78 protein-coding genes and 4 pseudogenes (2 of these 82 cut by a window edge) are annotated in these 115,343 nt (G+C 33.0%); 35 read left to right on the top strand and 47 right to left on the bottom strand.

Going from position 1 to position 115,343, the window contains the following annotated elements; translation table 11 throughout:
* Positions 1-4,438 carry the 5' end (the start) of a tetratricopeptide repeat protein gene (locus tag TERY_RS13720; RefSeq protein ID WP_011612388.1) on the bottom strand. Its footprint begins 5,081 nt before the window's first position, so 4,438 of the gene's 9,519 nt are visible here — the first part of the coding sequence; the start codon lies at positions 4,436-4,438; its stop codon lies beyond the left edge, outside the window.
* A gap of 822 nt (positions 4,439-5,260) precedes the next feature.
* Positions 5,261-6,107 (bottom strand): IS630-like element ISTer1 family transposase gene (locus tag TERY_RS30705; protein ID WP_076611779.1). Its coding sequence is split into 2 segments (ribosomal slippage): positions 5,261-5,800 and positions 5,802-6,107, totalling 846 coding nucleotides; the frame shifts between segments, so codons are not numbered across the junction.
* Positions 6,108-6,480: 373 nt separating this feature from the next.
* Here TERY_RS30705 and TERY_RS13735 point away from each other — a divergent pair.
* Positions 6,481-7,482, top strand: a complete 1,002-nt coding sequence (locus TERY_RS13735; protein ID WP_011612389.1) for a glycosyltransferase — start codon at positions 6,481-6,483, stop codon at positions 7,480-7,482.
* A 486-nt stretch (positions 7,483-7,968) separates the two neighbouring features.
* Here the strand turns inward: TERY_RS13735 and TERY_RS13740 are convergent, their stop codons facing one another.
* The 9 genes from TERY_RS13740 to TERY_RS13770 form a co-directional block, all read right to left on the bottom strand.
* Complete coding sequence (locus TERY_RS13740) at positions 7,969-13,386, bottom strand: AAA family ATPase (protein ID WP_011612390.1); 5,418 nt, start codon at positions 13,384-13,386, stop codon at positions 7,969-7,971.
* 1,257 nt (positions 13,387-14,643) lie between these two features.
* A complete protein-coding gene (locus tag TERY_RS13745; protein WP_155994433.1) occupies positions 14,644-14,853 on the bottom strand; it encodes a hypothetical protein in 210 nt (69 codons plus the stop codon).
* A 127-nt stretch (positions 14,854-14,980) separates the two neighbouring features.
* Complete coding sequence (locus TERY_RS13750) at positions 14,981-17,479, bottom strand: tetratricopeptide repeat protein (RefSeq protein WP_011612392.1); 2,499 nt, start codon at positions 17,477-17,479, stop codon at positions 14,981-14,983.
* A gap of 94 nt (positions 17,480-17,573) precedes the next feature.
* Entirely contained in the window at positions 17,574-17,942 is a 369-nt protein-coding gene (locus TERY_RS25370; protein WP_081432456.1) for a glycosyltransferase family 61 protein, read from the bottom strand.
* Positions 17,943-18,560, bottom strand: a complete 618-nt coding sequence (locus tag TERY_RS25375; protein ID WP_052845796.1) for a glycosyltransferase family 61 protein — start codon at positions 18,558-18,560, stop codon at positions 17,943-17,945. It abuts the gene before it with no gap.
* Between the two features lie 69 nt (positions 18,561-18,629).
* Complete coding sequence (locus TERY_RS30710; protein WP_081432457.1) at positions 18,630-18,944, bottom strand: tetratricopeptide repeat protein; 315 nt, start codon at positions 18,942-18,944, stop codon at positions 18,630-18,632.
* 386 nt (positions 18,945-19,330) lie between these two features.
* On the bottom strand, positions 19,331-21,376 hold the full coding sequence (locus TERY_RS13760; RefSeq protein ID WP_011612393.1) for a tetratricopeptide repeat protein: 2,046 nt from the start codon (positions 21,374-21,376) through the stop codon (positions 19,331-19,333).
* A 595-nt stretch (positions 21,377-21,971) separates the two neighbouring features.
* On the bottom strand, positions 21,972-23,318 hold the full coding sequence (locus TERY_RS13765; protein WP_011612394.1) for a tetratricopeptide repeat protein: 1,347 nt from the start codon (positions 23,316-23,318) through the stop codon (positions 21,972-21,974).
* A gap of 575 nt (positions 23,319-23,893) precedes the next feature.
* Positions 23,894-25,741 carry a tetratricopeptide repeat-containing sulfotransferase family protein gene (locus TERY_RS13770; protein ID WP_196797039.1) on the bottom strand — a complete coding sequence of 616 codons (1,848 nt, stop codon included), beginning with the start codon at positions 25,739-25,741 and terminating at the stop codon, positions 23,894-23,896.
* A 1,565-nt stretch (positions 25,742-27,306) separates the two neighbouring features.
* Between TERY_RS13770 and TERY_RS36965 the strand changes: the two are divergent.
* Together TERY_RS36965 and TERY_RS36970 are read left to right on the top strand one after the other, a co-directional pair.
* Positions 27,307-27,654: pseudogene (locus TERY_RS36965) on the top strand (thioredoxin family protein); the annotation flags it as partial.
* Positions 27,655-27,723: 69 nt separating this feature from the next.
* A complete protein-coding gene (locus TERY_RS36970) occupies positions 27,724-28,176 on the top strand; it encodes a tetratricopeptide repeat protein (protein WP_370497215.1) in 453 nt (150 codons plus the stop codon).
* Positions 28,177-28,190: 14 nt separating this feature from the next.
* Here TERY_RS36970 and TERY_RS13780 read toward each other — a convergent pair whose 3' ends face one another.
* From TERY_RS13780 to psbN, 3 genes are all read right to left on the bottom strand, one after another.
* Positions 28,191-29,105, bottom strand: a complete 915-nt coding sequence (locus TERY_RS13780) for an MBL fold metallo-hydrolase (RefSeq protein ID WP_011612397.1) — start codon at positions 29,103-29,105, stop codon at positions 28,191-28,193.
* The gene (gene aroC, locus TERY_RS13785; RefSeq protein ID WP_011612398.1) at positions 29,089-30,201 is read right to left on the bottom strand and encodes a chorismate synthase; all 1,113 of its coding nucleotides are present in this window, start codon (positions 30,199-30,201) and stop codon (positions 29,089-29,091) included. The genes TERY_RS13780 and aroC overlap by 17 nt, the downstream gene beginning before the upstream one ends.
* 451 nt (positions 30,202-30,652) lie before the next feature.
* Positions 30,653-30,784, bottom strand: a complete 132-nt coding sequence (gene psbN, locus TERY_RS13790) for a photosystem II reaction center protein PsbN (protein ID WP_011612399.1) — start codon at positions 30,782-30,784, stop codon at positions 30,653-30,655.
* Positions 30,785-30,871: 87 nt separating this feature from the next.
* Between psbN and psbH the strand changes: the two genes are divergently transcribed.
* The 5 genes from psbH (at position 30,872) to TERY_RS13815 (ending at position 35,226) form a co-directional block, all read left to right on the top strand.
* Entirely contained in the window at positions 30,872-31,075 is a 204-nt protein-coding gene (gene psbH / locus TERY_RS13795; RefSeq protein WP_011612400.1) for a photosystem II reaction center phosphoprotein PsbH, read from the top strand.
* Positions 31,076-31,188: 113 nt separating this feature from the next.
* The gene (locus TERY_RS13800) at positions 31,189-31,452 is read left to right on the top strand and encodes a TatA/E family twin arginine-targeting protein translocase (RefSeq protein WP_011612401.1); all 264 of its coding nucleotides are present in this window, start codon (positions 31,189-31,191) and stop codon (positions 31,450-31,452) included.
* A 107-nt stretch (positions 31,453-31,559) separates the two neighbouring features.
* On the top strand, positions 31,560-32,219 hold the full coding sequence (gene pth, locus TERY_RS13805; RefSeq protein ID WP_011612402.1) for an aminoacyl-tRNA hydrolase: 660 nt from the start codon (positions 31,560-31,562) through the stop codon (positions 32,217-32,219).
* An 832-nt stretch (positions 32,220-33,051) separates the two neighbouring features.
* Entirely contained in the window at positions 33,052-33,318 is a 267-nt protein-coding gene (locus TERY_RS13810; protein WP_011612403.1) for a DUF3146 family protein, read from the top strand.
* Between the two features lie 192 nt (positions 33,319-33,510).
* Positions 33,511-35,226, top strand: coding sequence for a CTP synthase (locus TERY_RS13815; RefSeq protein WP_011612404.1), 1,716 nt, complete (start codon positions 33,511-33,513; stop codon positions 35,224-35,226).
* Positions 35,227-36,339: 1,113 nt separating this feature from the next.
* On the opposite strand, the gene TERY_RS13820 is transcribed toward TERY_RS13815, so the two are convergent.
* The 4 genes from TERY_RS13820 to TERY_RS13835 all read right to left on the bottom strand — a co-directional run bounded on the left by TERY_RS13820 (position 36,340) and on the right by TERY_RS13835 (position 38,946).
* A complete protein-coding gene (locus tag TERY_RS13820) occupies positions 36,340-36,666 on the bottom strand; it encodes a hypothetical protein (RefSeq protein ID WP_011612405.1) in 327 nt (108 codons plus the stop codon).
* 46 nt (positions 36,667-36,712) lie between these two features.
* Positions 36,713-37,150 carry a hypothetical protein gene (locus TERY_RS13825; protein WP_011612406.1) on the bottom strand — a complete coding sequence of 146 codons (438 nt, stop codon included), beginning with the start codon at positions 37,148-37,150 and terminating at the stop codon, positions 36,713-36,715.
* Positions 37,151-37,782: 632 nt separating this feature from the next.
* The gene (locus tag TERY_RS13830) at positions 37,783-38,694 is read right to left on the bottom strand and encodes an ROK family protein (RefSeq protein WP_011612407.1); all 912 of its coding nucleotides are present in this window, start codon (positions 38,692-38,694) and stop codon (positions 37,783-37,785) included.
* Entirely contained in the window at positions 38,695-38,946 is a 252-nt protein-coding gene (locus TERY_RS13835) for a hypothetical protein (RefSeq protein WP_011612408.1), read from the bottom strand.
* 328 nt (positions 38,947-39,274) lie between these two features.
* Here TERY_RS13835 and carB point away from each other — a divergent pair, with 328 nt between their 5' ends.
* Positions 39,275-42,505 carry a carbamoyl-phosphate synthase large subunit gene (gene carB, locus TERY_RS13840; RefSeq protein ID WP_011612409.1) on the top strand — a complete coding sequence of 1,077 codons (3,231 nt, stop codon included), beginning with the start codon at positions 39,275-39,277 and terminating at the stop codon, positions 42,503-42,505.
* An 871-nt stretch (positions 42,506-43,376) separates the two neighbouring features.
* Here the strand turns inward: carB and feoB are convergent.
* Complete coding sequence (gene feoB, locus TERY_RS13845; RefSeq protein ID WP_011612410.1) at positions 43,377-45,197, bottom strand: ferrous iron transport protein B; 1,821 nt, start codon at positions 45,195-45,197, stop codon at positions 43,377-43,379.
* Positions 45,198-45,337: 140 nt separating this feature from the next.
* Entirely contained in the window at positions 45,338-45,607 is a 270-nt protein-coding gene (locus tag TERY_RS13850) for a FeoA domain-containing protein (RefSeq protein ID WP_011612411.1), read from the bottom strand.
* Positions 45,608-47,583: 1,976 nt separating this feature from the next.
* Here TERY_RS13850 and gap point away from each other — a divergent pair.
* Together gap and TERY_RS13860 are read left to right on the top strand one after the other, a co-directional pair.
* On the top strand, positions 47,584-48,612 hold the full coding sequence (gap, locus tag TERY_RS13855) for a type I glyceraldehyde-3-phosphate dehydrogenase (protein ID WP_011612412.1): 1,029 nt from the start codon (positions 47,584-47,586) through the stop codon (positions 48,610-48,612).
* A gap of 392 nt (positions 48,613-49,004) precedes the next feature.
* Positions 49,005-49,379, top strand: coding sequence for a DUF1823 family protein (locus TERY_RS13860; RefSeq protein WP_011612413.1), 375 nt, complete (start codon positions 49,005-49,007; stop codon positions 49,377-49,379).
* A 790-nt stretch (positions 49,380-50,169) separates the two neighbouring features.
* Here TERY_RS13860 and TERY_RS13865 read toward each other — a convergent pair.
* Positions 50,170-50,517: an NAD(P)H-quinone oxidoreductase subunit M gene (locus tag TERY_RS13865; protein WP_011612414.1), complete on the bottom strand. Its 348-nt coding sequence runs from the start codon at positions 50,515-50,517 to the stop codon at positions 50,170-50,172.
* A gap of 1,923 nt (positions 50,518-52,440) precedes the next feature.
* Here TERY_RS13865 and TERY_RS13870 point away from each other — a divergent pair.
* From TERY_RS13870 to TERY_RS13890, 4 genes and pseudogenes are all read left to right on the top strand, one after another.
* On the top strand, positions 52,441-52,647 hold the full coding sequence (locus tag TERY_RS13870; RefSeq protein ID WP_044137557.1) for a hypothetical protein: 207 nt from the start codon (positions 52,441-52,443) through the stop codon (positions 52,645-52,647).
* Between the two features lie 1,432 nt (positions 52,648-54,079).
* The gene (locus tag TERY_RS13880; RefSeq protein WP_011612415.1) at positions 54,080-54,610 is read left to right on the top strand and encodes a phosphoribosyltransferase family protein; all 531 of its coding nucleotides are present in this window, start codon (positions 54,080-54,082) and stop codon (positions 54,608-54,610) included.
* Positions 54,611-55,164: 554 nt separating this feature from the next.
* Positions 55,165-55,521, top strand: a complete 357-nt coding sequence (locus TERY_RS13885) for a hypothetical protein (RefSeq protein ID WP_011612416.1) — start codon at positions 55,165-55,167, stop codon at positions 55,519-55,521.
* Positions 55,522-55,805: 284 nt separating this feature from the next.
* A pseudogene (locus TERY_RS13890) lies at positions 55,806-56,509 on the top strand (IS1 family transposase).
* A 78-nt stretch (positions 56,510-56,587) separates the two neighbouring features.
* Here the strand turns inward: TERY_RS13890 and TERY_RS36975 are convergent.
* Positions 56,588-56,815 carry an HNH endonuclease gene (locus TERY_RS36975; protein WP_370497217.1) on the bottom strand — a complete coding sequence of 76 codons (228 nt, stop codon included), beginning with the start codon at positions 56,813-56,815 and terminating at the stop codon, positions 56,588-56,590.
* Between the two features lie 1,290 nt (positions 56,816-58,105).
* Between TERY_RS36975 and TERY_RS13895 the strand changes: the two genes are divergently transcribed.
* Positions 58,106-59,353: a hypothetical protein gene (locus TERY_RS13895; protein WP_011612418.1), complete on the top strand. Its 1,248-nt coding sequence runs from the start codon at positions 58,106-58,108 to the stop codon at positions 59,351-59,353.
* 259 nt (positions 59,354-59,612) lie between these two features.
* Positions 59,613-59,972, top strand: a complete 360-nt coding sequence (locus tag TERY_RS13900) for a hypothetical protein (RefSeq protein ID WP_370495480.1) — start codon at positions 59,613-59,615, stop codon at positions 59,970-59,972.
* A gap of 155 nt (positions 59,973-60,127) precedes the next feature.
* Here TERY_RS13900 and TERY_RS13905 read toward each other — a convergent pair whose 3' ends face one another.
* From TERY_RS13905 to rbfA, 5 genes and pseudogenes are all read right to left on the bottom strand, one after another.
* Entirely contained in the window at positions 60,128-60,352 is a 225-nt protein-coding gene (locus TERY_RS13905; protein ID WP_011612420.1) for a DUF4327 family protein, read from the bottom strand.
* A gap of 845 nt (positions 60,353-61,197) precedes the next feature.
* Complete coding sequence (locus tag TERY_RS25380) at positions 61,198-61,392, bottom strand: hypothetical protein (protein WP_052845797.1); 195 nt, start codon at positions 61,390-61,392, stop codon at positions 61,198-61,200.
* 41 nt (positions 61,393-61,433) lie between these two features.
* Positions 61,434-61,754 (bottom strand): annotated as a pseudogene (locus tag TERY_RS36980) (glycoside hydrolase family 3 N-terminal domain-containing protein).
* Positions 61,748-61,876: a hypothetical protein gene (locus tag TERY_RS36985; protein ID WP_370495483.1), complete on the bottom strand. Its 129-nt coding sequence runs from the start codon at positions 61,874-61,876 to the stop codon at positions 61,748-61,750. The pseudogene TERY_RS36980 and the gene TERY_RS36985 overlap by 7 nt, the downstream one beginning before the upstream one ends.
* 355 nt (positions 61,877-62,231) lie before the next feature.
* The gene (gene rbfA, locus TERY_RS13915) at positions 62,232-62,645 is read right to left on the bottom strand and encodes a 30S ribosome-binding factor RbfA (RefSeq protein WP_011612422.1); all 414 of its coding nucleotides are present in this window, start codon (positions 62,643-62,645) and stop codon (positions 62,232-62,234) included.
* 246 nt (positions 62,646-62,891) lie between these two features.
* Between rbfA and sipA the strand changes: the two genes are divergently transcribed.
* Positions 62,892-63,173: a regulatory protein SipA gene (sipA, locus tag TERY_RS13920; RefSeq protein ID WP_011612423.1), complete on the top strand. Its 282-nt coding sequence runs from the start codon at positions 62,892-62,894 to the stop codon at positions 63,171-63,173.
* A gap of 198 nt (positions 63,174-63,371) precedes the next feature.
* Here the strand turns inward: sipA and TERY_RS13925 are convergent, their stop codons facing one another.
* The gene (locus TERY_RS13925) at positions 63,372-63,911 is read right to left on the bottom strand and encodes an alpha/beta hydrolase (RefSeq protein ID WP_011612424.1); all 540 of its coding nucleotides are present in this window, start codon (positions 63,909-63,911) and stop codon (positions 63,372-63,374) included.
* A 1,913-nt stretch (positions 63,912-65,824) separates the two neighbouring features.
* Between TERY_RS13925 and TERY_RS13930 the strand changes: the two genes are divergently transcribed.
* On the top strand, positions 65,825-66,646 hold the full coding sequence (locus TERY_RS13930; protein ID WP_011612425.1) for a trypsin-like peptidase domain-containing protein: 822 nt from the start codon (positions 65,825-65,827) through the stop codon (positions 66,644-66,646).
* 17 nt (positions 66,647-66,663) lie between these two features.
* Here TERY_RS13930 and TERY_RS13935 read toward each other — a convergent pair whose 3' ends face one another.
* From TERY_RS13935 to TERY_RS13945, 3 genes are all read right to left on the bottom strand, one after another.
* The gene (locus TERY_RS13935) at positions 66,664-67,011 is read right to left on the bottom strand and encodes a hypothetical protein (RefSeq protein WP_011612426.1); all 348 of its coding nucleotides are present in this window, start codon (positions 67,009-67,011) and stop codon (positions 66,664-66,666) included.
* Between the two features lie 1,163 nt (positions 67,012-68,174).
* Positions 68,175-68,690, bottom strand: a complete 516-nt coding sequence (locus TERY_RS13940; protein WP_155994434.1) for a COP23 domain-containing protein — start codon at positions 68,688-68,690, stop codon at positions 68,175-68,177.
* 634 nt (positions 68,691-69,324) lie between these two features.
* Positions 69,325-70,071, bottom strand: a complete 747-nt coding sequence (locus tag TERY_RS13945; RefSeq protein WP_011612428.1) for a creatininase family protein — start codon at positions 70,069-70,071, stop codon at positions 69,325-69,327.
* A gap of 614 nt (positions 70,072-70,685) precedes the next feature.
* On the opposite strand from TERY_RS13945, the gene TERY_RS13950 reads away from it, so the two are divergent.
* On the top strand, positions 70,686-71,426 hold the full coding sequence (locus tag TERY_RS13950) for a winged helix-turn-helix domain-containing protein (RefSeq protein WP_011612429.1): 741 nt from the start codon (positions 70,686-70,688) through the stop codon (positions 71,424-71,426).
* Between the two features lie 291 nt (positions 71,427-71,717).
* Here the strand turns inward: TERY_RS13950 and sbcD are convergent, their stop codons facing one another.
* The 3 genes from sbcD to TERY_RS13965 all read right to left on the bottom strand — a co-directional run bounded on the left by sbcD (position 71,718) and on the right by TERY_RS13965 (position 76,755).
* Positions 71,718-73,001: an exonuclease subunit SbcD gene (gene sbcD / locus TERY_RS13955; RefSeq protein WP_011612430.1), complete on the bottom strand. Its 1,284-nt coding sequence runs from the start codon at positions 72,999-73,001 to the stop codon at positions 71,718-71,720.
* A gap of 894 nt (positions 73,002-73,895) precedes the next feature.
* Positions 73,896-75,524 (bottom strand): peptide chain release factor 3, encoded by a 1,629-nt coding sequence (prfC, locus tag TERY_RS13960; RefSeq protein WP_011612431.1) that lies wholly within the window; start codon positions 75,522-75,524, stop codon positions 73,896-73,898.
* A 757-nt stretch (positions 75,525-76,281) separates the two neighbouring features.
* Positions 76,282-76,755 carry a cyclic nucleotide-binding domain-containing protein gene (locus TERY_RS13965; protein ID WP_011612432.1) on the bottom strand — a complete coding sequence of 158 codons (474 nt, stop codon included), beginning with the start codon at positions 76,753-76,755 and terminating at the stop codon, positions 76,282-76,284.
* A 487-nt stretch (positions 76,756-77,242) separates the two neighbouring features.
* On the opposite strand from TERY_RS13965, the gene TERY_RS13970 reads away from it, so the two are divergent.
* The 8 genes from TERY_RS13970 (at position 77,243) to TERY_RS33160 (ending at position 86,039) form a co-directional block, all read left to right on the top strand.
* Entirely contained in the window at positions 77,243-78,163 is a 921-nt protein-coding gene (locus TERY_RS13970) for a radical SAM protein (RefSeq protein WP_011612433.1), read from the top strand.
* A 242-nt stretch (positions 78,164-78,405) separates the two neighbouring features.
* A complete protein-coding gene (locus tag TERY_RS30715; RefSeq protein WP_052845798.1) occupies positions 78,406-78,645 on the top strand; it encodes a hypothetical protein in 240 nt (79 codons plus the stop codon).
* A gap of 105 nt (positions 78,646-78,750) precedes the next feature.
* The gene (locus TERY_RS13975) at positions 78,751-79,740 is read left to right on the top strand and encodes a photosystem II assembly protein (protein WP_155994435.1); all 990 of its coding nucleotides are present in this window, start codon (positions 78,751-78,753) and stop codon (positions 79,738-79,740) included.
* 125 nt (positions 79,741-79,865) lie between these two features.
* Positions 79,866-81,179: a nucleoside recognition domain-containing protein gene (locus TERY_RS13980; protein ID WP_011612436.1), complete on the top strand. Its 1,314-nt coding sequence runs from the start codon at positions 79,866-79,868 to the stop codon at positions 81,177-81,179.
* A 236-nt stretch (positions 81,180-81,415) separates the two neighbouring features.
* On the top strand, positions 81,416-82,378 hold the full coding sequence (locus TERY_RS13985) for a zinc-binding dehydrogenase (RefSeq protein ID WP_011612437.1): 963 nt from the start codon (positions 81,416-81,418) through the stop codon (positions 82,376-82,378).
* 51 nt (positions 82,379-82,429) lie between these two features.
* Entirely contained in the window at positions 82,430-82,867 is a 438-nt protein-coding gene (locus TERY_RS13990) for a secondary thiamine-phosphate synthase enzyme YjbQ (protein WP_011612438.1), read from the top strand.
* A 525-nt stretch (positions 82,868-83,392) separates the two neighbouring features.
* Positions 83,393-84,649 (top strand): AAA family ATPase, encoded by a 1,257-nt coding sequence (locus tag TERY_RS13995; RefSeq protein ID WP_011612439.1) that lies wholly within the window; start codon positions 83,393-83,395, stop codon positions 84,647-84,649.
* 1,216 nt (positions 84,650-85,865) lie between these two features.
* The gene (locus tag TERY_RS33160; protein ID WP_011612440.1) at positions 85,866-86,039 is read left to right on the top strand and encodes a hypothetical protein; all 174 of its coding nucleotides are present in this window, start codon (positions 85,866-85,868) and stop codon (positions 86,037-86,039) included.
* Between the two features lie 566 nt (positions 86,040-86,605).
* Here the strand turns inward: TERY_RS33160 and TERY_RS14005 are convergent.
* Positions 86,606-87,373, bottom strand: coding sequence for an SDR family oxidoreductase (locus TERY_RS14005; RefSeq protein WP_011612441.1), 768 nt, complete (start codon positions 87,371-87,373; stop codon positions 86,606-86,608).
* Positions 87,374-88,347: 974 nt separating this feature from the next.
* Between TERY_RS14005 and priA the strand changes: the two genes are divergently transcribed.
* A complete protein-coding gene (gene priA, locus TERY_RS14010; RefSeq protein WP_011612442.1) occupies positions 88,348-91,092 on the top strand; it encodes a primosomal protein N' in 2,745 nt (914 codons plus the stop codon).
* Between the two features lie 428 nt (positions 91,093-91,520).
* On the opposite strand, the gene TERY_RS33165 is transcribed toward priA, so the two are convergent.
* Entirely contained in the window at positions 91,521-91,679 is a 159-nt protein-coding gene (locus TERY_RS33165) for a hypothetical protein (protein ID WP_155994436.1), read from the bottom strand.
* Positions 91,680-91,975: 296 nt separating this feature from the next.
* On the opposite strand from TERY_RS33165, the gene TERY_RS33170 reads away from it, so the two are divergent.
* From TERY_RS33170 to TERY_RS14025, 3 genes are all read left to right on the top strand, one after another.
* The gene (locus TERY_RS33170; RefSeq protein ID WP_370495492.1) at positions 91,976-92,401 is read left to right on the top strand and encodes a hypothetical protein; all 426 of its coding nucleotides are present in this window, start codon (positions 91,976-91,978) and stop codon (positions 92,399-92,401) included.
* A gap of 316 nt (positions 92,402-92,717) precedes the next feature.
* Positions 92,718-93,251, top strand: a complete 534-nt coding sequence (locus TERY_RS14020; protein WP_011612444.1) for a hypothetical protein — start codon at positions 92,718-92,720, stop codon at positions 93,249-93,251.
* 643 nt (positions 93,252-93,894) lie between these two features.
* Positions 93,895-94,503, top strand: coding sequence for a hypothetical protein (locus TERY_RS14025; protein WP_011612445.1), 609 nt, complete (start codon positions 93,895-93,897; stop codon positions 94,501-94,503).
* Between the two features lie 569 nt (positions 94,504-95,072).
* Here TERY_RS14025 and TERY_RS14030 read toward each other — a convergent pair.
* The gene (locus tag TERY_RS14030; protein ID WP_011612446.1) at positions 95,073-96,758 is read right to left on the bottom strand and encodes a M14 family zinc carboxypeptidase; all 1,686 of its coding nucleotides are present in this window, start codon (positions 96,756-96,758) and stop codon (positions 95,073-95,075) included.
* Between the two features lie 105 nt (positions 96,759-96,863).
* The gene (locus TERY_RS14035) at positions 96,864-97,451 is read right to left on the bottom strand and encodes a CPBP family glutamic-type intramembrane protease (protein WP_011612447.1); all 588 of its coding nucleotides are present in this window, start codon (positions 97,449-97,451) and stop codon (positions 96,864-96,866) included.
* A 1,633-nt stretch (positions 97,452-99,084) separates the two neighbouring features.
* Here TERY_RS14035 and TERY_RS14040 point away from each other — a divergent pair.
* Positions 99,085-100,122, top strand: coding sequence for an IS630 family transposase (locus TERY_RS14040; RefSeq protein WP_011610772.1), 1,038 nt, complete (start codon positions 99,085-99,087; stop codon positions 100,120-100,122).
* Positions 100,123-100,196: 74 nt separating this feature from the next.
* Here TERY_RS14040 and TERY_RS14045 read toward each other — a convergent pair whose 3' ends face one another.
* From TERY_RS14045 to crtR, 3 genes are all read right to left on the bottom strand, one after another.
* On the bottom strand, positions 100,197-101,273 hold the full coding sequence (locus tag TERY_RS14045) for a DUF3326 domain-containing protein (RefSeq protein ID WP_011612448.1): 1,077 nt from the start codon (positions 101,271-101,273) through the stop codon (positions 100,197-100,199).
* Positions 101,274-102,164: 891 nt separating this feature from the next.
* Complete coding sequence (locus tag TERY_RS33175) at positions 102,165-102,362, bottom strand: hypothetical protein (protein WP_196797043.1); 198 nt, start codon at positions 102,360-102,362, stop codon at positions 102,165-102,167.
* Between the two features lie 172 nt (positions 102,363-102,534).
* Positions 102,535-103,410, bottom strand: coding sequence for a beta-carotene hydroxylase (gene crtR, locus TERY_RS14050; RefSeq protein WP_011612449.1), 876 nt, complete (start codon positions 103,408-103,410; stop codon positions 102,535-102,537).
* 1,097 nt (positions 103,411-104,507) lie between these two features.
* Here crtR and pyk point away from each other — a divergent pair.
* The gene (gene pyk / locus TERY_RS14055) at positions 104,508-106,271 is read left to right on the top strand and encodes a pyruvate kinase (protein WP_011612450.1); all 1,764 of its coding nucleotides are present in this window, start codon (positions 104,508-104,510) and stop codon (positions 106,269-106,271) included.
* 414 nt (positions 106,272-106,685) lie between these two features.
* On the opposite strand, the pseudogene TERY_RS14060 reads toward pyk, so the two are convergent.
* A pseudogene (locus TERY_RS14060) lies at positions 106,686-107,375 on the bottom strand (IS1 family transposase).
* 556 nt (positions 107,376-107,931) lie between these two features.
* Between TERY_RS14060 and rlmN the strand changes: the two are divergent.
* A complete protein-coding gene (rlmN, locus tag TERY_RS14065) occupies positions 107,932-108,969 on the top strand; it encodes a 23S rRNA (adenine(2503)-C(2))-methyltransferase RlmN (RefSeq protein ID WP_011612451.1) in 1,038 nt (345 codons plus the stop codon).
* 2,006 nt (positions 108,970-110,975) lie between these two features.
* On the opposite strand, the gene TERY_RS35125 is transcribed toward rlmN, so the two are convergent.
* From TERY_RS35125 to dprA, 5 genes are all read right to left on the bottom strand, one after another.
* Entirely contained in the window at positions 110,976-111,263 is a 288-nt protein-coding gene (locus TERY_RS35125) for a hypothetical protein (RefSeq protein ID WP_011612452.1), read from the bottom strand.
* A 1,407-nt stretch (positions 111,264-112,670) separates the two neighbouring features.
* Entirely contained in the window at positions 112,671-113,513 is an 843-nt protein-coding gene (locus TERY_RS14075; RefSeq protein ID WP_011612453.1) for a lysophospholipid acyltransferase family protein, read from the bottom strand.
* Positions 113,514-113,924: 411 nt separating this feature from the next.
* Positions 113,925-114,428: a hypothetical protein gene (locus TERY_RS14080; RefSeq protein WP_011612454.1), complete on the bottom strand. Its 504-nt coding sequence runs from the start codon at positions 114,426-114,428 to the stop codon at positions 113,925-113,927.
* 98 nt (positions 114,429-114,526) lie between these two features.
* On the bottom strand, positions 114,527-114,628 hold the full coding sequence (locus TERY_RS35130; protein ID WP_196797324.1) for a hypothetical protein: 102 nt from the start codon (positions 114,626-114,628) through the stop codon (positions 114,527-114,529).
* A gap of 166 nt (positions 114,629-114,794) precedes the next feature.
* Positions 114,795-115,343: the end of a DNA-processing protein DprA gene (gene dprA / locus TERY_RS14085; RefSeq protein WP_011612455.1), read on the bottom strand. 594 nt of this gene lie beyond the right edge of the window; 549 of the gene's 1,143 nt are visible here — the last part of the coding sequence; its start codon lies off the right edge, out of view; the stop codon is at positions 114,795-114,797.

Genomic DNA, 115,343 nt, shown 5'->3' on the forward strand with positions numbered 1-115,343 from the left:
CTGCCTGAGCAATTTTTCCTTTCTCATACAATTTATTTCCTAAATTAAAATGGTCATTAGCAGTTACTTTTTTAGGTTCTAAAGAGTAAGCTTGGTACCAAAAATCTAGAACTCCTAATGTTTCACCTAACTCAGTCAAAACCATCGCTAATTTGTAATAATTCTCAGCCACCTTTAGTTTTATTTCTAACGCTTTTTCATAACAATAAATCACCAAATTCAAAATTTTATACTCAACATATAAATTGCCTAATACTATATAAATTAAACCATAACTTTGCTGAATTTCCAGAGCTGTTTTGTAACTGCTCTCAGCTTGTTTTATTTCCCCAATTTTTTTCTGAGAATCTCCGATAATTATGTAAGCTGCTGCTACATCTATTTTAAGAGAAATCGCTTGCTGACATTGAGAAATTGCTTTTTCATAAAATCCCTCCTCATAATATTTTTGAGCTTCCTGAATATAAACATTAGGAATATTTCTCACACCATTAGATGTCATATCTTTTAAAAGAAACGTTGAATTTATTTGTTTTACCTCATTGACTTTGGAAATTTCTTTCAGTTTTAAAGTGGAGTGAATAATCTGATTATTATTAGCTTTTTTTGGACTATTCATAACGGTTTTTTCTCCCTCTATATTCCCATAAACATTAGTGACATCTGCTTCGATGATTAGAGGTTTATTGGGAGCTAAAGTTTTCGTAATTTCCTTATAGTTTGTAACCCTTTTATCCTGACTATTTTCTAACACAGATAAAGATGATTCTAGATAATTAACAGAGTCCGATAAATCACTTTTTAAATCAAAAGTTGATATCACTCTACTAACTCCTTTACTAACAACTCTTTGAAAATTTTCAGGTTTCTGAATAATATGAATTGTATCATCAGCCCGAACCTGCTGAATTATTCCCTGACTATTTTGGTGATTTTCTCCTATTAGTAAATTGAGAGAATTTTCGAGATTTTGCCAATAATTAGGAAACACTTTTGTAGTAGGTTTCTTTGTTCCTTGCAGTTTTAATGCTTCCCCTAAACTTTCATAAGCTCCTAATAAATTAGGATTTAATTCTATCGCCCGACAATAGCACGATATTGCTTGAGAAATTACCTTTTGTTGCAGCAGACTATTTCCTAATATTAAATGTTCTTCTGCTGTAGCTTTTCCAGGCTCTAAACTGTAGGCTTGATACAAACAGTTATCACCTTTTGTCTTCTTACCAACTTTTCTCCAAGCTATAGCTAGTTGACGGTAAGCATCAGCATAATTTGGCTGGATAACCAAAGATTTTTGATAACATTTAATTGCTTCTATCCATTGTTCCTGTTGAGCATATAAACTACCGATATTCAGATAAATTTCTGGGTCATTTTTTTCTAAAGAAAGAAATTTTTTATAGGACTGCCAAGCTGCTTCTACTTCCCCTTGAGATTGCAATCTTTTGCCTAACTTTTTGTAGTATAAAGTTAATTTTATGGCTTGATTTTCTGGAGTTATTTTTTGATTAACAGGTTCTAAATATTCAGCCTTTATCGAAAATTTTTCCGCCTCAGTATAGCTGCCAATTTTTTGATAAATTCTGGCTAAGTTTCGGTAAACTCCGGCAAATTTTGGTTGAATTTTTAGAGCTTTTTGATAATAACTTATTGCTTCTTGCCACTGTTCTTTTTTTACAGATAATGTGCCTAAGTTAGCATAAGCTTCTGCAAAATTTGGCTGATATTCTATAGCTTTTGTATACCAATACCAGGCGGTTTCTATTTGACCTTGAGCATAAAAAACATTCCCTAAAGTTTTACAAGCTGGGCTATAATCTGGTTGAGATTTTAAGGCTTGAGTACAGGTAGTTTTGGCTAATTCTAATTCTTTTTGCTTTAAGTATAATTCTGCTTGTTTATTTAACTGACCAGCTATTTCTTGGGAGTTAACTTTTAATGATATTTTTTGACCTACCTGTTTCATCGGTAGCTTCTTCTTTTCCTGAGATATTTTTTTCCTAATACCTACTTGTTGTTCTTTCTGAATAGACGCTTTTATCTCACTACTGAAAACTGTTTCTAGTATTTTTTTCTTCTCAATAATGCCAAGAACTTTTAGAGCTTTTTCTAAAGAATTAAGATTCAGGATAATATCTTCTGTCAGAGGATTTTGATACATTAATTTCCGGATGGGAGCACAACCAAAATCTTCTCCTTTTAAATAGTAATGTTCCAGTCCTATTTTTTGGCTAATCCCACAATAATAATGTCTAATATAGTTAGGTGATACTAATTCTATAACTTTAGTTCCTCTAGGAGAAAATATAATATTTGTCAGTCCACTACCATGAGCTCCAATAATCACTTTGGCATGAGAAAATATGGCTATCTGCTCTTTCAAATTCATTGAGTCTGGCTGAATACAAACAAAACCTATTTCACTTAATTTTAAGAGTACTTCTTCTTCATTGAAAACTCGTCTATATCGTGAATTATTTCTACTTATATATATCCTTTCTGGATAGAATGAGCTGGTTTTATTTTCTGTAAATATCTCCTGTTTTATTCTTGATAAAAATACCTGACGGTGAAATTCTAAACTCCAGGATGTTAGCCTACCTAAATCTCCAGGAAATGAGGGAACAATTAATTTTTTAGCTTGGATATAAGGGTGCTGTTCGCTGGAGATAATTTTATTTTGGGGAATACCTAATACATTCAAACTTTCCCTTTGAAATGGCATCTGATAATTACTAACTAAAAAAAAATCTATTTCTTTTAAGTCTATGCCATGAAGCTTTAGAATTTCTAACCTCGGCAATATATCTACCATCCAATGAAAATATACATGGTCATATAATCCTGATAATACTGCTACTTTACCATCTATTTTTTCTAATTCTGGTAGTTCTTCTAAGTCAAAAATTTCTTGTTTATTTTCATCAGAATTTTGACATCCTAGCTGACCTGCTTCGTTCCAGGAAAGCTCTTTTACAAGTTGATTATCTTGATTGATAATTGCTATTGCATTATTAATCATCCCATATTTTTTCTGGGGTACAACCCATGCCCTACCTGATAGTAGTTGAGCTACAAATGTTTCTGTTTCTGCTCTTTTTAATGAGTTATTTTGGCTGAGAATATTTGTCGTTGTTTGATTTTCTGAACAGCTATAAATTCTACTGCCTAAGTGGAGCATATTAAATTCTTGAAAATTTTGTTCCCACCATGGTCTACTGTTTAATCTTTCACAGGATGATGATAAAAATTTCGGCTTTTTCTGAGCTTTTTTTGATTTTGATAAACTCTGCAAATTCTCTAATATTTCGGGATGCTCTGGATAAGTTTCTAATCCTAGATTAGTAATAATAATTGCTGAATTTATCAGATTTTGCTTGACTAAACTCTTACCTAGCTTGACATATTCTTCTGCTGTTACTGTTTCCAGTTCTAAAGCTTTTTTATAATAAATTTTTGCTTGTTCATCCTGGTCAGATTCTCCTGATACATTCCCTAAATGTAGATAGATTTCTATCAGGTATTGAGAAATTTCTTTCAGAGATAATGAATTGGGAAAATTAGAGTTTTTTAGAGCTTTTAAAAAGTTGGCGCCGGCTACTTTCCCTTTGTCTAATTCATCTGTACTTTCTGCTAATAAATTACTCCATTTACAGTAACCTTCCACAAAAGAATTGTTCTGAATAGCTTTTTGTAAATTAGTCATGGCTTCTGAGAGTTTTCCTTGTTCCATTAGGGAATAAAAACTCTCACTATAAGCTGTTAGATTTTCTGGTTCTAGTTCTATGATTTGCTGAAAATATTTAACTGCTTTTTCATGTAATCCCTGACTTTGATATACTTGACCAAGATGATAAAGAGATATGGTAAATTGAGGTTCTAACTTTAGGGATTTTTTCAAGTAAGTTATTGCCTGGTCTAATTGACTTTTTTGTAATAGGGCTTGACCAATATTATTGTAGATAGTAAAGTCGTCTGGTTTCAGCAATAAAGCTTCTTTAAATACAGCAATTGCTGCATCTGATTGACCTTGATGCAATAAAATACAACCCCAATTACTGTAACAATTAACTATAGTTTCATGAGAGTTACTTTTCTCACTTTTTGATAAGTTTATTGCTTGCTGATAACTATCAATTGCTGAAATTAATAAACCTTGATTTTGCAAGACAATGCCCAGATTATAATAAGCGTTAATATCGTCTGGTTTTAGGGCAATTGCTTTTTTATAGCTCTGATATGCTCCTAATAAATCTCCCTGTTGATAGTGTATAATCCCTAAGTTATAGTTAACTTGTTGTAAATTTGGATTCTGATTTAGTGCCTGTTGATAATAAAATGCTGCTTCTTCTAATTGGCCTTTTTCCTGGCACAATGAACCTTTAATTGCGATGTTTTTAGCTTCATCTATCAGTTGAATAACAGGAGTATTTTGCATGTATTATTTTTCTCCATTATTTTCTAAATATGTTTAGTCATAACTGAACCATAACTACTGTCTTTAGTTGGTGTTTAATAGCCATGGATGAATGGTCTACAACATATTCGTGTAGTATTCTGTAGGAAAACACATCTACAGATAGTGTATGAATTGATATTTTACGACTGACCACAATGTATAATCAACATTTTACGGGTTCCAGTCCAACTGACAGTTTTGCAAGTTATAGCTTCTGAAACATCCAAGATAATTTTGTTGTATTCACCAGCTTTGTGTTTCAATAAAAGTTTAAGTCTGTAATATGCCCAATTCAAAATCTGTTTAACTGACTTACTAAGGCACAGAAATTACTTTACCTAACCAAAGGTTTTCGTGGGTTGAGGGTTCGCAGGCTGCTGCTAGCTTGACATTGGTCTTAAGCTTGCCTGGTGCGTCCATTTTTTGTCTGGTGACTACCCGCAGGTGACTAATTTATAAAAAAAACATATATTATGTATATTATATTTATTTTAAAAAAATCAAATATCCACCCTAGAAGGATGAGACTTTCAACCCATTAATTTACTTGAATTTTAATTTAGTTTCCGGAAATATCTATTAAGTCAATACTCCACTGTTCGTTTCCTTCCTCTGGATGTTTCCGGTTTGGCCACAGGTAGTATGGGAGCCATTATTTTCAAAAGCTCCTGATTAATCAGTTCTATGGAAAAGGTTTTGAGTAGAAGAGTGAGATTCATATACTTAATATTTTATATTTTCTCTATTTTCTCCCTTTATAGCAATCGAAGCAAAGGTTAGGACGTTAACTTAACAGCATAATCAACTCTCAATGCGAAAATTTTCTATTGTTCCTTCTGACTTTCTGACTCGATTTTTAATTGGAAACCAATAATGTTCTATTTCATTTAAGTCAGGAGAATATGGTGGTAAATATTCAAGCTCACAATTCACTGATTCTATTAATTCTCTAACTTTTTGGGATTTATGAAAACTTGCATTGTCTAATATTACTAATTGTCCTGTTTTTAATTGTGGCAACAATTTTTCTCTCAACCATTTTTCAAAAACTACACGGTTACAAGAGCCTTCAAATGTTAATGGAGCAACTAATTTTCCTTCACACAAACCACTTACAATACTTACCCTTAGACTTCTTTTTCCTGACTTTAAATCGTAATATCTTTTTCCCAATTCATTCCATCCATAACCATAATCTTCTCTATTATCCATACCTGATTCATCTATATACACTAGCTGTTCCGGCCTTTTATCGCGAATTTTGGCCAGAAATTTCTTTCTTTTGTCTTCATCTCTTTCTCTGTAACCGTAAGTTTTTTTTTCTTGTATAACCAATTTTTTTTAAGGCTTTACTTATAGTGCGATCGCTTACCTTATCTGGCCATTCATCAGCCATTTCTTTTTGAGTTTTACTGCCATTAATCTGGGCAAATTTTCTGAATTGTTCTAAGTCTGGTATTTTGGGATTATATCCTTTTTGATAACCTGTTTTTGCTTTTATATCCCCAGTTTCTCTTCTTCTATGTAACCAAGTATTGATGGTATTACGACTAATCTTAAATATAGAACTTACTTGAGTTTTACTCATCCCACCATCAATGGCCTTAATAACTTTTTGTCTTAAGTCATAGCTATAAGGAGAAGGCATAATCTTTCCTAGATAATTTTTCGAGCATTATGTCCTAATCTTTGCTTCGACTGCTATATTATTTAATTTTAATTTTTTTTTACTTTTATTTACAATTTTAGATTTTGAACATAGTATTGCTTTTCACTATTTCTATCCACTTCCTTGTCAACTACATTAATACTCACATTCTACACTTCAATTGTATGACAACAGTTTACAGGCAACCTCTCCATTTAATTTACTTAGAATTATTTATGGTGTTTAGTAACTACAAGTAAGATCATAAAGCTGATGATAAAATGGCCTTTTCGCGATAGCATTATTATTTAGTTTTCAAAAAATGTTTTTATAGGTATTATAAATACAAATATATTTATTAAGAATAATATTTATGTCAACCACTACTACCACTCCACGGGTAAGTGTAATTATACCCGTATACAATTGCGATCGCTATATTAATCAAGCTATAGAAAGCATTTTCGCCCAAACCTATCAATCTTATGAAATTATTGTAATTGATGATGGCTCCACAGACAATACCCGCAAGACCATGGAACCTTATATGGAGATGATCCATTATGTATATCAACAAAATCAAGGGGTTTCAGCTGCCCGGAATCATGGCATTAATTTGGCGCGGGGAGAATTAATCGCTTTTTTGGATGCAGATGATTTTTTCCTACCAGATAAACTGACTGCTCAAGTAAAAGTATTTGACGCTAAACCAAATTTAGGAATTGTTCACAGTGGGTGGCGCAGAGTGAATCAGCAGGGTGAAACTATTAAGGATGAGACGCCTTGGGATTATGTGCCTAAGTTAAATTTAGAAGGTTGGTTGCGCTGGAAACCAATTGGCACAATGGGTACTTTGATGTTTCGACGCAGTTGGTTGCAAGAGGTGGGGAGTTTTGAGGTAGGATTAGGTCAGGCTGAGGATGTAGACTTAGTATTGCGTTTATCTGTAAAGGGTTGTGAGGCTGAGTGGTTGCGACAGTCTACTATTTGTTATCGTCAGCATGACCAGAATACAATGCGGGATGGAGTGTCTCAGGTGCAATCTATTAATCGGGTTTTGGATAAATTTTTTGCCTCGGAGTCTCTACCCTTAGAGATTAGGTTATTGGAAAAACAGTTGCGCTACAATACTTTAGTCTGGTGTTCATGGTATTTGTACTATACAGGTTTTTCTGCTGAGATGGTGGAATATTTACAAAAGTCTTGGCAGTATACTCCTTTTTTACCTGTGGGAACGGTAATTAATTGGATTGAAAGTTTTACAGAATTTTCTGAGAATATGGGGGATGATTTGGATGCTGATAAATTAGGGAAAACTGATGAATGGCAACAGTTAATGGGTTGGGTGATTAGTAATAGTGGGGCTAACTACTGAAGTCAAATAATTGGATCAAAGTTGACATCATTGTACATTATTTGTCATTATATCAAATGTAGGTCCAATTTATTCATAAGAAGCAAATGACTAATTGAAATGAAATTCATTACATAAACACCCGATGCCATTGAACCTAAGAAGTTATAATTGTTTTTGTTGGAATGGGTAGTTTTGAGGTGATCGCCTAGAGTAAAATAGGTGAATACAACCCAGGAAAACTATCTGTATCAGTACCTTGAGTTTCAAGGATTTTTAAGCATGCAAAGAATTATCAGTTAAAGACTGCGCTAACTTCCTGTGAAACACCGAAGTTAACTCCAAAGCTCATGGAATTCCGGTATGGGTAAGTTTGGGGAATTTTTGTCAAACAGTTTCGTGAGAGGTCTATTATAGCATATACCAAGAGGGTTAGGATATTCTCATATCTCTCAAATCTAGTCGCACCAAAATTTAACTTCTGCCTTCTGTATTCTATTATAGCAGTTATTTTTCACTTGTGCTCAAGATACGTTGGAGATATATTTGAGCCACTTGATCCCTGGGATTCAGTTTTAAGCATTGTGCAAACATTTTTCCGGGTTCCAATGAATGACCAGAAGCATAAAGGGATCTGGCAAGTTGAAATTGTTTGAGGGTATTTAATTTACCTTCTTTAACTGCGGGTGGATCGGCATCAAAAACTTCATAAACAGTTATTTTTTGCGATTTACCTTTGACTTTTAACGTATCTATGGAACGAATAGCGTAGTTGCTAGGTTGTGTCAGTTGTGAAAAAGTTTGTTCGGTAATTAACAACGACACTCCATAGCTTTTAGTCAAGCCTTCCACTCTCGAAGCCAAGTTTACAGCATCACTGATCACAGTACCATCCATACGATTTTGGCCACCGACAGTACCTAACATCAAAAGACCAGTATTAATGCCAACACCAATTTTCACAGGAGAATGACCAGAATTAGCACGATACTGGTTATATTCCTTAAGCTGGTTGAGCATAGAAATTCCAGCTTTCACTGCATTATCTGCATTTCCAGAAAATAAAGCCATTATGGCATCGCCAATGTACTTGTCGATAAAACCTTGATTTTCTAAAATTGCTGGTTCCATCCTTGATAAAAAAGAATTAATAAAGCAAAAATTCTCAGCGGGAGTCATGGCTTCCGACATGGTAGTAAAATTACGAACATCAGAAAATAAAACTGACATTTTTAATTGTACTTGGTCTCCTAATTCTACATCTACTATGCTTTCTTTATCCAAAAACTGAAGGAACTGTTTAGGAACAAATCGTTCATAAGCTTTATTAAGTTTATCTAACCAGGCTTGATTTTCCAAAATTTGTGAATAAAATTTTGAATTGTCAATAGAGATAGCCGCTTGAGCAGACAGTATCTTTAAAAGTTCAACTCGTTCTGAAGTAAATGCACCTGTAGTTAAATTATTCTCTAAATAAATAACTCCTCTTAATTCACCTTGATTAATTAAAGGAGTACAGAGAATTGATTTATTTTGTCTGGCAATAATATAAGGGTCATTAATAAATGGTCCTTGATAGGTAGCATCGTTGAGTAAAATATTTTTTTTAGTGCGGAGTACATAATTGATAATCTTGTTTGGTAAAACAGGAATTGATGTTTCTGGGTCGATAAATTCTATGGGAATTGATTGTAAAATATTAACTTGGTTACTGTCTATTTTTCCTTGGGCTTCAATAACCCAACTACCTTTATGGTTAAGAATTAAAAAGCCTTTTTGAGCCCCAGCATTTTCAATCACAATTTTCATTAAATTGTGCAGGAGATTTTCTAACTTAATTTCACCAGAAATTGCTTGAGATGCTTTAATAACTGTAGTTAAGTCGAGAATTTCTCCATCATTTCCTGTTGTAGAGATCGTGGTACTTAACCCTTGAGATTTATTCTGATTCGTTATTCCTAATAAATACTGAGGATATTCTGATTCTAATTGTTTAACTTTGGCTTTTGCCCCCCAACAAACGTAGCAATGATAAGCATTTTTTAAGTATAATTGACCGATTTCTTCTCTCCCAAAGGTGAAATAAAATTCAGATGCTCGTTCGTAAGCTAAAGCCTCTTCGTGGATAAATTCATACTTTTTTGCTCCTTGAATCGCTTTTTCATAAAATTCTTGTGCTCGCCAATTTTGCCCTAATATTCTGGCTTTTTCTGCTGCCACTAAATCATATTTATGTTGAAAGTTTTCTGGGCAACATTGACTCCATATTTTCATACTCTCCTGATTTTTGCCTACCTGTTCTAGTAATTCTTTTTGCTGTTTTGTATTAGCATTATTGTAATAAGCTATCAAAGAAAGAGAAGAATAGAAATTATATTGTGGTTTTATTAAATGCCCCATCTGTTCCATCACATATTTTCTAGCATCTTGACTACTCTTAAAAGCTATCAAGTAATCTTTCAAAAAATAAGAAACAAGTGTTTTACTAAAATAGTAAATAAACAAGAAATAAACATTCCTCTGATTCTCATATATTTCTAAAGATGCATCATCTTCATCTTGAGAATTTCCTAGTAACAAACAGTATTTATATTGGCTTTCATTTCTTAAGTTTGTCGTAATATTTTTCAGCATTTCTATCTGATTGATAGACATTCTTTGATCTATCTTTTTAACCACCTCAGTATATGTTATAAAATCCTCCTCAACTTGCTCTAAATTAACTCCTCTAAAAAACCTGACAAGGCAATATAACAAACAGGTATAACAAACATATTCATTACTTCCTATATTGATACCTTTCTGTATAGTATTAAGTAATTTTTCTTCTACTATCTTGTCATTTATCAGCTTTCTCCAATGCCATATATATGCAAAAAAGTTATGAATTACTAAAGGTTCAAATTTAGTAACATTGTATTTCTCTAGTAATCTGAGAGACAGTTTTCCAAACTGATACCCAGAATCAATATCTCCTATTACTCCATATAGAAGCGCTCCATAAGAAACATAAATAGCAGCAGCTTGAGGAGGATTATTATATTTTATACAAAGACTTAGTTGAGTTAAAAGTATCTCTACAAATAATGACATATTTGTTGTCACTGTTGAACTCCTAACTTGCTGCAATATTGATATGGCTGCTAGTTTATAAGGATCAGTTAATTCTGGCAAATCAGCTAATTCGGCAATTGTTTTTCCTTTTAATTTCAATTTTAGTGATTCATTTTCTTGTTTAATCCTATTTTTTATTTCACTTTCACTAACAACTTCTTGGGATAAAGATACACCCAGTTTTGTCAAAGCTTTCAAAGCAATATTAATTGCTTTCTGTGTCTTAAATTGAGCAAAATAAGACATAATAATTAACTCATAAACTTTAACCTGATCAAGAATATTTTGACTTTTTTGCAGAATAGTTCTAGATAATTCTTCAGTTTGCTCCCACTTGGCATTTAAATATAAAATTTCTAGGGTTTCTACATGAAGTTCTAAAGTCAATTGATAATGATTCTGCCAGCTATTTTCCTCTAATAGTTCTAAACCAGTTTCTAAGTATCTTAAAGCTGGTGCATAAGCTGTTGAAGCTTTAGCTTTTTTACCTGCTTTAAAATTAAGTTTAACTAATTCATATCTTTCTGATTTTTTAGTTATTAAAGCACTCCCTTCATTCAATTGATTAACAATATCAAATATCTTCTTTTCTAACTCATATTCTCCAAGATTTCTCAATAGTAGACGACCTATTTGTAAATGTAATTTATTTTTCTGATCTTCTGGAATTAAAGAATAGGCAGCTTGTTGAACTCGGTCATGCAAAAATTTGTAAGGGACGTACTTGGCTGATTCCAAATAGTTTTCTGGCAGCTCATTTGATAATTCTTCAGCATTCCAAAGTAAAACGATTTTATAGTTATTATCCAGAGGATTTATTAGTCCTTCCTGAATTGCATATTCTAATTCTTGGGCAGTAATTGTTTGAGATTTTCTATTAATAATCGAAAGAATTTCTAAATTAAATTGGTTACCAATACAAGCTGCTAATTTGAGAATATTTTGAGTTTTTAGCTCTAGTTTTTCAATTTTACTTACCATCAATTCTACTACATTATCGGTAATAGATACCCTTTTAATCTCTTCTATATCCCATTGCCAATAACATTTTTGATGTTTTTTTGTATTAATTAAAGACTGAGGCTCCTGAAATACTAGCAAACTTTCTTGATACAAATAATAGAGAAGTTGAGTTAGGAAAAAAGGATTACCATTGGTTTTTTTCCTAATTAACTTAGCTAAAGGTTTTGAAATTTCTGAGCTGCAACTGAGGGTATCAGCAATTAATTGATTAATGTGGGTAAATTTTAAGGGCGAAAGGCTAATTTCATTAACTATAACTTTTCCTTGCTTAATTTTATTTAAGGTATTTACTAAAGGATGGGTTGAACTAACTTCATTATTTCTATATGCCCCCAGCATCAGAAAATATTGGTTGTCAGAATTTGACATTAATTGCTCTATTAAATTTAGAGAGGGTAAGTCTGCCCATTGTAAATCATCAATAAAGATAACTAGAGGGTGTTCTTTCTCACAAAAAACTTTCAGAAATCTTTGAAAATATAAATTAAAACGATTTTGACTTTCACTTCTATCTAGGTGTTCAACTGGTGGTTGCTGCCCGATAATTTTTTCGAGTTCAGGAATTACATCAATCAGAATTTGACCATTATTTCCTACAGCTTCTAGAATCTTTTTTTCCCAAATTTTTAGGGTTATTTCTGCTTCACTTAGTAGTTGATAGATTAAGTCGTGAAAAGCTTGAGAAATAGCTGAATAGGGAATATCTCGCTGTAATTGGTCGAATTTTCCCTTAATAAATTGTCCTCGTTTTTGTGTAATAGGTTTGTGAATTTCATTAACTAAAGCAGATTTACCAATTCCTGAATAACCAGAAATTAGAATCATTTCTGTTGTTCCTTGAGTAACCTTCTCAAATGTGTTTAAAAGTTGAGCTATTTCCTGTTCTCGACCATAGAGTTTTTGGGAAATATGAAACTTTTTAGAAATATCTTGACTACCTAAAGTAAACTCAGAAATTTTTCCTAAAGATTCTAACTGACTGAGACATTTTTTTAAGTCAGCTTCAATTCCTAAAGCATTTTGATATCTTTCTTCTGGAGATTTAGCTAACAATTTGATGATGATATTAGATAGAGAATTAGGAATATTAGGATTTAGTTTATGGGGTGGTAAAGGTTGTTGTGCAATATGACAATGAACTAACTCTATTGAGTCATTTGTTTCAAAAGGAAGTTGATTGGTTAAAAGCTCATAAAAAGTCACGCCAAGAGCATAAAAGTCACTGCGATAATCTATTCCTCGGTTCATTCTACCTGTTTGTTCTGGGGCGATATATGCTAAAGTTCCTTCTAGTTGATGAGGGGGAAAAACTTTGATAAATTCTTGGGATAAGCGGGTAGAAATGCCAAAGTCGATGATTTTTAGTTGACCTGTTTGAGGATTATAGATAATATTGGAAGGGTTGATATCTTTGTGGATGATATTATTTGTATGAATTACTGCTAAACCTTTAGTTATCTGAATAGCAATAGTGAGAAATTCTTCTAATGTGAATTGAGTTTGGGGTAATAATAACTTTAAAGATTTACCGCCAAAGTCTTCTAAAAGTATGACTAAACTATTGTTATATCGGTGTAAATCATAAACGATAATTATCTGCTCTCTCTTATTTAAAGAACGAGTAATTTCATATTCTTGTTTATAACGAGTTAGTTCTGAAGGTGTAGGATAGTTTTCTTTAAGAAACTTTAGAATAATAGGTTGATTATTTGGTTTTAATAAGCCTTGAAAAACTAAGGAATTAGGACTTTCATATATTTGCTTAGTAAGTTTATAGTTAGTTTCCATTTTATTATTTATTGAGCTTCAATAATCTTTTCAATAAGTCAGCTATTATTTGAGTTTCTTAGAAAAATTTTATTACTCTACTTGACTAACGTAGCAATCCTAAGTTATCACCTAGAATCATCAAATGCTTTGTAAAAAAAATAGGTATAACTCCTGTTAATTCTACCTCCTGTATCTTGCTTTCCAGCCACCAATTTCTATCACAAATCATATCATATTACTACTAATTTTTATTATCAATTATATAGCAAGCAGGGATAAAACGTAAGAAGATAAAAAAAGTAAATATCGGCAAACATGGAATATTTAGATACCTTTATCAAGTCAAATTAAGACTCCAGAGAGTTAAAAGGAGCCATGGTAGTTATAGTTAACAACTCTAATGGGTTGTCAAATAGTTAAAAAAGGAAAAGGTAAATTTAAAAGTCAGAAAAAACACAAAAAAGGGCAAAGATGCTTAATGGAGATCAACATTTGTTTTTCATGTCTGGTGATAGCATCAATTTTGTAAATTCTTGATTTGACTATATTTTTAACTATTTAATCGAAACTTCAATACTAGAAGATGTTAAATTGTGTCAGCAAATTGTTGATAAAAATGACATATAACTGTTAGTATTTAGACCAGAATTGTAGTGATATTGGATTGAGGATAACTAAAGTAATTATGCCAAGAATGTGTTATATATGGAAGCGGTTATGGCTAGAAAATTTATATGATCTTTCTGTTAAAATAGGATAGTTGAAAGAGTCTTTAACAGAAGATAAATTAAATCCTTTTTCTATGTCAATGTCAACTTTTAGTCAGACTTAACCACAAAGGAAAGTTGTTGCTATTATCAGCCCTTTTAAGACACCATTAGCTTTCATTTATTAAGTTTTTTTAATTCATCAAAACTTATCTCAAAACCTCTCTCCTAGGAGGAGAGGAGATTATAATCCCCATTCCCTTCTTAGTAAGGGTTGTAGAAGGGGTTAGGTTTTTAGGAATGATTAATCATACAGCACTTCTCAAATAACTTCTAAATGATTCCTAATTTACTAAAAAATTTATTCATCAAAACTGTATAACTTTTTTCTTTATTTCAGCCTAGCATAGCCGATATTATATTAATATTTTAGCTGTTGCATTCTCAAAATTTATGAAAACTTGAAAAAGGAAATAAAAATCATGAAAATTTTACCTAATATCAGGTATTTAATGTCCCCAAAAATCATTATATTTTAGACTTATTAAACTTAAAAACTGATGTAGCTTCAGAGATTTCTTGTTAAAGAATATAAGAGAGAATATCCTCCAAAAAATAGAACAGGAACTGCTATCATCACAATTATTGAACCTAAAGGAGCTTCAGAAGAAATTACATAGACTAATATTGCTGTATAGGGAACTAATACTCCAATTCCAGCAAGAGTTAATTTTTTAGGAGTCCATTTAATCTCTTTTTTCTGAACTTTTGTCAGCATCTTTAGGTCTTTCCCTTTTAAAATCTTACCTCTTGGCATGAGTTACTCCTTTGACTAATAATTATCAGATACTTTGATTTTATTTACTTTATTCTAACTATTCCACAAAACTGAAGCAACTTAAGTATTATTTCCAATCAAACTGCATTCCTAAATATTCCTCTAGCCTTTGATTATGAGGTTGAAAATATTCACTTAATTTCTGGCGCATATCATCACTTATTGGTGAATAATGTCCTGGATTTAACTTTCTATATTCAGGCAGTTTATGTTCTGGTAACCCTAGAAATTTAAATACTTTTTTCATGGTATTTACAGGTTTTTGATAAAGGTCTTCTGCTTTTAAAATCAGTATTTGCTCTCTAGGAAATACTCCTAACCATTTATTAATAAACTCTACATAAATACCACGCCCTATATAATTCCCTGGTTGCTGCCAATAAATTTTTTCTCCTTGGGGTTTTTGGGGATTTTTGCTGAGTATTTCTAACTCGTAATTTATAGCTGTTTCAAAAGAGCGATCCTCCCAATTTAATCTAATACAATGATTGTATTGAGAGAAGGCTCTATCCACAGGATTTCTTAATATTATTAATAGTTTTACTTTTGGAAATACGTTATATATTCTCTTAGCAGTCTGATAATTTTCTAGATAGTTAGGAGTTGCTTCTCCAGTAATAAATTTTTCTGATTTAGGAATAGGAGGAAAATGTGCTAGATACCAATTAATTCCTTTGTTGAAGTCTCTATACCAAAAATGCGTTTCTTTTTTAATTGCTGGTATTACCCAGGGATGTTGAGCAATATAATTTTCTAGTGAAGTTGTACCACTTTTTTGAGCGCCAATAATAATAAAGTTAGGACCATTAGTATTTTTTAAATCCCAATTTTGTTCAACAAAAGTAGGATTAGATTGGCGAGTTTTGTTGTAGGAAGCAGTTTGATAATTTTTGATTGCTGCGTCTAAATTTCCTGTTTTTGTGAGAATTTCTCCGAGGTTAACATAACACCAAATACTTTCTAGATTTTCTTGAGTGGCTTTTTGAAAAAATGCCAATACTTGTTGTATTTTTCCTTGTTTAATCAGAAAATCTAATAAATCAGAATAGAAGAAAAACCAGGGATATTCAGGTTTAATTTTAATTGCTTTTATATAAGCTTCGGCAGCTTGATTCAACCTCTGAAGTTTAAGTAAAATATTTCCTAGTTTATAATGAGATATGAATTGTTTCGAGTTTTTATTAATAGTATTTTGGCAATTAGTTAGTTCCTGGTATAAATCTTTCTTTTTGTTTTCTAGTTGGGCAAGTTGCCAAGTAATTTCTGGATGATTTGGCTCCACCTGCAAACCTATACTATAAACGATTATCCCTGGATTAAATAGATTCTTTTTTCCTAGTAAACTTCCGAGTTTTAAGTAAAATTCTGGAGCTTCTGGCTGAATTAATAATTCTTTAATAGGGGTAGATTTCTGTTGTTGATAATTTTGAATAATCTCAGAATAATAGTTAATAGTTTCTTTTAAATTTGATTGAGATTGTTTTTCCAGAGCGTATCCCAGTCGTTCATAGATACTTGGCAAATCTTGATTAATTTTAAAGGCATAAAGATAAGCTACTACTGCTTCATTCCATATTTTAAGTTGGATTAATGTTTCTCCTAAACTGTAGTAAGACCAGAGAAAATTAGGATTGAGTTTAATAGCTTTATGGTAGGCAACAATGGCAGCATCTAACTCTCCTTTTTCTTGGAAAATATTAGCTAACTTATGATGAACCACCCAAGTTTCTGGTTTTAATTCTATAGATTTTTGATAGGCACTAATAGCTGCATCTAATTGTTTGTGTTTGACTAGAGCATCTCCCAAACAATGATAAGTAACGGCATCTTGAGAATTTAATTGAAGTGCTTCTTGATAAGAAGAAATTGCTTTTTCCCACTGCTGAGTATTGGCAAAAGCTTTACCTAAACTGTGATGAGACCAGGAAAATTTCGGGTTAAGTTTAATAGCTTTTTGATAACTTGATATAGCTGCTTGCCATTTTTCTTCTTGACTATAAAATTCTCCTAAATTATGATGTGCTTGATAGAGGTTTGGATTGAATTTAAGTGACTGTTCGTAACAAGCGATCGCTTCTTTTTTTCTGTTATACGTTAATAGAGTTTTTCCCAAATTCAAATATTCCAAATCTGTTGCCAATTCTGGTTTTAAAATAAATGCTTTATACTGACAAGAAGCTGCTAATTCTGGCTTGTCTATTTGATGGTATATTTCTGCTAAAGCACGATAAGCACTGGCAAAATTTGGTTCTAGTTTGGTAGCTTTTTGGTAGGAAGCAACAGCTTGATCCCACTCCTGTTGTTTGACATAAACACTCCCTAGATTAGCATGATTTTCAGCTAAATTTGGTTGTTTTTCTATAGCTTTTTTATACCAAGTAATAGCAGCATCTAAGGCATCTATTTTTTCCATGATTTTCCCTATAGTATTACTAACTGGGGCAAAATCTGGAACTAATTCTAAAGCTTGTAAAGAGGTAGCATAAGCTTTATCAAAATCTCCTTGACTTAGATAATATTCTGCTTCTTGATTTAATTTTAATGCTGCTGTTTCTGGATTTTCCATTAACTTTACTGTTACTCCTACTCAGCTTACTGATAATTATATCATTAATCTTATTCTATGCCTATTTTTTTATTCTAGCTTTGAGCCAAGTAAATCAGATTATTTTTGCTAATTTCATTAAGTTTAGTAGTTTTTGTAAATCAACAATAATATCTTTATTAGCTGATTTACTAGAGAAATTATCATCAAATTCCTCACCTATTAACTGGTAGTATTCCCAGCCACATATATTACTCAAAAGCCAATAATAATTCATTACATATTCTGGGTGAAAAATTTCTATAACTTTAGTTCCAGGATGGCAAAATACAAGGTTAGTTAAACCAGAGCCATGGGTTGCTACTATAATAACTTGACTATAAGGTAGTAACGATGCCTGTTGTGTCACTGAAATTGATTCTAGATTTATACTTTTAAAACCAAATTTTTCTAATAAATTAACCACCTCTTGTTCATTAACTATTCATCGGCTTGATGCTTTTTTCCGGCTAATATATATTCTTTTAGCCTTACTAGATGATTGTTCTCCAGTCTTTACAGGTAAAAATAAACCTCTCAAAAATGCACAACCCCATTGTGTAAATCTCATATTTTTACCATGATGACTAGATAAGGAAGGAACTAGTAATTTTTTAGCTTTTATGTGAGGAAAATATTGGCTTTCTATAATTTTATTTGATGAAATTATTAATGCTTCAATAGTTTCTTTTTGAAAAGGTAAATCGCAGCGACTGAAAACAAATTTATCTATTTTTAAATGGCTGTGACGTAACAAGTGAACTCTCGTTACTACATCAAATACCCAATGAAAATAATTTTTTTGACCCCATTTTGTCGATAAAAAAGCAACTGTTCCATCTATATTAATTGCATGAGGTAATCGTGAATAAGATATAATTAACTCAGGAACACCAGAGGAAATATCTGATACTAATTTATTATCTGAAGTCATTATAGCGCTATTAAAATTATCTCCCCAAGCTCTTCCATTTTCCAATATTACTAAAAATGCTTCTTCAGAGTCAATTTGACACCGTTTAAAAGCACGATGAATATTTTTATTTATAGTCTGAGATAACAATAAATTTATTTGACTAGAAGGGTATATATCAATTCGAGTTATTGTTTTTGCTGAAAGTGTAATAACTTGCTAATCTCCTGTTAATTGACAAAACTTTTCCAGTAAATTTTTTGGTAATTTCTTAGAAAATCTACACTTAAACGCAGTATTAATATAATTTTGTTTTTCCAAAACTTTAGCTATTTGATGGTAGACATCTATATAGCTAGATTTAATCTGTAGAGATTGAACAAAACAGGCGATCGCCTCTTCAACTTTCCCTACTTCTAATAACTTATCTCCTAAATTTAAGCATTCTGTTGCTGAAACTGATGTTGGCTCTAAAATAAGTGCTTTATATCTGCATTCTATTACTAATTTATTCTCACCTAAACCCTCCCATATTTTCGCCTATTCCTATTGCTTTTGTATAGCAATTATACTACCTAAATTTGCATAATATTCTGCTAAATTATGATTTTTTATATGGCTTTTATATAGTAGTTTTTAGCTAATTCTAGCCCACCCATTTTTTGCATAATATTACCCATAATATTATGTAATTCCCTGCATTTGGGTGAGCTTTATCTAGATTTTAAACAAGTAAAATAAGCTTCATCTAACTTTCCTTGAGATAAATATATTTCAGCTTTTTGCTTTCCATTAAATACTGCTATTTTTTGATTATCTATATCTGCCATATTTTCCCTAACTTCTAAGATAATATAGTTAATAATTAATATTTAATAAGCAATTACCAATTATTCTCTAAATATACAAGCCTTAAATAATTACCAATTAAACTTTATACCCAAATACTCTTCTAATCTCTGATTATGAGGTTGAAAATATTTAGATAATCTTTGACGCAGCAAATCAGAAATTGGTGTATAAGAACCAGAATTTAACTTTTTATATTTTGCCAGTTTATGTTCTGGCAAACCTAAAAAATCAAATACTTGCTTCATGGTATTATCGGGCGTTTGATAAAGGTCTTCTCCTCTCAAAATTAAAAATTGTTTCTTAGGAAATAATCCCATCCATTTCTGTATAAATTCTATATAAACACCTCTCCCTATATAATTTCCTGATAGTCGCCAATATTTTCTATCTCCTTGGGGTTGTTTAGGAGTAGTTTTCAGTATTTCTAATTCCTGATTAATTGCAACTTCAAAAGAGCGGTCTTCCCAGTTTAATCTCTGCCAATGATGATATTGAGAAAAAGCTCTATCTACTGGATTTCTTAAAATCACCAATAGTTTAATATTAGGCAGTAAACTATAGATTCTTTCTGGAATTTTATCAGTGACTAAATAATTAGGAGTAGCTTCCCCAGTAATCAAATTTTGCGACTTAGGAATGGGAGGAAAATGAGCCAGATACCAATCTATTCCTTGATTAAATTCCCGTGACCAAAAATGGGTTTCTTTCTTAATAGCTGGTAATACTTGGGGGTGTTGACTAATATAACTTGCTAAAGAAGTCGTACCACTTTTTTGAGAACCAATAATAATGAAATTAGGACGCGCTACATTATCAAAGTTCCAATACTTGTCGACAAAGGCAGGATTTGATTTTTTTGTTTTGTTGTAACAAGCTGTTTGATAGCTGTTAATTGCTTCTTTTATATTTCCTTTTTCTGTAAAAATTTCTCCTAGGTTAAGATGACACAAAATACTATTTGGCTCTTTTTTTGTGGCATCTTGATATAAATTTAATACTTCCTCAAGCCGACTTTTTAGTAAGTGTTTCCATAATACTGAATGATGAGAATACCAAGAATGTTCTGGTCTAAGTCTAATAGCTTCTAAGTAAGTAATAATAGCTTCCTCTTTTTGAGAATTGTGTAAAAAAGCATCAGCTAAATTATAGTATGTATTAGAGAAATTTGGGTTAATAATAGTTGCTTTGTCGTAAGCAGCGATCGCTTTATCCCATTTTTGTTGTTTAGTATAGACATTACCTAAACTATGGTAACTCCAAAAGAAATTTGGATTTATTTCTATAGCTTTTTCGTAACAGGATATTGCCACATCTAGCTTACCCATTTTTTCCCAAACATCTCCTAATTTTTTGTGGAATAAATGATTTTCTGGTTTTAATTCTATAGCACGACTATAATCTGAAATTGCTAACTTATATTGTCCCTGTTTTTGCCAAACTTCCCCGAGTAAGTAGTAACATCTAGGGTTTTTAGCATCTATCTTAATTCCTTCGCGTAAAGCTATTAATGCTGACTCTAATTCCCCATTTTTTACCAACAATTCTCCTAAATTTTGATATCCTGCTGACAAATTAGGATTAATTTTAACAGCATTACGGTAACATTTAATTGCTGCCTCTATTTTGTTTAATTCTAATAATTTTTTTCCTATATTCAAATGCTCTATAGCTGTAGCTGATTCCGGTTCTAGGATAAGTGCTTTATAAGTATATTCTGTGGCTAATTCTTCTTTTTCAGTACACTCGCAGACTTTCGCTAAATTTCGATAAACTATCGCTAAGTTAGGCTTAATATGGATAGCTTTTTGGTAATAAAAAAATGCTTTTTCCCAGTCCCTTTGTTTAGCGTACATACTACCAATATTAGCATGGGCTTCAGCAAAATCAGGAAATATTGTTATGGCTTTAAAATAATAATTTTTGGCTGCCTCTATATCTCCTTTGACCTGTAAAATATTGCCTATAGTTTTGTAAGCTGGTGCAAATTCTGGTTGGCTATTTAATGCTTTTAAACAAGCTGCATAAGCTTCATCCAATTTTCCTTGGGCTAGACTAGATTCTGCTAATTGATGAAAATTAATAGCTACTGTTTCTACCTTTTTATTATTAGACATATTTTAATCACTTTATTATTGAAACGCTTGTTTTTAAGTTTTTTTGACTGATTATAACTATTCCATTATTTACCGTATTTAACCAGAAATTTTATAAATTTATAAATAATTAGAAAAATTTCCATGAACTTCATTTTTACTTTAGCTACACTATCTTCTGCTAGCTGATTAAAATTAATAGCTACTGCTTCTATTTTTTCATTATTAAAATATGTCTAATAATTTTGCTCCAGTTATTTTGAACTTACTTTACCCAAAGTAAGTGAGTACTAGAAAATACTCAGATCACAATTCCTAACTACTGTTTTTTAAATCCCTTTTTTAATTTATCAAAAATTAACTAGATACAACTCCCAAAATTAATCCTTTGAGAGGGAGAAACATTTTCTATCTTGCAAAATTCTTGGTTCATCAATAAGGCAAAACCTTGAACCTTAAACTTTTAAATATATAAATTCCGCAAAAAGGTTGACAAAACAATAAACTTAATAGCCTCCACTTTCAAAGTTAGGGAAAAAAATATTTGCCATGGGTATTTCAAGCCTGTAGCTTTAGCCAGAGATATTAATAACTAAAATTACCTTTTTATTTAAGATTATAAATTATCTTTATTTCTCCATTTTTCTGCAGCTTCACTGTCACCTAGCTGCTCAAAGATATAGGCTATTTTTTCGTAAGCTTTATCATAGTCTGGTTTAATTTGTATTGCTTCTCTAAAACATTCGATAGCATCAGACCAATTTTTTTGTTGAATATATACTTTTCCTAATGATGCGTATAACCAACAAGAATTAGAATTAATTTCTATAGCTTTTCGATAACTAATAATAGCCTCATCTAATTTCCCAAGCTCCTGCAAAGCATTTGCTAAACTACGATGAAATAAATGATTATTTGCTTTTAACTCTATCGCTTTACTATAAACTTTAATTGCTGACCCCCATTTTTTTTGTTTACCCAGTGCTTCCCCTAATAGATAGTGAAACTTAGCTAAATGTGGGTTAAGTTTGATACCTTTACGGTAGACAACAACTGCTTGATTTATTTTTCCTTGTTTGACCAATATTTCTCCAATTTTACAGTAAGCATCCCAAATATTAGGATCATTTTTAATCAGTTTACGATAACAAGTAAGGGCTTGATTTAACTTACCTTGTTCATACAAAATATCTGCTAAATTTTTGTAAGACCAAGGAAACTTTGGATTAATTTCTATAGCACGTTTAAATACTTCTACTGCATCATTTAACTTACCTGTTTCTCGGAAAATTTTTCCTAGTTTATGAAGAATTAACCAATTTTCAGGTAATAGTTTACTTAAACTTTGATAACAATCTATTGCTGCATCTAATTCTCCCTGATTTACTAAAATTTCTGCTAATTTCGAGTAAGCATCCGATAAAGTAGGATTTAATTCTATAGCCTCAAAATAATCAGCGATCGCCTCTTTTATTTTTCCTTTACTAAATAAAACATCCCCCTTATTTAGCTTTTCTAATGCTTTTTTTTCTGATTCTATTTTTTTTCCGTAATACCAATATTTTTTGGCTAAACCCAAATCTCCTAACTGTTGATAAAGCCGAGATAAATTACGATAAGTACCAGTAAAATTTGGTTGTAATTCAATAGCTGTTCTATAACAAGCGATAGCTGGTTCCCACTCTTTTTGTTTAGCATATAAACTACCAATATTTGTATAAACTTCCGCCCAATTTGGTTGTTGCATAATTGCTTGTACATAGTAATTTATTGCTTCATCTAACTTTCCCATAGCCTGCAATACATTTCCCATACTTTTGCAAGCTAAAGCATAGAATGGTAATATTTCTAGAGCTTTTTCACAAGCCAAAAAAGCCTCATCTAATTTTTCTGCTTTTAAATGAGACTCTGCTTCTTGACATAAACTAAAAGCCGACATTTCTGGAGTTAAAGCTGAATACATATTTTTTTGATCAGGAAAAATGAAAAAGTAAAAATAGAATAGAGAATACTTAAATTATTAGTTCTTATTAGGTTCGACTTCACCAGAAAACTTAAAATCCTAAATTTCCTTTTTTATTCCCTAAAAAAGGAAAGTTTGAAGCCTTATTTCTTAGTCAAATCTCCCAGAATAAATCTGATAGCTTTAACCAAGAGGTTCAAACTCTTAGTCTTTATCAGTCCTATAAAAGCTTTTAGTCTAACTGTACAGAAAGTTTCTTCGCTTTATGACTGTGCCCTCTGCCTCTTACATTCCCTATTAAATTTTTTAACATAAAATTTATGATAATTTAAAAAAGCTGTTAGTCTAACTATACAGAAAGTTTCTTCCCTTTATGGCTGTAGTCTCTGCCCTGACATTCTCTATGAAATTTTTCAGTATAAATTTTTTTGATAATTTCAACAAAATAACAACAATTTATCCATGTAATTTCCAGCTATAACAAAGCAACTTCTAGCCTATTTTTTATTTCCTATGTAAGTATTATTTACCAGAAAATTGCCATACACTAACTGCAAAAAATCAATTTTTTTAGATTACTCCCAGTTAAATTTTATCCCTAAATATTCTTCTAATTTTTGATTATGAACTTGGAAATAATTACTTAATTTTTTATCCATTAATGGATCGATTTGTGAATAATTACCAGGATTATAATTCTTATACTCTAATAGTTCGTATCTTGGCAAATCTAAAAACTTTAAAACTTGCTGTACAATTGCTTGTGGATCAGCATAAAAATCTTCACTTTTCAAAATTAGTAACTGTTCCCTTGGGAATAAACTCATCCATTCTTTTAAAAATTCAATATATACTCCCTTTGCCAAATAATTCTGTTCTCCCATCCAATAATTAACTTTTTCTGGATTATTGATTAGCTTATCTAAATCTGATTCAATTGCCTCTTCTAAAGATCGGTTTTCCCAGTTGAATCTTCTCCAGGTATAATATTGAGATATAGCTCGAACTACAGGATTTCTCAAAAGTATAATCAACTTAATTTTTGGAAAAAATTGATAAATTCTCCTAGCAGCATCAGGATGATTAAAATAACTAGGACTAGCTTCCCCAGCCAAGATTTTTTTTCCATCTGGAATTACTGGAAAATGAGCCAGATACCAATTAATTGACTCATTAAATTTCCAAGACCAAAAATCAATTTCTTTTTTAATAGGAGACATTATTTGTGGGTGTTGAGTCAGATAACCAAAAAGGGAAGTAGTACCTCCTTTTTGCACTCCAATAATTATAAAATTCGGTCCCTGCACTTGTTCTAAATTCCATGGTTGCGATACTAAACTAGGGTATTTTTTTGTAGTTTGCTGATAACAAGCTGTTTGATAATAAGGTATAGCTTCATCAATTTTACCCAAACAAGTTAGAGCTTCTCCTATATTTAAATAAGACCAAAAAGAATCGGGATTAGCTTTCTGAAACATCTGAAAAAAATTGAGTATTTCCATTAGTTTATCTTCCCTAGCAAAGGCTTCCCATATATTGTGATAAAACCACCAATGAAAATCCGGTTCAATTTCAATACCTTGACGGTAAGCAATAACTGCTTCATTCCATTTTTTTTCTCGAGTTAGGGCAATACCTAAATTATAGTAAGACCTACTATTTTGCTTTAATTCTATTTCTTTTCTTACTTCTAATATTTCTCGTTCTAACTGATTTTTTTTCTCTAATACTTGCTTGAGTTTTTCAAAAATTTTTAGGTAATCTTGATTAATATCTAGAGCTATTTTATATAAAATAATTGCCCCATTAATTTGATTCGCTTTAGTTAAACCATCTGCTACTTGTACAAGTAAATCAGGGTTTTGTTGTAAAAGTAGTAGTGATTTATCGTCAATATAATATTGCTTAATATCTTGAATATCTTTGTAGAAATCCTTAATTTTTCCATCTAAGCTTGATTTATGTTTTTCTTCTATAGCATCTCCTAGTTTACTATAAATTCCTGGTAATTCTGTCTGAAGTTTAGTAGCATAGAGATAGTTATATATAGCTTCATCCCATTTTTTTAACTTGATTAAAGCATCACCTAAATTGTAGTAAGACCAAGAAAAATTTACATCGACTCTGATTGCATTTTGGTAAGCTTTAACCACCTCATCCCATTTTTCTAGCTTACTTAACGCATTTGCCAAATTATAATAAGACCAAGCAAAATTAGGATCTAACTCTATTGCTTTATCATAATTTTTTATAGCTTTTTCCCAATCTTTTTTTTGAGATAAAGCTTGTGCTAAGTGATAGTAATACCATGAAACATTAGGTTTTAGTATGATAGCTTTACGGTAGTTTTCAATTGCTAAATCCCAATTATTTTCTTGAACATATATACTACCAAGGTTTGCATACTCTTCAGATGTATTCAAATTTAAATTATTTTTCGACGACATTTTTGATTTAACATTGATCAATAAAAATTTACAGTAGTTTCCTACTTAATAAAGTATATATATTGGTAGTTTTAGGCAATAGGCAAGATGGTTAGCAAAATATGGAAAAAGCAAAAAATACTTACCCCGTCAGTTGTGGAATATTAATCTAGAATTTTATGTCTTAATTATATAGAGATTTTCATATTAATCAGTATAGTATTTTTACCTATTCCGTGTTGCCTAAAACCAAAAATTTGTCACCTAACCTAGATTTATAAATGCATTCTTCTTTTCCATTCCCACCGAATTCTAATTATTTAATTGTTATGCATTTCAACCACATAATTAGATACACAAAATTTATTATACATATCTTACATAATAGTATACTCTAGTATCAAAATAACAATAATGATAATTTTTCATGGTTTTTATTAGGGAATTAAACAACAAAACTAGAAAATTTTTATAAAGAATTAGTCAACACAGTAAATTTCTTCATGTTAGAGACAGAGCTAAATATATAATTTAGTTATCAGAGATTTTCTATATATAAATTAGAATTAATACTTAGAGTGAATAGAAAAACCATATATAATTGGTCTACTAGATAGAAAGTTTTCGCATGGAATAGACATCTATAATCACAAAGATAGAGTTAGCACGGAAAATCTAAGTTAAATCAGGATCAGAATAAAATAGTAAAATAGTTGGTAAGTATGAATCTGAAAACTTTAAAAAAGTTATAGCTAAAATTCAAACTGGGATGGCAAACTGATATAAGTAAAGAAACAATAAGAAGAATCTGCAAAGTTGAATATAAAATAGAAAATAATGAAGATAGGAATGAGCAAAACTATTAACGCATGAGAGTTATAAGTGAAAATACTAAGATGATAATAATTCCCAAAAAAATCAAGACCAATTTCCTTAATACACTTTCAAAAAGTTGATTTTATTGAATACAGAATATTTTCTGTAAATTGCCTTAAAATCATAAATAATAACTAGGAAAACCTACCCAAGTACAATCATTAATATTCTGGGATGAATAAATTATAAAAATAAATGATATTTTGATATATATGAAGTAGTAATTCATAGTTAAATAGTTATTAACTGCCTGGATAACTTCAGTAAATATTTATCAAAATCTACATCTACCTTAGTAGTCATAAATAAAGTTCCAATAATTACCACGGATAAAACAAAAAAACAATAGGAATGGAAGCAAAAAAAATTAGATATATTTTGGTTATCTATCTACTCACAAGTCAGAAAAATTGATTGAAATATTATGAAAATTTATGAATTATGAATTAATCAAAGTTAATGCATAAGAAAGTTGGAGTAGCTTAAAAAATAGCTCAAAAAATTACTTTGAAATTTGGGCAAATTATATGTAAATAATTGTTTGTAGGTGTTTAGCATGTTGTGTACCTAATTAACAACACAACTCTTATGACTTTTGATTCCCGAAGACGCATTTTAAATAAATTATTAGCTTACTCCATACTCCCTAACAAAATTTTAACTTCTATTTTGCCAAAAATTTCCTTGATTCAGGCATAATAGTTAATAATACAAAATATTCTAATTCTAAGAATTCAATGGGCGTTTCTATAGAAGTTGACAATACAAACTTTGCTACCGAAGTATTAAAAAATTCTCACAAAAAACCAGTTTTAGTAGACTTCTACGCTACTTGGTGTGGTCCATGTAAAATGCTAAAACCAATCTTAGAAAAGTTGGCTACTGAATATGACTTTATCTTAGCTAAAGTTGATGTCGATCAGAGTCCAGACTTAGCTCAAACTTATAACATCGAAGGAGTACCAGATGTAAGAGTCGTAACTCAAGGAGAAGTTAAACCAGGTTTTGTAGGAGTTCTCTCAGAACCAAAACTCAGAAATTTTCTAGGGGAATTTAATCTTCACTCAGAGCTAGAAAAAAATTTACAGCAATTACAGGAGCTGATAAAATCACGTAAACTTGAACAAGCAAAAAATCTTTTAGATCAGCTCTTTCACAAGTATCCTAATAACGTTACTATCATCATAGAAGCTGCTAAGTTTTTGGTAAGCTCAAATAAACTAAAAGAAGCAAAAAAGCTTATTGAAACTATTGGCGAGCATAAGCGAGAATTTTATCCTCAATTACAGGCCGTAAAAGCGTTAATTCACTTTAAAGAAGAAGCTGAAAATCCAGGTGATAGTACACTAGATAAAACTTATGCTAAAGCTTGTAGTCTAACATTATCAGATAACTACGAACAAGCACTAGAATTATTTTTAGAGCTAATCACTAAAAATCATAAGAATAAAAAGGATGACCGACCCCGCAAAGCAATGCTAGCAATATTTCACATCTTAGGAGATAATCATCCGATAAGCAAAGAATATCGCAATAAATTATTAAATTTGTATTAAAGTAATTTCTCATATCAAATTCCTACTGGTAGCACTAAACCTTCTATGGCCATAACTGCCATAGGAAAAGCTGCTTTAACTTTTTCTGCCATCCCATCCAGAAAATCATCACTATGACCTGGTTCATGGTGAAAAATTACTAGTTGCTTTACTCCGGCAGCTTTAGCAACTTTGATTGCTTCCTGCCAAGTAGAATGTCCCCAACCCACTTTAGAGGACTTGGGGTTATGATACTCATCATCAGTGTACATAGCATCATAAATTAGAACATCAGCACCTCGAGCTAAATAGACTACGTTTTCATCCAAACCTTCAGGAAAATGCTCTGTATCAGAACAATAAACCGCACTCCTTCCATTCCATGTCACCCTGTATCCTATCGCCTTATTAGGATGATTCAGAGAACCCGTTTCAATCTCTATATTATGGAGCATCATTTTTTGCCCATGCTCAAGTTCATAAAATCGCAAGTCCGCCTGCATATCCTTGAGAGGAATAGGAGAGTTATTATGTAAAACTCTATCCATAAAATGCTTTTTCATTGACTCCCCTTTAGGAGGAATTGCCCCATAGATGTGAAAACAATTTCCTCTAGTAAAAGCCGGAGTGAACAATGGGAAACCTTGAATGTGATCCCAATGATAATGAGTAAAAAAGACATAAGCTTCAATTGGCATTTCCTGCATCAGTTCTTTCCCTAATTCTCGTATTCCAGTACCTCCATCAAATATCAAACGATTATTAGCAATTTGCATTTCTATGCAGGAAGTATTTCCTCCATATCGAACAGTATCTTTTCCAGGAGTCGGAACACTACCCCGAACTCCCCAGAACTTGACTAGAAAATCTCTTCTATTTTCAGACAACTCTGCAGAATCAATATTATCTTGGGTAGGCACTATAGTAGAAGATTTAGTTTCCATATACATTTTCTGACTTTAAGGTATTACATTGTCCATAATGACGCAATAAATGATCACATAGAACTATAGCTACCATTGCTTCTACCATAGGTACAGCCCTAGGTAAAACACAAGGGTCATGTCTTCCTTTAGCCGCAAGAAATGTCTCTTCACCTTGACGACTAACAGTACGCTGCTCTTTCCTTATTGTTGCAGTGGGTTTAAATGCCACGCGCAATACAATATTTTCTCCATTAGAGATGCCACCCTGTATTCCACCAGAACGATTTGTCACTGTGCGAATCTCACCAAGTTTATCTGTATAGAGTTCATCATTATGCTCGCTACCTGTCATAGTAGTACCTGCAAAACCAGAACCAATTTCAAATCCTTTGGTTGCTGGCAAAGACATTACACCCTTGGCTAAATCAGCCTCTAGTTTATCAAATACAGGAGAACCCAAACCTTTTGGCACATTCCGGACTATACATTCTACTACACCCCCCACAGAATCTCCCAAATCCCGTATTTTTTCAACTAATTCAATCATTTTCTCCGCACATTCACTATCTGGACAACGAACAATATTGCTTTCTACTTGTTCCATTGTTACCGTTGTTGGATCAACAATAGCTTCTAAATTTTTGATCCGCTTCACATAGCCTACAATTTCCACACCAGAATATTGTTGCAAAATTTTTTTAGCGATCGCTCCTGAAGCCACTCGTCCAATTGTCTCTCTGGCCGAAGACCTTCCCCCACCTTGCCAATTTCTGATACCATATTTAGCATCATAAGTTGCATCAGCATGAGATGGACGATATTTAATAGCCATATCTTGATAATCTTGGGGACGAGCATCCTTATTTCTGACCCAAATCATAATTGGTGTCCCCAAGGTTTGACCTTCAAATACCCCAGACAGTATTTCACAAGTATCACTTTCTTTACGGGGTGTAGTAATTTTGCTTTGCCCTGGTCGCCTACGATCTAACTCATATTGAATTTCTTTAACATTTATTTCTAGCTTTGGTGGGCAACCATCAATTATAACTCCTACTCCTCCCCCATGGGATTCACCAAAGGTTGTTACCCGAAACAAATGTCCAAATATGTTGCCCATTAAACTCCAACTATAAACTGCTTAAAAAATCACTATTACTGCTTTTTCTTCAAATTCTCATGCTTCTAGACTCATGTTTAATTAAGCCTGGTAAGTTAACCTATCCGACTCGTATTTTGGCTTTCCTTTTACATTACCTAGCTACCTTTGGAATTGGGAGATTTTTACTGGAGTTTTATTACTTTCCCCAACGCGCACAAGTCACCCTAGGTATCGCGGTATTGTCTCTGGTCACTGCAGCTTTTACCACATTTCGACCGCCTTTTGACTGATATTTAGTTACTCTACTCTAGCATAAGCAGTCAATAAAGCTGATTAGCAGGTATAAGTTTTACCTACAAAATCATCAGAGTTTTTCCCAGACGAAGCGATAAGCTGCAATGTACTCAAAAAAAAGGCCTATTATACTTAGCTTGAAGCTAGTTTTTCAGCCTACGAGTCCCACTAAGCTTTAATCTTCATGTTCATCAAAAGGGTCAACCAACTCTTTTGATGGAGGTCCAAAAGCTGTATAAATTGAAAATCCAGTAATGGCCACAACCATTACACCTATCGAAATGCTAAGAACTGTTGCAGGTTCCATATAATTCATTAAAATTGTGACTGTTATACATATACAATATTACAAAACATTAAAATTTTCTGCTGAAAATAGTAAAAATCGAAAATTATGTCACAAAGAACTGGATTAGGAGACATCCTCAAGCCCTTAAACTCAGAATATGGTAAAGTATCTCCCGGTTGGGGAACTACATGGGTGATGGCCGTTTTTATTGGCTTATTTTTTGTCTTCTTGTTAATTATTCTCCAAATCTACAACTCTTCCTTGTTATTAGAAAATGTTGATGTAGATTGGGCAAACTTAACTAAATAGAGTAAATTTAAACCAAAGGGGCTAAGAAGTTCAGTCAAGCTGAATTTTTCTAGCCCTATACATTAAACTAATACATATACTATATTAAAGTAAATTTTGAGAAGGAAAAAAAGGTGAATATATTTGGTATAGGCCTCCCAGAAATGATTGTTATTTTGGTGGTAGCCCTTTTGATATTTGGTCCGAAAAAGTTACCTGAAATTGGTCGGAGCTTAGGACAAGCAATAAATAGTTTTAAGGCAGGAGCACGTGATTTTGAGAATGAATTTAAACGGGAAGCAAAACATTTAGAGGAAGGAGTTAAAGTTAGTACCTCGGCCTCAGAACCAGAAAAAGTGGTAGATGTTTCTTCTGCAACAAATACAAACAAGAATTAAGTAAGTGAAAGTTAAACTATAGAAAAAATTAACCAGAGCCAATCTAAATCAAGAAGATTATTGCAATTGTGGCTTTAAATTTTATTTAACATTTAACTTTTAAAGGAATGAAAGAGGTTGCACCAGCAGCAAATTTGGTGATTCCCAAATTAATTGTAGGTTTGGGAAATCCAGAGCCAAAATATGATCAAACTAGGCATAATATAGGATTTACTGGGATAGATACTATAGCTAATATCTGGCAGGTTTCTTTATCTGAAAATCGTAAGTTTAAAGGAGAATTTGGAGAAGGTAGGAGACCAAAAGCAGAAAAAATTTACTTGCTTAAACCCTTAACCTATATGAATAGATCGGGAGAAGCAATTAGTGCAGTAGTAAATTGGTATAAATTACCTCCGTCTTGTGTGCTTATAATATATGATGATATGGATTTACCAATGGGACGACTAAGATTACGGTTGTCTGGTTCGGCAGGTGGCCATAATGGAATGAAGTCCGCGATCGCTCATTTGGGAACTCAAGAGTTTCCTCGTTTGCGGATAGGCATTGGTAAGCCAAAAAATATTACTGCTGAAAGAGGGGAAGCAAAAACTATTAGTCATGTTTTAGGAAAGTTTAGTCCTAAAGAAAACAAATTAATGACTCAAGTGCTGGAGCTGGTTGTAGATGCAGTAGAACTTTCTTTAAAGCAAGGAATTGAAAAAGCTATGAGTCTCTATAATAATAGAACTATTACCGAAAATCCTGTGTCTAAACCCCCGTCATAGAAGCTATATCTGATCAGGATGAAACTTCTGAATGAAACTTCTGAAAAGTTTGAGGAGAGATGGGTATAAGGGATATGGTTATGTAGGTAGGTTGACATATTTCCCAGACGTTAGGCGCAGGTGGAGTGTGGAAGAACACTTAAAGTAAAGCCTAGATTTTTCTTGACCTTTCATTGGCTGCTCTACCTATCCCTAAAAATAAGGCCAGCACTAACCCTGGTTAACACCCCTTGCAGTGTGCGTCTATTTTTTGTCTTGGACTTCCCACTTATAATTAATTAATAGTGATTATGTGACTATAAAGTACATTGTATTTAAAAAAAACAAATAAAAATCTACGCGCTTGTGGGGCAGACTTTAAACCTAGTTTTTCTGGTATACCCATTTTTCTGGCTGAAGTTCTTACCTTACAAGGTAAGGGTTTGAGAATTATGAATATATGTACTTATGACTCCTATAAAACTTAACCCCAGAAATTGGCAGATTCTTAGATGTATTGATTATTTATACAGGGAGGGCAAGATTATCTTTTTGAAATATTCCTGGCCTCTAAGGCTTATGGTAGCTTGTGTTCCTTAGTATGATAGGAGTTGACCAATATTTTTGGTGCAGCAATTTATCAAAAGCGAGGGCTAAAAAAAGACCCTAGTCTTATGTTTGCGGTGTGCGTTCGTTTTTTATCTGAGACTGTCCTCCAGTCTAACTAATTAGTAATTTATAAAATATAAAATAAAAAAAACAACTAAAAAGTCGCCCGATAGGTGGATAAGGCAGTTGTGATTATAGAAATTTTTACTTTTGAGTGATTGACTTAAGTGACTTTTAACTATTAATGATTTCTAAGGGTCTACCAGAAACTACTGCTTACATCAGAGTAACTCGTCAGTCTTGGCAAAAAGGCACGATCGAAGGAGAGGTTAGTGCCGGTTCTTTTGGTTGGCAGTTTAAATGGCGTTTTAGACAGGGAAAAACTCTTTCTATTCAACCTTCTCAAGGGCGTGCCCTAATTCAAGAACCTTTGGGTAGATTTCTAGAAAAATGGGATTATCAACTAGAACCTGGTGGAGATTACTCCTTTACTATTAAGGCTAAATTTTAACAAAAATTAAACCTTAAGTTATATAAAGAATAAGGAATAGTGAAATGTTCTAACCTCTGTATGGTAGTGCTATGTATATGATATTTTTGAAGCTAGCTAGAGATTAGCAATTCTTGGTAGTTAGGTAAAGTTAGGTATTTTAGATAGAAAGGAGTAAAACTTAATATTGACTTCTTCGTTCTTAAAAAAAACATGACTAAATTTGTATTCATAACTGGTGGAGTAGTTTCCAGTATTGGTAAAGGAATTGTCGCAGCAAGCTTAGGCCGTTTGCTCAAATCACGGGGTTATTCTGTTTCTATTCTTAAACTAGACCCCTATATAAATGTAGACCCAGGGACAATGAGTCCCTTCCAACATGGAGAAGTATTCGTTACAGAAGATGGGGCAGAAACTGACCTAGACCTAGGCCACTATGAACGATTCACAGATACCTCAATGTCTCGCCTTAATAGTGTTACCCAAGGTTCGATCTACCAGGCAGTAATTAATAAAGAAAGGCGAGGGGACTATCAGGGAGGAACTGTTCAGGTTATTCCTCATATTACCAATGAAATCAAAGAAAGAATACATAGAGTAGCCAAAAATGCTAATCCAGATGTGGTAATTACAGAAATAGGGGGAACTGTAGGAGATATCGAATCTCAGCCATTTTTAGAAGCAATTCGGCAGTTTCGCAAAGATGTAAGACGGAATAATGCTTTGTATATCCATGTGACATTAGTGCCTTGGATTGCTTCTGCAGGAGAAATGAAAACTAAGCCGACTCAACACTCAGTCAAGGAGTTACGTTCAATTGGTATCCAGCCAGATATTTTGGTCTGTCGTTGCGATCGCAAACTGAGTGAAGGCCTGAAAGAAAAAATGTCGGAGTTCTGTGATGTACCTGTAGAATCTGTAATTACGTCTCAAGATGCTCAAAGTATTTATGAAGTACCTTTGATGTTAGAAACAGAAGGGCTAGCAGTACAAGCTCTAGAATTATTAAAAATGGAGCAACGTCAACCAAACCTTAGTCATTGGAAAACTTTGGTCAATCGTCTTTATCATAGAGATAAGCAAGATATACGGACTAGCCAAGGTAAATTATCTATTACTGCTACTGTAGAAATTGCCATAGTAGGTAAATATATTCAACTAAGTGATGCTTACCTGTCAGTGGTAGAAGCATTACGTCATGCAGCGATCGCTGTTGGTGTAGATTTAAATCTGCATTTGGTAAATGCTGAAGATGTGGAGACCAAGGGAGCTAGGACCTACCTGGAAAAAGCTAATGGAATTATTGTTCCGGGTGGGTTTGGCGTGAGAGGTATTGATGGGAAAATAGCTACAGTTGAATATGCCAGAATAAATAAAATTCCTTTTTTGGGATTATGTCTAGGAATGCAATGTGCAGTAATTGAGTGGGCACGCAATATAGCAAAATTAGATGCTGCCCATAGTTTTGAGTTTGACCCTCAAACACCAAATCCGGTGATTAATTTATTACCAGAACAACAAGATGTAGTAGACTTGGGCGGCACTATGCGACTTGGACTTTATCCATGCCGTCTTCAAGGGGATACATTGGCATTTAAAACTTATCAGCAAGAAGTAATTTATGAACGCCATCGTCATCGATATGAATTTAATAATGCTTACCGAAACTTGTTCAAAGAAACAGGATATATTATCAGTGGAACTTCTCCGGATGGTAGACTAGTAGAAATTATTGAACTTCCTGCTCATCCTTTTTTTATTGCTACTCAATTTCATCCAGAGTTTCAATCTCGACCTAGTACTCCCCATCCTCTATTTCATAATTTTTTTCAAGCAGCTAATTCACAAGAAAAATGTGATAATTTATCTGTGAATAATACTGAAGAAACCCCAGACAATTTAGTTAGTAAAAGTTCTATTCCTAATTGAAGAAAATTAGGGATAGCGCATTCGGTAGTTTCTGAAATATATTAGCAGTAGCTTTTTCAATGTTTTTGAAGTATGAAATTAAGCTTTTATTTTTGCTGAGTTAATCTACGATAATTACTTTACTATGTTTAGATGAAATAGATTGTAATAGTTGGTAGTAAATATTTCTTCTTTGAACTTGATTTATTGTTTGTGATCAAATTTAATAGGCTGAAGCAGAGTAAAATTAATTATCTGAGTCACTATTAACCACTATAAGTACAATTGGTGGATGATATAGCAATACTCATAAGCAAGGTACTTGGAGCTGACCTCCAAGTCTATTTCAAGTATCGGAATGCCTGAGGGCGACTTACCAAAAATTATTGTGGGTTTTTATTTATGCTTTGGTGGAAAGAAGTTGATCCAAAACCTGAAGGCTTCCCAAGTTCTGCTCAAGGGCACGGGGAGAGTTTTGAGGAACCTCTTCTTTTCTAGAGTATTTATGAGACAAGGCGGGTGAAGAACCAATCTTATTTAAACATGGATTGTCCCCCAATGGGTAGGCGAGATTTTAAACCAAATTTTTGGGTAAATAAGATTTGCTGAAAAATTATGCATGGCTTTGGGTAGGAGTTAGGAGTCGGAAGTTAGGTGAAATGGGAATTAATTAGGAGGTAGTCGGATATATTGGACCCTGATTTTTTTTGCTGTGGCCTGCCCAAAATTTTAACATGGGTGAGCTTGAGTGGCTGAAAAGCTTGCACTTTTTTCTACCTAAAAAAGCTAAAGCTCAAGTTCAGCCAGTCAATTTGTAACATTAAAAGTAGTACAAAATTTTGGTAGGGTAGTTCTCTAAGTATTTATAAGCAAGCCCTATTTATGCATAATGCCTGATGCTAGGTTTTGAAGTGAGAAATTTAGGCTAAAGCTTTTATGCATAAATACTTTACGAGTTAATCAGCAATTTCTAAGTATAAACATTCAAGCGCTTAATATCCCTGTGTTGTCAGAACTTTAAAATTAAGATGCAGTTTGCCTTGAAAAAAGAGCCTTGTGTTTGAATTGTTGTTAGAGCTATTTCACCAAACTGTTTTTATACCTATCTTTCAGCTTACTTGTCACCCTGTGAGGTTAGATCTCTATGATTTCCACTATTTGCTTAGATAATCGTTCAGCATTACTTAATATACTTTGAGTTTCGGTACGCATCGTCTCTAGTTCTCGCTGTTTGGCTTCATTTAAGACTACTCCTCGTTCGCGATCGCCTCGTAATTGAGCAAGTTTATTTTGAGTATTATCCAGAAGGGCTTCTAATTCTTGGTTTAAGCTTTTTTGAAGATCTGCAAAAGGTTCTGAAATTAGATTGCTAATTTCTTGTTCAAGATGTTTTTCTCGCAGTTGCTTATCAATTTCTTTGGTAATTGCTTCTTGAAAATTACCTTTAAAATTGCGCTCCATTTCCTTAGTAAAAACTGCTTTAGCTAACCAGTCTCCTGCAAAAATGCTAGCAATTCCAGTAGCTAAAAGAAGAGGAAAAGCAATATCCTGTAAATGCAGCTAAAGCAGCAGTAATTGCTTGTGCATGAGAAGTTGTCTTTTTCTCAGCATTAAATTCAATATCAACAAACTCCATTTCAATCTTATTGAAAGCTTCATCTACTGAAGTAGTAAAATCTTTAAGACGATCTACTTCTCGGTCAATTCCCTGTTGAATTTCTGTTTGTATGTTCTCGGAAAATTTACGACTTGCTTTTTGTACTGCATTAGTAACAGAACGAGAAATTTTTTCTTGTAAAACTTTTTTTCTTTTGACCTCTCCTTTTTCAATTGGAGTTTCTTCAATAGCTGTTTCTGCTGCTTGTTTGAGAAGAATTGGAAGCTGATAAATTAAAGGCTGAACTCTATATCTTACATTTTCTGCTGCCTTATTAATCAACTCCATTTCTGCTTTTTTCCGCTTACGAATACCTTCTATTTCTGCAACACCAATATCGTAATTTACTATAATACCTTTTCCGTCGATAACAATAGCTCATTGATTTGATATTCAACTATTTAGTCTAAACTGGAGTAATTGTGTAGAATATAAAAAAGTGAGAGTTAAAGTATTGTTGCTGAACCAAGGAGTTCTGTTGGCAGCAAAAAATATAGGAGCAACTTAACTCCCGTCGATAGCATGAATAATTTTTCTTAATTGGTGTTAGTGCGCTCGTCCTCCAGGCGATGCAGAGCACTATCACGTGCCATTAAAATCACTGATCATATCAGATGCTACATTGGATATCATTCTGTAGCTTCAGCTCAAAAGTTTTGAGAATTATTAGCAATGCTGTAGAAGTCCTGCTCACTAAAAAACCATAGTTTCATCCTTTCCTTTTTAGGACTACCGGAAAATTATCTCAAGGATAGTGACCATTACTATCATCAGAATCATCTTCTGCAAAAGATGTTTAGTTTAATAGTAGAATTGTATTGATTTATAGTAATCTTTTGTCTAAACAGTATTGAGTTATTATCAAAATTTCCTTCCTCCACCAACTATTACCTATTACCTTCCAATTCAAAAATCTCAAATCATTGATCTGAAAACTTAGTCCAAGCTAACTTAGCAGCTCCAATAACACCAGCTTGATTACCTAATTTAGCAATTAATAATTGTAACTTTAAAGAAGAAGTCAGAAGAACTCGTCGCTTAACTTCTGCCTTAGTCGCAGGTAAAAAAAGTTTTGCTGCAGCACTTATTCCACCACCAATAATCACTGCTTCTGGAGTTAAAATATAAATTAAACTTGCTAACCCAGCTCCTAAAAGTCGTCCGTAATTTTGCCAAAATTCTAGAGCAAATTTATCTCCAGCCAAAGCTAAATTGGCTAATTCTAAAGGTTCTTTTCCTGTCTCTCGACGAACTGCTTGAACAGAAATATATTGTTCCAAAGAACCATTATTGCCACTATTGCATTTAGGTCCATCGAGGTTTAAAGTTATTAAGCCTAACTCTCCAGCGGCACCTTGATGACCCACAAATAATTGGCTATTTAATATAATTGCTCCTCCGACACCAGTACCCAGGGTAAGCATAATCAGATTTTTATACTGACTACCTGCCCCTAACCAAGCTTCTCCTAAACCAGCACAGTTAGCATCATTAGCTATAACTACTGGTAAACCAGTTTTTTCCTCTAACAATTTAGCGAGAGGAACATCTTGCCAATCTGTTAAATTAATTGCTATGATAGAAGTTTTACCTTCAGCATCAACAGGACCTGGTACTCCAATACCTATTCCTTGAATAGGTCCTAAGTTGTATATTTGAGGTTCTTTTATCATCATAGATATTACCTCTTTTATTAGATCAATAACTGCTTTTGGAGTAGCAGGTCGAGGAGTTGGAACAGTTAAAGATTGATGACATACTCCATCCCTACCGAAACATCCCAACTTGATAGATGTTCCTCCTATATCAATGCCTATAACTAGAGAGTTCATTTAATATCTTTCAATACTAGAATTAAATATTGGTTCAACCCGAATGGCAATTATAGCTGAAGGACGAACTACCATATATTCGCCTTGAATAGTCTTAATTGGTACATTTACAAACTCTTGAGAGTCATGTTTTGGGACTACAACCCCACTATACCAGGTTTGAAAGTCTTTAAGACTTAGAAAACGTACTTCTTCACGGGCGCCACCTTCTAATAGTAGGTGTATAGCAAATTCATCAGGATTTCTTGGCATATCTCTTACAAATCAAAAGTTAAAATTATTAATTCCGACTCCTATGAAGTCAAATATTTTATAAGTAAAAGGTCAAAGTTTAAAAGTTAAAATTATTAACTCCGAATCCTATCAAGTCATATTAATTAATCCTAATATAGGAACGTGAAACAATTAAGAACTAATCATTACCTCTTCTTTTTTATCCTTAGTATTTATGAGTATTTAAAACTTATAATTTTGAATTCCCAAATATAAAATTGGTATGTATATACTAGCACAGCCATTATACTAACCCTTAAAATACTCTGGATTAAGTTTTAATTCTCAAACAAATACAAATAAGTCTATGCCACGACGCCAAGATATACGTAAAATCCTACTAGTTGGTTCTGGCCCCATTGTTATTGGCCAGGCCTGTGAATTTGATTATAGTGGAACTCAAGCTTGTAAAGCCCTTAGGGAAGAGGGTTTTGAGGTAGTATTGGTAAATTCTAATCCGGCTACAATTATGACAGATCCAGAAATTGCCGAATGTACCTACATTGAACCTCTAACCCCGGAACTTATAGAAAAAGTTATTGCTAAAGAAAGACCAGATGCTTTATTACCAACAATGGGTGGTCAAACTGCTTTAAATATAGCAGTTTCTCTGGCAAAAAATGGCACTTTAGCTAAATATGGTGTGGATTTAATTGGGGCTAAACTACCAGCCATTGAAATGGCCGAAGATCGTCAATTGTTTAAGGAAGCAATGGGTCGGATAGGCATCCAGGTTTGTCCATCAGGTATTGCTAGTAATTGGGAAGAGGCCAAGGCGATCGCTCAAAAAATAGGAACATATCCTCTAATTATTCGTCCTGCTTTTACTTTAGGAGGGACAGGGGGAGGTATTGCTTATAACCAAGAAGAATATGAGGTAATGGCACAAGGGGGGATAGATGCTAGTCCAGTATCTCAAATTTTGGTGGAAAAATCTCTAATTGGTTGGAAGGAATACGAACTGGAAGTCATGCGAGATTTAGCAGACAATGTGGTGATTATTTGCTCAATTGAAAATATTGACCCAATGGGGATACATACGGGAGACTCTGTTACTGTTGCTCCGGCGCAAACATTGACGGATAAGGAATATCAAAGACTACGAGATGCTTCGATTAAAATTATTCGGGAAATAGGTGTGGAAACTGGAGGGTCAAATATTCAGTTTGCTGTTCACCCGTTGAATGGGGATGTTATTGTGATTGAAATGAACCCACGGGTGAGTCGTTCTTCTGCTTTGGCGTCAAAAGCAACTGGTTTCCCTATAGCGAAAATGGCGGCTAAGTTAGCAGTTGGTTATACTCTTGATGAAATTCCAAATGATATTACGAAAAAGACTCCAGCTAGTTTTGAACCTACTATAGATTATGTAGTTACGAAAATTCCTAGGTTTGCTTTTGAGAAGTTTCCCGGTTCCCAACCAGTGTTAACTACTCAGATGAAGTCGGTTGGGGAGGCAATGGCAATAGGTCGCACGTTTCAGGAGTCGTTCCAGAAAGCTTTACGGTCTTTGGAAACTGGTAGAGCGGGTTTTGGTGCTGATCGCTGGGAAAAAATACCCAGTTTAGAACAAGTAAGATCGGGGTTACGCACGCCTAACCCAGAAAGATTATTTACAGTTCGTCATGCTTTATTACTGGGAATGAGTTTAGAAGAAATCTATGAGTTGACTGGAATAGATATTTGGTTTCTTGATAAGATGCGGGAGTTGATAAATACAGAAAAGTTAATTAAGTATACTCCGCTCAATGAATTAACAAAGGAGCAGCTCTGGGATATTAAACGTCAAGGTTTTAGCGATCGCCAAATTGCTTATTGCAGTAAAACTACCGAAGATGAGGTCAGAAGCTATCGGTTGAGTTTGGGCATTAAACCTGTTTATAAAACAGTGGATACTTGTGCTGCAGAGTTTGAGGCACTGACACCTTACTACTATTCTACTTATGAAGAAGAGTCAGAAATTTTACCATCGGAAAAACGGAAAGTAATGATTCTTGGAGGAGGACCTAACCGTATTGGTCAGGGAATAGAATTTGACTATTGTTGCTGTCATGCTAGTTATGCTTTGGGAGCGGATGGGTTTGAAACAATAATGGTCAACTCTAACCCGGAAACTGTTTCTACTGACTATGATACAAGCGATCGCCTCTATTTTGAACCTTTGACTAAAGAGGATGTACTGAATATTATTGAAGCGGAAAACCCGGTAGGAATTATTGTTCAGTTTGGCGGACAAACACCTCTGAAATTAGCGGTTCCTCTGCAAAAATATTTAGAGCAAGTAGATGCTCAAACCAAAATATGGGGTACTTCGCCAGACTCTATTGATACTGCTGAAGACCGGGAACGGTTTGAGAAGATTTTACGAGATTTAGATATTCGTCAAGCAGCAAATGGTCTGGCTCGTAGCTTTGAGGATGCTTTGACAGTAGCACATACAATTGGTTATCCAGTTGTGGTAAGACCTTCCTATGTTTTGGGAGGTAGGGCTATGGAAATTGTTTATTCTGACCAAGAGCTGGAACGTTATATGAAGTTTGCAGTACAGGTGGAACCGGAACATCCAATTTTAATTGACAAATTTTTGAACAATGCTGTTGAGGTAGATGTGGATGCTATTGCTGATAGCACAGGTCGGGTAGTTATCGGTGGTATCATGGAACATATTGAGGAGGCAGGTATTCACTCTGGTGACTCTGCTTGTTCTATTCCTTATCAAACGTTAACTTCTGCTGCGGTGGAAACAATTCGTCAATGGACTGTTGCTCTGGCAAAGGCGTTGAATGTGATCGGGTTAATGAATATTCAGTTTGCAGTCCAAGGAGAAACAGTATATATTTTGGAAGCTAACCCCCGCGCATCAAGGACAGTACCTTTTGTCTCTAAGGCAATAGGAATACCTTTGGCAAAAATAGCATCCCGGGTTATGTCTGGGAAAAATTTGGAGGAATTGGGTTTTATAGATGAACAAATACCTGATCATGTTTCTGTGAAAGAGGCAGTGTTACCATTTGCTAAATTCCCTGGTATAGATACAGTATTAGGACCTGAAATGCGCTCGACAGGTGAGGCTATGGGTATTGATGTTGACTTTGGTAAAGCTTTTGCTAAGGCACAGTTATCTGCAGGTCAAAAGTTGCCTTTAGAGGGAACAGTGTTTGTGTCAATGAGCGATCGCTATAAAGAAGCAGTTGTACCAGTGGTTAAAGATTTAGTTGATTTGGGTTTGAAGGTAGTAGCGACTGAAGGAACTCGGAAGATTTTGCGTTTGCATGATTTAGAAGTGGGTTTGATGCTGAAGTTGCATGAAGGGCGACCTAATGTTTTGGATGGAATTAAAAATGGAGAAATTCAGTTGATTATTATAATTCCTTCTGGGGATGAAGCCCGTGCAGATGGGATTAAAATTCGGCGGAGTGCGTTGGATTATAAAATAACGTTAATTACAACTATTGCGGGGGCGAAGGCGACGGCGGCCGCAATTCGAGCATTGAAGTCGGGAGCGTTGGAGGTGAAGGCGATACAGGATTATTATTAGAGTTGGAATTATTTGTAGGGTGCGTATTTACTTCTGAAATTCATACTCTCAAAGGTATTGATTAATCCGTATCCTGCACTATTTTAGCTGTGTCACTCCAGTAGGATGCATGGTGGGCAATGATCAGATTACGATGTGTTATAACGTTACCAAAAAAAATAGTCAACCCTAAAGGGAAGTTCAATAGAACAACCCTAATTTTAAACTTTTGACTTCTTTTTTATTATGCTTAAATTGCGATTGCTCTTTTTGAATAACTACTGATATAATGGGATTTCTTATGAGGCGATCGCTACTTTTTCATTGCTACATTAGCACAAGCTTAATTTTTTTTAATAAACTTTAGCATGAGTAGCATGAGTGTTTTCCGAGGAATTTTAGGTCAGTTTAGTTCAACAAATAGTTCATGGATTTTTCTAAGTTTCAGTAGAATTTAGTTTCTTTTTAAGTTCTGAATCGAATTTTAAATTAAATTTTGCCTCGTTACAATTTTTATTTAGCTTGGCGTACCTAAAGATCGCGATGATACAACAAATGTCTATCTTCAAAATGAAAAAAATTATTATTAATTAGACAACAAAGAATTGATATATAGCTTTCAATAAATAAATTCAAACTATAGCAAATTTCATCTTAGTCAGATACATTACTAAGGGAAAAGATACCCGCACTAGGGAGCAATATGTTTAAAAATAGTTTCCCCAATTCATTTTAGATAGCTATAATTTTTATCTTTTTTATTGAATACTGCTAGCTTTTATAATAAATATGTGTAGTCATCAAAATAAAATTAATAATCCTACATAAACTATTAATTATTTATCCTTAATTTCTATTCCCTTTTTTCTAGAAATATCTAATATTTAGATTATCAACTTAAAGCCAAAGCTCCTTGGTAAAAAATGAAACTAGATAACCAAGCTAAAACTAATGGAAATACTAAAGAAAGTAAGGAAAATTTCCATGATTTTGCTTCTTTAATTAAAGTTGCTAAAGTAGATAAACATGGGGTATAAAGTAAACAAAAAATACAGAAACTATATCCTTGAATAAAAGTAACTGTCTCAGCAATATTGCTACTAACATTCTGTTCGCTCATGCTATAAATAACTGCTAAAGAACCGATCACAATTTCTTTAGCAATAAAGCCAAAAAATAGGGATAATGTTAAATAAGAATTGATACCAATAGGATCCATAATAGGACTCATCAATTGACCAATTTGACCACCAATTGTATCTAATCCTGTTGCCCCTGAAGGTAAACTTGTCAGTATCCAAACTCCAATACAACCAACAGTAATGAAGCCAGATGCTCTAACTAAAAATTCTCTAACTTCTCCCCAACTTCTTAGTAAAACTTGTTTCCATGTAGGAAAACGATAAGGAGGCATCTCTAAAACGAAAGGTTCTTCATTTTTATATACTCCTTGAAATAATGCTGCAGTAATAATAGCAACCAGAAAACTTAGAATATATAAAGAGAATAAAACTATCGCTCCCTTGCTATTAGGAAATACTGCTGCAATAATAAATACAAATACTTGTAATCGTGCTGAACATAAACCAAAAGGAATAATTAACATGGTTAATAGTCGTAAAGCACGCGATCGCATCACCCTAGTTCCCATTAATGCCGGAACATTACAACCAAACCCCATTATGTGCAGTACAAAGCTACGTCCATCTAAACCCAATCTTGCCATAAAGGCATCCATTAAATAAGCAGAACGTGATAGATAACCACTATCTTCTAACACCGCCATAATTATAAAAAATACTATAATTAAAGGTACAAAAGAAGCAACAGTAGTTACCCCTGCCCAAAGCCCATTAATTAGAAAATCTTGAAGTACTTGTGGAAACGGTTGAACTAGAGGTTCAACAATTGATGACTGTACCCATTCAACCCCAATTTCAAGAAGGTCTACTGAAGGAAGTCCGATATTCCAAATTGCCAAAAAAACCAGGAACATTCCTAGGAAAAATAAAGGTAAACCCCAGACAGGATGCAGCAGAATTTTATCAACTTGAGCTGTGAAATTTTGTGCCATTTGAGAAGGCATAATCACAGTTCCATTTAAAATACTATCTATTTCCCTAACAGAAATATTTTCCTTGATTTTATTCGTATCTAGTTGAACTGAATTTTTACTCTCTTTTAACTGTTCAGAAATTGCCATGTAGGCGTTCATATAGCCTTTACCATATTTAGCACTTATTAAAAACACTGGCATTGACAAACGTTTGGATAATTCTTCTTTGTCTATTTTAATCCCATATTGTTTAGCTTCATCTGACATATTTAACATCAAAACTGCTGGTAAACCCAAAGATTTTACCTGTAATGGTAGCATAATTTGACGGTCGATTTGTGAGGAATTAATAACGACTATTACTAAGTCAACAGGATTATTTTCCAGAAAATTTTGAACAACTTTTTCATCTTCAGAAAAACCATTGAAATTATAAATTCCTGGTAAGTCTATAAATTGTGTAATTTCCTTATTTATTTTGACCTCAGCTTGAAAAAGATCAACTGTTATTCCCGGCCAATTTCCTACATGGGCCGAAACTCCAGTAATCCGATTAAAAAATGTAGATTTTCCAGTGTTTGGCATCCCTATTAAAGCCACTTTTTTTGTGGCATTAGTAGGTTGAGATATTGTTACTTTATTGTTATGACAAGTCATTATTATTAAGCAAGAAAACCGATAATATAAAAATTATGTAATATTTGTAATTTTTTGAAAAGATTCTTAACATTTGGTATCATAAAAATATTGATTTGTCAATAAAATTTTAGATGAGCTTGCCATGCTTAAGGAATCATTTAAGAACCTTCAGAGAAATTTATTTCATCATCCCTATCTGTTCTAATAACTATCATTTCCGCTTCATGGGGTCGGATAGCTATTTCTGTAGTAGCTCCGACTCGAATGTGTAAGGGCCCATTAAATCTAGCCTTTCGCAAGACTTGTACTGATTTATCAGAAACTACTCCCATTGCTGCTAATCTCTGAACAGTTCCTTGTCCGCCATCAAGGTTGAGGACTTTATCTACTATCGCTATTTGTCCTATTTTCAAATCAGCTACATTCATTTCAACTTTGATTTTATTGTTATAATTTTATTTTGGCCTATTTAAACCAATATAGGTTAGGTAGAATATGGCACTGTTTAACCTCCAGAATGTAGGATTAAACACAAAGTATTTTATTAACGGTACTTTGAGATTTTTTACACCTAAAATAGCTTCAAACCTAATACTAGTAATAAAATATAACTTGATAGTTTTTAATTTGTCTAACTTTAAATGTAGTAATCTACCTATTGTTTGTGCCAAAATTTTATACTGAAAAAATTTGGAAAAATTGAATATTTAACCATAGCGCCAAAAACTTAAATAGCCCCTGAACTATTTTCAAAGAACTACAAAGATTATCAAATTATCTGGTTAAATTTTTTACTTGTAACCAAATTTATTCTATGGGGCTTTGCTTTAGGATATTAAGGTAAAATTTTGTACAATTTATCAACCATTCCTTTTCGGGTTTTTCTTGATTAATTGTCATCAAATATTTTTGAAATTGTTGAGAAGTATCATAAGTTAGTCTATCCTAAAATATTGCTAATTTTGCTTCCAATCTTTGCTGTTGTAAATATTCCATAAATTCCATAGTATTTCTTAATTTGTACTTTGATACTATTTAATTATAAAGTCTTAAATTCTATAATAATATCCTCTATCATATTTATTAATTTAGTAATCATTTTTCATAATATTTTATCTGTTAAATTTCAAGCATAACCTAATATATATTTTTATAGTAAATACATTTATAAATCATAAATAATACTAGGTTTATAGCTTCTATTTTTGGCTGTTATTTAGCTAGTTTTTCTTCCAGATTTTTTTCAATTTTACTAATTATCATTTGAGTATAATTATTCTTTGAGTTTTTTTATAAACTGAACAGTAAAAAGTTTTTTGGTTCATAAAAAAGTTGTTGTCATCTGACAAAATGCTCCATTTTCCACAACCTCGTAAATAGTGATCTAGCATTTAATAATTTTGGCAAAATTAGTCCTCACCTACTTTTGACTAAAATATACTTCCTCTGTTCAGCAAGTGTTAGCAAAACTATCCGTTCACTCCGATAACTATTAGAAGGTAAAGTACAAAACTAACCGGAGAAATGTTTCGAGACAGTCATAGGCATCTCTAAACTCAGTAATTGTAACAGCTAGAGCTATAGCATGAATAAATACAAACCTCTCCATTGCTTCAATTTTTCTGTGAAACTGTTGCGGCCGTTTCTGAGGATATCGACTGAGAATTAACTATTTCAGCCACCCCTGAGTTGAGAGCATATCTTTCATCCAAAACTGATAGCTAAAACCAGACAATAGTTGAATTAACTTCCCGAAAGTGACTTCAATATTGAAACCCCAACTGTAAGCAGTAAAAATTTATGCTGCCGAAATAGTGATATCATTGAAAGCATAATTATTTGTTTGCCATAAAGCCATACAGCTATTACAAAGCGCACTTTTTGAACAGGAGAGCCTCAATGGAAATCATAAGTGCCATATCTAAGTGTTACCATCTTACCGTAAAGTAGTCTTTCTCATCAAACAGTTGCGTAATTTAACTAATTTACTCCAGATGTAAGGTCTACCAAGAATGTATTTGAGTGTTGCTAGCACTAAAGTATATTTGCTTACTGCATTGATTTATACTTTGGTAATTAAGTCTACCTTCTGCTGTCTCAACTCTTAAATTAACTGTTTTGAAGCAAGTTTGGCATCAATAATAATATAACTACCAGCATGGATAAGTTCTACTCACAAATTCTTTCTACTATTGTAATTTCATCATCATATTTCAATTGCTAAAAAAATTGAGTCAACTTTATATTATTAAGCATAAGTTTAAAAACACCAATGTGCAGAGGAGTTAAATAGAGATTCTTAAGATATGGAAAAGAATAATTTAGACCAATTATCCTTATGATAATTTCTAATCGGTAATCCCTGATACTTATAGAAACTTTTAGCTATATAGGAGTTGTATCCATGCCTTTAAAAGTAGCCATCAATGGATTTGGTCGTATCGGACGCCTAGTTTTTCGTGCTGGACTGAACTACCCGGACTTAATTGAATTTGTAGGAATTAACGACTTGGTACCACCACAAAACCTAGCTTATTTATTAAAATATGATTCAACTCATGGACGTTTCCAAGGGGAAGTAACCGCCTCCGACGATGGTATAAAAATTAACGGAAAATTAATTCCCTGTGTGTCAGTGAAAAATCCTGCTGAATTACCCTGGAAAGAAAAAGACGCACATTATGTAGTTGAGTCAACAGGATTATTTACCACTTTTGATAGTGCCTCAAATCATTTGGCAGCAGGTGCAAAACGTGTAATTATTTCAGCTCCTACTAAAGACCCTGACAAAGTAAAAACTTTGCTGATGGGTGTTAATCACGATTTGTTCGATCCAGCTGTTGATACAATTGTTTCTAATGCTAGCTGTACCACTAACTGTTTAGCCCCTATTGCCAAGGTTATTGACGATAATTTTGGTTTAACTGAAGGTCTAATGACAACTGTTCACGCTATGACCGCTACTCAACCAACTGTAGACGGTCCTAGTAAAAAAGACTTCAGGGGTGGACGTAGTGCTGCTCAAAATATTATTCCTGCTGCTACTGGTGCTGCAAAAGCAGTAACTCTAGTTTTGCCACACTTAAAAGGAAAACTAACTGGTATGGCATTCCGAGTGCCTACTCCAGATGTGTCTGTAGTTGATTTGACTTTCAAAACTGAGAAGTCAACCAATTACAAAGATATTTGTGCAGCAATGAAAACGGCTGCTGAGAATTCGATGAAAGGTATTCTTAGCTATACTGAAGATCCTGTAGTTTCTACTGATTTTACAGGTAATTCTCACTCTAGTATCTTTGATGCAGGAGCTGGAATTGAACTTAACTCCAACTTCTTTAAAGTTGTTTCTTGGTATGATAATGAGTGGGGTTATTCAAATCGAGTCCTAGATTTAATGTTATCAATGGCAGAAAAAGAGGGTAAGCCTAAGTAGTAGTCTCAAAAGTAAAGGCTCCTAGTACATACTAAACTTAAGAGGTGTGAGAATGTGCTAATCACCCTAGTGACCCCTATGTACCGATCCTAAATCATTTGTGAAAAAACTTTAGGGGTTTGGATAACAAACTCCTATGATAAAATATTATAATCTATTAAAGGATAGCGATCTATCTTAAATAATACTTAATAACTGAAAAATTAAGTTATCAGGAATTATCCAGAAATAAGGTTGATGGGGCAAAAATTACTCTAGGAGCAGCCAATAATCAGTCGTTAAAAACCAGTTTATTAAGGAAAAGATGTCAGTTTAGTATACCAGAGACGCTCTCTGCCATACATAATCTAAGCACAGAATCATCTAAATTAAGTTTTAAGGAATCAGGTTTTATGTCTAAACTACCAACTCTAAATATAGAAACTATTCAGGCAATTATTGATGAAAAAATTGAGGATGAAACTGTTAATCAATTAGTTTGGTATTATCTTGGTTATCGTTATGATAATGCTACTTGTAAATGGGATATTTCCAGAGTAGCACCAGAGTGGCGAGAAGAATATCCAGAACCTCCAAATTTTATTGAATTTCGGCCACCTACTGTTAAATTGACTCGCTCTATTCCTAAAGAAAATAAACAATTGTTGAAAAGAAAATTGGGTTTTAAAGGCTATAAAATAGGCGAATTTACTCCTGTACAAGCACGTCGTGCTACTATGGCTAATTGGCTTTTAAGTTATATGGCAATTAATGATAAAAGAGACTAGGAAGTAGAGGGCAGAGATTAGCTATTTCTCAATGCTTGATTAACCAACGCCCAAGACTAATAAACATTTCCAATAAAAATATCCAGAAAATAAAATTGATTTTGACTAATGCATAGCACAGCCATCTACTTGCTCTAGTTTTACCTTATAGAGATTAATGATATCTAAGCTATCCTCAATTTTAAATAGTCGAATTAAACCTACATTTTTTGATTGTAAGTAATAGGTAAATTCTGGATTTAGTAGTTAAATTTTTTTAGTTGAATATACTGCTAACTCTCACCAAGACTATTGAGGTTGATAAAATTTTCTGGTTACTTTGAGAATACTACTATTAGTAACTCTCTACTACCAACATTCTGCACTTCATAACTTAGCAGAAACTATGCAAGCATAACTTTTTAATTATCCTTGGAGACTAATTCCTTATTGCACTATAATGAGTTAATAACTCATAGCTGATCACTAATAGATAACCACTGAATGCTTACCATAGAAATTAAAAAAAACAAAAGAAAAAAATAGAAAGAGACTCACATATCAAACCAATATAAATAGTTCATTAATACTCAACATATAAAAGACAAGACCCAAAACAATTGATCATAAATATGATAGCAATAGGACATAGGAAAATAACATTATATTTATAGCAGACGCTAAACTATTCTCAATAATTCCGATAACAGAAATGTTATCGGAATTGATGAAATTTCAATTTTAGTATTTCAAGCCTCTAAATGAAGCTAGAGAGACTGATAACTGATAACTAATAACTGAGATAACATTGCTATTTAGCTTCAGCATCAACATCTACTCTAGGTAGTCCCAGACTATAGTTATTGACACGACTACCAAGGTTATAACTAATTTCACCTGATTGTAATAGTGATCGGACAAAATGTTCTAAATCAGAACCCATACAACGCAGATTATATTCAGTTAAATCTGAACCACTATAAGATTCTACCAATTCATCAAACTTTCGGTAAACCTGCTCCACAGCAGTATCATTCCAGTTAAGTTCATTGTCGGGATCAATATCTAAAGTTAATGCCTGATCATCAGGAACAAGTTCATTATTTTCCACAGTTCCTGCAAAAATACGAATATGTCTAGTTGTTGACTTTAATAGCATAAGTAATTTTTTCTGGCGTTAGTTTTCGTTAAATTCTATCTTAAGTACTGTATTACCTAGCATGATAATATATCCCTAATTTATTAATCAGATACTAAACGATAGTCTATATTTTCTTCTCTAGATAAAAATTCAGCAAATATTCAGTGCAATGCAAGTGGGACCAATAATAAACTTACCTCGTAATTGCCATTGACCTAAGCTGGGATCATCAACTTCTAACAATGCACTAAGAGTATGATACCAAATCCGGCTATGAAAAGCTTATTTTTTAAATCCTTCCAACTCTCTAGTACAAGTGCCTTAACCTTTATAATAAAGCGTAAAGCGGATTTAGTCTGACTCACTCAATTTCTAGTCTTAAATGCAAATAACCCACATAATTCTACTATCGCTTGAAATCTAACCCTGCATTTGTCAGATGACTAAACCTTGATTTCCCACATTTTAATGGTTGTAAATTTATATCTGTTTTATTTTGCAATGCCTGAGACTGAATAAACTTTTACTGATAGTAAATATAAGGGCTACTACAGAGCAATTAATATTTTCTAGTTCAAATATGCCAGAACTATTTTTTCTCGAAGATATGTTGAATATAATTTCATAACTATATACAGCACTCTGCATAACTAATTATTACAGTAATAACAGTGAATAAACTAATTTAGGATTTGCTTAGAGGAAAACAACTTAATGCCTAACTCTAAAAGTTTAGTTACTCCGTTCAAGTTTTTGGGCACAAATGCTGCGGAATTATGCTTTGAGTTCCAACCATTAATACTCAATAGGTTTAAATTCTGGTGAGCAGGGAGATAGATATATAACCTTAGCTCCCACAGACTCTAATATTTTTTTCAATACCCTTGACTTTATGAACCATCAGAATTGTCCATAACGACCACTGCTCCTGGCCATAATTTTGGTGCTAATTCTTTCTGGATAATATTGAAAATCTTCTCCCTTAATTAATTTTCATCAGGATTAGATTTAAAACAAAGGTTTTGATAGCGATCGCATGACCACATTTGATAGCCCCAATGAAAGTGACTTGGCTACCTCTATAGTAACGTTTGGACCCATAAAATCCTTCTCCAATAGACTCCTGGCCATTGGTCTCATCATGCCCAGTCAAATACCCATTTCATCCAAAAAGGCCAGTTTTTCGGGATGGCAAATCTCTAATTACTTTCCAATACTCCAACCTTTTTCTTTGATTTTCCTGTCTTAGAGCCTAAGTGCTTCTTAGGGTTCTTTTCAGGGTCAGTTGTATTGAATCAAAAAACGGCACATTGTACTTTCACTGACTATGATTCCAGCTTTGTCTTGCAAATATTCACAGCATTCTACTAGTATCAGGTCAGGTCTCAATAAGTCTTTCTAGAATCTTCTATTTCATTTTTATAATTTAATAATTGCTTGGGCTTACCTCTTATTACTCATCGAGGCAGTAATTGGCCTGTTTATGGTTTTCGTTTTAATAGCTCTTGTACCCTACTTTTGCACTCCTTGAAATCTTTGAGCAACTTTCCCAATAGATAGTATCTCCAGCTTCGTAAGTGCTGACCATTTTTTGAGGTAAGTCTAAAGAATAAGGTTTCATTTTTATCAAAACAATTCAGAAAATATCATTACACCTAATAGTTATGCAAAACAGTGTAATCAAATTTTTATTTCTAACTTTCCCTGATAACACGTGCAAACCACTGTATTAACATTTACTTATATTCTTGTATCTTAATATTTACTTATATTCTTGAAAATTTATATTTTTGAATATCTTGAGTAAATAATTTTATGTAAACTAATGTGATATAAATCACTAATTTGTAGGATAAATATCATCTAAATTCAACTTATTTATCACAATTATTAATTTTGATATAAGTAATATTAAAAGTAATGGAGTTATTGGAAAAAACTATGATGAATTATCTAAATCAATCTTTTCTACCGGCAATAGGAATCACAGAATTAATGTTTCAAGTTTATCGTTCTGGTATCTTGACTAAAGACCAAAGAAAACAACTCAAAGATTTATTTTTATACCACAATCTGACTGAAGAAGATACCACCGCAATTAATCGATTAATTCATGCAATTCGCCGTGGATGGTTGAAAATGGTATAATTCAGAATATCCTTTTTATAATTGTTGAAAGTTTAATTATTTTTGAAAAATGCTATACTTAACTATGTTCTAATAATCCATATAATAAGATATTTTTATCTTTAATAATTCTCAAATAAAAGTTATTAGCATCTTATTCATAGTTCCTGATGTCTAATCCTTAACCACTAATTATATCTAACAAAGATAAATAACACAGCACTTTGCAAAACTAACTAGTACAGCAATAATAGTAGGTCAAATAATTTTTGATTTGCTTAGAGAAATATCACTTAATACCCCATTCTAATAGTTTAGTTACTGCTTCTAAGTTTCTAGGCGTAACGCAAAGTAAAGTTTGCTGATAAATGCTAGGGTGTTCTTACCATAAACTCTCCATTGGAGAGAGCTCCGATGAGTAGGGAGATAAATACATAATCTTAGTTCCCACAGACTCTAACATTTTTTCAATACCCTTGACTTTATGGACTTAAAAGTTTTTCATAACTACCACTGCTCCTGATCATAATTTCAGCACTAACTCTTTCTGGATAAATTGTTAGAAATTTTTTCTCTTCATTGATTTTCATAAAATTTTGAAAGAATTAGTACTTCTAAAATTGATAGCCCCAATTGACTTTGACTCGACTACCTTAATATTTTTGGTTATTAATGTTAGCCTGTTCTCCAATATACTTCTCCAAAAATGCCGATTTTGGAACGGCGTTTCAAAGAGTTAGTAACCTTTTATGAAGATATCTAATAAGCTCCTGAACATTAGTCTCATCATCCCCAGTCAAACACCCAAGTAATCCAAAAATACCAGGTTTTCGGCATTGCACATCTCTAATAAATCCGAATTATCCTCCCTTTTTCTTTGATTTTCCTCTCTTAAGGGTTGAGTACTTCTGAAGATTTTTTTCCAGAATTCTATTTGATTCAAAAAAACAGTACATTGTACTCTCACTGACCCTAATTCCAATTTTCGAGTACATCTGAATAGATGTCTGTGAGGCTTAATAAGTACTGACAATTTTTTGACTTAGGTCTAAAGATAATGTTTTTTTATCAAGAAAATTCATATCTTTGATTACCTAAAAGTGTAATGCAAAATGCTTTATTTAGTATAACTAAAATATTTCTTTCAGCATTTTTATAAATATCAACTTATATAACAATACAACTATATCACCAAAAACTTTTTATCAAATCTTTAACTCATAAATTTTTATATACTATAGAGTAAATTCTCACCATAAGAAGTATAAATATTAAAGAATATCTAACCTGAACAACCGTAGTTTAAATAAACTTTTGTAGTATATAATTTTGCCAGGCATTACTTTATCTTACTCTTAAGCAAAAAAGAAGATAAAAATTGTGGTAAAAAAATAGTAGTTTTAGCTAAAATTAACCTACTTTATAAGTATCACTATTATTGTAAAGTTTACAAATGAGCGATATTTATATTTCTTGGTCACATTATCATCAAACAATTGAACATCTAGTAGCAAAAATTTATCAATCCCAATGGGAGTTCAATCAAATTGTCTGTTTAGCTAGGGGAGGACTACGAGTAGGAGATACTCTTTCTCGTATTTTCAGCAAACCTTTAGCAATTCTAGCTACTTCTTCTTATGGCGACATTAAGGGTCAAAAGCAAGGTAATATTAAAATAGCGAAAAGTTTGACTATGACTACAGATAGTTTAGGTAGTCATGTTTTGTTGGTTGATGACCTAGTAGACTCAGGAATTACTATTAAAGAATCCATTAATTGGCTTCAGAATAATTATGGTCAAGAAATTAAAGAAGTAAAAACGGCTGTTTTGTGGTATAAGTCTTGCTCAATATTTGAACCTGATTACTATGTTGATTATTTGCTTGATAATCCCTGGATTCATCAACCCTTTGAAATATATGAACAAATAAATCCTTCTGATTTAACAAATGTCTACATAGATAGTCAAATTAACTTGGATTAAATACTTAATTTACTAGGGATACAGATTTAGGAAAAAATTTTTTGTGCTAAGTTAAAAAAATGCTGATATTAACTAAACTCATATATCATCATATTCAAGCTAAAGCTAAATTAGTCAAAAATAGCAAATGCCTAATTTTTTGGCTTCAAGTAGTAACTTGAGCTTTAGTTTGTGTGATATACTTATCCATTAATAATAGTCTTTATATATGTATAGCAATCCTAAATTATTTGTAAAATCACTGAACTTCTTGACAAGAGTTTCAACTTCTGTTTATCACGCCTTCTGATTCCTGTCTCCTCCCTTCTAGTCGCTTATTTTTTTCACAAATTATATAGAATTGCTACATTTGTCTCCATGTTTCCTTTAGTGTTAGATTGCTGAATATTAAAGGTAGAAATAGATTTTTTAATAGCACTATCAAAAACACTATTTAGGAGCAGCCTGGTCATTAACTCCGGGGTTTTTAAAGTATCGAAACTTAATTAGACTTGAATTCTTTTTCAATTGAACCATTAACCTATAATCTTCTTCAATTAAATTATTTATTTATTATGTCTACTTCTAAACTAACTTTGAATCTAGTAGAGGGATCTATATCTTTTGATTTTACCCCTGAGGCGGCAAGAAATTTACAAAGTGCAATAGCTGAATTAATAAAGCAATTAAAATCTGTTGCTGCCAAAACGGCTACAGGTAGTTCTGGTAAACCAACTCCACAAAAACCTACGGAATATCGGTATACAGGAGATGTCTTTTTAGAAATCTTTTGTAACCCTAATATTTGGCCTAGTCCTTTTGCTGCTAAATTATTAATTACTTTGCGAGATGAGCGAATTCGGATAACCACTGAAGCTGAACTTACTAGAGTTTATGATGATATTAATCAATATTTAGACCAAAGAGGCTGAAAGTGTTCAAACTAATTTTGAATGGCAATTACATGAAGCATAATTCATCGGTTAAATTACAAAATTATTTACCTAATTTTTGTGTGAAACTAGTTCTGCAAAGATAGTTTGAATTTTATGATATGTTAAACGTTCGCCATATAGGTTACCCTATCCGACTCGCCTTCAAATTCAAAACCGTGCCTGACTTTCACCTCACACTGCTCCTCTCCTAGACATTCCGGCGTTGGTGAATTAAGGTATGATTTGAGTTCATAGCGATCGCGCTCTTAGGCAGAAAAATTATAGAATGTCCAGAATGTCAATCAACTTACATCAATAAAAATGGCCAAAAGAAAGGAAAGCAAAACTACATCTGTGTTTATTGTGGTCCTCAATTTATTGATTCCTATGAAACTTATACAGGTTATAGTGATCAACTCACAGATGAATGCTTAAAAATATATGTTAATGCTATGGGCTTAAGAGGAATATCAAGAGTCAAAAAGCTACACCATACTACAATTATCAACTCAATTAAACAAGTAGGACAACTATTACCACGTTCTTACTCTCCTCAAAAAACTCCTCAAGTAGAAGAGCTAGAAGAATTACAGAGATAATTAGGCTCAAAAAAAACCAAATTTGGGTATGAACCGCAGTAAATCATTTTAAAAAAGGAGTTTTAGAATGGGTTATTAGAAATCTTAGCGGAAAAACATTTTATCCTTTATGGGAACAAGTTAAAAAATAGGAATGTCCTCCTTTAAATTACAGATGGATGGAAAGTATATACCAAGGCCTATTAATGATGGGGATAAAATTATCAGCAAAACCTATATGACCAGAGTAGAAGAAGAAAATACTAGACTTCGGCACTATCTTGCCATATGACATCGAAGGACTCTTTGCTACTCAAAATATAACGCGAAGTTAAAGCATTCAATTCACTTACTGATCCAGTAAATATCAATTTTGGGATGTTCCAGTTCCTTATAGATATTCATAGCGATCGCTATGAACTCCAATCATAACTTAATTCACCAACGCCGACATTCCTTGTCATGGGTATATCTCTGCCTCAATATCAACATATCATCAACAGTTGTTTATTCTTGTATGTGTTTTCAACACCTTCAGACTTAGATTTTATATGCTCTATTTCCATTAAGTCTGTAGGCTTAAAGGTTGCCTGACAAAATGTGCATTTATTTTTTTGTCGTCTTAACAGCGTCGTGACTTCTTTCCTTACCCCTGGATATTTACTTATTCTGTTGCTCCAATAACTCCAGTCACCTTCATAATGGTCATTTATTACCTTTAACTTTAATGTGCCTGATCAAATAGGAACATCTGAGTCTTGGTTTAGTATATATTCGCCATCATTGAGCAACCAGTTTTTGGTCTTTTTAACATTGGGGAAATACTTTTTCTGTACCCAGAAGGCTGCCTTATTTCGATGTCTTCTACTCTAGGGGAATTGACCTATTTTTTCTATTTATATATATTATCATTTTTGGGAAAAGTTCACTAAGACTCAGAACGAAAAAAAAATGAATATGTATTGATATATGCGAATTTCAAAAATGTTGTTTTGCAAGTTGAGAATAAGTTAATAAATTTGGTTTGATAAAAGGTTATTATTAAAATATCGTGTCAATTACATAATAATTACAAATTGAGTTTACTTTCAAAATAAATTAGCTTTTAAGTTTCTAGCTATTCAGATTAAAAAGATCTAGATTCAGCTATAAAATATACATTCTAGCTAAAATATTTTCCAACAACTTTTCACTTGCTTCTATCCACGTTATATTAACATAAAATTTTTTTTATCTATAATTTAAGATCGAAAATTATCTTTAATATTGAGTTAACTTAGAATACAATTTGTTTATATTTTATTTCTGATGTATATTTCTAAACTAACCTTGAATTTAGCAGTATAATCTATATCTTTTGATATTATTCCTGAAGCTAGAATAAATTTGCAAGGTTTTATCGCTCAATTAATACAGGGATTAAAATATTCGGTAAGTTTATTTATTCTGAACAAAAAAATAATTTTTTAAAAGTAAAGTCTTAAAAATTTTCTAGTAGATAAAGATGAAGTAAATAATTATATACTCTTCCTTATAAACCAAAGTCTAACGGGAAAGTATCAGTACCAAATCATAAGTTTTTCTATTCTTCAACTCTATGCTTCTCTGTTTCCTGAATCCTAATTCCTCAAGAACTAAATCATAAAGAAAATATATTATAAGAGAGTATTTTTCAACACAATATTAAGATTATAATCAGTGGGATAAATTTACTGAAGAATTAATATATTGTAGATATTGTTAGGTAGATAAATACAGTTAATATAAGCAACCTAAAAGCATCTTCTGAACCCAAATCTGGTTATCAAAAGTAACTTTTTCCAATTTCTCTCTAACCTTTGCTGCATAAGTATCCTCTGCATTCTGTTTTACCTTTATGGGGTAAGCTTTCTGTCTAAACAGGATTTACCATGACTTTCCTAAAATCATTATTTTTCCCTTATTTAGGTAGAACGAGTCTATAAAAGATTTTTCAATATCAATAAATCTAACATGTGAAACCAATGGAATTAATTACAAATAGTAATGTGTATCAAGAGTATCAACTTTCAAAATTTGATCTTGAGATGGGAGTTTGGCCTTATTATGGTGTGATAAATTGGTACAAACATCAAATAGATTCTCATAGATTGAAAGTAGCAATTCAACAAATAGTAGATAGTGTACCAATTTTGGGAGGAAGATTGGTAAAGAAATTTTTTTCCCCATTAAAAGTCGTATGTAACCCACAAAAATCTGGTGTTGGTTTTATTCATATTGATCTAGATGAACAGGAAATAAATATTGATAATTTATTAGATGCAAGAACTTATATAAAAAATCAATTCAATATTCCCAAAAAATCTGCAGATGCTATTAATAAAGATATTCCATTAATATATGTGATTTTAAATCATAATCAAAATTATTATGGCGTAACTCTACTTGTTAATCATTTCATAGCAGATGGTGGAACATATTTTAAATTATTAGAGTATCTTTCTCAAGCATACGAAGACCTAGAATATGTCTCTAAATCTGAACCATTATTTACAATAAATTTTAATAAAATGGATGATTTTATATCTGCAAGCTTTAAAAAATTATCATGGAAAGATAAACTTTTCAGTTCAACGTCTTTTATTGTTTTTATACTGAACAGTTTTTTTCAAAATAAGAATAATTGGAGTTATCTTGAATGTATCTTAACCAAAGAAAAGTTAGATTTAATCAAGGGTAAAAATAAAAATATTTCTAATGAAAAAAGTGCTTATAGCACAAACGATGCTTTATTTGAATTTTTATCAGTTGTTCCTATTAAACGATTTATTTTTCCTTGTAACTTAAGATATAGAAAGGTTGGCATACCAGAAAATTATTTAGGAAATGCTGAAGCTTTCGTCTTGGATTTAACTAAACCAGAAAACAATTATATGTTAAAACATACTAATGTCAGAAAAGCAGTCAATCAACTTCCAAAAATATACAGTTTTATACCTACTTTTAATGGCAAATATATGGCTCATAATTCATGGGTAAAATTGCAAAATAATCTACCTGGTTTTGGTGGTAAATTAATTCTACAAAAAATATTTGAATTTGATGATATACCAAAAGATATATTATCATTATTTTGTAAATCATCCCTGATATACAGATTGACAGAAAATGAATATTTATTAATATATATAAATTTAAAAAATGTTGTTTTACAAGTTAAAAATAAGCTAATAAGTTTGGGTGTAGAAAGGGTTATTATTAAACAATCTTAATCAAGTATATAATAATTACACATTGGCTATACCTGATAAATAAATTCAATTAGCTTTTAATCTGCTAGTTATTAAGATTTAAAAAATATAGATTGAGCTCTTAAAATATCAAAAAATTAGCATAACTTCTTTGCACTTGCTTCTATCCATCTGGGTTATTTTAACAGTAAAGTCTATTTATAATATAGAATGATAGAGAAATTACTATTTAATATTGAGTAAACTTACATTTATGAACCCTGATGATCTAACCCAAATAATGCAAAAAGCATTCCGTACTACCCTAGGTGCAACCTCCTTTTTCATGGAAACTTTGCAAGACTCTAGTAAGCGGGATGAAAATTTGAATAAATTAAATTCTGATTTTAATCAACTAACTGAGGAGTGGGCTGAAAGAGGTGAGATGACTGAGCAGGAAGCTCGAAGCTTTGTTGATATAATTTTGAATCAACAAAATACTCAAGCCAATACTGATAGCACAACTGTTTCTTCCAGCCCTAATTCTGCTTCGGGTTTGGCACAATCAGATATACAAAGAGATTTATTAGAGCTAACTCAAGAAATAGCTAACCTACGGAATGATTTACAACAATCTCAAGAGTTAGACTCTCAGAACTAAAGTTTTTCTTAAATTTTTGGAAATAAAAAAATATCTGGAACATTATAGGATTCTAATCTATATTTATCTTATTTTCTTATTAAGTTCTGAAAAAGTAGGATAAATCATAGTATCTAACCTAGATAAAATATAGTTTAACTAGGTTAGATTTTTATTTAGTCGTTGTCCCATTTTTCTCTGCCTATTAGGTCACCAATTCGGTCCCTAAGTAGAAAGTCACATTCTTCTAATTCACATTCTACACAAGCCCATTCTCTGGCCGGAATATATCGACACAGAGTATAAATAGGCTGCTGACGACTGAGAACTCCTTTATGTACAAGTTCTAGTGCTTCGTCCCTGATAATGTCTAAAGAATATTGAATTGTGGTGTAAGTCATGGTCACCCTCTTGGCCTAGCTTAAGTAATTTTCTGCGCTACGGTACTATTTATAATATAATGCAAAATTTGTAATTATGAACATTAAATTTGTCAGTATATATAGTTACAATTTTTTATCTTGTTTTGATAAGAATTTTAAAAGTAAGAATGCCAACACATTACATTACATTTAGTGTTGTCTAAATTACAGTTATGTGCTAATAAAATTGTAACTATAAGGTAGTAGCTAATAATCTAAACTTTCCCAGCCTTCTTACCTGAAATCATCATCTGGCCCATATAAGTTTAATTTTGTTTAATCAAAAATTAGGTGATATTTTTTGATATTTTAGACAGATACTTGTGAATCTTTAAATATAAAGATCCAGATAGCTTTGGGGCTTTTAGTATTTGTCCATAACAGAAGATATAAGATCTCTCTGATAATATTTCTGGGGAAAACCTTTTCAATGTTTACTGACTACTGTATATGATTATACCTTATAGTTTGCCATTTCTTAATAATCTCTTCATGAAATCCTCTGCTACTTGTGTTAGACTAATTTTTTGTCCAAAACAATGACCATCAATATATCAATGAGAAGTAAAGGTTCTGATAACCTGAGAAATAAGTGTTAAGAAGTATATCCTGTACAAATGCTAAATTACGTAAATGATGATTATCTGTACTTGGAGTCAGATAACTTCCTTCTACTTGAATAGAGCCTGGCAAAATTTGAGCAACACTTTCTTTTCTTGTGCCGAATTCGCTAAATTTTTAACTAAATTGTATGTAGGAGCTAAGAAATAATCTGGTATGTTTTCATTTCCAGGTTGCTAGGTAGGAAAAACCTTGATTTTAGCTTACCAAATTCTCTGCAAAGATTTATCAATTCGTAATTCAGAAATACGGCCTGGAGCCACCGCGTCACAAACAGTATTAATTGTCTGCTCAGGATCTACAGGCATACTTAAAATATCTGCATTAGGCAAACCATAAAAATTAGCGATCGCCCCCATAACCAAAACATCAGTCACAACTAATTCACCAAAACCCAACTTTTAGCGCAACTGACCCATAATAATTTTGTGGAGTAAACTTACTGATATTTTTCGTCCTTGCTCAGGATCAACAAATGGTTACTCATCACAGAATCTATCTCTGAAGCGCTCGCCTTCACAAAAGGAGATAATTCAACTGTTACCAATCTACTTTCCGAGTGAGATATAACTGGTAAATTAAAATGAGAATCAACTGTCGTATCCCCATGACTAGGAAAATATTTAGCCGTGGTCAACCCTGGATATTTTTGAGCGCCTCAAAGAAAAACTCTTGAGAATTGACCAACCGAAGCCGTCGTTTCTCCAAAAGCTCGAATATTAATGACTGGGTTATCAGGATTATTATTTACATCTACCACTGGAGCCAATACCAATTCCAACCAATAGCCACAGCTTCTTGAGCTGTAATAGCTCCCATAGTTTCAGCATAACTGTTGGGCTCTTCTTTCAGATCAGTTTGAACAATAGTAGCGATCACCATTAGTGGAGGAAACTAAGTTACCCCAGAAAGCCTTTTAGCAACTCCTTTCTGAACATCAGCAGCTAACAGCAAAGGAATTTTTGCCCTATACTAAATTTCTTGGATAGGAGTTACCAAGTCTATAGCACTTCCACCCGCAAAAACTACCTCTCTAATGCCCAAGTCTTCTACCCAAAATGAAAGCTTGCTTTAATGCCCAAGTCTTCTATCCAAAATGAAAGCTTGCTTTTCGGGAGATCTCAGTCTGAATAATGAATTTGATAGTCAAACCAATAGCCAGAGGCCATCAATGCGGCCATAGGATCAACTTTTTATGCTAAATTCATAGTTTAGTAATGGATAATTTAAGAATTATTTACTCTATTGTGTCTTGGTGGGACTCTTTATGGGTAATGTCTTCTATTTCCTGTTGTTGTCGTTCTTGAGAAAGCTTATTTAAAAGTGATAAAATTTCTGTCCCACGCTCTAGAGAACGGTCTTCAACAAAGATAACTTCTGGAGTTCTACGCATACGTATTCTTTTACCCAATTCACTTCGGACATATCCAGTTGCAGACCTTAAACCTGCCATAGTTTGCGATCTTACTTCGTCAGATCCATAGATACTTACAAATACTTTAGCATGTTGTAAGTCTCCAGAAACATCTACATCTGTGACGCTGACCATACCAATGCCTACGCGGTTATCTTTGATACCATGGAGCAACATCTGGCTGATTTCTTGCTTGATTAATGAAGCAATCCGGGAAATGCGACGAGCTATAGCCATAATCATTACCCTCTATAATTTTATACTAACCATATTCATTTTAATACTTTATGCTCGTTCTACAAAGATTTTATTTAAACTCCATTCTAGCAGGCAAGGTTTTCTTCAATGTTTGCAATTCATGTACTTATAATCTGCTGTATAAACTTTTGATTCCTTGACTTACTCACCCCTCAATTATAGCATTGGCTAATAATATTATTAAAGCAATAAGATATAACACAAAACAAATGTGGAGATAAATAAATGGAAACAGAATTTTTGATTGGCCAGAAAGTCAGACTAGTAGGTCAACCACCATACATTAAAACTGCTGAATCAATGCCGATATTACGTCCTCCTAATGTAGTGCGTAATGGTGAAGTAGGAACTGTTTTAAGTTGTAAACCAGGAAATTACTGGGCTGTTCGTTTTGAGAAAGGAGCATTTCTCATAGAAAGTCAATATATAGAAGATGCATCAGTTGATTCGGGAACTTCTAAGCCAAATAATACTGATGAAGATAGTGAAGTTACATTTAAGTGTTAGAGAATTGAAAGATATTGAGGTTGATATCCTCCTGACGCTGCTATAGGTAAGAAGATATGATTCCCTCAAATCAACCATGGGGATTTTTGCTTCATCACATCTGCTTTCTGACACTTGCTGTTCAGTGCTTAATAATTACAAACCTAAAAGCATGAGGTTTAGAAATCTCTCTGTGTCGAAGTTCCTGTCAGGCAGAACTTAATTAAATAGTTTTCCTAAATTACCTATAGTATCTTTAAGTTTTTCTACAATTTCGTTGATTTTACCAACGTCGATATGCATTTCTTCGGTAGGATATTTTTCGAGAATTTCTAGGACTGATATTCGGTTATCATCTGCTGCTGCTAGGATAATAGCAGAACGTAAGGCTTTGTCACTTTCATAGTTGTGTTTCGTTTGAAGTACTTCAGCGACACCTTTTGTTACATTTTGACCTAGGTTACTATACAGAACTTTGGCTAGGTTCGTCACACCTGCTCCTACTTCTAATGTCATTAATCCACGAACTGTATTAGGGTTAACTTTTGATATGGCTAGAGCTTGAGAAATTGTTTTGGTAGTTTCACCAGTTTCTGCAAATAGTCGTAGATCCTTAACTTTTATGGATGCTTTTATTGGCCCAGCTATATCTATGACGATTTTGCTGGTTGCGATCGCTCTTTGATGAGAGAGCATAACTCCAGCGAGGGCGCCCAAGATAATTAATGGACTACGGGACAGCAAATTTTGTAATTGCATGGTTAATATTGAGTTAGATTTTAATCTAAGCTTTTAGATACAAATTTCTGGATAATTTGTCAACCTATTTTTTATTAGACTAATTTTATTAACTTAGGGCATATCATCAGTTTAAAGTTTGACAAAATTAGCATTGTATGCTTTAGGTCGATGGCGATCGCTATGCTAATAAAATGACTGAGGCAACATTAAAAAATTCCTCCGGTGAAAGTTTACGAAACCCTTGTCATATTGCAAGCATCTCTCTGAGGAAGACCTGAGGGAACGCAACGCTTTTAATTTTTTACTTGAGCGCAGAAATTTTCTATGAGATAGGGTGTTTTTTACAATATCTGATGGTAGTTATGGAGTTCACTCCCAGTTTTTTTTAGAGGTAATTATTAATCATACTCCTCTGTTAGTTAAAAACCGAATTTCCCGTTAAACTAAATTTCCCGAAACTTACATAAGGGTTATTGCATAAGCTTTAGAGCTAGCTTCGGTGTTTTACCGATATACCACTGACCGCAGTCTATAACTTATTTTCAAGAGTAGGCTTCAAACTGCCAGGAAACTCAAGCTAATTATTTATATGGTTTTTGCTAATTACTCATACTGCTACAATATCGCTATTTATGTGTAAGTTTAAATAAGTATATTAGATTTTTTATTTAACTTTCAAGTCCCCTTAAAAACTTTGGTTTGGCTCGCTTTTCACAATAACTAATCCTAAGCTTGTTTGCATAGTACTACGGTTTTTTTCAAGGTTTCAAGCACGAATGCATAATTGGTGGGGTAGGACATTTTGCGTCTGTCCTATTGTAGTGCAAAGTTTGCCTCCCCCAGTGACTTTAGCTTTTGACACTCGGAACACTAGCTCTTCAAATTTATTTCTTTGCCTATTTAACTTTAAACAATAGTTTATGCTGGCTTCCCTTGAGAGACATGTTTTGAGAAAAACTCAGGTTTACTTGAAAAAAGTGGGCTGGACTTACTATTTAAAAATAAGTGTAGGGTTTTGATTATATTTATGGCTGATTTATTATCACAATAATTATAATTTGTCAAGTAAATTTATATTTAACTGTATTATCCCAACTATTGTGAAATGCCATATTAAAATACTGGAAAAAAAAATTACCAGATTAATATTGCTTATCAGTTGTTTTTGTGACCGCTATAGTGTATAATTTCAACTCAGTTTCTTACAGCCGTTTTTTCTGAAAAACTAAAATTGTAGGTATGGCCAAATAAATTATTTGTGACTGGGTTGAATTTAATCAATATATATAACTGTTTTGACTTAAGTAAAATTTACTGATTAACTCTCAAGGAATTGAATCTTCAAGGTAAGTAGCTTTTTTGTTTGTGTTGAAAAAGTAAAAGCTTTTTAGCTCCACTGACCTCACACACAAAAAGTATTTTAGCCATTTCCATGACAGAAGGCCGCAAGAAACAAACATATTCGACTGCCTCCTGATTAATCACCATTTCGACCTAGGAACTTTGTATGTAAGATATCTACTTACTCCTGAGTTCTACCCAAACATAATCATTATTTCTCAGCAAGCTCTAAGGAGTTAATTTAATTACTAGCAACAATTCATGTATTGAAAAAATTATAAAGTTATCTCTACCAAAATATCAAAGTTGAGAAAGTCACAATACTTTTATAGATGTGGTGTCATTTCAATTATTAGTTATCAGGGTAATTTATGTAACCAACTTGATAGCCCCTTGCCTAATCATCAGCCTGAAAATTTCTGGGTTTAATTATTATTTATTCCCATAGATAATTCCAAATCGGCCATAAAAATTTTCTGAAATTGCTCAATATACTAGCTATTTCAGCAAGCATATTTAGGTTGAAAAAGATACTAAATGGATTCTATATCTTTTTTCTAAATGCCTTTGTTTTAATAAACCTTAATAACATGAAACAAAAGAAGTCATCCTTCAAGTTAAGTAGTAAAATCTTAGGACATTTACTATGTTATCTTGCCATATTTGCACCGAATGCTTACTCTCAAACCAAAGTAGAAAATTCAGCTTATTACACAAAACCTAGTGCAGTAGAATCACAACAGTCTCCATTATTAATATCCAACATAGCCCAACAAGTTACGGTAAGAATTTTTACAGACAATAGTGCTGGTTCTGGAGTAATCATCAAACAGAAAGGTAACACCTACACTGTTGTCACAAATCATCATGTAATTGAGAACAACTCGAATAAATTGTATCGAATTATAAGTGGAGATGGGATAACTCATAAAGCTGCCCTAGTTTATACTCCTCAAATAGGTAATTTGGATGTAGCGTTATTAGAATTTACTAGCGATCGCCCCTATCAAGTAGTAGAAATAGTAAAAACCAATCAACTCTTAGTAGGAGAAACTGTTTTTGCTGCTGGTTTTCCTAACTGGTATCAACCTGACTCTTTAGAAATAAGTAGTACCCTTGCTTGGGGTAGTCGAGCTTTTCAATTAACAGTAGGGTCTGTAGAAATGCTAACCAGTCGCACCCTCAGCCAAGGATATCAATTAGGTTATACCAATGATATTAAAAGTGGCATGAGTGGTGGACCGATTTTAAATAGCAAAGGTCAGTTAATTGGTATTAACGGACGGTCAAAATATCCCATTGCTGGAATTGGAGCATTTCGTTTTATAGATGGCTCTCGACCATCCATTGAGCAATTCAAAAAAATGGAATCTTTAAGTTGGGGAATTCCAGCTTCTAGAATCAGCAATTAACTCACAATTAATACTGGTTAAAAGTCTGTAGCAAAAGAATTCCATTTTTCTTCAAACCATACTTTCTCTCTTTTCCATCTAGCATCTCTATTGTTCTGCATTTGTAGATTAATATTATTTGTTACCTCATCTAGCTCGCCTTGAGATAGCCCATATCTACTTCTAGTTGTTGTAGATTCTTGAGTTAAGCCAATACTTTTATCCCTTGAAAAACTATTAGCATTGTTACTCAATAATTTTTCTGAGGGACTAATATTATTAGTTGCTGGTTTTTCTTGAGCTTTTGCCGGATTAGCAGTTAAGCTAACAGTGAAAAACATTGTTATTGTTGCAGTAAATAAAGTTGAAGTAGTTATAATTTTCATGGCTTTCCTTTTAGTAATTAATTGAAATACTTGAACAAATAAATTAATGCTTAAGCATCATTTGATTATACCATCAATTAACTATATTATAGTAGTATGCCTTGAGTTTAAAAATAATTTTGATAGTTGATATAATTTGGTTCTAAATTTATTTCTCAAGTTTATTTTTAAAGTTGTTAAAACAGACACAAACTTAAATAATAGTAAGTTATTAGTGTCTGATAAAATTATCTGTGAACTATCTACAAATTTTGATTAATTATTCCCCAGATTCATATATTTCAGAGATAATTTTACTTCCCTATCTGAAGAATGAAAGGTTGAGGTTGCTTTAAGGCAAGATGTTGTAGGCGCTTATGTTGAAGAAAAACGAGTAGGAGCTATTTTTTTAAGAAAGGATGCGATTTTATAGCATTTCTCAAGTTACTGAGGTACATTTTTTTTTCTTCTTTTCTATAGTCTGTTTTCTTTGCTTACTACTCTTTAAGGAACGTTACATACAGCTTTTTTACTAAAAAAAATAAATTTTGTACTTCAACAGTGTGAAAATTGATATACACAAGGTTTAAGATTACTATAGCAATCGGATCAAACGGTTGTAAAAATTCAAAAACTAGAAGTAAACTCCGAAACTTTTGCTTATTGCCCCTACTTCTCCAAACCTATTTCTAAAAAGCAGTCATATTTTGGATATAAATAAAATAAGATTGCTATAGTTTTAGACACTATTCCAGTCAAATTAATAGCGATATAATAAGACCAATTCTCATGTATTAATGCTAACTTTTTGTCAAACTTCAGTTATTAAATAATTAACACAAATAGAATAAACTTTTTGCAGGATAAAAGCGCTTGTTAATGTTAATTATCCTTATATTGTAGGGACGCCTTTATGCAAAACTCCTTCTCCTCTTGAGAAGGGTTAGGGGTTAGTTTCCCTTTACCATCCCGTCAGGGTTAGGAGTGGGTATCCTGTTCAACAGTCAAGTTGAAAAGTTGTTGAAAAGTTTTTGATAAATGGTATAAGACCTTTGTAGCGATGCATCTATCTTACCCAAAGGTGTACCTCACCCTTGATGAAATTTGCTATAAGTTAATAAAAAGAAGTGAAGAGGGAAGATTTATTCCCTTAGTTATTCCCTCAACACTTATATTCAAATAACTTATTCGTAGATAGGCTCGTCACTAGCAGTACCTTGTCCGAAATCCTTAAATTGAGTGAGAATTTCTTCTGATTTTTCACGATTTTCTGGCTTTAAAGTGAAGACTACATTATCAAAGCTAGGCTCTTCTTCTGGGGAAACATAGACCACTTGCTCATAATTGACGACACCAATTTGACTGATATCTGCGAAAGTTGTCATCCCTAGGGCATAAGCAAGGTTAGTTAGACGAGTGCTAACGGATTGACAACGACGGTCAGGAGTATAGGCACCTTTAGGATGATCAGAAGAAAGAGTTGCAGTCCATACAATCATTGGTTTAGAGGAAACTTGAATGACTTCTTGTTTCACGAGAGGATATCCACCTAAAAGCCCAGGTTCGCTTGTATCCCTTATTTCACGAACTATTTGAGGAACAGTTGCATATTGATTTTCTTCAGCGTTAATTGAGACACAAGAGAAAACTACTTTATCCGTAGCTTCCAGTTGTTCTGCTTTTGCTTCCGATTGAGGCATTATACCCAAGAGACCAACGGTTGCTAAAATACCTGCTAAAGACACTCTTAATTGGTTGTTCACAATCTTGACCTCTGAACCTAATATTTGCTTTGGCAGAGAAGTTAACTTATTTCTTCTCTATACTTTTACAGTAGAAGAATTATTAATAGTTGTCAGTAAGAATAAAGTAATATTCAAACGTAAAATTTGTTGAGAAGAAGTGCTATAAAAGTTAGAAAAAAGTAATATATATTAATTTATTGTCTAATGCTTTACTGTTTTTATGTATCGTTTTTGCTTGAGAGAATTTTAGATATTTATAAATACTATTTTAACTGATTTTTTTTGATTTGCAACTTTTAATTTCTAAGTTTCTAGATTAAATAAATCTACATCAAGGTTGTGGCTGAAAAATTATATAAATTATATGTACTGTAATCAGTGATGAGTCATAAGTTATCAAAAAATCTAACCCTCCAACCCCCCTTCTGAAGGGCTCTCCTTGTCTAGCAGTCCCCATTATTTTTAGGACATTCTTGCGCTTCTTAAATTTAGTCCGTGCTGCTAATTTATAACTTCTCCTGAGTTCTGAGTTCCCCTCTTAGGGATTTTAAGAGGGGTTGACTTCTGGGTGCTAACTACTCTCTATCCTCTATTTATCATGAATAAACTCTAGGTAAGAATTACTTAGTTCTTTTACTGCTAAGGAATAAAACTGCTTACCATGTTCAGGTGTAGCTAATGCAGGGTTAGAACCCATGCGACCATCAGGATATCGGCGGCGAAAATCTGTGGCACTATATATTGAATATCCACTAGCGACATTTTCTGACAGCGTCGCTTGTTTAATTGCTTCTGGATAAATATACTGAGTCAAAGCTACTTCACTAGGTGTAGCGTGAGACCCTTCTTGATGGCCGTACAACTCTTTTGCTAGTTTGTAAACTGAGCTACACATAAACCAATTTCCGATTTTGCACTTAACTTGATCTGCATTGGCAATGTTAAAATCAGCTAAGTGGGCATAGGTTTCTGAGAATGCAGCCCTCAGAGTAGAGATATTACCTCCGTGACCATTGATGAAGAAAAATTTGGTAAATCCTGATTTAGTTAAACAAACTATATAGTCACGAATCACTTGAATCATTGTAGTAGGCCGTAAACTAATCGTACCGGGGAAATCTGTATGGTGTAAGGCCATTCCTACATTAATTGTTGGCCCTACTAATGCTTGTACTGTTTCTCCTACTCCTTTAGAGATGGCTTCTGCACAAATAGCATCTGTACCAATCAATCCTGTAGGTCCATGTTGTTCAGTGGAACCAATTGGTAAAATAATACTTTGAGATTGATTTAGATAAGCTTCGACTTCTGACCAGGTACTTAAGTGTAGTAGCATATTTATATTTAGATTTTGATTGATTTATTTATACTTTTAATGTTTGTTATTAGTATAAATTTTTATGGTGTATTGAATTAGCTTTAAACTATTTAATGTACTCTAAATTATTCAATTTTGAGAGAATAATTAAAGTTTATAAATTAACCTATAGTTTTTGTAAACAGCAGTTTTGAGTAATATTCTATTAAATTGGTATGATATTTTCAGATTTAATATTTTGACAATTATCATCATATTTAATCTTTTGATAACCCAAAGTTAACCTTTTCTTAACCTGTTAGCTGTAATGTTAATGCAGTATAAGTTTTCTATTCAGAACAAAAATGCAAAATTCAACTTTGTAACCCTTGCTTAATTAGTATATATTCCTAATAAACGACAAAAAACTAGACTGTAGTAATATGTAGATTATATTGGTAATATCGTTGTTATACTAATTATTGATAGTAAAAATGCGTTATATCAATGGAATAAAACCTAGTTTTTTTAGCAGTTTTAAAAGCTATAAATCAATTAATTAAGTTAATTAGCTAAAAAATTTGCGGGTAGCTTAATTGATCAGTAAAGTCCAATTAATAATTTACACATCCTAATTATCAAAAGCAATATTTATGTTTTCCTCAGATCTAAGCCAAAGTTTTTCTAGGTCTGCCGTCAGAACAAATAGTAAGATTTTATTATTAGAAACTGAAGAGCTATTTGGGAATATGTTAGCCCTAGCTCTAGAAGAACAAGGTTATGAAGTGGTTATTACTCGAGATAGCTGTAAAGTTATTCCCATTTTTGAGAATTCTTTATCGCTCAAAAGTGAACAATCTTTCAATCTGTTAATTCTTGACTCTGTTAATAGTTTGGATGTGTGCCGAATGTTAAGACATCAAGGTAATTTAATACCAATAATGGTTTTAGGAGCAAAAGGCAGTGTTAATAATTGTGCTTTTTATCTAGAAGCTGGAGCTGATGATTATCTAACTAAACCCTTTGGGATACGGGAATTTATTGCTCGTTGCCAAGCTATGATCCGTCGCCAACGTTTAAGTCAACTATCTCAGGCACTAATACTTCAGTATCAGGATATAATTTTCTATCCTCAAGAATGCCGAGTTATAGTCAGAGGTCAAGAGGTGAAGCTTTCCCCTAAGCAATTTCGCTTACTTGAAGTATTTATGAATTATCCACAGAGAGTTTGGTCTCGCGAACAATTGTTAGAACAGGTTTGGGGACTAGATTTTATTGGGGATAGAAAAACGGTTGATGTTCATATTCGTTGGTTACGAGAGAAATTAGAGTTAAATCCTAGTAAACCAAGGTATTTGATTACTATTAGAGGTTTTGGATATAAATTTGGTTAGTAATACCAAGTCCGACAAATATTTATTACAGCGAAGTTGAAGTAAATACAACAAAAAGAGAGGATCGCGATAGAGATAGTTATCTGAAATGAATGGGAGCTGCTCTTTTTAGGCATCTATGATTATGCATGTGTTTTATAGTATTCTTTTTTTTACTAGTGTTATTTCAGAAAAAATTATAGTTAGATGATGATTTGATGATTTCTGATAACTATAATTTTTAGTGGCATTGATATCTAAAGAATAGAGAATAGATATTATCAAAAAATCTGTGCTTGAATTTAATTTTTTTCATTTTCTCGTGCTATTTGTAAATAAACTTAACTGACTATCAAAATGTTCCTCTGATAAGTCTGCTCTGTCTACTAGTAACTTATCTGCAGCTTCTAACATTTCCTCTTGAATATCTTGAATATCTTCGCGACTTTCTAAATAAGTTTTTAAAGCTTGTAAAGGATCAATACTATTACCTGTTGATAATTCTGGTAAACGTGGTCTTGCCAACTGACTGACTAATTCTGGTTGAATAGTATAAGTATGTGCCTCACTTAAAGCCTGGTGTAAAATGCTATTATCTATTAAGTCTAACTGTTCAGAACGTAACTGATAAATTAATCTAACTACTACATTTTTTATCTGATATTTACTAATAGTTTTTAATAACTCAGTTTGTGGATTTTCTACTTCCGAAACATTAACTTTAATAGTCTGGAAATTTCGTACAGGCAAGGCACAAAATTTCCATATAGCTTTACCTTTTTCTAGTTCAACTAAAACAAAACCTTTCTCTTCCTTCTCCTCGCTAAAGTCAACTCTTTCAATACTTCCGGGATAAATAATTGGTGGGTTATTAGAATTATTCAAATTTTGATGTTTGTGAACGTGACCTAAAGCAACATAATCAAAATAAGGGTGGTTTAACAGAGAAACAGGAATATTAAAACCTTTACCAACTGCTAAAAAACGTTCTGCTCCTAAACTAGCTCTATCTGCCATTAAATGACCTAAAAGTACCGTGGGTATTTCTGGGTTTAATTTCCGAATTTCTGATTCTAATATCAACCGCAATTTTTGAATTAGTGACTCATTTACCTGACCCATAGATTTACCTTCGGTCTCAGATTTTGTCATTAAACTAGAAGCAGTTAACCAAGGCAAAGTAATAATTTGAATATAACCATTTTGAGTTTGAATTTTGTGAGTTTCTAAGCGATCGCCTACCACGACTCCGGGTATTCCTAAAGTCCGATAAATACCTAAACTTGCACCTCCTTGGCCTTGGGAATGTTGATCATGGTTTCCTACTAATAATACTATGGGAATTTGAGCATCTACTAAACGGCGTATTTCACCAGCAAAAGCTTGTTTTATGTATGGTGCAGGAGTAGCATCTGGAAAAGCATCTCCACCGAATAAAACTAAATCAACTGGTTCGGAAATTGCTTTATCTATACAAAGTTTTAGACTGGAAATAAAGTCTTCCAGGCGAGTGTTTAAACCTGTTTCTGGGTTGATACGACCATGAGAAAAACCACTGCCAATATGAATATCAGAAAGATGGATAATTTTAATCATTTTATTTTATTTAGGGAGTAGGTAAGCTTCTGGAGTTTTGACTAAATTTTGGGGTATTCAAATAATAAATATGAGAATGATGTTAACCCAAAACTTAGAATTCAATAGTAATATAAGCTTTGGGTATGTAATAAGTAATCAATATTATTTGTCTTTTTTAGTGAGTTTGAGTTAGGATTGTCTTACTTAAACTCTTTCAAAAGTTTTATGATCGCTTAAATTTTGCCATTGCACAGGCTCTAGAAAATTAACTTAAAAGTTATTGCGATGCTGATGCTTAAAAGGGTTTCAGTTAATTTTGTCGATCTCCTTATTTTGGCTCGACAAATTTTAGGGAAGCTTACATTAGTCTAAAGTCGAGTAGGAATGTTATATGTAAGGTCTTTACAGGGTAATTAATAATTAGGGAAAGAAATAGGGAAGGCACAAGATAAATTTTTTACACGGATATACTGATGAGATGTACTTTATTAAATAGGAAACTTGGGTATGTAATTAATCTTGTCATAGCAAAGGGTCTAATTTCTGACAATATTGAATATTAATTCCTCAAAATAATTCTATACTTTAGTAACACTTCAATTATTAAGTAATTGATAGATTATACCAATAACCTTTTTGATAATTAGTATCCTCCCGAATGTGTTAATTATTCTTATGTTTTATGGAAATTACATTCAATACCCCTACCTGATCTCCTACTCTCTATCTCCCCTTCCAAGGTTTGAGTTAAGAATGGTTTCCCTGCTTCGCAAAAATGTAAAAAAAGTTTTCGAGAAATAAATTGTATAACTCATTTTACTTGGAGAAGGAAGGAGAAAAGAAAGGTATTAATCTTCAACCCTATTTTCTTATTTATATCTTTTTTTTTAAAGGTTTAAATTGTACTTATCCTTATAAAGATTCTGGTTCTTGACCAGAAACAACTGGTGCAGTATTATTTAATTTTAACTCTGGATGCTCAGATTCAACCTGTTGACAATTCCACTGATTTTTAAATAGCAAAACAGGTCTACCCCAGCTATCTTTGACCGCCACAGTATTAAATAACCTACCCACTTTTTGCAGTATTTCCCAACCACCATCTACCCAACGTGCGACAGTAAAAGGTAACATTTCTACTCTAGTTTCTACTCCATATTCATTTTGCATTCTAAACTGAACTACCTCTAATTGTAACTGCCCAACAGCAGCTAAAATAGGGTCTCTTTTTGCCTCATCTGCTGAGTACATAATTTGCACTGCACCTTCTTCTCGTAATTCATTAACTCCCTTACGAAATTGCTTAAATTTAGAAGGGTTAGGATTTCTTAAATAAGCAAATATTTCTGGTGAGAAACAGGGGATACCTTCGTATTCTATTTTTTTGCCATTATAAATAGTATCTCCTATGGCAAATACTCCAGGATTATTTAAACCAATTATGTCACCAGGATAGGCATTTTCGATAGATGCTCTGTCTTGAGCAAATAGCTTTTGGGGACGAGATAATCGTACTGTTTTACCTGTTCGAGCATGACTAACTGTCATGTCTTTTTCAAATTTTCCTGTGCAAACTCTAATAAATGCAACTCGATCTCGATGTTTTGGATCCATATTAGCTTGCAATTTAAACACAAATCCAGTGAAGTTTGGATAAGTAGGAGAAACTTCCCCAACTGTACTTTTATGAATACCTGGTTTAAGAGCATATTCTAAGAAAGCATCCAGGAATAATTGCACCCCAAAATTAGTCATTGCACTACCAAAAAATACAGGGGTCATTTCTCCTGTATGTATCTGTTCTAAGTCTAAAGCTGAGCCTAATTCGTCTAGCAATTCTAAATCTTCTTTGAGTTGATAATAAAGGTCTTGATCTAATAGTTTTTCTATTTGAGGATCGCCTAAATTTACTACTGTATTTACTGCTGCTTTCCTACCATGAATACTCCGCTCAAATAAGTGAATTTGTTCTTTTCTTCGATCAAATACTCCTTTGAAGCGATCGCCCATACCTATAGGCCAATTTACCGGATATGTTTTTAAGCCTAATTCCTGTTCAATTTCATCTAAGAGTTCTAATGGTTCTCGTCCTGGTCTATCCATTTTATTAATAAAGGTAAAAATGGGTAGTTTTCGCATCTTACAAACTTCAAATAATTTGCGAGTTTGAGGTTCTAAACCTTTAGCACTATCTTCTAACATTACAGCATTATCGGCAGCTGCTAATGTTCTATATGTATCTTCACTAAAATCTTGGTGTCCTGGAGTATCTAGGAGGTTTATTTGACAGTTTTGATAATCAAATTGTAGAACTGTGGAAGTGATAGAAATGCCTCTTTGTTGTTCCATTGCCATCCAGTCTGAGGTGGCATGACGTTGTGCTCTTTTAGCTTTGACTGCACCAGCCTCTTGAATAGCACCTCCGTACAATAATAGTTTTTCTGTAAGAGTGGTTTTACCAGCATCAGGATGGGAGATAATTGCAAAGTTACGCCGTTTATCTACTGCTGTTTGCAATTCTGCTTCAATTTCAATGGACATAAGTTAACCTATATTTATAGAATCTAGAATCGTTCGTAATATTATATATTTATATATATTTATCTAGGCTAAATTTAATATATTTCTCATTATGATATAATTTATATTAATAATATTTATATTAACACATATCTGACATCATAAATAGAATAAATATTTTGAGAATAGGAAAAATATCAACTTAATAAAAATTAATACTTAACTTCTTTAGATCTGATAGGTTGATATTTTTTTACAATAAAAGCCATATAAAATTTTGATCAAATATTTGGGCTATGGGAAGTTTTATTGCTTACCCATGTTGTTATATTTAGCAACCTGAATTAGTGTGGCTATTCATATTGTTATAATCATTAATTGAAGCACAGAATAAATTATACTAGTAACAAAAAACTTTAACAGATATTTTACCGATTTTTATGGTTAAACTATTACTTATTAGTAGTGATATTTGTCTAGAATTATCTAACTGTTATCCATTTATTTTTCATCTACTATAGTTACAATTTTGTTGATATAGAGGTAAAAAAAAGTAATGATTTAGTACCCGGGAATAGGGAATAGTGTAATATCCTTTATACTTAATTATTTTAAGACTATCCTCCTTTAGCTATCAAAACTATTTTATTCTCCAAAAACGTAGAAAATAATATTTTAGCAATTTAATATTCTGTTACTTATTACAATTTATTCATAAATTCATTCATGTTAGCTTTATCTGTAGCTCAACTAATTTTCTCAATATTATTCCATATTTCTAACGCATTTCAGGTATTCTATTACTATTAGAAGAAGTACTACTTTCCTTAGCATTAAGCCTTTGGTTAAATTCACGAATACGACGAGACAATAGACGAATAATATTAATTGCAATTTCTGGTGTTTCATCAATTGCGTCATAAAGTTGTATTTGAGTTAAAACTAAACATTCACAATTTTCTAAAGTAGTAACAGAAGCAGAGCGAGGTTCAGCATCAAACAAAGACATTTCACCAAAACAAGCTCCTTGTTCTAAGTGTGCTAACTCACGGTCTTCCAAATGAACTTTAACTTTACCAGATACTACGATATAAAGAGATCTTCCTTCTTTCCCTTCAGTAAAAATAGTATGGTTAGTAGGGAAAGATAGCTCGTTCATCACAGAAGCTAAACGTACTAGAAAATCATCTCTTAATTCTCTAAAAATTGGTACAGCTCTAATAAACAAAAGACGCTCGACACTTGTAAGCATAATATTTACATCCTCATTCTTGACAAAGAAACAAATTTAATAATTATTGTTGTAGAAGCCAGTTTTTATGGTTAATAATATTTTAGATGAAATTTGATAGATAGCTAACTGAGTTTCTTTAGCTTACACCATTTCCCTAGCTTTAATACAAAATAATTTATACATCATACTCATTTTATAAAATAATTTTACAAATAGGATGAGGTCAAAAAAATAAAGTAGGAAATAAGGGTGGATATTGCTGTCTATCATTTATCAGTTTTTTCCAATATTGTTAATTCTTCTTAAATCTATAAATACTAATTTTTATTATACAGGTAATGAATTAATAATTAATAGCTGAATACTTACCTGATAATAATTATTATGATATATAGCAAATGTTAATAATAAATAGTATGAATTTATATTTGATTAACTACTACTACCTTTAGTCTCCAGGATTAAAAAAAACTCATTAATTTATCAGTTTATTTAGAAAATTAAAATGGAATTACAAGACAAAGAATACACAGTAGATACTAGTCAGTTATTAGTGGCTAGTGAAAAATTTGGCAGTGCTGATATTTACGGACAAAATGCTAAATCAATATTAAATAAAGCTACTGGTTTTATTAAAGCTTATGATTTTACTTTGAATCCTTATCGGGGTTGTCAATATGGTTGTACTTATTGTTATGCTGCGGCTTTTAGTCCTAATGAAAAAAAACGAGATGAGTGGGGAAAATGGGTTTTAATTAAAGAAAATGCGGCGGAAGTTGTAGAGAAAGAGTTGATGAGATGGCAGAAGAAAAATTATGATAAATTACCTAGTATTTATATGAGTAGTGTCACAGATCCTTATCAACCAATAGAGTCTAAAACTCAATTAACTCGGAGATTATTAGAAGTTATGTTAGAATATCGACCAATTTTAGTTATCCAAACTCGTAGTCCGATGATAACGAGGGATATTGATCTTTTGCAACGGTTTAAAAATCTCCGAGTTAATATGAGTATTCCAACGGGTAGTGAGCTAGTAAGAAAAGATTTTGAACCTCAAACACCTAGTATTAAAGCTAGACTTAATGCTATGAAAAAAATCAAAAAGGAAATTCATAATTTCACAGGTTATTTGCCTAAACTTTCTATTACTATTACTCCTTTACTGCCGACTTTACCAGAAGAACAAGAAAGTTTTATTAGGCAACTAAATTTTGTAGATAGAGTTGTCATTCAAGATTTTCATGTTAGTCATAAGGGCTCCCTGGTAGCTAGCACTCGTGATGCAGCTATAGATATGAAAAAAAAGTACGAATGGTGGTACAGTAACCAACATGAAAATTATCAACAATTCAAAGGTAAGTTGCTAGAAATACTCAGTGATGTAGAAGTTAAGGAAGGTAAAGCTGGATTTACTTATGAATGACTAGGTCACAAATTTTTGGCAGATTTATAAGTTTATACTTTATCTGGAAATAAGGGGATAATTCTCTGGCAAATTAAATACTAAAAATAATTATATCTTCTACTGAAAGGTCCAGAATATGGAAATTATAAAGGTAAAAAAATTAGTAATTTAATCAACATAAAAATTATCAACAATTTTCAGATAAGTTAATACAGGTGTAAATAATTTAGCAATAAAATAATTTGAGAGAATATTTACTAATGAATAATAAAATCACAAATTTTTGCCGTTCTATCAAATTTTGGTTTGCCCTAAAACAAGGAAATATTTTTTTGGCAAATAAAACACTAAAAGCTATTGAAAGTTCGGGAGCAAAATTATCTCCTTTAGAGAAATTATATCAAGACAAGCTGAAGTTTCAAGAATCTTTAAATGATAAAGATAGGGAAATTAGCTATTTAAGCACGGATCTTAGAAAAACTGTTGATAAATTAGATTAATTAGAATTAAAACTTAATTTTAATGAGCCATTAATTAGAAAAATTGATGACTATATATTGACTCCGAATACGAAGTTTATTGAGTTTGTAATTAATAGTTTTCAGTTGATTGAAAAAGATGAAAATTTATTACAATGTACGGGAATTGATGAACAGATATTTTATGACTTAGAATCAAGTTTAGCAAACTATATTAAATCTGAAGTTGAAACCATACCTGAAGATAAACGAATACTAGAGTTAGAAAAAGCTCACAGGGATATAGGAAAGTTAAAGGTTGGCGCTGATCCTGATTATAGTTTTTATTTAACTCCTCATGTTTATTTTATAAGATACTTTTTAGATAATATTTATTCCAATTATTTAGCTTGGTACTTGGTCTATCAAAGTGGATTATTACCAACAAAAATTAATATATTGGATATTGGTGCCGGTCCAGGAACAGTTGCTTATGGACTAGCTTTGTTTCTGCAAAGTAGTAGTAGCTTTTTTGCGACTCATCCTATGCATATTTGTTATTATTCTCTGGAAAAACAAGCTCAGTTTCAATATCGAGGTCTTCAGTTTTGGCGGCAATATATAGAGCAACAAATAATGCCTACAAATTTATATTTTCGATTTGATACGAGGGATCTTTTTACATACAATGAACAGTTGAAAGTTTTGCCAAAAGGATTTTTTAATTTTATAACTATTTCTCACTGTTTATTTTTTGACCAAGAAGAAAAGAAAAAGTCTTTCAAGGTTTATCGGAAAATATTTCAGGAAAGCTTGAGTAATGATGGTTATGCAATTATCATAGTGCAAGGCAGAAAAATTTTTAGGAATTATTATCTAGAATTTAGTGAAAATAGAGACATAGAAAAAAAACTAATTGAAAATTTGATGGCAGATATAGGCTTGAACTTAGTTTGGTATAAATATTTAGCTTCTACTGGTCAAAGAATGCCGAGTAAGAGTCGTGAATATGGCATATTTGCTAGGGAAAACTTACCTCATCAAAAATATATGGAAAAATTAAAAAGACAGTATCTTCAAAGTAAGCATTATTCAAGTTACGGAATAGATGACTATATTATTCTAGGCAAAAAATAAAAATAGCTCTCAAAATTTTATATAAAAAATGCTCTACAAAATCAAATGCTGAATATTAAATATTACTAAATAAAAAACTTAGTTTATGGACAGAATACTTATTAGTTTATGGACAGAATACTTAAATGAATAAATCACAAACATCACCTATTAATAGTATTTGGCTATTTATGATAATTTCAGCTACTGTTATAGCTGCATACAATAATAGAATGATGGAAATAACTGAAGCATCATTTGAAGCTGCCAAAAATGCCGTTACTTTAGCCATCGGACTAATTGGTAGTATGGCATTATGGTTAGGGATAATTCAAATAGTTGAAACAGCAGGAGGGATGAAAATAATTGCCCGTTTTATTTACCCTATAATGGTAAAGCTTTTTCCAAATATACCTGCATCTCACCCTGCTATGTCTGCCATTATTTTCAATATAGCTGCTAATGCTTTAGGATTAGGAAATGCTGCAACACCTATGGGTTTAAAAGCTATGGCAGAAATGGATAAATTAAATCCAGAAAAGGGAACTGCTACAGATGCAATGTGTTTATTTTTAGCAATTAATACCTCTTCGGTAACTATAATTCCTATTAGTGTAATAACCATTCGAGCGAGTGCAGGTGTTACTAATCCTGGGGATATTATTTTACCTACAATTATTGCTACTTTTTGTTCTACAATTATGGCAGTTGTAGCAGCAAAATTTTTTGCAAGTCGGCAACCAATGCCAAGTATAAATCAATCATTTACTTCAGAAGATTTGGAGAAAAATGATTTGTTTGACAGAGAAGAAAAAATCTCAGAACTTACACCACCATCCAAAATTGGAAAGTTAGTTTTTGCTAGTTTAATTGGCGTTTTTTTAGGTGCAATAATTTATCGCTTAAGACTCAGAGGTATACCTTATATTTTTAGTCTTACTTTTCTCCAAAGTTTGTCTAATTGGTTATTACCAATACTAATTTGTTCCTTTCTTTTGTTTGGCTATTTCCGAGGAGTTAAAGTTTATGAAACAATGACTGAAGGCGCAAAATCTGGATTTGAAGTTGCTATTAGAGTAATTCCTTTTATGGTGGCAATTTTTGTAGCAATTGGAATGTTTAGAGCTAGTGGTGCGCTAGATATTATAGCTGGAATTTTATCGCCCATAACTAATCTAATTGGAATACCAGCAGAAGCACTACCTATGGCACTAATTCGACCTTTATCTGGTAGTGGTGCTTTTGGCATTATGTCCGAAATAGTTACAAATGAACCATTAAGTTTTCTATCCTATTTAGTATCAACTATCCAGGGTTCTACAGAAACAACTTTTTATGTATTAGCTGTTTATTTCGGCAGTGTTGGAATTAAAAAAACTAGATATGCTTTGCCTGCTGCTTTATCTGCTGATCTGGTAGGAATTTTGATATCTGTGATAGTTTGCCGAATTACATTTTAATAATTAAATACTGGAATAAAGTGACTTTAAATTTAGTTGATTTTTTCCTATTATTTATAAGTATCTCAACTAACATCATTAGGAGTGATGAACTAAAACAATAAACTGAGTTTATTTATATCATTATTATTTTTATATATCAGGAAAATTTCTATCATAATCTCGTTTATTTGTAGGTTATAATGATATAATTTATTTGTACTATACTTGAATTAAAAATTCAACAACAAAAATCTATGAAAGCAATCACTATTAATCGATATGGTTCCATTGATGTCTTAGAATATTCAGAAATTCAAGAACCATTAATTACATCAAATCAATTATTAGTAAAAATTCACGCTACTAGTGTTAATCCTGTTGATTGGAAAATTAGACAAGGGCAATTACAATTATTATCAGCTTTTAACTTTCCAATTATTTTAGGTTGTGATTTATCTGGAGTTGTATTAAAAGTAGGAGAAAAAGTAGAAGACTTTAAACCTGGAGATGAAATTTATACATTCGTAAATCCATTATTAGGAGGTGCTTATGCAGAGTATATTGCTGTACCTGCAAATACTGTTGCATTAAAACCAAAGAATATGAATTATTGCCAAGCTGCAGCAGTACCTGTAGCAGGTTTAACTGCTTTTCAAGCATTACTTGATTTAGGTCAAATTAGACCAGGAAAAAAAATATTAATTAATGGTGCTTCTGGGGGAGTTGGAACTTTTGCCGTACAAATTGCTAAGGCAATGAAAGCTGAAGTAATAGGTGTTTGTAGTAGTAAAAATATTACTCTAGTAGAAAGTTTAGGGGCTGATCGGGTTATTGATTATAATCAGGTTGATTTTACTAAAGAATTTGAACAGTATGACATTATTTTTGATGCTGTGGGAAAAGAAACTTTTTCTAGTTGTGAAAATGTATTGAAATCAGAAGGAGTTTATATTTCTACTCTACCAAATTTAGAAAATTTACCTTCTACTTTATTGACTTTATTTGTACCTGGTAAAAAGTCTAAATTAATTCTTGTTCAACCTAATCCTCGTGATTTAATTTCTCTCCGAAAATTGATTGAAGATGGATTAGTTAAATCAGTGATTGACCGAACATATAAGTTGGCAGAAATAGCAGCTGCTCATACTTATAGCGAAATGAATCATGCTGTTGGAAAAATTGTGATTATCAATGAAGAGATAAGTCTAGTTGAATAATTTTTTTATACTTTAAGAACAGCAGTAGCTTTGAAAAAATAGGATATTAATATGTTGATTAAAAATGAACTTTTAGAAATAGAAACTGCTCCTGGAATTGAAATATACAATATTACTCCCCAAGTTATTGATATCTTAACTGCAACTGGTATAAATGATGGGCAGGTAATTGTATTTTCTAGACACACAACTACTGCTTTAGGGATTAATGAAAATGAGGAAAGATTAATTGAAGATTTGAAAGTATACTTAAGAAAGTTAGCGCCAGAATCTGACAAGTATCTTCATAATGATTTGCATTTGCGAGATGTTCCTCCGGATGAACCAATTAATGCTCATTCTCATCTTATAGCAATGACTTTAAATAATAGTGAGGTGATTCCTATTATGGATGGAAAATTAGCTTTAGGAACTTGGCAGTCAGTATTATTTTTTGAATTAGATGGACCTCGAAAAAGAAATGTATTAGTGCAGGTTACTGGTAGATAAAGTTTGATTATCTCAGTGTCTAATAAAAGGAAATAGGCAGTAGTAAAAATCCTTACTCTTGATTTATTTTTTTCTTTTTTGAACTGGTATTATTCTCAGACAATATATATTCTAAATTTCCACTTCAAGCAAGTTGGACGAGTTGGGAAATTATTAGTTTTCGCCAAAGTTTTAAGAGAGAGAAATTTTTATCAGGAAATTAGCAACTATATTTTGAAAAACTCAAAAAGTTACTGTTATTGTAGAGGATATTCAAATACTTGAAATTAAAGAGGCCTGTTTTGAGTATATCTGAGCACACCTTTTCCATTATGTTTATAGTATCATGTCAAGTGTTTTTAATCAACCACTTTGAGGATATTTTTAATTGAGTTAATTTAAATTTATTCCCTGGTTCATAACAGCCCAAAAACTGGCGAATTTTCTCTAAATTTGTCCCCAATTAGGGAAGCTTAAGTTTATAAAAAACTTTTAAATACTGACTAAAAATAAATTCAAGTGGAAGAGATAAATAAGGAAGGCTTTATGTTGAAACAAATAACTTTGGAAAACTGGAAAAGTTTCCGTCATGCAGAATTATATATTGACCCATTAACGGTTTTAATTGGTACAAATGCTAGTGGGAAATCTAATGTTGTAGATGCCTTAGATTTTTTGAATAGTATGATGCAACGTGCTTCAGTAGAAACAGTATTAATAGGCGATCGCTTTACTCCAGGTATTAGAGGAGGAATTGAGTGGGCAGCTAGAAAACCAGAAACAAAATTTAGTTTTCAAGTATTAGTAGATGGGAAAGATAAAGGGAATGATTATCTTTATAAAATCACTGTAGAAAATACAAATGCTGTACAGGTAGTAGATGAATCTTTAACTTTAATTGATAGTCAAAATATCTCGGATAATAATTCATGTCAGCAACTTTTTTTTATATCCTTTACTTATGAAAAAAATAGAATAATTTATAAACATTATGAAGCAGAAAAAGAAGTTATAAAAAAATTTTATCCTACTCCTAATCCTTGGTTGGGTCATTCTACAGATAAGATTCCATTCTATGAATTTGATGATGTTAATCAAATGATGTCTGCGCAAATTATGGTTCCAGAGATTCTCAAAAATATTTTTATTTTAAATCCAATACCTTCGCAAATGAGGTATCCTTCACCTCTATCAACAAAGTTAGAAAGAGACGGTTCTAATATTGCTGGAGTTTTAGCAGCATTACCACAACCAATAAAAGCTCAAGTAGAGGAAAAACTATTAAAATATCTGGCAAAATTACCAGAAGGAGATATGCAAAAAGTATGGTCTGAATCTGTGGGAAGATTAGGTAGGGATGCCATACTTTACTGTGAAGAAATCTGGGATTTTAACAAAGACCCAATGATAGTTGATGCTAGTGGAATGTCAGATGGAACTTTGCGATTTTTAGCAATTTTAACAGCAATGTTAACTCAACCAGAAAATAGTCTAATTGTCATAGAAGAAGTTGATAATGGTTTACATCTTTCTCGCGCTAGATTACTATTAGAAATGCTAAGAGAAATTGGTCAACAGCGTCAAATTTATATCTTAGTTACAACCCATAATTCTGCTTTATTAGATGAGCTAACTCCAGATTTTATTCCTTTTGTAATGGTAGCTTATCGAGATAAACAAACCGGAGAAAGTCAGTTAATTCCTTTAGAGGATATTGGAGATTTACCGAAGTTAATGGCATCAGGAACTTTAGGTAAAATTGCTAGTAATAGTTTGATTGAAAAAAGTCTTAAAGTAAATTAGATAGCCGGAGAAAGTCAGTTAATTCATTTAGAGGATATTGGAGATTTACCGAAGTTAATGGCATCAGGAACTTTAGGCAAAATTGCTAGTAATAGTTGATTGAAAAAAGTCTTAAAGTAAATTAGATAGCCGGAGAAAGTCAGTTAATTCATTTAGAAGATATTGGAGATTTACCGAAGTTAATGGCATCAGGAACTTTAGGTAAAATTGCTAGTAATAGTTTGATTGAAAAAAGTCTTAAAGTAAATTAGATAGCCGGAGAAAGTCAGTTAATTCATTTAGAAGATATTGGAGATTTACCGAAGTTAATGGCATCAGGAACTTTAGGTAAAATTGCTAGTAATAGTTTGATTGAAAAAAGTCTTAAAGTAAATTAGATAGCCGGAGAAAGTCAGTTAATTCATTTAGAGGATATTGGAGATTTACCGAAGTTAATGGCATCAGGAACTTTAGGCAAAATTGCTAGTAATAGTTGATTGAAAAAAGTCTTAAAGTAAATTAGATAGCCGGAGAAAGTCAGTTAATTCATTTAGAGGATATTGGAGATTTACCGAAGTTAATGGCATCAGGAACTTTAGGCAAAATTGCTAGTAATAGTTGATTGAAAAAAGTCTTAAAGTAAATTAGATAGCCGGAGAAAGTCAGTTAATTCATTTAGAGGATATTGGAGATTTACCGAAGTTAATGGCATCAGGAACTTTAGGCAAAATTGCTAGTAATAGTTGATTGAAAAAAGTCTTAAAGTAAATTAGATGGCCGGAGAAAGTCAGTTAATTCATTTAGAGGATATTGGAGATTTACCGAAGTTAATGGCATCAGGAACTTTAGGCAAAATTGCTAGTAATAGTTGATTGAAAAAAGTCTTAAAGTAAATTAGATAGTATGAAAAAAGTGCTGATTATTGATACTTCAATTTTCTGTGTTTATTTAGGAGTAACTGGCAAAGAAAACTGTGGTTCTAAGGGTAATAAGTTGATAAAATTCAAGTAGATGAAAAACTGAAAAATTAGGAAGAAGAAAAAACGACATTTGTTTTACTTTTAGCAACAATTATTGAAATAGGTAATCATATTGCTCAAGCATCAACAAAGCGTTATAAAATAGCAAAAAAAAAATTAGCTAATCTGATGAAATTAACTGCAGATAACCCAACTCCTTGGGCAGCATTTATAGAACTATTAGTTTTATGGAATAGCAAAAAAAATTAGCTAATCTGATGAAATTAGCTGCAGATAACCCAACTCCTTGGGCAGCATTTATAGAACTATCAGTTTTATGGAATTCAGAAAATTTGAAGCAGTTAGCTGATGAATTTCCTAATTTTGCTAATCAAGGATTGGTCCTAGGAGATGCTACAATTAAACAGATTGCTAACTATTATAATAAGTGAGAAAATCAGGTAGAAATTTTGACAGGAGATAAAAGTTTAAAATCATATTAACTTCCCGAACCTCGGCTAATTCCTAGACGCAGAAGAGACAAGAATTAAAACAGCAATATCTAGATTTTTTTCAATTAACTAGATTTAATTTATAGCTATAGAAATGAGCTAATTTTTACAGAGATAACTATCAACAAAAAAACTCTGCAACTCAGATTTTGTGCATTTAAATGACAAATTGATTGTATGCCTCCCTTGAGAAAAAACCTTTCTAAATTATAAATTCTCAATTTTAGCTAATACCAGAAATTCCTCCAGTAACCAGAGCAATTTTTCCATCAAATTCGTTACTCATAATTTATGGTTGTGTAAATAACATTAAATTTGGGCAAAATTATCTAATCATTACTCAGATAAAATTAGTAATTATTCAAAAATAATCACTAATTATAAAAAATTTTTCTCCCAAAGAAAAAGGGCAAATCAGAGATTTTTTTTTCGGCTTCAATAGCTCAAAAAATAAATCAAAATACTCTCATAAAATACTCTATCTTAATCAAATAATATAACTGCAATTATTGCGCAATCAAACCTCCATCTATTCTGAGAGAATGACCAGTAATAAAACTAGCTGCATCAGAACATAACCAGACAACAGCATTGGCTACTTCTTCTGGTTGACCAATACGACCAATAGGGTTTGCTGCTACTATTTTTGCTTTAGCTTCACTATCACCTATTTGGGCAAAAGCACGCTCAATCATATCTGTTTGAATGAAACCAGGACAAACAGCATTAATTCTAATACCTGCTGTTGCTTGTTCCAGAGCAAGGGCTCTTGTTAAGCCTATTACACCATGTTTACTAGCACAGTAAATTGACGAATTAAGAGTACCAATTAGCCCTGCTATAGAAGCATTATTCACTATTGCTCCCCCGCCATTTTTTAACATTTCAGGAATTTGATATTTCATCGATAACCAAACTCCTTTAAGATTAATATCAATTACCTGATTCCAATTTTCTTCAGTTTGCTCAATACTAGGTCCTATTATCCCTTCTATACCTGCATTATTAAATGCATAATCTAAACTACTATAGGTATTAATTGTTTGATTCACTAAATTTTCAACTTCAATAGCTTGAGTAATATCTGTTTTGAAAAAGATAGCTTCGCTGCCAACTTCTTTAATCATTGCTACTGTTTCTTCACCTTCTTTTTCCCGGCGACTGGCAATAACTACTTTGGCTCCTTTCTTAGCAAAAGCTATAGCAGTAGCTCTACCAATACCAGAACTTCCTCCAGTAACTAAAGCAATTTTTCCTTCAAATTCTTTACTCATAATTTATGCTTGCGTAAATAACATTATATTTTATGTAAATTATCTTATCATGCCTCAGATAAAATTAATAATTCTTTTTTAATGGTCACTAATTATTAAAAAAATAATTCATTATAAAAAGGGCAAATTAGAAACTTCTAGCTACTTCAATAGCTCAAAAAATGAATAAAATTTATTTGGTGAAGACTTGATTAATCATAGAATAAAAGGGAGCTTTACTGCCTAGTTTTTTTAAAGTTATTTATACTGTTTCTTTACTTTCTTTTTCCCTACGACTGGCAATAACTATTTTGGATATTTTTTTAGCAAAAGATATAGCATTAACTATACCAATAGCACGACTTTCTCCAGTAATTAGGGTGGCTTTTCTCTCAAATTATGTAATTATATTTATGATGTATTTGTTTCAAAATATGATAGTATATAAAACTAATTAGCTATTAGCTTGTAGCATTTTTGTACCGAGATGTTCCGTAAATATCTAGCCTTCTGGCTTAGAACTACTTTAAAAGTTGTTAACAGCTCTTGATTCAAGCTTACGGCTATCATTATACCAGATGTTTTAGGAAGGTTTAAAATATATTTCTAAAGGTCACAATAAATAATCCTACTAACCAAAAAAATAAGGTCTCAAGCTTCCCATTTGGATGAAAAAATACTCAATTCAGTATTTCAAGGCTATGGCTTCAGTCAGAGGTACTAATAACTGATAACTTAAATGACTACTGATTTAATTTTCAGCATTTATCTAGTCTTTTAACTATGATATAAAAAAATTATCCTCAAATATATTTATAGCTACATCGATGCAGTAAATTGGTTAGAGTCTAAAATCAATTATGATGGTAGTTATTCTCTAGGAACTGAGGATTTAGCTTGTTATTATAAGGAGACTTATCTGTTGTATATATTTTGACTTCCGTAAATAAAATCATATAGCGATCGCCCTATTTGTCCCATAATTAATTTTGCCAATGTCCTACTCTGTCCCAAAAATCTCAAAACCTGTCCTAGCTGAACCGGGGTCATCTTACAACAGCCATTCCCCAGAGTTGCAAAAGTTGGTAGAAGTCTTAGTTGATGTTCCTGTTAAAACTTCAACAGAAAATGCTGAAGAGTCTGTCCAAATACTCTCAAAATCTGTCCTAGCTGAACCGGGGTCATCTTATAATAACCATTCCCCAGAGTTGCAAGAGTTGGTAGAAGTCTTAGTTGATGTCCCTTTTCAAACTTCAACAGATGATGCTGAAGAAGAGGAAAAATTATTTACCTACAAAATACCTCCTGAACTGGACATTCAACCAGGAGACATTGTAATAGTACCTTTTGGCAGACAACAAGTAGGAGGGATCGCTATCCGCAAAACCTCTAAACTACCAGAAGGTTTAAGTAGCGATCGCTTGAAAAATATATCAGATATTATTACTAAAGGTTTTTTCCCTGCCACTTATTGGCAACTCCTGGAAAAAGTCGCTATCTATTATCAAACACCACTTATTAAAGTAATTCGCGCAGCTCTACCACCAGGGCTACTCAAAGGTAGTCAACGACGCATTCGCATCATCGAAGCAGCAATACCAACAGGAGGAGAAATTTTTCTCAATGCAAATGCTCAAAAAATTCTGGAAATTCTGCAAAACTCCAAAACTAAAGACTACACCTGGAAATACATTCAACGTCAAGTCAAAGGTGCTGAAAGAGGATTAAAAGATTTACTACAACGAGGTTGGGTAGAAAGTTATCTCGAACCCCCTTCCCCACCAAAACCAAAACTCAGACAAGCAGTTACTCTAGTTGCTCAAACCCCACCCAAAGATTTAACCCCACGCCAACAAGAAGTCATGGAAGTATTACGCCAAAGTGGAGGGGAAATGTGGTTAACAGAATTACTTAACACTTGCAAAACTACGACTTCTGTGGTAAAAAAACTGGAAGAAAAAGGCTATGCTGTCATTCAGGAACAAGAAATATTACGCCGAGAACAAGGCAGAGGTAATACCAGAGATGAAATAAAAATGCTTACATCCTACCAAACAGAAGCATTAACAACAATTACCAAGATTCAAGAATTTGCTCAAGTTTTGCTACATGGAGTTACAGGATCTGGAAAAACAGAGGTATATTTACAGGCGATCGCTCCCATCCTCGAAAATGGTAAATCTGCTCTTGTACTAGTTCCCGAAATTGGTCTCACTCCTCAACTGACCGATAGATTTCGCGCTCGTTTTGGCAAAAAAGTATATGTTTACCATAGCGCCTTATCTGCTGGAGAACGTTATGACACTTGGCGTAACATGACCTGGGGTATTCCACAAATTATCATCGGTACTCGTTCAGCAATTTTTGCCCCCCTGCCAAAATTAGGTCTAATTGTTTTAGACGAAGAACACGATAACAGCTTTAAACAAGACCGCCCTGCACCTTGTTATCACGCTCGCACTGTAGCGAAATGGCGAGCAGAATTAGAAAACTGTCCATTAATATTAGGTTCAGCAACTCCCTCTTTAGAAAGTTGGTTGGAAACAAGAAAATACTATCAAGACAAAAAGATTCAAGCATCCCCCTATCTACTAGAAAATATAGACAAAAATGTTTCCCCAACAGGCAACACCCAAAATTTAACACCTAACACTTACTACCTATCATTACCAGAACGGATCCACTCACGACCGATGCCACCTGTCGAAATAGTAGATATGCGTCAACAACTACGACAGGGAAACCGGACAATGTTTAGCTATCCTCTACAAGAAGCACTGCAAGAACTACAGGAAACAAAACAACAAGGAATTTTATTCATTCACCGTCGCGGTTACAGCACATTTGTCTCTTGTCGCAGTTGTGGTCATGTAATGGAATGCCCCCATTGCGATGTTTCCCTTTCCTATCATTATACCCACGAAGGTGCAACTGAACTATTACGTTGTCATTACTGCAATTATAACGAATTACAACCACAACGTTGTCCTAAATGTGGTTCTCCTTTTTTCAAATTTTTTGGCAGTGGAACTCAAAAAGTAGCGCAGGAGTTAACAAGACAGTTTCCTGGCTTACGATATATTAGATATGATAGCGACACTACTCGCAAAAAGGATGCCCACCGAAATTTGTTAAATCAATTTGCTAATGGTGAAGCAGATTTATTGATCGGTACCCAAATGTTGACAAAAGGCTTAGATTTGGCACAGGTGACATTAGTAGGAGTCGTCTCTGCTGATGGGTTGCTACATTTTTCAGATTATCGCGCTAATGAACGAACTTTTCAAACATTACTGCAAGTAGCAGGTCGTGCGGGTCGTGGAGATAACCCAGGGCGAGTAATTATTCAGACCTATACTCCAGAACATCCTGTGATTCAAGCAGTGCAACGTAATGATTATGAGTCTTTTGTGGAAACAGAATTACAAGGAAGAGCAGAATTGCACTATCCTCCTTATGGGCGGTTGATTTTATTACGTTTGAGTAGTTATGATCCGACTGAGGTAGCTGTGACTGCTCAAGAGTTGGCAAGTGTGTTGAGGGAAAAAGAGGGAAAGGAAAAATATGATTTATTGGGTCCTGCACCGGCTCCTATTGCTAGAATAGCTAATCGTTATCGTTGGCAGATTTTGTTAAAGTTATTGTCTGGATATGAGAATGTACCTGATCTGACTCAGTTGAGTAATTTTTGTCGTCCTGGGGTAAGTTTGACTGTAGATGTTGATCCTATGAATTTGTGATCAACAGGACTTATATCAAATCCGGATAATTTCTATTCCTGAGATAGGCTTTGTTGTAAAAAAGATGATTGAAAGGGTACATATAATATTCAAGATAGTACCAATTAGTAGATATGAGTAACTCCAAGTCCAAGTCTCAGTCTCAGTACAAGGTTAAAAATTTGTCTGAGTACGATGCCTCATTGAAGTAAGGAGGAAGTTTGACATTTTGCCTAATTTCAGATACTATAGACTGATGGCTTAACTAAGAGAAAAGAGGACGCAAGGGAGGATAAAACACCCTCTTCGCGTTCAACAGGGCCGGATTGAGTATAATCTACAGTTTATTGAGCAGTTGAGCGATCGCTACTTGAAAGCCACCCTATGCTTTAAAGCTCTACGGATTCTTCTGAAACACCCCTACAGTCGCCGCCAAGCTCACTCCACAATTAGCTATGCTGCCAGCAATTTAACACTCCAGAAATATTTGCAAACCAAGCTGCCATTTCCTCCGGTCTGGGATGTTTTTGGCGATCATAAATATGACAAATAATTCTTTGAGTTATACTACCACCAATTGCTTGAGCAAGAGTCTGCCACGGAGCCAACTCCTAGTCCAGTCTCTGAAGTCCCCAACATTAGGTTCTCAGCAGCGGACTTGGAGAGTCACGAAGTGGCCCCCATGTGCGCCACTGCTGAATCTGGATTTTCTCAATCAATGTCTGCACCGACCCGAGTCCCCAGGGATGACCTTCCAGAGCTCCTCTGAGTCTATACCAACCCAAGCTTAAGCAGTGTTGAAAATACTAACCAGTAGGATCGAGATGAATTGTTAAGCGATCGCCTGGACGAGCTAGTACAAGTTACCCAAGCCAATGATACTTGAGACAGCATTGGTGACAAGTTGCAGGAAAAGACTTTGGTTAATTTACACCCCAAGCTAGAATATCGGGCGGTTTTGCGCAAGTTTTACACGTCTATCTTCAGCCAACAGCAGCCCCTAACCCTGATGAAACCGAATCGCCGCTATGGGTTTGCCTACATGGGCAGTCGTCGTCACTTTACCACCCGGTTGCCGTTTGCCATTAATGTAAGCTGCTCTATGGAGACGGAGGGGCTAAAGAAAGAGTTTTCGTTGGTAAATCGCTTTTTTAATTACGGCGTGCCTACGATCGATGTGATTCAATTTGATGCTGAGATTACAACTGACCTAATGACCTTCCGTCCGGCTCTATGGGAAATCCAGTTAACCAGAAGAGGTGGGACTAATTTCGGCCTTATTTGGGCTTATCTAAAAGAACATCGGGATTACGATGGCCTGATTATCTAAACTGATGGTTATGCCCTTTGCCCCGCTCAGCCACAGAATCTGCTCGATCCCATTCTGTGGTTGTTTGTGAGGGAAGTGCATTACCGGAGTTATTATCCTAATCTACAGCAGATGGGACAAGAGGCCCCTCTTAAGCCACCCCTGTACCAAGGTATGTAATAATTATGAAGCTTTAAGGAAATCCATATAAAGGTGATTAAATAGATAAAATCTGTATAATTCATAATAAACAGAATAATTTTGGGTCTACAAGTCTATAGCCTTGTAGAACTGTTGATTGATTTAATTTTGTCTAAATTTAGGAAAGGAGTTTAACATGATTAAAGGAGTTCTGGGAAGTATCTTAGCCTGGGTTTTTCTTATGAGTTCCCCGGCAATTGCACAGCCAATTACAGAAGCCGAGGTCGAGGAAGCACAGAAAGTCTGGGCTCAAGGTATTGTTGCCATTGGAGCTGCCTATTTAAACAATGGCGACTATAAGAAGTTGGCAGAAAATCATGTAGATACACTCTATGGCTACGACGAAGGTGCCGTGCTTTTCAAGCCGACTAAGGCTTCGGCTGATCAGTTTCGCCTCACTGAGGATGAAGCAGTCTCCTATTTCGTTGGCGGTATAGTGCAGGAAGACACTGGCTTCGCATTGCAGCCATGGATGGCCGTTCGTTTTGAAAATGCCGACATTATAACTGACAGTGACTCTGCTGTTGCCATGGGTAACTACTATTTTAAGGATGTAAAAACTCAGAAAGAAGTGAAGGTGGAGTATACATTTGGGTATATTCGTGGTGAAGATGGCAAGCTCTTGATCAATGTTCACCATTCAGCACTTCCGTACAAACCGACGAAGTGATTCATTCAAGAATCCGAATCGTTGAGTAGTAGTTTGGGTTAGGGAAGCGCGTCACCCAAAAATCCTAAGTCTTTAGATCTGAAACTTTTATCGGAGCGGATGTGAAGGCGAAAACATCAGGTTTTGTTGTTAAATAGTCTCACACCGCTCAACTTGCGGTTAGAAAACTAGATCTGTCAATAGTATTTTTCCCTGTCCTTTTGTCTCCTCCTTGCATTAGGTTCATAAAGACAATAATCAACATAGTGTGTTACTCTGTAAGCATAGAAAAAAGTACGCGCAGATAGGATACTTTTGTCAAACTTTGTTTAATTATTTAGCTTTAGTAGTTATCCTTTTGAAACCGCCGATATTCTGACTGAATTCGGGGTTGCTTTCTAATCTACTTCTCTCCAGCTCCCAAAGCAGCAGCCCCTAGACCCCACCCATTGACCAAAAATGTCACTCATTATGAGATTTGATGTTAGTTTTATCAAGCAGATCGAGTATAGCACCATCAATGCAGCCGAACAATTAACCACTATAGTTATAAGTGGTTAACTTTGCGCTGCACCAGATAGCTTGGCTACTGCTTTGGTTTTCCCAAAAGATTCATGCCCTGTTAAACTTGATTGTTAGATTAAAAATAAAATAGGGGTTATTAATGGCTTTTAGTGATTATAAAACTATTGCTCAAGTTCAAGAGGAGTATAATATCAAGTATTTAGAAGCAGAGTTTATTGAAATTACCGATTTAAAACCTTCCGCTCTGTTTGTCAAAGAATTGAAATTCAGCGAACAGAACATGGATATATACACATCTGAATCATCAAGATGCGAAAATATTATTTATCCAATTTTAAGAGAAGTTTATAAGAACTTTATTGATAGATATACTCTTTGGAGCCACAAGTCTATAACTTATGATGCTAAACTAAATGGAACTCCTGATTACTTGTTCTCAACAAAATCAGAATTAGGTAAAACCGTTTTGGGTTTTCCAATTATCGTTATTGTTGAAGCAAAAAAGAATGATTTTAGCGAGGGATGGGGGCAATGTCTAGCTGAGTTAATTGCTGTGCAAAAATTAAATAAGGCCGAGGAACTTCCCGTGTATGGGATAGTAACAGATGGAGAATTATGGCAATTTGGCAAATTAGTATCCAATGAATTTACAAAAAGCAAGTTGAGAATTACTATTACTGATTTAGATAAAATTTTCGGAACGATAAGTTTTTTATTGTCAAGCACAACGGAGGCAGATTTGAATTAAATTCGGTTTTTTCTTATTCAGTTTGCCACCTTGACAGAGCTCCCTGAAAATCCCCCTAAATAACCCTAGTAGTACTTAATATTTATGAATAGAGGAGTATAAAGTTACTGTTGTTCATTTATGCCGACCTCTCCAAAGTATGAATCTTCAAAAACTCTCAAAAATGATCATATCCATAACAGTAAGTAGCAGTTCAAGTACAGCAAATGTGGACGACAATTTGTGGAAAACCCTACACAAAAGCTAATTTACCAAGCTATTCCCAAGCTGATTCATAGACTATTGCTAGAAAGGATTTCACTAGCTGGCATTCCTCGTGTAGTCTAAGTTTCAGAGAAATAGCTACAGGCTTATTATGTAAACCAGAAATGTGCACAAGTTCCAAGAACACTGGAGGTGCAGGAAAAAAAAGGTAAGCTCACAATTCAATGTAATAAATTATGGCCATTCCCTGACAACAAAGATAACAAGCAGTAGGTTTGGTTCGCCATGGAAGTAGAAACTTATGAAATTATTGGTGTTTATATTCGGTCACGGGATGAAGATGCAGCCAAGGGTTTTATGTTAATTTACTCTGGCAAAGTAATCACAGTTTTCACTACACCTGCTCGTTCCGCTTTTGCTGTCACCTTAATCTCACTATTAGCAACACCTTTGACTACCCACTCTAAATGACAACGATAACCTCCAAGTTTAGTAAAAAAACTGAAAAAATTAAAAGCTTCACTTGCTCGCCCCTCTAAATGTTCAATTTCCTGCTTTTGTTTTCCACTCACCAACGTTACATTACCAGGTAAATTTAATATTACCTCTATTGGTTTCACACTTTTTTGTTCCAAAGCTTTTTCACTAGTATAGGTAGGCAAAAACCCTTGATTTTCTAACTGTACTACCAGATGATACATATCACCACCCTGATGCTCAACAACTACCTGACTTACTGCTAAACGAGGTGACATCAAAGCATGAGAAATAGCAAACTGACATTGTTCCTTACACAACTTTGGTAAATATTCAACAGGTGGGTTGTACCAAATTTTCCAATTCCACCCACCAATTTCAACCGTACCCAGTTGGGGATGTTCAAATGTTTCCCAGTCAATAAAACCTGTGCCACCCAATTTTTCATCATTCCACTGCATCATTTTTAGATCGTCTGTAACAGGATGGCGTTGTAACCACTTAATATAATCATTCTTCTTAACACCTGCTTCTGTGGGTGCATCCCAAAGCTCTATAGAAAAACCAAACCAACCAAAGCGATCATAACAATAGTCAACCATTCCACCATAAATTTTTTCACTGTTAGGGTACAAAAAGTTATGATAGATTGAAATGCATTCATAACCGGTAATTGCAGTACCTTTCTCCCCTATCAATTTGTAAATTTCCAAATCTTTTACAGGAAAATGTTCGTCTGGATAAGTACAGTAGGAACGTAAAATTACTCCAGAAAACGTATGATAGTTAATAAAACCATTAATATTAGGATGTTCTCGCCAAAATTCTGCTACAGCAAGAGTTTCAGGTTCAGAAAAAGGAAAATCCCCAGCACCTTTTTGTTTTCCCTCTGGCTGCCATTCGTGGGGATAGTTACGATTAAAATCTATTCCTCCCTTACTAGGGGCGACTTTAATATTGTAACCATCATAGTTTTTAATCATTCCCTCTGGTAAAATACTGTAGTAGGTACCTCCAAATTCATCGGGTTCGCGAGGCACCATAATTCTTGGGTCTTCTGATGAGATTTTCCAAGCCCCACAGTTATCTTTGAGTCGCATTTGCAAAATTAATCCATCTCCATTTATGTCTTCCCAGTGAAGACCATCCTTTTCTTCAGGATAGGGATAATGACGAATACTTGAGCGCACAATATAAGGAGTTGTTAAATATTTTTCGGCCCCATCAACAGCAATTCGAGGTAGTATATAAATTGTGTGGTTGTCCAATAGATAAGTGACTTGAGGATTGCTATTATAATTATTTAGTAGATGATAAATAATATATAGGGCAACTGCTGAACCTGTAACTTCTACCGCATGAATGTTACCATCAATCCAATATCCAGGTTTTTCCCGAGCTTTTCCTGTATTTTGATTGGTAAGAGTAGCTAAGAAGATATCTAGTCCGCCGTAGCTTTTTCCAATAACTTTTAATTCTATTAAATGAGGATTTTTTTCCCTCATTTGATGTAGAAAATTTACTATTTCTTGATATTTATAGTAGTGGCTAAAATCAAACCCTGATTTTGTCATATTAAGTTATTTAATCCTTAAAAATTAAGTTTGTATTTTTCAGCATTATTAAACTAAGTGTGAAGTTAAAATTATGAGCTTTGAGTATAATTATTAGCCCATTTCTTACTTCTGATAATTATGTTCCCACTTCCACACGCTACTAGAAATCAAGTTTGTTAATATATGGGCAATAATTGGTATTAACAGATTACCTGTTGCTAAAGCACTGTATCCTAATACAAGACCAACTATTGTTGCCCATATCATATAAGGCCATTGTTGCTTACCATTCAGATGTAAAACACCAAAGAAGACACTTGAAGCAATTAATGCCACCGTATCTAATCCCAAGGCGGATAAGGCTACACCTCTAAATAGTAATTCTTCACTTAATCCTGGCAGTAAACCCAACCATACTAAATCAGGCCATAGTAGTGGACTTAGCACTAAAATTAAATATTTGTCTGCACTACTACGATAAGCTGGCCAAATACGATAAATTATAGCACTGGTAGTAGTAATACTTAGGGCGATCGCTATTCCCCAAAACAACGCCTTTAAATTCCAACTTACAGGCAATAAATTCACACCAAATAGCAGGCAGATTTTAGAAATTGCCAGTAATACTAATGCTGTTACTCCCATTGCCACCAACACTTGGATGCGAGTTAGTGGTTCTATGTCCGGATTTTCAGGAATTTTGTCTGTCACTTGTTAGCTATCAAATAGACTAATGGTTTTCTCTCTAGTATATTGTATAACAATTTTCAGACTGCTGAGTTATAAAGTTATAGTCAGGACTTAAGCAAGAACACTATATATAATAGTGCCTACTAATTTAGGGTATCTCTTAAAAAATTATAGCGATCGCCTCAAAGTAGATACCATATTTAAAACCAGGGTAAAAAGCACATAAAAAATCAAAATAGCCATGAATCTTATTGTGGGCTCCTTCAATTCTTGGATCAAATAGTCTAAAAGTAATTTCTGTTTTACTTGATTAATAGTTTTTTCTATTTTTACGGCTAATATTTTTAATATTTTCTATAATCAAATGGCACAATTTATGTGATTTTTATTAATTTTTATAAGACAATATTGACAAGATTAAATACCTGTTAATTTACTTAATTATGGTGTGAATTTTTCAATTTTATATCTAGTTTTAATCTCAAAATTATACAGCTCATACTGAAGAGTAACTTAAGTCATTAATTATCAAACATTATGTTCTATTTGTGGAAACATTTTCCCAAAATAGCTTGACTTTTTTTATCTCAAAATAATTCCTTTAATTTTAATTATTTAATCTAATATTTTTTCTGATTCATTCCAACTTAACTATCCTATATTTTTGACTTTTATACACTACGAGTATCATCTACTATATAGTTTATTTTTAAAGACAAGTAATAGATTTTTTCGATATTATATTAGTGCAATTAGTCTTTTTGTTACATATCAACTATCCATTAATACTATTTAAAATAGTAATTTCTTCTTTTTTACTACATTTAATATCATTTATTAAAAATAATATATTTCGTTTTTTAAATCATTATCTAGAACATAAATACGATAATATATTATCCCAAATTATTCAATTTATGGATTAAAATATATATAATTTACCACCCTAATACCAGGAATTAATTTGTACTAATTAATACTGTAATGTTGCCTGAGAAACTTAATTTTAACACCATATCCCTTGTTAATAACTGTATAATCAAAAATCAAATAAACTTCTGTGTTAGTAACAATTATTCTTTTTGAACATTTTGAAATAATTATTTGCGGTATTTTTTTCTATTTTTCAATAAATATTTATCATGTGATGGCTAATATTTTAGATTTAGTTTAGCTAAATCTGTGGTGGTTTAATTTGTATAAAAACCAAGTAAATATTGACAGTAATCAATATATTTAAAATTAATATAGGAGCTAAATTTTAGCGTTATATAATAATATAATAAATACTAGTATTTGGGTAAAAATTATTTATATAGCAGTCGAAGTATAGCACTATAGGTAAGTAAGAAGTAAAAAGTAATCTCTGACTGAATTTTCAGATTTCGCAATTTCCTAATCTTTGTTTCGACTACTATAATTAGTAACATTTATAATTATGAAAATAAACTATATTAGCTAGTCTTTATATGAGTTATAATGATTTTATAATTCAGGCGTTGGCGAAGCAAAGAGGCAGTTATATTGCTTAAAAAACTATAGAGATAGCCTAAATTAGTAGATACTATATTTAGTAGATACTATATATAGCAATCCCATATTGGTCGCAACAGATATAATAGTAAGAATAACAGATCTAAGAAAAAGACAAAAAATGAATATTATAGATAAACTAAATGATTTTATTAATCAAACAAAAGAGTCTAAAGAAATTAAAAGGGCCTTGGCCGTAAAAATGACCTTGTCAGGAAAATCCTACCATGAAGTCAAAGAATTATTAAATGTTTCTCACAGTTTTATTAGTGAATGGAAAAACCAAGCATTATTTCATGGTGTAGAAAGTTTAAGGCTTCAGTATCAAGGGAGACAAGGTTACTTAAAAACGGTCGAAAAAGAGAAAACAATTGAGTGGTTGAGAGCACAAGATTATCTTAGGTTATCAGATTTAAAAAACTACTTACAGGAGCAATATGATGTGGTTTTTGAGTCTAATCAAAGTTACTATAACTTGTTTAAAGAAGCGGGCATAAGTTGGAAAAAAACTCAAAAAAAGAATCCTGCTAAAAATGATGAATTAGTAGAAGTTAAAAGAAAAGAAATACAGGAATTTTTAGCTAAATGGCAACCAGAAATAGAAACTGGAAAGCTTACAGTGTTTATGATTGATGAATGTCATCTTCTATGGGGAGACATATTAGGTTATGCTTGGGGAAAAACAGATGAAAGAATAGAAATTGCAATTAAAAATGAAAAAGAAAGACAGACTTATTATGGAGCTTTAGACTATAAAACCAAGGAATTTCTTGTGCAAGAATATGAGAGTGGAAATACTAAAAATACTATTGAATTTATTAAATATTTGCAGAAGCAAAGACCGGGCAACAAATTGGCAATATTTTGGGATGGGGCAACTTACCATAACTCTCAAGAATTTCGAGAATATTTAATGACAATTAATCAATACTTATCAGAAGAAGAATTGTTGATAAATTGTACAAGATTTGCTCCCAATGCTCCGGAGCAAAATCCTGTTGAAGATATTTGGTTACAAACCAAAAATTTCAGTATTACTTTTTATCATCTTTGCAGTTCTTTTAAAGTAGTTAAGTGGCTATTTAAGTTTTTTGCGGATGGTCAAATATTCAATTTCCCAAAACTTTTTCAGTATGAAATTTTGCCGCAACCTACTTAGGATTGCTATATATTGTCTTTGCATAAGTCCTGATATTAATAGAAAAGAGTTTCATAAGAAAAAGGTACGGAATATTAATACTCAATTCTAGGAATTGATAATATTTTTGGTCTTAAAGCCTCTGGACTAATACCTGCCTTATGAGCAACTAACACCCCCAAGGCTTCTAAATATGAATTTACCTCCAGCGCCTTGATCCCCAACTTTTCAGGTGATACCTGCATATAGGTTTTATTTTCTTTGACGGCAATAATTTGTGCTTTAGTTTGACTGAAACTTATCACCGCACTACCTCCACAAGCTGTCGCAGGTACAACCACCGCATCAACTTGTTCTGCCCAGATGCTGTTAGGAAGTGCCAAACCATCTCTGAATGTGACTAACTGTGGCGCACGACTCAAACCAACTAAAACACAAGGCAAAAACGTATAACCCATTTCTTCCGCGGCAGACCGGGGTGATAAGTTAGGGTCTAGAGGTAGGGGTAATAAAGCAGGAGCATGAGCACAGGGTATTTGAAAAGTTTTGACAATTAAATGACTAATAACCGCCTCTGCTCCTGCCAGAGGGTCAACTCCTTGACCATAACGATATTCTTGCAATGCTGTACTACCTTCGTCATCCGGAAATCTAGCAACAACAGCGATCGCCTCTGCCTTTCCTTTGTGAATTAGGGTATATGCTGCTCGTAGCAAGCTATCAGGATTAGCTATTGTGCCCCAGGACGCCCCAGACTCAGACTTTCGTAGTTGTACTCCTAATGGCAAGTCAGTCACAATGTAATCTGTAAGATTTAGACCTAAAGTTGCTCTCGTAGCATCGGCAGCTTGTAAATGGCGCAGTTGTAATTCTGGCTCAATGGCCTGGTCAAGGATTAAACCCACTCGGTTTTGATGTACTGGTTGTAAGCCATACCATCCTTGAGCAAATTTGTCAATAGCATACCCTTCTACATAGAGAGCATTAGGTAATGACCAATAAAGTTGTGCCCCATTGAGAACATTAGGGTGAGTTATCAGAAGATCGCAGGTTTGTGCGATCGCTCGTGCTACTGGCAAACCATCACCAGCATAACCCCCAATAGATGCACCGATACCAGTGGGTATAATTAAGACTACTGTATAAGGACGTGGTGTCAAGTTAAAAGTCAAAAGTCAGAAGTTAAAAATTGATTATTGTAGTGGACTAACACATCTAAAATATTGCAATAGTAGTGGTGGGTTCTAGTTTCAATTAGTGAGTTTAACCATCAGATTAAATAAACCGACCCCAAAATCTAGGATAGTTATTTAGGGCTAAAACCTATAAGTGGTTGTGCAAAATTAATTACAAATTTACACAAGCTGAATTCTTGGCCTTCTAAAAAGCACAGATAATTAAAATAGGTAAATAATTTTCCTGAGGTACTTCTCATGTTTCTTGAAATACTTAACTATGGAAAAATTTTAGGTAATTGGGAGCAATTGATGTTATAAAAACATTTTTATTATGGCTAATTAATGAGACTTGATATTAGACAGTGAAAGCTATCTATAGGGGTTTTAATATCAATATTCTACCTAAATTTAAGAGTACATAAGTGCATAAGTTTCAAAATCTCTGTCTTATTTGAATAATAAAAACTGCTATAAAATCTTTCTATACTTATCATTGAATATGTGTAATACTAGTTTCTATACATTAACACTATACTATATACTAATCCTAAATAATTTTGAATATAAATCAGGTATCATGGAAAAGTACAATTGTTGAGTTTATATGATTTTACATATTATACTTTCTCTAATATAATAATAGATTGCTATAGACTATACTTTAGTTCTTAAGTAATTAACACAAAGGGAATAACCTTTTTGCAAAATTCAGCTTTGTCAGTGTTGAAATTTGTCGTCATGTCACAACATATAGATTTATCTCAAATCAACTGTGTAGAGTCTCTTGAAGTCAGTATATAAATCTTATCATATAGCTAGTTTTTTTTCATTCCTACCTACTTAACCCTAAGTTAATGTTAATTATTCTTATGTTGTAGGAAAGTTTTATGCAACGTCCAACAGAGAGGCATGGAGGTTGTATAAAACTTCCCTAGCTACTCTCCCTCCAAAATCTACATTAGGGGTGAGTCCTCTAGTCAACAAAATGTAGAAAAGTTGTGAAGAAATGGTACTATTTATATCCAATACAGGCAAGATGCCTGTACTACAAATAAAATTATTTTTCTCAGCTGTGGGTTTCATCAAGGGTTAGGCACTATTGTAGGCCATATCCTTATGTAGATAGGTCTAAAATTAGTAGGTACTTTGGCTTGTTTTACAAAACATAAAACTAATTAAAATTAATGAGACAAATTGTTTATAGTAAGAGAGTTTATTTTTCACTAAAAAGAAAAAACATTATTGGAAAAATTAATTAATGTTTATGAAACCTAATTCCTAAAAAAACATCGTAAAGAAAACTCCAAAAGTTTTTTCCTTGCAAGAGTCCCAAAGATTGAGGAGAGCCTTTAACATCTAAAAGTGGTTTCATTGCCTCATAAGCAGGTTTGTAATTATACCAAGGGATAGAAGGCCATAGATGATGAATTAAGTGATAGTTTTGTCCACAAATCAGGATATTGAGAATAGGACTGGGATAAACTCTAGCGTTGTGCCAGCGATCGCGCTCTTGAAAGGGGCGGTGAGGCAAATAATCAAAGAATAACCCTAGAGCTATACCTACCACCAAAGCGGGGCAAAACCAGAAATTCAAAATATAGCCCAGAAAACCATAATAGATAGATAACCCTACAATAATAAAGACTACTAAGCGACTGAAAAACCATTCCCATAGCTCAAACTTTCGCCACAGTCGTCTTTTAAAAAAGAATATTTCATGGTAAAAAAAACGAGCTGCAATTAGCCATAGTGGCCCACCAGTAGAAACGAAATGATCTGGGTCATTTTCTGGATCGTTAACGTGAGCATGATGTTGTAGATGTACTCGTGTAAATACTGGAAAAGCAAAACCTAAAAGTAAAGCACTCCCATGACCTAAAATAGCATTAATTAAACGGTCTTTGTGAGCCGAATTATGGGACGCATCGTGAATGACTGTTCCTGCCATATGTAAGGCTACTACATTCATTAAGAAGCAGCACCAGCCAGGAAAGTGCCAGTAAAAGTAACCACAGGTTGAGAAAATTACTATTCCTAAAGCACTCAAAAACATTAGTAAGTTAGTATTTAAGCCTCCAGATGAGTGAAGTAACTCTCTTGGGACTGTTATTTGCACTCCTGCCTCTAACATTATTATTTTTACTCCTTAATATTAATTAACATTTATTTTCGTAGCATAGGTTAAATACAAATTTTTGTAAATGTATGTAAAGCAATATTAAGTAATATAGTATGATTATTATTTTTGTCAAGAGAGAAAATCAAAAAAGTTAAGGATGAACCCCATACCTTTAACAGAGAAAAATATTTTTATTGTGGCTAACTCATTGAACTTTTTTCCAGAAGTAAAATATATTCACAACAATTTCTGTAAGTATAGGAGGTTATACCTAAGTTTACCCCCAGACAAATTTTATAGCAGTTCTTAAATCTATGAGTTACAATTCATACATTAGCGCATTTTTTTAGTTATCCTTTATAAAAAACTTCTAAAACCCTCTTCTGAAGTGGGGGAAAGGAAGATGGCGGGATAATGATCGCAAAATTAAGTGGGCAGCTATATCGCTCCTTGGGACTTGAATGACTTAATCATTTCATCGAATGCTTTGCTCTCTGCATTACCTAATCTTTCAACACGGCTTATTCATAGTATATTCTTCTCCTACATGAATATCCAGGAAAATCATGTATGTAAATGAGACCAAGATTTAATAACATTGTCTGTCATTTGAGTAATGTTTTGGCATTTACTTTCTCCCTACAGTCCCCCTAAAGAAGAACGATAACCTTTCTTTTGAACCAAATTTTTCCAGAAGTTACCATATTTATAAAACCATTTTTAGTCGGGATAGATGTAAAACAGACTACCTTTATTTAATTCACGGAACAGGTATTTTTAGGTATAGGTCAAGCTAGATGATGGATATCAACTAATTTAGTTCATTTTTTCCAAAAGTCCAGCTAATAAAACGTAATATGAGATATCAATATTACCCATGAATATAATAACTAATAAATTAGAAAATTATGTCAAATTAGAACTTGCCCTAGAAGTTGACTAGCATATGTATTTTTAGCATTTGTGTGCTGAGTACTTCTTTTATGTTTATTTGTTAAATAAATCTGAAATTTTTTTTTTTATGACTATTTCTGGCGTAATTACTATCATAAATAATTAAAAATCAAGATATTTATCCTACTTCACCTATCTACTAATACCCTAAACTCATGGAACTACAAAATTATCTGCGTCGCACTAAAATAGTAGCCACTATTGGCCCAGCCACAATTAAGCCTGATGTACTTCGGGAGCTAATTAAAGCTGGTGCTACAACCCTGCGACTCAACTTTTCTCATGGAACTCATGAAGATCATCAGAATAGTATTCGCCTTATCCGGCAAACCTCTTTTGAGCTGAATCAAACGGTGGCTATTCTACAGGATCTTCAAGGACCAAAAATTAGATTAGGAAAATTTGAAACAGGCTCAATATCTTTAGAGGATGGAGACCCTTTTATTTTGACGAGTCACTTGAAATTAGGAACTCAAAAAATTTCTTCTGTAACTTATGAACCTTTGGCAGATGAAGTGCCGGAAGGGGCAAAAATTCTCCTTGATGATGGCAAAGTAGAAATGTTAGTGGAGAAAGTAGATAAAACAGAGAAAGAACTACATTGTCGTGTTGTAGTCGGTGGTACTCTTTCTAATAATAAAGGTGTTAACTTTCCGGGAGTTTATCTGTCAATTAAAGCACTGACAGACAAAGACAGAAAAGATTTAATGTTTGGTCTTGACCAAGGAGTAGACTGGGTAGCGCTTAGTTTTGTTCGTAACCCCCAGGATGTTATAGAGATTAAACAATTAATTGCTAATGCGGGGAAAAAGGTTCCTGTAATTGCTAAAATAGAAAAGCACGAAGCTATCGAACAAATGGAAGAAATTTTGGCTTTGTGTAATGGGGTGATGGTTGCCCGTGGTGACTTGGGGGTGGAGTTACCTGCAGAGGAGGTACCTCTGTTACAAAAACGACTAATTTCTACTTCTAACAGGATGGGAATACCTGTAATTACTGCTACCCAAATGTTAGATAGTATGGTGAATAACCCCCGCGCTACTCGTGCCGAAATTTCTGATGTGGCAAATGCAATTATTGATGGTACTGATGCTGTCATGTTATCAAATGAGACAGCAGTGGGTAAGTATCCTGTGGAAGCTGTAACAACAATGGCAACTATCGCCAAACGCATTGAGCAAGAAGTTATTACTTGCAACGTTTCGAGTATGAATGATACAGGTCATTCTATTCCCAATGCTATTAGTCATGCAGTTAGTCAGATTGCACAAGAGTTAGATGCAGCAGCTATTATGAGTCTGACAAAAACCGGTGCAACAGCACGCAATGTATCTAAGTTTCGACCAAAAACTCCTATTTTAGCAGTGACTCCCCATGTGGATGTGGCGCGACAGTTACAACTTGTATGGGGAGTGAAACCACTATTAGTATTGGATTTACCTTCTGCAGGTCAGACTTTCCAATCAGCCATTAATGTAGCTCAGGAAAACGAGTTATTGGTTGATGGAGATTTAGTAGTTATGACTGCGGGTACTTTACAAGGCATAGCAGGTTCAACAGATTTAATTAAAGTTGAGGTTGTAACTGCAGTTTTGGGTCAAGGTACTGGAGTTGGTCAAGGTTCTGTGAGCGGTCGTGCTCGGGTTGCTCGTAATTCGACGGAGGTTCGGGATTTTAACCATGGAGAAATTTTGGTGGTTAATCAGACAAATGCTGAGTTTGTGGAGGCAATGCAAAAAGCTTCTGGAGTGGTGACGGAAGAGGATAGTGTTACCAGTCATGCTGCAGTTATTGGTTTACGTTTGGGGTTGCCAGTGATCGTGGGAGTGAAGAATGCGACTAATGTAGTTCGGGATGGAACAATTTTGACGTTGGATGCTCAAAGAGGTATGGTTTACTCTGGAACTAATCGAAGGTAATCAGTTATCAGTTTCTGATGCCAGGATCGGAGTAGCAATCAAAAAGTATATGCTTTGTACTAGGGTAAGAGCGATTTCTATCTTATTGCTCAAGCTCTATTACAAGCTTTAGTTATAACTCTTTAACCGAATAAAATATTATAGCACTACGTTAATTGGTTAGGATATATAATTACTACTAATTAATTAAACTATAAGAAAGACTATGTCTGCACCCTATAGCCAGACAAAACACATCTAATTTTTTTGACAAATGACCAAGTCAGAATATAATTTAAGAATAGGCTCTGGGAGCATATTGGATACTTCCTAAAATAAATACGAACGCTATCAACAATTATAACCATCAAAAAAAGCTCAACAATAATTAACATTGTTACATACAAATAGGCTTTTAGGAGTCGGTGAGTTGAGCTATGAACGATAAGGAACAGGAATATCTTTCCAATCAAGATCATTAATCAGTAAACCGACAGAATATTTCAATATTTCCACCGACTTGTGACTTACACAAAGTTTTTCGGTGTAGCCTAGCTAAATAGTTCCTAACTCTTGTGTTTTCTCTTTCGACTATGGTCATATACGTTTTACTAATAATCTGATTCCATTTGAGTTTAACTGTGGATATACTTTCCACCCATCAGCTCACATAGAAATAACAGTTCTACTTTTCGACCTGTGCTCATAAGGGTTCAAAGGTTTCTGCAATGTGCTCTCCAATCACCCACTCCAAAATACCTCTGTTAAAATGATCTACAGCGTTCCAGATCCAAATCTTGTTTTTTTTCTCCAGTTCATCTAATTCTCCTACCTGGGGAGTCCTAGGGAGGAGAATAACTGTTAGGTAATAACTCACCCACTTGTTTAATTCAATTGATTATGGTATTGTAATGATTTTTTTTAAGAAAGAGCGATCGCTCTTTACCCAATTCCATTAACATACATTGTCAAACATTCATATTTAAATTCATCAGAATAACCCTGCGCTAATTGATAATTATCAATAAATTGGTGAGAAGAATTAACACAGATGTAGTTTTGTTTCCCTTGTCGATATATTCCGTTTTTGCGGATATTATCAGATCTACATTCTCGGTATTCCATGATTTGAGACTATAGAGTTAAAATTTATTTTAATAATACATTAACTCATATCTTGATTCACCAACGATAGCTTTTAAATTAGAAAGTTATGAATGATAATTGTTATCTAAATACTCTCAATATTTAACAATAAAAGTTCTGAAAAAAAGAGTATTTATGAATATTTTAGTAAATTATAAGACCCCAGATTTGAGAGAACAAAACACCAGAAATTAATTGATGTTATTACAATTATATTTGTGATGTAATTTGTGTCACGGATACCTGGATAGATATAGAATTTTTAGGTAAATCTAAAAGTGAATAGCTAAATTTTTTTTGAGAACTGCCTAATGGAACTCCATCTCACCATAAAGCTTGGGCGAGTTTTTGCAAGTCTTGAGCCTATTAATTACAGCAATGTTTTTTGCCATTTAAGTCATTAAGTCAAATAACTGAAGTAGAAATAATAGCAATTGATGGTAAAACTCTCAACAGGGTTTGGTTAATGTATAAGATCATTGGAAGCTTGTGCTACAATTACATAAAAATTATTTTACAAATATCTTAATCACCGATGACTCAATCTTTCAAAACTCCTACTCAAACTCCTCTCCTTGGTTTATCCTTAGCTAAGTTAACTGAGTGGGTGCAACAACAGGGACAACCTGCTTATCGAGGTAAACAACTATATCAATGGATTTATCAAAAAGGGGCTAAGTCTCTTGCAGATATTACTGTATTTTCCAAACAATGGCGTGAGGAAATTAGTAATTTTCCTATTGGTCGTTCTGTCATACATCATCGCTCTGTTGCTCCAGATGCTACAGTTAAATATTTGCTAAAATTATCAGATGGCAATATAATTGAAACTGTGGGTATTCCTACTTATAAACGCTTAACTGTTTGTGTTTCTTCTCAGGTTGGCTGTCCAATGGCCTGTGATTTTTGTGCTACTGGTAAGGGTGGTTTTAGCCGTAACCTAGAAGCACATGAAATTATCGATCAAGTACTAACGGTGCAAGAAGATTTTGAGCGACGGGTCAGCCATATCGTGTTTATGGGAATGGGGGAACCTCTGCTGAATACTAAAAATGTTTTGGCTGCAGTTAGGTCTCTGAATCAAGATTTAGGTATTGGGCAACGTTTGATAACTATCTCGACTTCGGGGATTCGTGATCGCATCCGGCAATTAGCTCAACATAAATTGCAGGTGACCCTTGCTGTTAGTCTTCATGCTTCTAATCAAAGATTGCGGGAACATCTGATTCCTAGTGCTAAGTTTTATCCTTTAGCTGATTTGATATCAGAATGCCGTGAATATGTCAAGATAACAAAGCGGAGAATTAGTTTTGAATATATTTTGTTAGCAAGTTTTAATGATTTACCAGATCATGCTAGAGAATTAGCAAAAAATATGCGTGGGTTTCAGTGTCATGTTAATTTAATTCCTTATAATCCTATTAGTGAAGTTGATTATCAACGACCTACTCAGGAGATGATAAAAACTTTTGCTAATGCTTTGGCAGAACAAAATATTGCAGTTAGCATTCGTTATTCCCGTGGTCTAGAAGCTAATGCAGCTTGTGGACAATTACGGGCTTCGCGGGTTTAAAATCAGTTATTAGTTATGGCAGTATGTAAATAAGTTAGGACATTTATAAATACTCAAACTCAGTCAAAAATTACTTCTGATTTCTGATATTAAGTTTCGTATCATCGGTGTTATTGTTATGAGCGTTGGGGGTAATGAGTTAGTGAAGTTTGGTATCAGGTTGGGCAAGCTAAACCTCTATAAAAGACATAATCTAAAATTTTGGTAGATCAGGACTTACGCAAAGACACTATATATAGTGCATGATAAAAAAGCGCGATCTTTACTATAGTTTTATGCGCACCTGGCGATACGCCACGCGGAGCAAACGCTTAACTACTTTAATTCAAAAACACTTTAGTTACTGGACAGTACAAAGTTCTCGGTAGAAAAAAATATTCCCCGCTAAAAGTCGGGGAATCGTGCATACTGGTTAATGATTCTTAAATTTGACCAGCTCTAATACTTTCAGGATGCACGTAATACGTTGTCTAGAGCCAATCTTGACCAACTTACGTCCAGTGTTTAGTAGTCATGCTACTTATGAATGTTTCGTTATACGTACGAATTTGGGGAATTCTTTTATGCAACCAACATCAGGCAGTTATGAGTTATCGACTTACTGTGGGACTAACACAACATTACTACACCTAAACTTTGCACTGGTTCCATTCCCAGGGTGATTAGTGCCCAAAAATTATCCACCATGTAGAATGAATGTCTAGTTTGTAGTTAGAACTTATCCATACTGGTAGCTATATCATCCTTGATGCTTATTTTGCTTCTAAAGAGTTGATTAAAGAGTTGAGGATTTACTTGCGACACTTAATTAGAGTTTACTGAATAAATATAAAAAACTTACACAGTAATGATTTTAGGTATTTTTCATCATAAATAGTATCTAATTTTCAGCTAAAATAAACCTCTATAATGCACACACTATGTACAAAAAAGTTGGCCAACCTGATACTCCACCAGAAAATTTTCAACTGCCGTTTAATGGCTAATTATCCCCAGAAAATCCTTGGGTAGTGATGGCTAGTTTAATTTCTTAGGAGAAATATGAAGATGTATATGTAATCTTTTTCTCTACCATACATAGGAGCACCTGGATGAAATTTAGAATGGAATTAGGGGCGTTAATTTTGTTTCATTTTAGAGAAGGAATAGGTACAGATTTAATCAATAAAATTAATTGAGATGTGGTGAAAAATTAGAGTAAAAATCAGGAAGATGAAGTAAAAAAAACAACCTTATTAGAAAAAATAAAGGAGTGTAAAAATAAAAGTAAATTAATTATAGATGCCACCTGCGCTCTCTCCGATATCAACTATCTGATGCACTTAAATCTATTAAATAATGGCATAATTAAAACCGAAATTATCTAATATATTCTATTAAAATGCTGTTAAAAGCTAGTTTCAACAAAAAATTATTACTCACATTCAAACAACAAGAAAGGAATATTTAAAGGTAGAAAAAAAAGACGAAAAACTCCTAATTCTATTAGGGAAACTATAAAAAAAACTGAAATATTTAAGTAAAAAATTAAGCAATTAAAAGTCTGTTAATTGAGAATTTTTCAGTTATGAAAATTTGAGTACTAGACAATATAAAATATTGTTGGATTTTCGTAAATTTTATAATCAACAACAATTAATGTGGGATAACAAATAACAACGAATAAATAAAAAAATAGTAAGTTTAAATCAACCTGATATGCGTCCAATAGTAAGAGGAAAAAGGGGAAAAATACAGAATTTGGAGCCCAAATATCTGTAAGTTGTATAGATGGATATATATTTTTACATAGAATAAATTCGGATAACTATAAGGAATTTCAAGATTTAAAGGCTCAAGTTGAATAGTGGAAAAAATACACGGGTTATTATACAGAGTCAGTTCATACAGACCAAATTTAGCTAACATGAGAAAACGGAAAATTCTGTAAAGACAAAGGTATTAGAATCAGTGGTTCATTAGGGAAGAGCACCCAAAAATATTGATAAAGAACAGAAAAAATAAGCTCAGGAGCGATGAAAGATTAGGTCACCATATTGAAGGTAAATTTTGCCGGTGGCAAAAGAGGATTTAGTCATAAAAAAAGTAATAGCTAAACTTTCTAAAACTTCCACAACTGCAATCGCAATTACTTTTTTGACTTTTTTAGTAATCAACCTTTTTACCCTCTTCAAAGAGGCTTTTTCTCTTTTTTTATAGTTTTTTGTCTGGGTGTTTTTAATAATTTCAACTTCTAGTTGAATAAATGATGATAATTTTTGATAAACATCAATTTTTATTGAATAAAAAATCAACTATTTTCATACTTTTTCAGCAAACCTTAATTACCAGAGTCCGATACAATGCAGTTGGGAAATATCCTCCACCAACACCACTCCTCAAACGCAGTCGTCGCAGATCTTGCGTTTGGGGTTAACAGTCAAATTACGCAACTTGTTTGACGAAAAAGATTGCTTCATGACAGAAACTCTACTACTTTACACTAAGATGGTGACTCTCAGATATCGCTGTTGTGATTTGCATTGGGACTCTTCTATTGAAAGAGTTCGCTTTATACTAGCTGTGTGGGCATAAGGCCAACAAATAATCCTGCTTTGGAGTATTTTTTCAAATGAAACCAACTGTTTTATGAATACAAAAACTTTTTACTGTCCAGTTTAGTTATTTAGGTTAAAATTTGCTTCATTTTACAGCAGTTTTCAGCGGAGCAAGTGTGCCAGCTATATCGCTCTAGATAAGTATTTTATCTTGAGTTACATTTTACACTTTTGTGGTTCACTCATATGAAAAGCGCTGTAATGGAGGAAGTATAGCAGTCGAAGCATAGGTTAAGATATCAATCTCGGTTATATGAGCAAATCCGAAATAGAGAGAGCGTCCTAAGCTTTTGTTCGATTGCTATAACAGTTAAAAATCTTGACCATCACGGGGCGAAAAATAGCTGAAAGCTATATATATAAATGGATGTGCATTCGAGAATTAAATTATACTTCAAATAAAAAAAATCCTTATTGAGAAGAAATGGGATGTAGTGCATTTAACTGTCTAGCGATCGCATTCTTTCCTCATTATACTTTTATCTACCAACCCCAGAAATATAAAATCTAAGTATAGCAAAGTTTTTGAGAATTAGTATCAGACCTTTTTTTGTATAAAAAGTTGTCAAAGCCTGTCTAAACAAGAGAATTACGTCGACGCCATAAAAAGGACTAGACCCCTTGGGAATTCAGGATTTATACCTTTTTGAAGTCAAAGCCTTTGAAAATATATGTTTTAGCCTTTTTATGGGTCTATTTTTTGAAGTCCCACTAATAAACTCCCTAAATCAACTGTGCTGAAGATGGCCTTCATCTTTTAATGGTTTGCCTTAACTCAAGAAACCAAACTTACTAAAGAAATAGTTATAGTTATTTAACTGAAAAATGATAAAAAGTTAAATGTTCAAAGTCTTGTATACCTTAAGGTATTGTACTTTCAAAAAGTCTCTCATGCCTCAAGTTCGATGACTATATATTAACATTTCCACACTTTCTTGAACCACAACCAGAATTTTCTTATTAGGAATGTAATGCAAACCATAAATTTGAACGTAAAAGTAATAACGATCAAACCATTCCTACAATGGCATCATTGAGTTAATTACTTCTGGGTCATGCTCATCTAATGACTAACCATCATTAACTTGTTGAGTTGATAAAAAATTATGACGTTGATAATATTAATTCGTCTAACTCTTGCTGCATTTGGGTGAGAACTTTTTGATAGCAAGCATCAACATAAGCGCGATCACTAGCTGCCTTACGTCCATAACGTTCAAACACAATGGGGGGACAAACCCGAGTATGGATCTGTACTGGAAAGGGGAAATTAGGCAAAGGCCCAATAGCTAATCCCCAAGGCAAACCTATATAAATAGGAAAGACCTCTGGGTCAAGATCAAATAACCACGGCATCCCCCACTTATGAAGTTGTTTTGCTTGTTCATAAAAATCAGCTAGTACGATTAAAGTATCATGAGCACCATTAGAAATCATTGGTACAATAGGAACTTCTTCACGCAAAGCTAATTTAATAAAGCCTTTACGTCCAGCAAAATAAATTTTGTTTCGCATAGAATGGGGACGGAAAACATCAGGACCCCCGCCAGGATAAACAATTACAGAGGCATTTCTTTGGAAGGCAGCGATCCCCATTTTCGGATGGGCTCTAACTGCTCCACATTGTACAGCTAAGGTTGTTGTACTAGGGAAAGCTGACCAGGCATTCTGGTGCATTAGTCCATAAACCAAACGTTTTGGACCAAACCTTTTAAACCAATCATACATACACATATGCATATCTGGAGCTGGTAAACCACCATTATGAGAGCCAACTATAAGAATTTTCTCATCAGGAATATGATGCCAACCATCAGTTTGAACACGAAAGTAATAACGATAAAACCATTCCCACAATGGCATCATCGACTTAATTACTTCTGGGTCACGCTCATCTAATGACCAACCATCATAAGGTTGACGCATATTTTGTTGATTAGCAGTCATTTCAGTTATTAGTTATTAGTTACTATATTACTATACTAATCCTAAATGATTTTGAAGATAAATAAGTTATCATAGAAAAGTGATCATGATTTGACTATAAGAGTACTTTCTCTAATATCATGATATATTGCTACATCATATTAATTTAAGTATTCAGCTTTTAGCAGCAACTACTAGGGTTAGATGATGACTTTTTTTCTTTCCTGGGGAATACTGAGCAAAGACAACTTTTAGTTCTCCTTGGAGATGAATTTCTCCTTTGAAGATAATGAGTTATAATTCATAGCTGAACTACAAAGTTTATACCCAGGATACTAGCTAATAACTGAAGGCTAAATACTTAAATATTAATTATAGCAGATTCCAGTTATCTGATTTTAAATGCTGATGAATAGTTTTAGTAAGAAGTAGCTATTTAATGGTAGGAAATGGAAATTTTTTTGGTCTATCAAACAAACTGCTACTAAATCTAGATTTAATTTCTACATAACAGTTTAATGGAGCAGTTTCAAATTCACAAAAATAAGCAGCAATTGGTTTTTTTTGAAGAGGTTGACATATTTGCAAGTTGTAACCATATTCTCTAGCTATCCTACCAAAATGATTTATAAATTTATAAATATCCATATATTCTTGCTTTTCCCAAGTTAATTGATTTACTACCAAAATTACCCATGTATCATCGGGGTTAACAAACCAAGTCTCAAGAAGTTTAGCACCAAATAAATCCTTAGTTAACCAGAAACTAGGAATGCTTGGTTTAGTTTGGGATAAAGGAGGTTGAGGTAGTTGAGAAATTGAACTTCTCGGACAGACAGGAAAAATAACTTTAGGTTTAGCAGTTGCAGGTAAAAGGAATAGGAGATCAGAAAGCAAGAAGAAGGAAAGATATAGTAATAATTTTAGATTCAACATATTAAGTAAGAAGGAATAAGGAAAAATATCTTAATATTAATTAAATCAGAAGTAAGAATGATAAATGTATTGAATCAATGAAAAAAATATTAATTATTTTAATAACGTATTCCTGGTAATTGAGTCATTAATCCTAATAATTCTAATTGTAGAAGATAACTAGAAAATTTTCCTGATGATAAATCAGTTTTTTGAATGATTAAATATCAAACAATAAGTTCAGTATAAATATGTTTAAAATCTCAGATAAAATTGGTTATAAATTTAGCTGATAAGTTTGCTTTTTATCATTAAAAAAAGATAATTTTTCCGAATATTATCCTACATCAATATCTAAAAACGGCATTAATATAAATGAGAAAATTATTAATTCTTTTGATAACGCATTCCTGGTAATTGAGTCACTAATCCTAATAATTCTAATTGTAGGAGAGAACTAGAAACTTCCCCTGATGATAAACCTGTTTTTTGAATGATTAAATCTAAAACAATAGGCTCAGTAGAAATATGTTTAAAAATCTCAGCTAACATAGGTTCTAAATTTGGCATATCAGTCTGGTTTTTATCGTTAAACAAAGATAATTGTTCCGAATATTCTTCTACATCAATATCTAAAGATGGCATGGCTCCTAACATTTCTAATAATCTATCCATAGTAATCGGAATTACCTCGGCACCTTTATTAATTAGCTGCAAAGAACCATAAGATTTTTGGTCATCTAAACGAGCGGGTAAAACATACACATCTCGACAGAATTCATTTGCCATATCTGCTGTAATTAAAGCACCAGATTTTTGTGGAGCTTCCATAATTAAAACCGCTCTACTTAATCCCGCAATAATTCTATTTCGCTGGGGAAAATGTTTAGAATTTGGTTTAGTTCCTGCGGGATATTCACTAACAGCTAAACCCTG

The sequence above is a fragment of the Trichodesmium erythraeum IMS101 genome, from assembly GCF_000014265.1.
Lineage (GTDB): Bacteria > Cyanobacteriota > Cyanobacteriia > Cyanobacteriales > Microcoleaceae > Trichodesmium > Trichodesmium erythraeum.

Bases quoted from the DNA above. Each gene is read 5' to 3' on its own strand.
- TERY_RS13735 (WP_011612389.1), top strand. From the start codon at position 6,481: ATGTCAACCACTACTACCACTCCACGGGTAAGTGTAATTATACCCGTA.
- TERY_RS13740 (WP_011612390.1), bottom strand. From the start codon at position 13,386: ATGGAAACTAACTATAAACTTACTAAGCAAATATATGAAAGTCCTAAT.
- TERY_RS13745 (WP_155994433.1), bottom strand. From the start codon at position 14,853: ATGCTGACAAAAGTTCAGAAAAAAGAGATTAAATGGACTCCTAAAAAA.
- TERY_RS13750 (WP_011612392.1), bottom strand. From the start codon at position 17,479: ATGGAAAATCCAGAAACAGCAGCATTAAAATTAAATCAAGAAGCAGAA.
- TERY_RS13760 (WP_011612393.1), bottom strand. From the start codon at position 21,376: ATGTCTAATAATAAAAAGGTAGAAACAGTAGCTATTAATTTTCATCAA.
- TERY_RS13765 (WP_011612394.1), bottom strand. From the start codon at position 23,318: ATGTATTCAGCTTTAACTCCAGAAATGTCGGCTTTTAGTTTATGTCAA.
- TERY_RS13780 (WP_011612397.1), bottom strand. From the start codon at position 29,105: ATGTATATGGAAACTAAATCTTCTACTATAGTGCCTACCCAAGATAAT.
- aroC (WP_011612398.1), bottom strand. From the start codon at position 30,201: ATGGGCAACATATTTGGACATTTGTTTCGGGTAACAACCTTTGGTGAA.
- psbN (WP_011612399.1), bottom strand. From the start codon at position 30,784: ATGGAACCTGCAACAGTTCTTAGCATTTCGATAGGTGTAATGGTTGTG.
- psbH (WP_011612400.1), top strand. From the start codon at position 30,872: ATGTCACAAAGAACTGGATTAGGAGACATCCTCAAGCCCTTAAACTCA.
- pth (WP_011612402.1), top strand. From the start codon at position 31,560: ATGAAAGAGGTTGCACCAGCAGCAAATTTGGTGATTCCCAAATTAATT.
- TERY_RS13810 (WP_011612403.1), top strand. From the start codon at position 33,052: ATGATTTCTAAGGGTCTACCAGAAACTACTGCTTACATCAGAGTAACT.
- TERY_RS13815 (WP_011612404.1), top strand. From the start codon at position 33,511: ATGACTAAATTTGTATTCATAACTGGTGGAGTAGTTTCCAGTATTGGT.
- TERY_RS13820 (WP_011612405.1), bottom strand. From the start codon at position 36,666: ATGGAGCGCAATTTTAAAGGTAATTTTCAAGAAGCAATTACCAAAGAA.
- TERY_RS13825 (WP_011612406.1), bottom strand. From the start codon at position 37,150: ATGGAGTTGATTAATAAGGCAGCAGAAAATGTAAGATATAGAGTTCAG.
- TERY_RS13830 (WP_011612407.1), bottom strand. From the start codon at position 38,694: ATGAACTCTCTAGTTATAGGCATTGATATAGGAGGAACATCTATCAAG.
- TERY_RS13835 (WP_011612408.1), bottom strand. From the start codon at position 38,946: ATGCCAAGAAATCCTGATGAATTTGCTATACACCTACTATTAGAAGGT.
- carB (WP_011612409.1), top strand. From the start codon at position 39,275: ATGCCACGACGCCAAGATATACGTAAAATCCTACTAGTTGGTTCTGGC.
- feoB (WP_011612410.1), bottom strand. From the start codon at position 45,197: ATGACTTGTCATAACAATAAAGTAACAATATCTCAACCTACTAATGCC.
- TERY_RS13850 (WP_011612411.1), bottom strand. From the start codon at position 45,607: ATGAATGTAGCTGATTTGAAAATAGGACAAATAGCGATAGTAGATAAA.
- gap (WP_011612412.1), top strand. From the start codon at position 47,584: ATGCCTTTAAAAGTAGCCATCAATGGATTTGGTCGTATCGGACGCCTA.
- TERY_RS13860 (WP_011612413.1), top strand. From the start codon at position 49,005: ATGTCTAAACTACCAACTCTAAATATAGAAACTATTCAGGCAATTATT.
- TERY_RS13865 (WP_011612414.1), bottom strand. From the start codon at position 50,517: ATGCTATTAAAGTCAACAACTAGACATATTCGTATTTTTGCAGGAACT.
- TERY_RS13870 (WP_044137557.1), top strand. From the start codon at position 52,441: ATGATGAATTATCTAAATCAATCTTTTCTACCGGCAATAGGAATCACA.
- TERY_RS13880 (WP_011612415.1), top strand. From the start codon at position 54,080: ATGAGCGATATTTATATTTCTTGGTCACATTATCATCAAACAATTGAA.
- TERY_RS13885 (WP_011612416.1), top strand. From the start codon at position 55,165: ATGTCTACTTCTAAACTAACTTTGAATCTAGTAGAGGGATCTATATCT.
- TERY_RS13895 (WP_011612418.1), top strand. From the start codon at position 58,106: ATGGAATTAATTACAAATAGTAATGTGTATCAAGAGTATCAACTTTCA.
- TERY_RS13900 (WP_370495480.1), top strand. From the start codon at position 59,613: ATGCAAAAAGCATTCCGTACTACCCTAGGTGCAACCTCCTTTTTCATG.
- TERY_RS13905 (WP_011612420.1), bottom strand. From the start codon at position 60,352: ATGACTTACACCACAATTCAATATTCTTTAGACATTATCAGGGACGAA.
- TERY_RS36985 (WP_370495483.1), bottom strand. From the start codon at position 61,876: ATGGTGATCGCTACTATTGTTCAAACTGATCTGAAAGAAGAGCCCAAC.
- rbfA (WP_011612422.1), bottom strand. From the start codon at position 62,645: ATGGCTATAGCTCGTCGCATTTCCCGGATTGCTTCATTAATCAAGCAA.
- sipA (WP_011612423.1), top strand. From the start codon at position 62,892: ATGGAAACAGAATTTTTGATTGGCCAGAAAGTCAGACTAGTAGGTCAA.
- TERY_RS13925 (WP_011612424.1), bottom strand. From the start codon at position 63,911: ATGCAATTACAAAATTTGCTGTCCCGTAGTCCATTAATTATCTTGGGC.
- TERY_RS13930 (WP_011612425.1), top strand. From the start codon at position 65,825: ATGAAACAAAAGAAGTCATCCTTCAAGTTAAGTAGTAAAATCTTAGGA.
- TERY_RS13935 (WP_011612426.1), bottom strand. From the start codon at position 67,011: ATGAAAATTATAACTACTTCAACTTTATTTACTGCAACAATAACAATG.
- TERY_RS13940 (WP_155994434.1), bottom strand. From the start codon at position 68,690: ATGCCTCAATCGGAAGCAAAAGCAGAACAACTGGAAGCTACGGATAAA.
- TERY_RS13945 (WP_011612428.1), bottom strand. From the start codon at position 70,071: ATGCTACTACACTTAAGTACCTGGTCAGAAGTCGAAGCTTATCTAAAT.
- TERY_RS13950 (WP_011612429.1), top strand. From the start codon at position 70,686: ATGTTTTCCTCAGATCTAAGCCAAAGTTTTTCTAGGTCTGCCGTCAGA.
- sbcD (WP_011612430.1), bottom strand. From the start codon at position 73,001: ATGATTAAAATTATCCATCTTTCTGATATTCATATTGGCAGTGGTTTT.
- prfC (WP_011612431.1), bottom strand. From the start codon at position 75,524: ATGTCCATTGAAATTGAAGCAGAATTGCAAACAGCAGTAGATAAACGG.
- TERY_RS13965 (WP_011612432.1), bottom strand. From the start codon at position 76,755: ATGCTTACAAGTGTCGAGCGTCTTTTGTTTATTAGAGCTGTACCAATT.
- TERY_RS13970 (WP_011612433.1), top strand. From the start codon at position 77,243: ATGGAATTACAAGACAAAGAATACACAGTAGATACTAGTCAGTTATTA.
- TERY_RS30715 (WP_052845798.1), top strand. From the start codon at position 78,406: ATGAATAATAAAATCACAAATTTTTGCCGTTCTATCAAATTTTGGTTT.
- TERY_RS13980 (WP_011612436.1), top strand. From the start codon at position 79,866: ATGAATAAATCACAAACATCACCTATTAATAGTATTTGGCTATTTATG.
- TERY_RS13985 (WP_011612437.1), top strand. From the start codon at position 81,416: ATGAAAGCAATCACTATTAATCGATATGGTTCCATTGATGTCTTAGAA.
- TERY_RS13990 (WP_011612438.1), top strand. From the start codon at position 82,430: ATGTTGATTAAAAATGAACTTTTAGAAATAGAAACTGCTCCTGGAATT.
- TERY_RS13995 (WP_011612439.1), top strand. From the start codon at position 83,393: ATGTTGAAACAAATAACTTTGGAAAACTGGAAAAGTTTCCGTCATGCA.
- TERY_RS33160 (WP_011612440.1), top strand. From the start codon at position 85,866: ATGAAATTAGCTGCAGATAACCCAACTCCTTGGGCAGCATTTATAGAA.
- TERY_RS14005 (WP_011612441.1), bottom strand. From the start codon at position 87,373: ATGAGTAAAGAATTTGAAGGAAAAATTGCTTTAGTTACTGGAGGAAGT.
- priA (WP_011612442.1), top strand. From the start codon at position 88,348: ATGTCCTACTCTGTCCCAAAAATCTCAAAACCTGTCCTAGCTGAACCG.
- TERY_RS14020 (WP_011612444.1), top strand. From the start codon at position 92,718: ATGATTAAAGGAGTTCTGGGAAGTATCTTAGCCTGGGTTTTTCTTATG.
- TERY_RS14025 (WP_011612445.1), top strand. From the start codon at position 93,895: ATGGCTTTTAGTGATTATAAAACTATTGCTCAAGTTCAAGAGGAGTAT.
- TERY_RS14030 (WP_011612446.1), bottom strand. From the start codon at position 96,758: ATGACAAAATCAGGGTTTGATTTTAGCCACTACTATAAATATCAAGAA.
- TERY_RS14040 (WP_011610772.1), top strand. From the start codon at position 99,085: ATGAATATTATAGATAAACTAAATGATTTTATTAATCAAACAAAAGAG.
- TERY_RS33175 (WP_196797043.1), bottom strand. From the start codon at position 102,362: ATGAAACCCACAGCTGAGAAAAATAATTTTATTTGTAGTACAGGCATC.
- crtR (WP_011612449.1), bottom strand. From the start codon at position 103,410: ATGTTAGAGGCAGGAGTGCAAATAACAGTCCCAAGAGAGTTACTTCAC.
- pyk (WP_011612450.1), top strand. From the start codon at position 104,508: ATGGAACTACAAAATTATCTGCGTCGCACTAAAATAGTAGCCACTATT.
- rlmN (WP_011612451.1), top strand. From the start codon at position 107,932: ATGACTCAATCTTTCAAAACTCCTACTCAAACTCCTCTCCTTGGTTTA.
- TERY_RS14075 (WP_011612453.1), bottom strand. From the start codon at position 113,513: ATGACTGCTAATCAACAAAATATGCGTCAACCTTATGATGGTTGGTCA.
- TERY_RS14080 (WP_011612454.1), bottom strand. From the start codon at position 114,428: ATGTTGAATCTAAAATTATTACTATATCTTTCCTTCTTCTTGCTTTCT.